The organism is Actinophytocola sp. (assembly GCF_036402745.1).
In the GTDB taxonomy this organism is placed as follows: Bacteria; Actinomycetota; Actinomycetes; order Mycobacteriales; family Pseudonocardiaceae; genus Actinophytocola.
The window spans coordinates 1-110,482 of the sequence record NZ_DASWSJ010000113.1 but is presented as its reverse complement, the minus strand read 5'-3'; the positions used below and the strand labels follow the sequence as shown (position 1 = coordinate 110,482).

Below are 110,482 nucleotides of genomic sequence, written 5' to 3'. Positions count from 1 at the left end.
GCACCCGGGGCGCGGTCGACCACTGGTCCGGCGCGGTCGGCGCGACAGAGGGGAACGTCCACGCCGTCTCGATCCGGCGGCCGATCGGCAGCAGCTCCTGGTCCGGTGTCGCCGTGTGCTCGAGCCGGAACGTCGCCGGCTCGGGCGGGGTGTCGAACCAGTAGCTGTCCGGCAGCCGCGGCACCTCGACCCCGTCGCGGAACAGCCGCAGCGTCTGCGGGCCCCACCCGGCGTAGTCCCGCACCATCCCCTGGTGCTGCCCGTCGCTGAGGCCGACCTGCAGCTCGATCCGCGTCCGGTCGTGCGCGCCGAGGACCATCGCGGGCGCCGCAGCCCGGAACCACACCGGTGCCGGCCGCGAGCCGGCGCGGAACGACTCCGCCGGCGCGCACAGCTCGACCACCCCGCTCAGGCAGTGCGACCACCGGACGTCCGGCCGCGCGGTGACCCACTCGGTCCGCCGCACCGGCGCGGTCATCGACTCCCCGAACACCCACGAGCTCGGCACCAGGTCCGTGACCGCCTGCCAGTACTCCCCGTAGGTGTCCTTGCCCGGCCCCATCCCCCGGTAGTCCGAGTCCAGCCGGGCCATCGACCTCGACCGGGACGCCGAGTACACCGGCGGGTCCGGCACCGTGGGCCCACCGAGCACCAGCCGGTACTGCTCGGCCGGCTTGCCGCGGCCGACCACGCCGTCGAGGTCCCAGCGCGTCTCGAACACCGCCTCGCCGGTGGTCGTCGGCTTCGTCGGCTGCAGGAACACCTGGCCGTTGGCGATCTCCTCGCCGGAGGCGTAGATCGCGTCGCCGATGAAGTCGCCGACCGTCGCGTCGTGCTGCACGTACTGGACCGACGCGCGGGCGAGCGTCGTCTTCACCTCCCGCACCGTCGCGGGCGTGAGCTGCTTGGCCTCGCGCGCGTCGATCGTGAACGAGACGTCCTTGTCCAGCATGACCTCCGGCGAGCCCGCGAGCGCCACGGTCGCCGGCGCGGCGCCTGCGGCGGGCGTCTCGATCTTCGCCACCGCGCTGATCGCGCCGGGCGCCATCCGCGCGGTGCCCTGGCCGTTCCCGTCCAGCTGCACGATCGTGAACCCGCCGCCGGCCCGCGGGTTCAGCTCGTTCATGTTGCCCAGCCACACCGTGCCACCCGCGTACGGCTCGCCGTGCCGGTCGAGCACGGTCAGGTGCAGGTCGTGCCGTGGCGCCTCGTCGTAGAGGTTCAGCGGCAGGCTGATCGGGTCGAGCCCGCCGCCGCGGGCCAGGGTGACCGCGCCGATGTAGACGCCGGGCTCGGCGTTGGCCGGGGTCAGCGTCACGGTCAGCCGCTCGGTCGCGCCGGGCGCCACGGTCAGCGACGCGGGCTCGATCGTCACGAGGTCGTCCGGCGCCTTGCCGTCGTACACGTCGTAGGCGAGGTCGGTCGCGGTGACCGTCTGGGCTGCCTTGCCGGTGTTGGTGAGCGTCACCTCGATGCTCGCCGGGTCGGTGCCGGCCGGGTGCCGCCGGTAGCCGAAGTCCACAGTGGACCGGTTGAGTACCAGGGTCTCCGACGTCGCGCCGCGCAGGTCGAGCTGGCCGGCACCCTCCTCGTTGGACACCGGCCGGACGGTCGTGTGCACGTCGGCGGTGGTCATCAACGTCGTCTTGATCCGCTGCCAGTCCCAGTCGGGGTGCTGCTGGCGCAGCAGCGCGGCGGCGCCGGTCACGTGCGGCGTGGCCTGCGACGTCCCGTCCATGGTCGTGTACGGGTCGGCGGTGCCGCCACCGGCGCGGGCGCCGACGATGCCGACACCGGGCGCGGTCAGGTCCGGCTTCGCGCGGTAGGTCCCGCGGGTCGGGCCTTTCGCGGAGAAGCCGGCCACCCGGCCGCCCGAGTCGGAGGCGCCGACCGTGAGCGCGCTCGCCGCGACCCCGGGGCTCTCGACCAGCCCCCAGCCGCCGCTGTTGCCGGCGGCGACCACGAACAACGCGCCGGTCTGCGCGGTGAGCGCGTCCAGCGCCAGCGCCACCGGGTCGTCGCCCTTCGCGGCCGGGCCGCCGAGGCTCAGGTTGACCACGTCGGCGCCCTGGGCCGCGGCCCACTGCATGCCGGCGATCACCCACGACGCCTGCCCGGAGCCGTCCGCGCCGAGCACCTTGCCCGACAGCAGCCGCGCGCCGTAGGCGACACCGCGCCGGTCACCGGTCGCGGCCGCGCCGGTGCCTGCGACGATCGAAGCGACGTGCGTGCCGTGCCCGTTGCCGTCGGCAGGCGTGCCGTCGGCGGTGAAGTCGGCCTCGGCGGCGACCTTGCCCTTCAGGTCCGGGTGGGTCGAGTCGACGCCGGTGTCCAGCACAGCCACGTCCACCCCCGCGCCGGACAGGCCCGAGGACCACGCGTCCGGCGCGCCGATCTGGGTGAGGTTCCCGTCCAGCTCGGCGGCGGAGAGTTTGCGGTCGAGCCATACCTTGGAGCCGCCGAGCGACCGGGCGGCGCGCGACTGGTCGGCGAGGACGCGGGCGCCGTCGCCCTTGCGCACGGACACCGCGCTCGCGCCGATGCTCGGCAGCGCGAGCGTGCCGGACCGGGCGGCGAAGGGCTGCGGGCCGCGCACGATCAGCGGCAGCGAGTCGGTGACCGAGTCGGCGTAGCCCATGTCGACCAGCGCGGTGACGTTGAACAGCTCCAGGTCCAGCACGTCCGGCACCAGGTGCTCGACCGCGTCGGGCACGACGTAGAGGTCCGACCCCTGGCGCAGCGTCGTGAACGACCGCGAGCCGGCGCCCGGCCGCACGGCGACGCTCGGCTGGCCGCCCGCGGGCCGGGTGACGGTGACCGCATCGCCGGTCAGCAGCGTCACCGTGGCCGTCGCCGCGGAGACAGTGGCGGCAGCGGGGGCGGCGGGGGCCGCCGCGGTGACCGGTGCGGGCACGGTGAGCGCGACCGCGACACAGCCGACCGCGGTGACGAGCCGCGCGAGGAGTCCTCGGACCTGTGGCATGGTCCGTTCCTATCCGACCAGCAGGGCAGATTGGAACGATCGGCCGTGGCGTGTTGTCGCCATGTCGGGTATACGCCAGGATTCGATCATGCTGGAGCCGTTGGGGATCACAGAGTTCGTCGAGGTCGTGTACCGAGCGTTGCTGGCGACGCCGGGTCTGACGACCGCGGAGCTGGCCAACCAGCTGGGCAGGTCCGAGCGGGCCACCCGCCGGGCGGTGGCGGAGCTGGAGGAGCTGGGGCTCGCGAGCCGGCTGCCCGGCCGGCCGGTGCGGCTCACCCCGGCCCGCCCGGACACGGCCATCGACCTGCTCGTCGCGCGGCGCCGCACGGAGCTGGACACGCTGCAGCACAACGCCCGCGCGCTCGCCGCGCAGATGACCCCGCACCGCCAGCCGGACGAGCTGCTCGAGATCCTCGTCGGCCAGCAGGCCGTCGCCGCGCGGTTCACCCAGCTGGTGCTCGGCTGCGAGCGGGAGCTCCTGGTGTTCGACCGGCCGCCGTATGCCACCGACGTCCCCGCGGCCGAGGGCGACCTGACCGCGCGGCTGCAGGAGCGGATCGAGGTGCGCGGGCTGTACGCGCCGGAGTCGCTGGAGTACCCGGGCGCGCTGGAGGCCGCGCGGCGCGCCGTCGAGAGCGGCGAGCAGTCCCGGATGCACCCGCGGGTGCCGATGAAGCTCGCGATCGCCGACCGGCAGGTCGCGCTGCTTCCCTTGGTACTGGAGGACATGGTGGCGAGCGCGCTCGTCATCCGCCCGTGTGCCTTGCTGGACGCGCTCGTCGCGTTGTTCGAGCTGCTGTGGGAACAGGGCTCGCCGCTGCTGCCGGAGCAGTCGGGCGGGGCGACGCCGTCGGACCCGGGCCTGCTCGCGATGCTCGCGGCCGGCGCGAAGGACGAGTCGATCGCCCGCCAGCTCGGCGTCAGCTCGCGCACGGTCACCCGCCGGGTGGGCGAGCTGCTGGACGAGCTGGGCGCCAGGACCCGGTTCCAGGCCGGGGTCCTGGCCCAGCGCCGCGGCTGGCTGGCTAGCGAATGACCTGGTAGCGCAGGTGCGTGACGCGGTTGCCCTCGATGACCTCCGGGTCGGACAGCCGGACCGGGTGCTTGGCGAGGTTGGCGAAGAACGGGATGCCCTCGCCGAGCAGCACGGGAATCAGGTTGACGACGATCTCGTCGAGCAGCCCCGCGTCCAGCGCCTGCTGGACCACCGTCGTGCTGGCGGCCGAGACCACCTTGTCCCCCGCGACCGCCTTCGCCTGCTCGATCGCGCTGACCACGCCGTCGGTGACGAACGTGACCGGGTGCGGCCAGTCCGCCGGCGGCCGGTGCGTCACCACGAACAACGGCACGCCCGCGGGGTGGTTGCCGCCCCAGCCGTGGGTGTGGTCGAACAGCCGGCGGCCCGTGACCAGCGCACCGGCCGTCGCGTACGCCTCGCGCAGCAGCGGGGCGCTGGCCGCGGAGACGTGGTGGGTCCAGCGCGGGTCGTTGCTCGGCACGGTCACCTCGCCGTTGTCGTACCAGTCGAACAGCTCCCGCACGCCGTCGTCCGGGTCGGCGATGAAGCCGTCGAGGGACATCGACAGGTGGGCGACGACCTTGCTCATGGTTTCCGCTCCTTCTCGGTGGTTCGCGGTGGTCGCCGGTGTAACGCCGGCCCCGCGCCGGACTCATCGGTCGCGGGCGAACTTTCCCGGCGCTCGCCGGTGCTGGGCTGGCGGTCGTGGAACTCGACGTGGCGGCTCCTCGCGATCACGATGCCGCTGTCGGTGGCGGCGCGGGGCGCACGAGCGGGTGCGCGACTAGCGTCGGGGCCATGACCAGCAGGGTGCTCTGCCTAGCCATCGACTGCCATGACTCCGCGTCGCTGGCGCGGTTCTGGTGCGCCGCGCTCGGCTACGCGGAGGTGAAGCGCTGGAAGGACCCGCGCGGCACCGAGTACGTGGAGATCGGCCGCGACGGCGAGCCGCTGCTGCTGTTCCAGCCGGTGCCCGAGCAGAAGTCGGTGAAGAACCGGCTGCACCTGGACATCTACCCGGCGACCGGCAGCCAGCAGTCCGAAGTGGAGCGACTGGTCACGTTGGGCGCCACCGTCGTCGAGAACGACCCGGACCTCCACTGGATCGTCCTCACCGACCCCGAGGGCAACGAGTTCTGCGTGCCGCCGCCACGGTCCGCGGGCTAGGCCGGCGGCTCGAACCGGAGCCGCGCGCCGCCCTCGGCGTAGCCGTCGACGGTGATGGTGATGCCGTTGAGCCGCATGTAGCCCGTGCCGGAGAGGTAGCCGTGCGCGCCGCCGTTGGCCGGGTCGGCGCCGTCGAAGTTCACGGTCTCCGGGGGGACGAACGTGACGACGAAGTCGGTGAAGCCGAACTTCGCGTCGAGCGGGACGTCGACGGCGCCGCGGACCACGATCGCGCAGGAGGCGTCCGCGCAGTCGGCCGCGGTGTCGTCGTAGGCCGGCGGGGCCGAGGTGGTCGTCGTGGGCACGGTCGTGGGCACGACCGAGAGCGAGGAGTCCGCGGGGAACGACGGCCGGGGGCTGCCGGTCCGCGTCACGGTGCAGGCCGCCAGCACGAGGCCGACGAGGAGGAGCAACCCGAGCCCGCGGACGATTCGCATGCCACAGTCCTACCGGACCGGGTCAGGGACCGGTCCCAGGCTCGTCACCCGCGAGGGCGGCCAGGTCGGCGGTGAAAGTCGCGGACCTTCCGGTTCGTCGCCTGCGACACGCCACCCGGCGCGTCACTCGCCGGGCGGGGCCTGCACCGGCAGCTTCTGCAGCGCGGCGGCGACGCCGTGCAGGTTGTGCGCCATGCTCCGCGCGGTCTTGTGCGACCACTCCTTGCCGTGCTCGGTGTCGGCGTAGCTCGGGCCGGGACCGGGGCCCATGTTCCAGTAGGTCCAGGCCTGGCCGGGCACCGTGTAGCCGATGTCGCCGAGCGCGCCGGCCACCTCGCTGATCACGTGGTGCGCGCCGTCCTCGTTGCCCGTGACCACGACACCCGCGACCCGGTTGTAGGCGACCGGTCGGCCCTCGTCGTCGGTCTCGGACATCATGCCGTCCATCCGCTCGATCACCCGCTGGGCGATCGAGGACGGGTGGCCGACCCACGTCGGCGTCGCGACGATCAGGATCTCCGCGCCGAGCAGCTCGTCGTGCAGCCGCGGCCAGTGGTCGGTGTTGTCGCCGAGGTCGGTCGTGATCCCCGGCGGCACGACGTGGTCGACGACCCGGAACGAGCGGACCTCCACGCCCTGCTCGTCCAGCGCCTGCCCGACGACGTCCGCGAGGGCCTGCGTGTTCGACGGTTCCGGCGACTGCTTGAGCGTGCAGTTCAGGATCACGGCGCGCATCTGGTCGTCTCCTTGTCGGCTCGGGTGTCGACCTGAGCCGTTGCCGCTGAGCAACTGGCTAAACGTCCGCGTTTTCGCCCGTCGGGGCCTGGGTAGCCCGAGGTGAAGGAGGAGCATCATGAGTTCTATTTCGGATGTCGGTGCGGAGAAGCCGATCGGCGAGAAGTCGGCCGCCGAACTCGTGCACGACCTGACCGAACAGTTCAGCCACCTCGCCCGCACCGAGGTCCGTCTCGCGGTGCGTGAGGTCCAGGACAAGGCCAAGCACGCCGGCAAGGGCGCGGCGAGCATCGGGCTCGCGGGGGTGCTCGCCGGCTACGGCGTCGCCGTCGTGCTGGCCGCTGTCGTGCTGCTGCTGGCGCTCGTGCTGCCCGCGTGGGCCGCGGCGCTGATCGTCGGCGCGGTGCTGCTGCTCGCCGCCGGCATCGCCGCGCTCGTCGCGAGGAAGCAGTTCAGGCAGGGCGCCCCGATGCCCTCCGAGGCCGTCGAGAGCGCCAAGGAGGACATCCAGGTGGTCAAGGAAGCGGTGCGGCGATGACCAGCCACGGGGCCGAGGACCGGATGCGCATGCCCGGCGAGGGGCCGACCGACGAGGACCTGCGTATGGACGCCGAGCTCACCCGCCAGGAGCTGGCGCAGACGGTGGCGGCGCTGGGCGCGAAGGCCGACCTGAAGACCCGCGTGCGGGCCGCGGCCCGCGAGCGTGCCGAGGCGATCCAGGCCGGCGGCGCGGAGCTGGTGAGCAAGCTGCCCGACCCGGTGGCACAACGGGTCGCGCCGGTGTGGACCACCGTGTCGCACCGTCCGGCCATCTCCCTGGCCGGGCTCGTGGCGCTGATCGCGATGTTCGGGATCTGGCTGCGGGCCCGCAGGCGCTGAGGTCGGTCACTGGCTGGGGAGCTCGCCGGTCTCGGTGAGCATCCTGGCCAGCTCGCGCAGCTTCACGTTGCGCTCCTGGGACTCCTTGCGCAGCATCTCGAACGCCTGCTGCCCGGTGAGCTTGTGCCGCTCCATCACGATGCCGAGCGCCTCACCGATCTCCTGCCGGCTGGCGACCGCCTGCTGCAGCTGCGCGTCCGAGCGGGCGCTCGCGAACGCCACCGCGGCGTGCGAGGCGAGCAGCCAGCCGACGTGCTCGGAGTGCTCGGTGAACGCGTTCGGCGCGCGGCCGTAGAGGGTGAGCGCGCCGAGGTTGCGGTCGCGGGTGTAGAGCAGGAAGCCCATCGCGCTGCCGATGCCCAGCTCGCGGGCCTTGGGCGCGTAGCGGGGCCAGCGGTCCTCGGCGGTGGTGACGTCGGCGATCCGGAAGACGTGGTGTTCCTCCAGGGTGCTGTCCAGGCACGGGCCCTCGCCGAGCTCGACCTGGATGCGGTCGGACTCGCGGGCCGCCTCGTCGGAGGAGGCGAGCGTGCGCAGCCGACCGCCCTCCACCGTCAGGATCCCGGCGAACTCGCAGCCCCGCACCAGCGACACCGCGTGCGCGACGATGCGGTCGAGGGTCTGCTGCACCGTCTCCTGGCTGAGCAGGTCGCGCGCCATCCGCGCCAACGCCGTCGCCAGCGACTCGGCCCCGCTGTCCCGGGCCATATCCCTGTCCCTTCGGTCGGCCTCCGCATCAAGCGTAATCGATGCACGACCGACGCAGCAGCCCTCAGTTCACCACGGGACGACGCCGTCCTCCGCGTGCCGATCGCCGCCGCCCCGCTCGGCGTCGAAGCCGTCTGCTCACTCGAGCAAATCGGCTAGGCGCCGCGGGTGGCCAGCTCGAACAGGGTGGCGAGCTCCTCGGTGTAGGCGCCGTGGTCGGCGTCCGGGTCGACGGCCAGCCGGTTGAGCACGCCGTCCAGGACCGACCGCACGGCCATGGCCATCACGTCGGCGTCGAAGAAGCGGAACTCGCCGTAGCGCTGGCCGACCCGCAGCAGCTCGGCGAGCCCGGCGACGTCGACGCCGAACGCCGGCGCGCGGCCGGCCCGGGCGATGTCGAGGGCGGCGAGCAGCCGGGTGCGGTGCTTGCTGGCGAACTCGACGTTGGCCACGATGAACGCGCGCAGCTCGGCCGCCGGGCCGGTCTCGGCCGTCATCCGCTCCTCGACGAACGCGGCGAACTCGGCCAGCACCACCCGCACGACCTCGTCCATCAGCTCCTGCTTGCCGGCGAAGTGGTAGGAGATCAGGCCCGTGCTGGACAGCCCCGCGGTGCGCGCGATTCGCGCGAAGGACGCCCGGGCGAGCCCCTCGGTGGCGATGGTGTCGATGGCCGCCTCGACGATCTGCGAGCGGCGGGCTGTTCTCATTTGCTCATCCAAGCGAACTTTGCTCATCCCAGCAATGTCGGTTGGCGGACGGCGTGTCGGGGTGATCAGCGGCGCCGGGGGCGGCCGAGCAAGCGCCGGCCGGCCTCGAGCAGGTGCTGGCGAAGCTCCTCGTCCGGCAGGTCGACGAGCGCGGGGGAACCACCGGCCAGCGCGATGCCCGCCAGGGCCACGTGCGCGGCGACCGCGGCAGCGGGATCCGCGTCCGGCCCGACCAGCAGCTGGGTCAGGCAGTCCTTCACGTTCTCCTCGTCGTGCAGCGAACGCTCCAACGCCCGCGCAACACCGGGATCGCTCGAGAAGACGGCCGCCAAGGCGCGGTGGCTGATCACCAGATCGACGACGCCGGCGAGCACGTGGTCGATCTGCGCGCCGCGCCGCCGCATGGCGCCGGCCTCGCGCACGATCGTGCCCAGCCGGCGCAGCGCCGGCTCGGCAACCGCCTCGGTGATCTCGTCCTTCGCCTTGAAGTGGTAGTACACCGCGGCCTTCGTGACGCCCAGCGCGTCCGCGATCATCTGCAGCGACGTGCCCTCGACCCCGTGCTTGGTGAACAGCGCCAGCGCCGTGTCGAGCAGCCGGGTCCGCGTATCACCGTCGCGGGCCGCCATGGCCGTCATCGTGACCTCCTCGCTGAGAGTTCGACCCTACTCTCTCAGCTAGCCATTCGACAAGTCGACAACTAGCCGTGCGGCTAGTCACATACTTGCCGATCGGCTTGGCGGGCGCTTGCCGATCGGCTAGCTTCGGGAACCGAGCGAACCGAACGAAGGAGTCCACAGGTGGCGACATTCCTCTACCGCCTCGGCCGCGCGTCCTTCCGCCGCCGGTGGCTGGTCACCGGCGTCTGGGCGGCCCTGCTGATCGTGCTCGGCATCGGCGCGGTGGGCCTGTCCGGCCAGCTCACGAACGCCGTGACCATCCCCGGCACCGAGGCCCAGCGCGCCATCGACCACCTGAAGTCGACCTTCCCCGAGGCCGGCATCGGCGGCGGCACCGCACGTGTCGCGATCGCCGCACCAGAGGGGCAGACCTTCACCGACCCGGCCAACAAGGCAGCCGTCGAGCGCGTCGTCGCCGCGATCGAGAACGCGCCCGAGGTCGCCCGGGTGACCGACCCGTTCAAGACTCGCGCCGTCTCGCCGGACGGCACGGTCGCCCTCGTCCAGGTCGGCTACGACCAGCAGGCGTTCGCGCTCACCGACGCCGACCGCGCGGGCCTGGAGAAGGCGGCCCGGTCCGGGGAGAGCGCGGGGCTCACGGTCGAGCTCGGCGGCGACGCCACCCGGGCCGCGCCCGCGACCGGCGCCACCGAGATCCTCGGCGTCCTCGTCGCCGCGCTGGTCCTCGTCATCACGTTCGGCTCGCTGCTCGCCGCCGGGCTGCCGCTGCTCACCGCGCTCGTCGGGGTCGGCGTCGGCATGGCCGGCATCACCACCGCGTCCGGCTTCCTCGAGCTCAACGCCAACACCCCGGTGCTCGCGCTGATGATCGGCCTGGCGGTCGGCATCGACTACGCGCTCTTCATCGTCTCCCGCTACCGCAACGAGCTCGCCCGCGGCCTCGACCACGAGCGCGCCGCCGCGCGCGCGGTCGGCACCGCCGGCTCGGCCGTCGTCTTCGCCGGGCTCACCGTGATCGTCGCGCTCGCCGGCCTCACCGTCGTCGGCATCCCGTTCCTCGGCGAGATGGGTGTCGCCGCCGCGATCACCGTCGCCGTCGCGGTCCTCATCGCGATCACGCTGCTCCCCGCCGTGCTCGGGTTCGCCGGCGACCGGGTGCGCGGCGCCCGGATCCGCGGCCTCAACGGCGGCCCCAAGCCCGGCCGGACCAGCATGGGCGAGCGCTGGGCCCGCCTCGTCGCGCGCCGCCGCGTATCCGCGCTGGTGATCGCCCTGCTCGGCCTCGGGCTGCTCGCCGTGCCCGCCGCGAGCATGCAGCTCGGCCTGCCCAACGACGCCAACGCCGCGCCGGACTCCAGCCAGCACAAGGCCTACGAGCTCGTGAGCAAGGGCTTCGGCCCCGGCGCCAACGGGCCGCTGACCGTCGTCGTCGACACCTCCGGCAGCGCCAACCCGCAGGACGCCGTGCAGCAGACCGTGCGGCGGATCGAGGCGCTCGGCGTCGCCGGGACGACCCCGCCGCAGCACAACCGCGCGGGCGACACGACGCTGCTGACCGTGATCCCGCGGACCGGCCCGAGCGACGCGGCCACCGAGGACCTCGTCGGCAAGATCCGCGCGGCCGGCGGCACACTGCACGACACCACCGGCGCGGAGATCTCGGTGACCGGCCAGACCGCCGCCAACATCGACGTCTCCGCCAAGCTCGCCGGCGCGATGATCCCCTACCTCGCGCTGATCGTCGGGCTCGCGTTCCTGTTGCTGATGCTGGTGTTCCGCTCGGTGATCGTGCCGCTCAAGGCGACGCTGGGCTTCCTCGCCTCGGTCGCGGCCACGTTCGGCGCAGTTGTCGCGGTGTTCCAGTGGGGCTGGCTCGCCGGCGCGCTCGGCGTGGAGAGCACCGGGCCGATCATGAGCATGCTGCCGATCCTGCTCATCGGTGTCCTCTTCGGACTCGCGATGGACTACCAGGTGTTCCTGGTGACCCGGATGCGCGAGGAGTACGTGCACGGCGCCCCGGCGGGCGAGGCGATGGTGGCCGGGTTCCGGCACGGCGCCCGGGTGGTGGTGGCCGCCGCGCTGATCATGACCAGCGTGTTCGCCGGGTTCGTTCTCGCCCAGGACTCGCTGATCCAGTCGATCGGCTTCGCGCTCGCGGTCGGCGTCGCGGTGGACGCGTTCGTGGTCCGCATGACGATCGTGCCCGCGGTGATGTCGTTGCTGGGCAAGCGGGCCTGGTGGCTCCCCCGCTGGCTCGACCGCCTGCTGCCCAACGTCGACGTCGAGGGCGAGAAGCTCACCGAGCCGCCGCGCGAGGAGCGCCCGGTGCCGGTGCCGGTCTAGGTCAGGCCGGCGCGCAGGGCGTTGACCCTGGCCAGCGCGTCGCCGAAGGCTCCGCTGTCGAGGGTGCCGTCGGCGAGGGCGTTGGCCAGGGCCTGGGCGGCCTGGTCGCCCTGGTTCACGTCGCGGGCCGAGGCCAGGATCAGGTCCACGCCCGCCTGCGCGGCGAGCACCGCGCGGTTGGCGGTCGTGCCGTAGTCACGCAGGGCGCCCGCCTCGAGGGCGTCGGAGATGGTGACGCCGGTGAACCCGTTGCGGGTGCGCAGCTCCTGCTGGACGACCACGGACGACAGCCCCGCCGGACGGGAGTCCAGCGCCGGGTAGACCGCCCAGGACAGCATCACGAGCTTCGCCCCCGCGGCGATCGACGGCTGGTACGGCGCCTCGTGCACGCTGCGCAAGGTGGACAGCGACACGTTCAGCGTCACCGGTTTGGTGTCGGTGTTGTCCGCGGCGTTCGCCGGGCCGAGGCCGGGAAAGTGCTTCACGGTGGCGGCGACACCCACGGCCTGCTGCGCCCGGACGTAGTTCGCGCCGAGCTGGCCCACCGTGGTCGCGTTGGCGCTGAACGAGCGTTTGTACTGGTCCATCAGGTCTCCCGGCGCATGGAACACGTCGAGCACCGGCGCCAGGTTCACGTTCATGTCGACGCCCGCGAGGTTCTGCCCCGCGCCGCGTCCGGCGTTCGTCGCCGCGGTGGCCGGGTCGGCGGACTGGCCGATCTCCTTGTGCGACAACGCGGGCTCGCCGGGCAGCCGGCGGATCTGCCCGCCCTCCTGGTCGGTCATCAGCAGCAGCGGCTGAGACGACGGGCTCTGCGCGGCCGCCGCCCGCAGCTGCGCCACCACCCCGGAGATCTGCGACAGGCTGGACACGTTCTCGCCGAAGAAGATCACACCGGCGGCCTCGCCCGCGCGGATCCGGGCGAGCAGGCTCTGCGGTGGCGTGAGGCCGGGGTAGGAGTAGATGACCCGCTGCCCGGCCGCCTGCTGGGCGAAGGCCATCGCGTCGGCGTTCACCGCGCCGGCCGCTCCCCCGCTCACCGTCGCCGCCCCGGCCACGACGAGACCTGCCGCCAGCCAACGGAACAACCGACCACGTCGCATGGGACCCGACCTCCTAGACGCTGCGTAGGCCAACGATAACCCAGCGCATCCATAGATCGTAAGTTTCCAACAACACGGTCAGGAACAGCGCTCACGGAACGACGACCACCGGCCAGTGCCCCGTCTTGATCAGCCTGGTCGCCACCGAGCCGGCGAACCGGTGCCCGGCACTCGTCGACGCGCCGACCACCACGGTGTCCGCGTGGCTGCAGTCCGCTGCCTCCCGCAGGGCCGTGACCGGGTCGCCGTACACCCGCAGGTACGTCACCGGCACGCCGAACTCCTCCGCCGCCGACCGGACCTGCTCGCGCAGCTCCTCGTGCAGCTGCTGCTGGGTGCGGAGCTCGAACGCGGCCGCCGGCCCGGTGAGCGCGAGCCCCGACCGGGTGACGACGAACGCCACGAGCAGCCGGTAGCCCTGCCGCCGCGCGAGGCCGATCGCGTAGGCCGCCGCCCGCATCGCGGTGTCGCTGCCGTCGACCCCCACGAGCATGGTCCGCCCCGGCCCCGGCTGGGGACCGAAGCGTTCCACCGTCGGCTCGTACGCCCGCGAGGGCTCACCCAGGCCGGCCACGTTGCCGTCCATGACAACCGCCTATCCCACGATCGGGTCGTTCACCTGCTGGTCCTGCTCCACCTGTTCGAGGTCGATGGTGGTGCGCAGGGTGATCGGCTTGAGCAGCAGCGCCGCGATGACGCCGACCACGCCCGCGGCCGCCGAGATCAGGAAGATGTGCGCGGTCGCGTCGCCGTAGACCTGGCGCACCACCTGCTGGATGTCCGGCGGCAGCGCGGCCAGGTTCAGCGCGCTCGTGGTCCCGCCCGTGGTGAGCCCGTGCCCGCCGAGCGCGGCGGTGAGGTCGGCGGTGACCCGGTGGGCCAGCACCGCGCCGAGCACGGACACGCCGATCGTGCCGCCGAGCGAGCGGAAGAACGTGACCGACGCGCTGGCCGCGCCGAGGTCACGCAGCGGCACCGAGTTCTGCACCGCCAGCACCAGGTTCTGCATGGTCATGCCGACCCCGACGCCGACCAGGACCATCGCGGCGGACACGAAGACCAGCGAGGTGGCGTGGTCGATCGTGCCGAGCCCGAGGAACCCGATGACCAGCAGGACCGAGCCGGCGACGATGTAGGGCTTGATCACGCCGGTACGGCTGATCAGCTGGCCGGACACGGTCGAGGCCACGAGCACGCCGGCCATCAGCGGGATGGTCAGCAGTCCGGCCTGGGTCGGACTGTAGCCGCGGCCGATCTGGAAGTACTGGCCGAGGAACACCGCCCCGCCGAACATCGCGATGCCCACCGCGAGGCTGCCGATGATCGCGAGCGCCGTGGTCCTGGTGCGCACGATGTGCAGTGGCACCACGGGTTCCGGCACCCGGGACTCGACCCACACGGCGACCAGCAGCACCACCAGCCCACCGCCGGCCATGGCCGCGGTCTGCCACGACATCCAGTCGAACGAGCTGCCGACGAACGACACCCAGATCAGCAGGATGCTCACGCCGACCGCGATCAGCGCGGCGCCGGCGTAGTCCACGTACACGTTCGACCGGCGGATGGTCTCCAGGTGCAGGGTCTTCTGCAGCACAGTGAACGCGACCACGGCGATGGGCACGCCCACGAAGAAACACCACCGCCAGCCCAGCCACGACACGTCGACGATGAGCCCGCCGAGCAGCGGGCCACCCACCGTGGCCACGGCCATGACGGCGCCGAGGTAGCCGTTGTACCGGCCGCGCTCGCGAGGCGGGATGATCGCCGCGATCACGACCTGGACCAGTGCCTGCAGGCCCCCGACCCCCAGGCCCTGGAACGCGCGGGCGGCGATGATCTGCTCGGCGTTCTGCGCGAAGCCCGCGGCCATCGAGCCGAGCACGAAGACCACGATCGCGACCTGGACGAGCGTCTTCTTGTTGAACAGGTCGGCGAGCTTGCCCCAAATGGGCGTGCTCGCGGTCGCGGTCAACAAGGTCGCCGTGACCACCCAGGTGTACTGGGTCTGCGTTCCGTTGAGCGAACCGATGATCCGTGGCAGGGCGATCGACACCACGGTCGAGCTGATCATCGCGACGAACAGCACCAGCAGCAAGCCGCTCAGCGACTCCAGCACCTGTCGGCGTGGCATCACCTCGTCGGCCGCGTTCCCCTCGGCCATTCCCTTCACTGCCTTCCAAGTTCGTGTGCCCCGTTTGGCATCATTCTTGCTCAGAGTGCAAAATTGCACAATAGGAACCTACCAGTCCCCGATAGGGTGTACCCGTGGAGTCCGTCGGCACCCTTCGTGAGCGCAAGAAAGCCGCGACGAGGCAGTCGCTGCACGATGCTGCCCTCCGGCTCGCGATGGCGAGCGGGTTCGACAACGTGACGATCGAGGACATCGCGGACGAGGTGGGCGTCTCCCGCCGGACATTCTCGAACTACTTCGCCAACAAGGAGGACGCGGTCCTGCACGCGGACCGCGAACGCACCCGCCGGATGCTGGACCTCGTCCGCGCCCGCCCCGCCGCGGAGCGGCCCTGGCTCGCCCTGCGGCGCGCCGCCGCGGAGCTGTACGCCGAGCGGACCCTGCCCGACCCGGAGTGGGTGGCGCAGCTACGGCTGCTGCGCCGGCACCCGTCGCTGCTGGCCCGCCAGGCCGCGGACCAGATGGCCCTGGAACGCGACCTGGCCGAGGTGATCCTCGGCCGCGGTCGCACCGACGCCGACCTCGCCCGCCTGATGGCGGCGACGTTCCTGGCCACCATGCGGACGGCGGGCGTGCTGTGGCTCGAGCGCGCCGGGGAGACGCCGCTGCCCGAGCTGATGGACGGCCTGCTGGACCGCGTGCGCTTCCGCTGAGCCGGCGCCAGGCGATGTGCCCGTCCGGGCGGCGGTGGTAGGCGTGCACGTACTCCTGCCCGGCGAACTCGCGCCGAGCGGTGCGGCATCCGGCGTACGCTGCCCGCACCGGAGGTGAGCCATGCCCGAACCGAGCCGGCTCGTGGTCGGCAGGTCCGGCTCGGGCGCGCTGGCCCGGCTGCTCGAACCGTGGCCCGAGCCGGACCGCGCCGAGCAGGCGTTCCCGTTCGTCACGGTGGACGAGGCGGGCTTCCCGCACGTGCTGCTGCTGTGCACGGCGGAACTCCTGCCCGCGGGCGACAGGCTGCTCGTCGCCGTCGCGAGCGCCACCGCGCGGGCCAACCTCGCCCGCACCGGCACGGCCACGCTCATCGCCGCCGACGGCACGGCCGCGCATTACGCGAAGCTGCGCGTGCGGGCGACCGAGGAGCACGCCGGGTTCGCCTGCCTCACCTGCGAGGTGGTCTGGCACAAGCGCGACTCGCTCGGCATCCCGTTGCGCCCCATGGAGTTCCACGCGACCCCCGCGATCGCCGCCAACGAGCGCTGGGCGGAGACCCGGGCCGCGCTCGTCGCGCTGCGCGACCGGTCCACTCAGGACTGACGCCGCGCGGCCGAACCTCACCCGTGCCCGCCACGACTGACCGAGCCCGATATTCGATCGCCCCCGGCCGGCCGGCTCCGGCACCATGAGACGGTCGCGGGCCGCTCGGGAGTCGCGGAGAGGGGGCGAGCCGCCGTGTCCACACGCAAGACGGCGGTGTTGCTCGCGCTGCGCTACTACCGGCGCGAGCTGTCCAGCCGCAAGCGGGTCGCCCTGCCGGCGCTGCTGTTGCCGGCGTTGGGCAACATCTGCCTGCTGTACCTCGTTCCGCTCGTCGTCGCCGACGTCGCCGGGCGCCTCGCCGGCGGAGCGGACGTCAGCATCGCCACCGTGCTGCCCTCGGTGCTCGCCTTCGCCGGCCTGATGCTGCTGGCCGAGGCGCTGTGGCGGACCGGCGTGCACTGTCTCAATCGGACGGACGGGCGCGGGATCGAGAACCTGTACGTGCTCGGCATGAACGAGCTGCTCGCCAAGGACGCCGCGTTCTTCCACGACAACTTCGCCGGCTCGCTCACCAAGCGGGTGCTGAGCTTCGCGTCCCGGTTCGAGGAGTTCGTCGACACGTTCGCGTTCAACGTCGTCGCCAGCGTCGTGCCGCTGGTGTTCGCGTCGGTCGTGTTGTGGCGCTACGACCCGCTGCTGGTCGTCGCGCTCGTGAGCCTCATCGCGGTCACCGGGCTGTGCATCGCGCCGCTCGTGCGGCGGCGGCAGTCGCTCGTCGACGAGCGCGAGGCCGCCATCGCGCGGGTCTCCGGCCACGTCGCCGACAGCCTGATGAACATGGCCACGGTGCGCGCCTTCGCCGCCGAGGACCGCGAGGCCGCCGAGCACCGCGCCAGGGTCGCCGAGCAACGCCGGCTCGCCATCCGCTCCTGGGACTACGCCAACCTGCGCATCGACACGCTGGTCGCGCCGCTGTCGGTGCTCACCAACGCGCTCGGCCTGCTGCTCGCCATCGGCCTCGGCGGCGGCCGGCTCGGTGTCGAGGCGATCGTGGTGACGTTCGCGTACTTCTCCAACGCGACCCGGATCATGTTCGAGTTCAACCAGATCTACCGCAGGCTCGAGAGCTCGCTCACCGAGGCGGCCCAGTTCACCGAGCTGCTGCTCACCCCGCCCACCGTGGTCGACCCGGACTCGCCGGAGCCGCTGCGGCCGGCGGCGGCCGACGTCCGGTTCGAGCGGGTCCACTTCGCCCACGCCGGCGCGCCCGCGTTGTTCACCGGCCTGGACCTCGTGGTGCCCAGCGGCACCAAGGTCGGGCTCGTCGGCCGCTCCGGTGGCGGCAAGACCACGCTCACCCAGCTGCTCCTGCGGATGATGGACATCCAGGCGGGGACGATCCGCATCGGCGGGCAGGACATCTCCCGGTTGCGCCAGGCGGACCTGCGCGGGCTGATCGGCTACGTGCCCCAGGAGCCGGCCATGTTCCACCGGACGCTGCGCGAGAACATCGCGTTCGCCCGGCCGGACGCCACCGACGCCGAGATCGTCGCGGCCGCCGGGGCGGCACACGTGACCGAGTTCGCCGAGACGCTGCCCGACGGGTTCGAGACGCTCGTCGGCGAGCGCGGGGTGAAGCTGTCCGGCGGGCAGCGCCAGCGGGTGGCGCTCGCCCGCGCGATCCTGCGGAACGCGCCGATCCTGCTGCTCGACGAGGCCACGAGCGCGCTGGACTCGGAGAGCGAGATCCTGATCCAGCAGGCCCTGTGGCGGATCATGGACGGCCGGACCGCGATCGTGGTGGCGCACCGGCTGAGCACGGTCGCGCGGATGGACCAGCTCGTGGTCCTCGACCACGGCGCGATCGTCGAGCAGGGCACCCACGAGCAGCTGCTCGCCCGGTCCGGCATGTACGCGAGGCTGTGGCAGCACCAGTCGGGCGGCTTCCTCGACGACGCCACGCCGTTGGGGGAAGACCCCGTGGCCACCCGCACCTGAGCGGCCCGCGGCCCAGCTGGTTGTCGCGTGTGGACAGTCCGCCGAGCGCGGTCAGCGGGCGGGTGGTGTCGTCTTGCGGACAGGTACGGCGGCAGCCCCTCGGCGAGCCACGCGACCTTGCTCCTACCGTGACCGCACCCGCACCCGGGCGCGGGTCCGTTGGTACTCCACCACGTTCAGCGCGATGACCACCGCGCCGAGGAGCAGGATCGCGGCCAGCGCCGGGACCAGGTGGGCGACCGGCATCAGCGCCAGCACGCACAGCGCCGCCGTCAGGCGGGTGACCGACCACAGCCTGAACATCATCCGGCGCGTGTAGCCGAACGTCGCCAGGAACAGCGCCGTCCCGCCGAAGAGGAAGCCCACGAACGACCACGACAGGTGGTGGCCCGGCGCGGCGACGGTCTCCTCCATGCCGACGGCGATCGCGACGATCGCGGCGATGAACACCACGTGCCCGTAGGACAGGACGTACCTGGTGATGGTCAGCTGGGTCGGCGCGTTCGTCAGCGCGTGCCGCATCGCGTCGTTCGCGAAGTGGAAGTACACCCACCACAGGCCGCAGCACAGCACGAACGCCGCGCCCACCGCGCAGAGCGTGGCCGCGCCGACCGCGGCGCCCGAGTTGGCCGCCGGCACGCCGATCGCCACGATCGACTCGCCGATCGCGATGAGCACGAACAGGCCGAACCGCTCGGTCAGGTGGCCGGCGTCGAAGTACATCGTCGCCAGGCGGTGGCGCAGGAGCGACGGCATCGCGAGGTCGAGCAGCGCGCCGGCGAGCCAGAGGATCTCCCGCACCGGGCCGTCGAACAGGGCGCCGACCACGAGCAGCGGGCCGGTGAACACCATGCTCACGGTGAACGGCTGGATGCGCGACAGGTTGCCGCGGAACGCGAACAGCCCGAAGCCGAGCCGGGCCGCCCAGTACGCGCCGGCGAACAGCAGCCCGCGGTCGTCGTAGGCGTGCGGCAGCGCGAACGCCATGACGAGCCCGCACAGCGCCACGAAGAAGACCGCGATCCGCTCGGCCGGCTTGTCGAGGTTGCGGTGGTTCGTCTGCATGGTCGTGCCGACCCAGACCCAGTAGATCGGCAGGAACACGACGACCGCGCGGCCGACGCCGTCCCAGGAGTGGTCGTGGTGCAGCAGCGCGACCAGCTGCGTGATGGCGAAGACGAAGACGAGGTCGAAGAACAGCTCGGCCCAGGCGACGCGCTTGCCGGTCTCGGGATCACTCACGCGCACAGCGTATTCAACTCGGTTGCCCGGTCGGGGTCGCGCTGGGACGATCTCGCCCATGCCTGCCCTCGCCGCGTATGACGGCACCGAACTCGCCTACCACCTCCTCGGAGAGGGTGCCCCGCTGGTCTGCCTGCCGGGCGGTCCGATGCAGGACGCCGAGTATCTCGGCGACCTCGGCGGCCTGTCCGAGCGGCTGCGGCTGATCATGCTGGACCACCGGGGCACCGGGCAGTCGGCGACACCGGCCGACCCGGCCTCGTACCGCTGCGACCGCCTGGTCGACGACGTCGAGGCGCTGCGCGAGCAGCTCGGTCTCGACCGCCTGAACCTGCTCTCGCACTCCGGCGGCACGAACCTCGCGGTGCTGTACGCGGCCCGGTATCCCGCGCGCGTCGGCAAGCTCGTCCTGGTGACCCCGAGCGTCTACGCCGTGGGCCTCACCGTGACCGCCGACGACCGCCGCGGGGTGCTGCGACTGCGCGAAGGCCCGTCCGGTCCGGCATCGGCGGCCTTCGAGAGGATCAACGCGGGCCAGGCCACCGACAGCGACTGGGCCGCCCTGACCCCGTTCGCCTACGGCCGGTGGGACGCCGCGACCCAGGCCCACCACGCCCGCGGGGAGGCCCGGCGCAACGACGAGGCGGCCGTGATCTTCGGCTCCGAGGGCGCCTTCGACCCCGAGGCCACCCGCGCCGCGCTGGCGACCCTCGAGGCGCCGGTTCTCCTGCTCGCCGGAGAGGTCGACCTGAACAGCCCCCCGCGCGTGGTGGCCGAGCTGGCCGGCCTGTTCCCGAACGCCACGCTCTCCACCCAGCCGGGTGCCGCCCACTTCCCCTGGCTGGACGACCCGACCTGGTTCACGAAGACCATCGCGGCGTTTCTGGGATGACACCCGGCCGCCGCGGCGGCCCAGGCCCGCGCCTGCGCCTGGTCAGGTCGTCTCGGCGAGGCGGCCGGTGAGGAACGCGCGCTCGGCGTCGTTGCCGGTGAGGGTGAGCGCGCGTTCGTAGGCCAGCGCGGCCTCGGCCGGCCGGCCCAGCCGGCGCAGCAGGTCGGCCTTGACCGCCGGGAGGTAGCGGTAGCCGGCGAGGCGCTCGTCCCGTTCCAGCGCCTCGACCTCCGCAAGCGCGGTGGCCGGCCCGCTGACCATCGCGACCGCGACCGCCCGGTTGAGCGCGACCACCGGCGACGGCCACGCCCGCACCAGCTCGTCGTACACCTGCAGGATCTGGGGCCAGTCCGTGTCGGCATAGGCCGGCGCGGTGGCATGCAGTGCCGCGATGGCGGCCTGCAGGGCGAACCGGCCGGGGCTGCCGCCGCGGAGCGCGCCCGGGACCAGGTCGTGCGCCTCGGCGATGGCCTGCTGGTCCCAGGTCGCGCGGTCCTGCTCCGCCAGCAGCAGCAGGCGGCCGTCGGCCGCGGTGCGGGTGGCCCGGCGGGCGTGGTTGGCGAGGAGCAGCGCGAGCAGTCCGCGCACCTCGCGCTCGTCGGGCATCAGCCGGTGGAGCATGCGGGCCAGGTCCAGGGCGTGCTCCGCGAGGTCGGTCCTGGCCAATGCGGGTCCCGCGGGCGCGGTGTGGCCGGTGGTGAAGAGCAGGTGGATCGTCGTGAGAGCCGCGTCCAGCCGGTCCGGCAGCGCGGCGGCCGCGGGCATGCGGAACGGGATCCGTGCCGCGGCGACCTTCTTCTTCGCCCGGGTGAGCCGGGCCGCCATCGTCGACTGCGGCACCAGGAACGCGTCCGCGATGTCCGGCGTCGGCACGCCGCAGACCAGCCGCAGGGTGAGCGCGACCTGTGCCTCGGTGGCCAGCGCCGGGTGGCAGCACAGGAAGACCAGCCGCAGCCGGTCATCGGGAACGACCGGGACCTCCGGGACCTCCGGGTCGGCCGCCTCCGGCTCCACGAGCAGGTGCAGCTTCGACCGCAGCGTCGTGGCCCTGCGCAACGCATCCAGCGCGCTGTGCCGGGCCGCGGTGGTGAGCCACGCGCCCGGCCGGGCCGGCAGGCCGTCGCGGGTCCACGCGTCGAGCGCGGCGGCGTAGGCGTCCTGGACGCACTCCTCCGCGAGGTCGAGGTCGCGGGCGACGCGCACCGTCGCGGCGAGCACCGTGGCCCACTCGCGACGGTGCGCGTCGGCGACCGCCTGCCGGACCGAGGTCACTGCGTGAGCAGCGGGCGCACCTCGACGGCGCCGTCCATGATGGGGAGCAGCTTGCCGATGGCGATCGCCTGGTCGAGGTCCGTGGCGTCCACCACGAAGAATCCGGCGATCACCTCCTTGCTCTCGATGAACGGGCCGTCGGTCACCAGGCCGTCCTTGTGGATCGTCCGGGCGGCCGCGCTCGGCTCCAGCGCCTGCTCGTGCACGACCGTCACGCCCATCGCGGCGATCTCCTCACCCGCCCGCATGTTGGCCTCCATCACCTCGGGCGGGATGTCGGCAACGCCGCCCGGGGTCTCCTTCTCGTAGATCAGAATCGCGTACTGCGGCATCGCTGCTCCTCACCAGTTCCCGGTCTCGGGGCCCATCGCACCGTATTGGACCGCGCCGGCCCGCGCGTACCTGCTGACGACGACACCGGTGGCCGACGTCCAGGTGTCGACGAGGGTGAGGCCGGCCGGGACCGTGCCCGCCCCGAAGAGCCGCTTGCCGGAGCCGACGAGCACCGGGAAGACCAGCAGGTGGAACTCGTCGACGAGGTCGTGCGCGACGAGCGTCTGGACCAGCTCGCCGCTGCCGTGGACCTGGATCTCCGCGCCCGCGCCCCGCTTGAGCGCGCCGACCGCGTCGGCGACGTCGCCGGTGAGCAGCGTCGAGTTCCGCCAGGACACAGTGGACAGTGTGCGCGACGCGACGAACTTGGGCATGCTGTTGAGCTTCGCCCCGATGGGGTCGTCGGCCTCGGCCAGCGGCCAGGCGGCGGCGAACGTGTCGTAGGTCTTGCGCCCCAACAGGAGCGCGCCGGCCTGGCCGGTCAGCTCGGCCATGAGCTTGATGAGCTGCTCGTCGAAGTGCGGCACCGCCCAGCCGCCGTGCTCGAACCCGCCGTCGCGGTCCTCGTCGGGCCCACCCGGGCCCTGCATCACCCCGTCCAGCGAGACGAACGTGGTCACCAGCAGCTTGCGCATGTCACTCCTTCGCCGTGGCGGGCGTCCGGGATGACGCCCTCACCACTACGGCGAACGAGCCCGTGCCCAATCGACAGCTTTAGAAGTACACGCTCCGGCCGGGTGCGGGCGGGCGGCTGCCGGCGGCCGGCCGGGGGCGGCGTGGCCGCGCGGTCGGGCCGGCGGTGGACGCGCGGACCTCGCGCCACGTCAGCGAGAGCTGGGACTCGCGGCCGGTCTCGGTGCTGGGTTCGCGGCGCCGGTCCCCGACGAGGCAGGCGAGCGCGATCATGCTCACCGCGAGCCACAGGTTCAGCCAGTCGTTGACCGTGTCCAGCGAGATGGGTGCGGTTCCGTTGGTGAGCACGATGGCGCCGCCGTAGTGCCACAGGAAGTACACGACCCCGCCCGCGATGAGGAAGGTCCGCGAGCCGCGGGCGCTCCTGGCCATCGCCAGCCCGGTGACGCCGAGCGCCAGGTGGACGGCGTCGTTGCCCGCCGCGACCGGGACGCCGAAGCTGGCGCCGGACACCAGCCCGAGCACCCCTGCCAGGAAGAACACCGCGGCGACGACCCCGACGGCGACTCGCCCCGGATCCCAGAGTGCCGGCGTCCCTGTGTTGACCATGCGTGGATGATCCGCCATGAGCGCCCTTCTCGCGGGTAGAACACGCCAACCCGGCACAGGTATGCCCAATTCGTTGTCGATCAACCTTCGCGGCGGCGGATCACCGAAGATCGTCGGGCGGTTCGTCCGTGTTCGGGGTGATCGGCCGCTGGGTCCAGGCGACGTCGTGCCAGGCGCCGTGCTTCCAGCCGATGCGGCGGTAGGTCCCCACCGGCTCGAAGCCCAGCGCGCGGTGCAGCCCGACGCTCGCCTCGTTCGGCAGCGTCATCCCCGCGACGGCGGTGCGGAAGCCGCGCGCGGCGAGCCGGGAGAACAACGCGTCGTAGAGCGCACGGCCGCCGCCGGTCCGCCGCCGGCCGCGCTCGAGGTAGACGCTCACCTCGCACGACCAGCGGTACGCCGCGCGGGACTTGTACGGGCCGCCGTAGGCGTAACCGACGACGCGGCCGTCGGCCTCGAGCACGACCCAGGCGTGCTCGCGCGCGGCCGCCGCGATGCGCTCGGCCATCTGCGCCGGCGAAGGCGGGTCGCTCTCGAACGTGATCGCCGTGCCGGTGACGTACGGGGCGTAGATCGCCGCGCACGCGTCCGCGTCGCGCGCCGAGGCGTCCCGGATCAGCTGCCCACCGCTCATGCGCACGATAGTAGCGGCAGACGGCACTATGGTGAACTCATGTCGGATCCGCTGTCCGTGTCCATCGCCGCCACGCTGCACGCCGCCCGGCTCGCCGGCGAGCTCACGGTCACCGTCCTCGCCGAACGGTCCGGCGTGTCCCGGGCGATGATCGCCAAGATCGAGCGTGGCGAGGCCCAGCCGACCGCCGCGCTGCTCGGCCGCCTGTCGGCCGCGCTGGGCCTGACGCTGTCCGAGCTCGTGGCCCGCGCCGAGGGCGACGACCGGCGGCTCGTGCGGGCCGCGGACCAGCCGACGTGGGTCGACCCGGCCACCGGCTACCGCCGTCGCGCGGTGTCGCCGGCCACCGGCGGGCCGCTGGAGCTCGTCGAGGTCGAGCTGCCGGCCGGCGCGGAGATCGTGTTCCCCGCCGACGTCTACGCGTTCATCCACCAGCAGATCTGGATGCTCGACGGGCGGCTGGTCTTCCGCGAGGGCGAGGTCGAGCACCAGCTCGACGCGGGCGACTGCCTCCAGCTCGGCCCGCCGTCCGCGTGCGCGTTCGTCAACCCGACCGGCCGGACCTGCCGCTACCTCGTCGCCCTCACCAAACGGAACACCTGACCGCTCAGCCGAGGCCACCGGCCGGGCCGTCCGGGCCCGAGAGGGTGAGCCGGATCAGCTCGCCGCGTGCGCTGATCCCGGTCTTCTGGAACACCTTCCGCAGGTGGTAGTCGACCGTGCGGGTGCTGAGGAACAGCTGCGCGGCGACCTCGCGGTTCGTGGCGCCGTCCGCGACCGCGGTGGCGATCCGCAGCTCCTGCGGGGTCAGCGCGGCGAGCGCGTCGGGGGTGGGATCGGCGGCGGTCTCCCCCGTGGCGCGGAGCTCGTCGCCGGCGCGGTTGGCCCACGCCGTCGCGCCGAGGTGCTTGAACGTCGTCCGCGCGGCCCGCAGCTGTGCCTTGGCGTCGGACTTGCGGCGCACGCGGCGCAGGTACTCGCCGAACAGGAGCTGGGTGCGGGCCCGCTCGAGGGGCTGCTCCCCCACCGGGTGCAGGGCCAGCGCGCGCCGGAACGCGTCCTCGACGTCGCCCACCCCGCTCAGCGCCTGGCAGCGGGCGGCGAGCGCGCGCAGGTCCGGGGACCCGGTCGCCTCCGCCCAGCGGGTGTAGCGGCCGAGCGGCTCGGCCGCCTGCTCCGGCCGGTCGAGCCGGTAGGCGGCCTCGACGAAGTCCGGGACGTTCTGCAGGACCAGACCAGGGTGGGCGGGACCGTCGAGCGGGCGGAAGTGCCCGACGGCCTGCTCGGCCCGGCCCGCGGCGAGGTCGAGCAGGCCGAGCGCCCGGTTGGCCAGCGCCGTCGCCGCGACGAGGTTGCGGCCGACCGCGTCGGCGAGGACCTCGTCGGCCAGCTCCCGCGCGTCCGCCTCCCGCCCTCGCAGCGCCGCGAGGGTGGCGAGGACGCCGCGGAACCAGCAGCCGAGGTTGGGCTGGCCGGTCTCCACGGCGTGCCGGTGCCCCTCGTCGGCGTGTGCCTCGGCGGCCCGCAGCCGGCCGGCCGCCAGCTCGTCGACCACGACGAACTCCAGTACCCACGCCAGGGTGCCGATGGCGCCGACGGCCGTGGCCCGCTCCATCGCCCTGCGCCGCAACCACCGGCTGCGTGCCCGGTCCCCGAGCCCCCAGACCATGCCGCCCGCCCAGCACAGCCGGCCGGGATCGGTGAGCTGCTCGACGGCCGCGAGGTCGCCGTCGGCCAGCCCGGGTGGGGCGCCCAGGCGGACCCGGCCGACCGCGCGGGCGAGCCGCAGCAGCGCGTGGTCGGGGTCGTCCCCGGTCAGCGGCATCCGTTCGACGGCGTCGGTGACCTCGCGCCACGCCTCGGCGTCGTCGGCGTGGTAGCCGGCCTCGCCGAACAGCATGAGCAGCTCGATCGCGGTGGCCGGGCCCGCGCGCAGGGCGTCGGCGGCGACGGGCCGCAGGAGTCGCAGGGCGTCGGCCGGGTTGCCGGCGCGCAGCTCGATCAGCGCCCGCAGCATCGCGATCGACGTCCGGGAGGCCGGTGCCTGCGCTTCGGCCAGGTCGAGCCGGTCGACCGCGCGGGCGGCGTCCCCGCCGTGCCATGACGCGGCGGCCGCCGCGGTCAGCCGGCGGGCCCGGTCGGGGCCGGGCGGGGTCAGCTCGGCGGCCCTGGCGAGCGCGGACGCCGCCGCGGCGGGCCCGGCCCGGCGGATCGCCCGCTCGGCTGCCCGCTCGAGCTCGGCCGCGACCGTCTCGTCCGGACCGTCCGCTGCCTGCCCGAGATGCCACGCCCTGCGGTCCTGGTCGGCGGGGTCCGGCGCGAGCGCGGCGGCCAGCGCGAGGTGGGCCGCCCTGCGCTCGGCCGGGCTCGCGGCGTGGTAGACCGCCGAGCGGACGAGCGGGTGTCCGAACGCGACGGTCGAGCCGCTCGTGACGAGCAGGTCGCCCAGCTCGTCCAGTATGGCGCCCGGTTCGGTGGCCGCGGCCCGGAGCAGCACGGCGGGCCGGCCGGTCCCGTCCGCCGCGGCGAGCAGGAGCAGCCGCCGCGCCCCGGCACCGTGATGGCGCAGGCGGTCGAGGAACGCCTCCTGCAGCCGGTCGACCAGCGGCAGCGGCTCGCCGGTCGGGCCGCCCGCGGGGATGCCGGCGGGCAGCTCCCGCAGCGCCAGCGGGTTGCCCGCCGCGGTGCGCAGCAGCAGGTCCTCGTCGGCGGGAGTGCCACCGCGCTCGCCCAGCAGCAGGCGCGCGGACGCCCGGTCGAGCCCGGCGAGCGGGAGCTCCGGCAGGCCGGCGAGCGGCCCGGCCCGGTGCGCGTCGGAGCGGGCCGCGACGACCAGCGCGATCGGCTCGGCACCCACCCGGCGGGCGGCGAACGCGAGCACGTCGAGCGACGGCCGGTCCGCCCAGTGCGCGTCGTCGACCAGGCACAGCAGCGGCCGGTCCTGCGCGGCGTCGGACAGCAGCGTGAGCGTCGCGAGCGCGACCAGGAAGCGGTCCGGGGCCGGTGCCCGCGACCGCCCGAACACCGCGTCGAGCGCGTCGGCCTGGGCGGGTGGGAGCCGGCCGACACCGTCCAGCAGCGGCAGCAGCAGCCGGTGCATCGTCGCGTGGCCCAGGTCCAGCTCCGGCTCGACCCCCGCGGTCCGCAGCACCCGCATGCCGGCCGCGTGCGCCGCGGCGTGGTCGAGGAGCGCGCTCTTGCCGATGCCGGGCTCGCCCCGCAGGACCAGCGCGCCACCGGCGCCGGCCCGGGCCTCGGTGAGCAGGGCGCCGACCGCGGCCTGCTCCTTGGCCCGCCCGTGCAGCATGCGCCGAGGCTAGTGCCTGTCTCGTGCCCGCCGCACGTGACTGGCAACTTTGCTGATTCGCCCGCGCGCCAACCGTCCTAGCGTCGTGACCAGTAACGACACGGACAGGAGAAGATCATGAACGACACGCACGAGGACGCGGGAGTCGCCGCGGCGGCCTGGGTGGCCGCGGAGGCCGGCGGGGACGCCGCCACGATCGACGCGCTGCTGACCGACGACTTCGCCGGCGTCGGCCCGCTGGGGTTCGTCCTCAGCCGGGCCGAGTGGCTGGACCGGCACGCGAGCGGCGCGCTGCGCTACTCGGCGCTGCGCCTGGAGGACCCGCGGGTCAAGGAGCACGGCGACCACGCCGTCGTCCTGGCCCTGCAGACCGGCGAGGGCACCTACCAGGGACACCCGGTGCCCCAGGCCCTGCGCGCCACGATCGTCCTGCGCGGGGAGACCGACGGCTGGCGGGTGGCGCACGTGCACACCAGCTTCGTCGCCGGCACGCCCGGCGCGCCGCCGATCCCCGGCCGCCCGAGCCGGCCCTGAGGCCGACATGTCGACAACGAACCGTTCCCTCGAGGGCCGCGTCGCGCTCGTCACCGGCGCCAGCCGGGGCATCGGCGCGGCGACGGCCAGGGCCATGAGCGAAGCCGGCGCCAAGGTCGTGCTCGCCGCGCGGGACGAGCAGGCGTTGCACGCCGTGGCCGAGGAGATCACCGGCCGCGGCGGGAGCGCGATCGTCGTCCCCACCGACGTGCGGTACGCGGACTCGGTCAGCCGGCTGGTCGAGCAGACCGTCGGCGCGTACGGCCGGCTCGACGTCGCGGTCAACAACGCCGCGGGCGGCGGGCACGGCCCGACTCCCCTCGCCGACGTCGCGGTCGCGGACTTCGACAGCGCGATCGCGGTCAGCCTGCGCGGGGTGTTCCTGGCGATGAAGTTCCAGATCCCCGCGATGCTGGCCGGGGGCGGCGGGGCGATCGTCAACATGTCCTCCACGGCGGCGCAGTGGCCGGTGGGCGGCCTGGCCGGCTACGTGTCGGCCAAGTCCGGCCTGGTCGGCCTCACCCGCACCGCGGCCCTCGACTACGCGGCCGCCGGCATCCGGGTCAACGCGCTCGAGCCGGGCCCCATCCACACCGAGAACCTCGACCGGGCCGGCCCGGTGGCCCGGGAACACGTCGCCGCGTCCGTGCCGGCGCGGCGGCTCGGCCGGCCCGAGGAGGTCGCGGCCGCCGCGGTCTGGCTGTGCGGGCCGGGCGCGGAGTTCGTCACCGGCGCGATCGTGCCCGTCGACGGCGGCCTGCTGGCCGGGATGCCGCCGTTCTCCCGTCCCACCAAGCCTTCCGAGGAGCAGCGATGACCACGAGCTGGTTGCAGTACACCCACCTGGACAAGCTCTACGGCTACCTGCCGGGGATGACCGACGCGCTGCCGGCGGTGTTCGGGTTGACGGCGGCCGAGTACGAGTCCGTCCGCGCCGGGTTCGCCGCGCGGGCCGAGTCCGCGGCGAGGGACCTCCTCGCCGACGCCGCGTTCGCCGCTCGCGTCGACGGGCTCCCGTTCGCCGCCGGGGAGACGGTGCTCGCGGTCGGCGACAGCGTCACCGACGACCTGCAGTCGTGGGCGGAGATCCTGCGGTACCTGCTCGAGCAGCGCCGGCCGGAGCTGGGCGTGCGGGTGGTCAACGGCGGCCTGTCCGCGCACACGACGACGATGGTGCTGCGCCGCTGGCCGGCCACCGTCGCCGGCACCAAGCCGGACTGGGTGCTGTGCGCGCTAGGCGGCAACGACGTCACCCGGGTCGGGCCGGAGCCGACCGTCCCGCAGGTGGGTCCGACCGCGAGCGTCGCGAACCTGGCGCGGATGCGGGCGATCGCGCCGGCCGCGAGCTGGGTGTGGCTCACCCCGGTGCCGGTGCACGAGGACCGGGTGGCCGGGTTCCCGGCGTTCCGGTTCGGCGGCTCGACCTGGCGCAACGACGACATCGGTGCCCTCGCCACCGCGATGCGCGAGCTCGACGGCCCGCTCGTCGACCTGGTCGCCACGTTCGGCATGCCGGCCGACCCCGGCCTGCAGGGCGAGGACGGGGTGCACCCGACCCTGGCGGGCCAGACCGCCATCGCCCGCACGCTGGTCGAGACGCTCACCGGCCGGGCGGGCCGCCGGGACGTGTAGCCGCGGGCCGTAGCCTGTCCTCGCCCTGTCGGCACAACGAGGAGGCTGGATGGCGCGCGTCGCGGTCACCGGTGGAAGCGGCAAGCTCGGCCGGGCGGTCGTGGCCGAGCTGCTCGAGCACGGCTGGGAGGTGCACAACCTCGACCTGGCGCCGCCCGCCGAGCCGGTCTGCCCGCACACCCGGGTCGACCTCACCGACTACGGCCAGGTCGTCGAGGCGCTGACCGGCATCGACGCGCGTCATGACGGGGTCGACGCGGTCGTGCACCTGGCGGCCATCCCCGGCCCGGGGGTCGCCGGCAACGCGGCAACGTTCGCCAACAACGTGCCGTCGACGTACAACGTGTTCGCCGCGGCGCGCCTGGCCGGCATCCGCAACGTCGTGTGGGCCTCCAGCGAGACCGTGCTCGGGCTGCCGTTCGACACCCCGCCGCCCTACGTCCCGGTCGACGAGGAGTACCCCGGCCGGCCGGAGACCGCCTACTCGCTCGGCAAGCTCCTGGACGAGCAGATGGCCGCGCAGTTCTGCCGCTGGGACCCGGCGCTGAAGATCATCGGCCTGCGGTTCTCCAACGTCATGGAGCCCGCCGACTACGCCGCCTTCCCGTCGTTCGACGCCGATGCCCGGCTCCGCAGCTGGAACCTGTGGTCCTACATCGACGCGCGCGACGGCGCGCAGGCGGTCCGCCGGGCGCTGGCCCACGACGGCACCGGCTTCGAGGTGTTCGTCATCGCCAACGCGGACACGGTGATGTCGAGGCCCAACGACGAGCTGCTCGCCGAGGTGTACCCCGACGTACCGCGCAAGCGGGAGTTCGGCCCGCACGAGACGCTGCTGTCCATCGACAAGGCCCGCCGGGTGCTGGGCTACGAGCCGGTGCACACCTGGCGGTCCTGATCCCCGACCGCCCGGCCGGCGGGTGAGCACCGACTCAGTCCGGCCGGCGGGGTCATCGCACGTGCTACTGTCCGGTGACCGTCCCAGTCAGTCATGTCGTGGTTCCCGCCGACATCCTGGGTCCGAGCACCGTTTCCGAGCATTCGCCGAAGGATTGAACTGCGCCGCCGACCGGCCCGCGGTCGGTATGTCCACTGTGGAATCGTAGGCAGCACACGTTGATCTCGTTCATCTGGTCCCCGGGAAACCCGCTCCCCGCCGGCACAGGCGGCTCCGAGAACTACACCGTCGGCCAGGTCCGGGAGCTGACCCGGCGCGGCATACCCGCGCAGGTGGTCACCATCGGCCTGGGCACCGGCGACGGGAGGGACGAGTTCACCGACATCCCGTTCCTGTCCTTGCCGGCCGTGGCCGACATCGGCGCGCTCGAGGGCACCGTCGTCTTCGTCAACGAGCCCCACCCGGTCGCGACGAGGCACCCGGCGTTCCTGATCCTGCACAACCCGCCGCCCATCCGGGAGGAGCAGAAGGCGTTCGCCGTCGAGGGGACCAGGGATCGCGCGCTGATCGCCACCAGCCGGTACGCGGCCGAGCTGTGGTCGGCATACCTCGACGTCGACGTCGAGACGATCAACGTCGTCTACCCGTTCGCCGAGCCGTGCTTCGCCACGCAGCCCCGGCCGCGCCGGGTGTCCGGCAAGACCCGGGTCCTGTTCGCCGGCCGGCTGAGCCCGGAGAAGGGCGTCTACACGCTGCTGGAGACCCTGCACATCGACATCATCGAGCAGGACGTCGACCTCACGTTCACCGCGACGACCGCGGGCGCGGACAAGCCGCAGGGCAAGATCATCGAGCGGCTGCTCGGCGAGCATCCCGGCATCTCCGTGGTCGACACCTGCCGGACCCCGGCCACGATGGCGGCCCTGATGGCCGACCACGACATCGTGGTGATGCCGTCCAACAGCCAGTACTGGCACGAGACCTTCGGCATCGTCTCGATCGAGGCGCAGCACTCGGGCTGCTGGGTGATCGCGTCCGACGACGGCGGCCTTCCCGAGACCGACTGCGGCGGGGTGATGCTCGTCAAGCCGGACAACGCCGAGGCGCTCGCGTGGGGCATCCGCGAGGCCGTCGACAGCGGGCCGTTCCCGCCGGCCGCCCGGCAGGACGCCGGCACGCGGTTCACCGTCGAGCAGTCCGTGGACACGCTGCTGCGGGTGTTCGCCCGGCCGCAGGCGATCCCACCGGCGGCCATCGTCCGGCAGCTCGAGGAGCTGGTCCGCGCGCCGTCAGCGGAGGCGCCGGTCCGCACACGTCAGGGCGGCGGCCTGGCGGAGCTGGCAGCCGCCGAGTGAGTACACTGAGACTCTCCGGACATGACGACATCCCAGTTCGCGGTGCCAGCCTCTCCGGCAAACCCCTCAAGGAGCACCGCATGAGCGATGTCCAGTTCGTCTCGCGCTACGAGCAGCGGGTCACGTTCGTCCAGGAAGTCCTGCGGAAGAACTCCAAGCTCGGCGACAAGGCCTCGCGCGATCTCGCCGTCCAGGTCGTCTACGCCATCGACCACATCCCGGAAAGCTCGCGCTGAGCCGGCGCTAGCGCCGGTCGGGGTCCTCGACCAGGCGGCGGTGGAGCTCCGTGGTCATCGCGTGCACGGCACGCGTCAGCTCGGTGTTCGTCTTCAGCTCTAGCTCCTGCTCGACGAAGTCATGGTCGGCCTTCGCCTGCTGAAAGGCGGACTGGCGGTTCTGGCCGATCATGACGAACGTCGACAGGAAGATGGCCTCCAGCGACACCACCAGGGTCAGCGTCGGCCACGGGCTGGCCTCGAAGAGGATCATCCAGGCCGCGAACAAGCCCGCGTGCAGGTAGACGAACGGCATCGACCCGGCGAACGAGGTGATCTTGTCCGCCACCCGCAGCTGGAGATCCGTCGCCCGCCGCTCCCGGGTCAACGCGACGACGGGATGATGCTGGGTCTCAGGCTCGACGCTGGTCATGGGTGATCCCTTCGCTCGGCTGTCGCACGCCAACCGATATCGCGTTCGGGGCCGTGACGCTACTCGGCGCTGCGAGGGCGCCGGTTCACGTACCGCCGGCGCCCTCGCTCTCGGCGCTCCGCACGGCGAAGTTCTGGCCGAGACGGGCCGCTCAGCCGTCCAGGTCCCGCCAGAACTCGAGGGCCGCGTCGACGCACCGGTCGGGGGCCAGGAGGTTGACCCCGTGGCCGTACTCGTCGAACACGACCGAGCGCGCGTGCGGCAGCCGGGCCGCCGAGGCGACCTGCTGCTCGGCGACCCAGCCGCTGGCGCCGCCAATCAGCAGGAGGGTCGGGCTCGCGACCTCCTCGACCCGGTCGGCGATGCTGACCCTGCCGAAGCAGTTGGTCAGGCCGGCGGCCACGTGGACGGGTGTCCTCCCCATCTGTTCGACGTACCAGTCGACGAGGCGCGGGTCGGCGTGGCGGGTGTCGAGCCGGTAGTCGATGGTCTTGGCGCACCACTGCGCGACGCCGTACTTCTCCAGTGCCGCGGCGGTGCTGGGCTCGCCCATCGGGTACACGTCGTCGTGGATGCGGCGGGGAATGTGCGTCGGGGCGTCACACAGGACCAGGCTCGCGATCCGCGCCGGCTCGGCCAGGGCGACCAGCATCCCGAGCAGGGAGCCGGAGTGCTCGCCCACCCAGTGCACCCGCTCCAGCTCCAGCCGGTCCATCACGTGCAGGAGGTCGGTGGCCAGGTCCGCCGCCTCGAACTCGAAGTCCCGGGGCGGCACGGGGGACTCGCCGCAGCCGCGGATCTCGGGCCGGTAGACCCGGTGCGCCCCGGCGACCCGCGGCACCCAGCAGTCCCAGAAGCGCGCGTTGCGGCCGAACCCGTGCACCATGAAGACCGGGACCGACTCCTCCCACGGCCAGCGGAAGTCGTCGACCAGGCAGTTGAGCTCCGCGCCGTCCGGGAGCAGCACCGTCGGCATGGTCACCGTTCCTTTCCGAGTGCCTTGGTGACGAAGTCCGCCGGCACGATCGCGGCGTAGTCGAAGTCCGCCTTCGAGCCGTTGCTCCGCTCGAAGTCGGCCAGCACGCCGAACGACTTCTTCGTGATGAGCGGCGAGTCGGGGATCACCGGGAGGACGTCCTTGAACGCCGCGTCGAAGGCCTCCTGCCTCATGTCCGGGAAGGACTTCCGGACGATCGCCTTGCACGCGTCCGGGTCCGAACCGAGGAAGTCGAAGGCCCGCTGGAGCCCGCGGATGACGCCCTCGAGCTGCGCCGGCCGGTCGGCGAGCTGCTTCTTGGTCGTCGAGCCGATGAGGTACGGGTAGTCCTTCAGTCCCGGCACCTCGGAGGGGCGCAGGAACAACGTGCCCGCGCCCTCGAACTCCGCGGTCACGCCGACCGGCGGCGATCCCGCCATCACGTCGATCTTGCCCTGGCGCAGGGCGGCCATCTCGCCCTGCGGGTTGTTCAGCGCGATCATCGTGGTGTCCTTGTCCGCGTCCAGGCCGTACCGCCCGAGGATGTGGCGGTAGAAGCGGTCCATGGACCCGCCGGGCGTGTCGTAGCCGAGCCTGGCGCCACGCAGCGCTTTCACCTTGTCCGCTATGGACGAGTCCGCGGTGATCCCCCGGTCCTTCAGGAACTCGGCCCGCCCGGTCAGCTCGACCGAGTAGCCGAGACCCACCGTCACGAGCAGCTGGAGCGGGGCACCTTCGGCGATCGGCGCGATGACCGTCGGCCCACCGGTGAAGGCCATGAACGAGTCGCCCTGGATCATCGACGCGAGCGCGGTCGGCGCCCCGTGCTGGATGTTGACGAGGTCGACATCGAGACCCTCGTCCTTCCAGAATCCCTTCTCCAGCGCGACATGCGGCGCGGCGAAGTTGATGGTGTTGCCGATCACGATGGTGACCGGCGTCAGGGCCCCGGGGCCGGCGGCGGTGTCCTGCCCACACGCGGCGAGCCCGACGAGCACGACCGCCGACAGTGCCGCGGCCAACCTTGGTGCGCGAGCACGGTTCATGTGACACCTCTCGGTCAGAGTGGTTGCGCGGAACGGGTGATGGGTGGCGTGCAGACGAGGTGCTTCGCGAACCGGTGCACGTGGTCGATCGGGCGGTAGCGGGTCATCAGGTCGGCGTTGCGCAGGAAGAACCCCCGGGAGCTGCTCATCGACCGCGCGCCGCGGGCGCATCCGGTGCAGCCAGTCCGCACCGTCGGCGATCACCGGCTGGGCCACCACGCCCTTGATGGACTCGTCGGCCGCCGCGGCGATGATCGCGGCCGGGTTGGTGTTCCAGTGCATGACCCGCCGCTCGATCGCCTGCATCACGGCGAGCAGCACGGTGGCGAAGAACATGAGAAGCACGATTCCCGCGTAGACGTCGATGCCACGCTCACCCTGCCAACCACTAGCCGGTGCCCATTTCGCTCGAGTGAGCGCACCGGTGGCGAGAATATATGATATGTCATATGGCCTGTCAACGACCGCGCTCACCGACCGGGAGGCTTGGGGCAATGCCCGCCATCGAGACAAGCGACGCCTGCACGATGTACTCCGCCGAGGAGTGCCACGCCGACCTGTGGGGACCGGAGCCGGAGACCGTGCTGCTGGTGCACGGCATGGCGGAGTCGGCCCGCTCGTGGACGGCCTGGGTGCCGCACCTGTCCAGGCGGTACCGCCCGATCGCCGACGGCGCCTCGCAGGACGTGTGGAACGCCGAGGTCCGTGACTCCTACGGCTTCCTCGTGCTACCGGTCGACGGCTACCACATCGCGGCGGCACTCCCCGACCTGTGCGCCGAGATCGTCGCCGCGTTCCTCGGCGGCTGCTCCCCCGTCGAGCCGGCCCGGCTGGCGGACGTCGCGGCGTGACCGGTCAGCGCTTCGTGAGGCTGCTGGCCACGGCGTAGCTCGTGCCGTGCTCGTCGACGCCGGTGCGGAAGGACTCCTGGTGCCGGCCGTCGCTCACGGTCGTCCAGAACCGCAGGGTCACCACGGCGCCGGCGAGCGGGCAGACCTGCACGAGATCGACCGTCTGCGCCAGCGCTAGGCCTCGGCCCGGACCGCGCGGCGGCCGGCCTCGAAGCTGCGCAGGGCGGCGCCGACGGCGGTGGCGACGGTGAGCTCGAAGATCTCGTCCTGCGAGTGGCCGGCGGCGGTGAGGCGGGCGAGGTCGGCGTCGGTCACCCGGTGCGGCGCGTCGCGGACGGTGCTGGTGTAGGTCTGCCACGGCTCGTCGAGCGGGGTGCCGGCCGCGGCGGCCGCGCGGATGGACCGATCCGTGCGGCCCGGTGACTCGAGCACGGTCCGCCGCAGGTTCTCGACCAGGCCCGCCGAGCGGTCGCCGCGAGTGCCGCCGGACAGGAGGAAGCCGGGCAGCCGGTAGCCGAACCGGTGCAGCGCCCGCGTGCCGGCGTGCAGTTGTCCTTCGCGCAACCGGAACCCGAACGCGTGGGCGAGCCGGTTGATCGTGTTCCAGACGAGGTTGACGTGCAACGCATCCGCGACCGCCCGGTCCGGCAGGCCCGCGATCCCGCCCGCCTCGACGCGGTCAGGGGTCCGGGTGACCGTGGCGAGGAAGTCCCGCACGGCGACGAGCTCCGGGCGCGCCGTGCCCGGGTCGTCCGGGTCGAGCGAGCCCCGGGAGGCGAGGCGGGTGAGCTCGGTGTGCGCGTCGATGCAGAAGGGGCACTCGAAGAGCCGGGCGGTGGACATGGCCAGGAACTCGCGCTCGCCGGCGGTCCAGTACGACCGACCGCGCATCGCGCTGACCGTGAGGGCGAGCATCGGCCGGCCGAAGAAGTCCGGGCGGTACAGCAGCATCGTCACGACGTCCGGCATGTCCACACCGGACATCCGGCGCACGGTGGCCAGGAACAGCCGGGCCCGGCGCCGGTGCCCGTGGTCGAGCACGTCCAGTCTCATGTGGTCACTCCCGCCCGCCGGCCGGCACCGTCCTCGCAACCGTAGCGGTCGGCGTCGGGTAGGTTGGCGCGCATGCCCGACCGCGCCGTACTGCCCTTGTACGGGGCGGGTTTCGTCACCGCCTTCGGCGCGCACAGTATCGCCGCCAGCCTCGGCGGCTACACCGAGTCCGAGCACGCCTCGCTGCTCACCCTGGGCATCCTGCTCGCGGTGTACGACGGCGCCGAGGTCGTGCTCAAGCCGGTCTTCGGCACGCTCGCCGACCGGATCGGCCCGCGTCCGGTCCTGCTCGGCGGGCTGGTTGCGTTCGCGCTCGCGTCCGGCGCGTTCGTGCTCGCCGGCGACCCCGCGCTCGTGGGGGTCGCGCGGTTCGCGCAGGGAGCCGCGGCCGCCGCGTTCTCCCCCGCCGCGGGCGCGATGGTGGCCAGGCTCGCGCCCACCGCCCGGCACGGCCGCGCGTTCGGAAGCTACGGCGCGTGGAAGGGGCTCGGCTACACGCTCGGCCCGCTGCTCGGCGGCGTGCTGATCGCCCTGGGCGGCTTCACCCTGCTGTTCACCACCCTCGCCCTCGTCGCCGCCGTGGTCGCCGGCTGGGCCGCGCTCGCGGTGCCGGCCGTCCCGCCGCTGCCCCGCGCCCGCCAGACCCTGCTCGACCTCGCCCGCCGGCTGGCCCACCCCGGCTTCCTGCGGCCCACGCTCACCCTCGCCGCGGCCACCGCGGCCCTCGCGGTCGGCGTCGGGTTCCTCCCCGTCCGGGGCGCCACCGCCGGCCTCGGCCCGCTGGTCACCGGCATCGCCGTCTCGCTGCTGGCCGCCGCGGCCGCCCTCGTCCAGCCGTGGGCCGGCCGCGCCCGCGACGCCGGCCGGCTGCCCGACCGCGCCGGCATGGCGGCGGGCCTGCTGCTGGCCGCCGCCGGGTTCGTCGTCGCCGCGTTCGCGCCCGGCCTGTTCGGCATCCTCCCCGCCGCGCTGGCCATCGGCGCCGGCACCGGGCTCGTCACGCCGCTCGGGTTCGCCGCGCTCGCCGCCGCCACCCCGCCCGAGCGCCTCGGCCAGACGATGGGCAGCGCCGAGGTCGGCCGCGAGCTCGGCGACGCCGGCGGGCCGCTGCTCGTCGGCGGCATCGCCGTCGCCACCACCATCACCGGCGGGCTCCTCGCCCTGGCCGGCCTGCTCGCCTGCGCGGCCGCCGCGGTCGGCACCACCAGCCGCGCGGCACGACGGTCGGGCTGAGTCGCGTCGAGGTAGAGCGTGGTGACAGTGATCGATACCTCCGGCTCACTGCCACACAGTGTGTTTGCTCCCAGTGCGACCACATCACCGACGTTGATGTGCTCACCCCGAACTCGCTGAGCAGGATCGCCGAGCCGTGCCGGAGGACGATGAGCCTCACGCAGTCGTAGGCGAGCGGGCTGACCGGATGATCAACCGTGCGGGTCTGCGCAAGGACCGGCTGGTAAGGATGCGTCCTGTGCGGCATGAGACAACCGGGCGGCGCGAGGGGTACGCGATGACCTCGCGTCTGAGGAATTCGCGCGTCACGACGTGCGCAGGTGCTCGATCGTGAGGCGGTGCTGCTCGGTCAGCCGCCGGGCGATCAACGAGCGGTGGCAGGCCTCAGGGTCGCGCTCGACACAGAGCAGCGCTGCGGTCCCGCTGCTCGGCAGCGCCGACACGATCGGCGTGAGATCGGCGCGGTCGAGGATCTCGGTGGTGTAGCGGCGGGTGTACTCGGCGGCGAGCTCGCGGCGCGAGCGCTTGCCGACCCCTTGGCGGTCATCCTCGGCGTACTGGAGCTGGCGTAGCTCGGTGGTTGGAGCGAGCTCGGGGTGGTGCTCGTAGGCGATCCGGGCCTGGGCGAGGGCCGCCTGCAGCCGACGTGAGTTCGCCCAGGCGTACTCGGGTCCGCGGACACCGCGGCGCTGGCGTACGTCGAGTAGCAGGCAGACGTCCGTGTGCCGCAGTCGTTGCAGGAAGGACTCGCCGTCGAAGCCATAGACGCCGATTGTCACCATCCTGAGCATCGGAAAATCACCCACCTGCCTGCTACTCGTGCCGGTTCAGCCGGCAGCCCTACCGGAGGCGCCGAGGTCGCATCACGCGACGGCGGTCCCCTCGAGCTCGACCATCAGGTCGGGGATCGCCAGCCGTGTCACCCCGAGCATCGTGGTGGTCGGTGCCACCCCGGCTGCCCCCAACCGCGACGCCAGCACGCCGTAGTGCTGGAAAAGCAGATCGACGTCGGTGGTGTAGACGTTGAGCCGGACGAGGTTCGCGAGGGACATGCCGGCCTCGCCGAGAACGGCCTCCAGGTTGTCGAGGCTCAGCGCCGACTGCGCCGCCATGTCACCGGCATGCTGGGGCTTACCGTCGCCGCTCATCGCGGTCTGCCCGGAGCAGTACAGGGTCCGGGTGTGCCCGGAGACGATCTCACCCTGGTTGTACCCCAGCTCCGCAGACCACGTCCACGGGTTGACCGCCGTTCGTTCCACTGCCACATCTGCTCCATTCGATTCATCGAGAGTACGTACGTCCATCGGCTCGGTAGCCACCATCTTTGACGTCGTGTCGATAAGCCTCCCAACGAATCACGACATCTTGTGTCGTGTATTTTGGGTAAAATTGTTCGCATGCGCGCCGACCGGTTGGTATCGCTGGTGCTGCTGTTGCGCCAGCACGGTCGGCTGTCCGCGACCACGCTGGCCCGCAAGCTGGAGGTATCCACCCGCACCGTGCTGCGCGACATCGAGGCGCTGTCCGCAGCCGGCGTCCCGGTCTACGCCGACCGCGGCCGGCACGGCGGTTTCGCGTTGCTGCCCGGTTTCCGGACCGAGCTCACCGGACTGAATCACGACGAGGCCCTTGCCCTGCTGGTCGCCGGATCGCGGCGCGGCGCGCAGGCATTCGGCCTCGGCTCGGCGCTCGCTTCGGCCATGCTCAAGGTGGTTGACGCGCTACCGGAAAGCTATCGGGACACCGCGGCCAGCGTGGCCGAGCGATTGCTCATCGACCCCGAGACCGACCTCCTCTCGCGCCGGCAGGTCGCTGAGGAGGTGCCTGACTCCATCGTGGCCGAGGTTCGGCGCGCGGTGTTCGCCGGGCACAAGCTGCGCATCCACTACGCGGCGGTGGACCAGGCCCCGAAATGGCGCACGGTGGACCCGATCGGACTGGTCACCGTACGCGACCAGGGCTACTTGCTGGCCACGAGGTCTGGCGCGGACCGCACCTACCGGCTGTCCCGGGTCCTGGCCGCCAAGGAACTCGCCGAACCCGCACAGCGACCAGACCGGGTCGATCTGGACCTGGCCTGGCAGGAACGCAGCACGCGGTTTCGGGCCGGCGGCGACCAAGTCACCGTGCTGGTACGGGTGGACCCGGCGCGGCGGGAGGACCTGGTGGGCACCGCGCTGGCCGTCCTCGCTGAAGAAGCCGACGCAGATGGCTGGCTGCGGCTGGAGGTGACCTTCCAAGATTCGAGACACGCCGAATGGGCGCTGTGGCAGCTCGCCACGAACGCGGAAGCCCTGGCCCCGCAGTGGTTGCGCACCTCCCTGCGCAACCGCGCCGCCGCGGTCGCCACCTGCTACGGAGTGTCATCCTGAGAGTTCTGGTACCAGTCCTTCCACCAGCTCGACCTCGCCGAGGAGCTCGTCGACGGCCGGCCGGACGCGGTCCACACCTACCTGCGGCACTTCTGGACCCACTGGTCCGGCCCGGACTTCACGCTGCCCGACGAGCACCTAGCCGGGGTCTACGGCGAGCCGGGCGCGTTCGTCGCGTCCGTCAACTGGTACCGCGTCGGCTCCGGCGCGATCGCGAGGGCACTGGCAGAGCGGCCGCCGCGCCCCGAGGACCGGATCGCGGTGCCCACCACCGTGCTCTGGCCGGAGCACGACCCGCTGTTCCCGCGCGCGTGGGCCGACCGGATCGACGAGTTCTTCGTCGGCGCCCGGCTGCGCAACCTCGACGGCGTCGGCCACTTCACCCCGCTGGAGGCCCCGCACGACTTCGCCGCGGCACTCGCGGTCGCGGCCAGCTCGGTCTGAAGTGGACAGTGAAGCGGTCCCGCCCGGTCGTCGGGCCCCCCGGACGGGGACCCGACGACCGGTGCGTCACTGGCCCGGCCGGTAGCCCACCGTGGTCGGCCTGGCCTCCAGGTGGAGGGGTTGCCGGGCCGGCTGGCCGCCCGTGATCACGAAGCCCGAGCCCGGCTCGGTGACGATGTTGCCGGTCGAGGAGTTGGTGATGGTCACGTTCGTCAGCGTGGCGCTTCCTCGGGCGCCGCTCATGGCGAGGATGCCCGCGCCGTTGTTGGACTTGTCGATCCGGACGTTCGTGACCGCGACCCCCGGCACGGTACCGCCGCCGGTCTTGAACTGTATGCCGTCGTAGGTGGAGTCGCTGACGTCGGTGTCCCGGATCGTGACCCCGGTGATGTCCCGGCTCGCCGCGAACAGCGTGATCGCGCCGAACTTCTGCTGCTCGCCCCAGAAGACGCCGCCACAACGGAAGAGCGCGTTGTTGGCGATCAGCGTCTGGCCGGAGAAGGGCAGCGGGTCGTGGTCGGTCGCCAGCATGACGCCCGGGTAGTTCATCGTGTCGTAGATCAGGTTGTTCTCGATCTTGTTGCCGTAGCCGCCGTAGATCGCGACGCCGTTCGCGCGCCAGGGCAGCTGGATGGTGTTGTTGAGGAACTGGTTGTCGTGCGCGATGTCGACGTTCGGGTCCTTCACGTACCGGCTCGCCCACACCGCGAGCGAGTCGTCACCGGTGGTGCGGAACGACGAGTTGAACACCTTGGAGTTCCGCGTGCCGTTGGTGAAGTTGATGCCGTCGGCGTAGGTGTCGCGGATCCGCATGCCGCTGAACTGCAACCCGTCGGCGGGACCCCACAGGTTGGGGATGTTGTCGAAGTCGCGGCCGACCCAGACACCCACGTTGGCGTGCTCGATCCACACGTTGGTGATGCTGGTGCCGGTGCCGAACCGGCCGTTGAGGCCCACCCCGCCTTCCGCGTTGCCGTCCCCGCCGCGGATCCGGCCGGAGCCGAAGATCGCGATGTCGGAGATCTGGGTGTTCTTGTCGATGTCGAAGCCGAAGTTGCCCTCGTGCGGGTGGTTGATGCCGCCCGCGTTCTGCGGCTCGGTCAGCGTGTAGAGCTGGGAGTGCCACATCCCGGCGCCGCGGATCGTGACGTTGCTGATCCCGATCTGGTTGTACGGCCCCTGGTTCAGCGGGTCGTCGGTGAGGATCTTCTGCTCCTGGCGCCACTGGCCCGCCGGGATCCACACGCAGCCGATCACGCCGTTCTGGTCGTCGGTCACCGCGCGCTGGATCGCGGCCGTGTCGTCGAGCCCGTCGTTCGGCACCGCGCCGTAGGCCGTGATCGAGGTGCAGCCGGCCGGCTGGCTCGTGGGCGGCGCCACCTGCTCCAGGTCGATCAGGTCGATGACGTAGAACGACGCCGTGTCACCGGAGTCGCGCTGCAGCCGGAACTTCGTGCCGGCCGGGTAGGACGAGGACAGCAGCGCGTGCGACTCGTCGAACAGCCGCCGCGCGTTGGCCTGCGGGGCGTTCGTCAGGCCCTCGGGGTCGTCGGTGGTCCCGTACAGCCAGCTGTGCTTCGACGAGAACGTCAGCTTCTGGGCGAAGGTGCCGTTGACGTAGAGGCTGATCGTGGCGTCGATGCCGCCGCCGCCGGCCGCGTCCGGGATGGAGTTGCGCACCACGATCGAGTTCGACTGGTTCGACGAGGTGAACTCGACGTACTGCCCGGTGTTGTTGAGCCGCACGGACTTGCGGCCGGAGGACTCGGTCGCGAAGTTGGTGTGCCCGAAGGTGCGCAGCGGGTCGGTCTCCAGCAGCGTGCCCTGGTAGCTGGCGGCCTCGGCCTCGTACTCGACGTAGGGCACCGCGGCGCCCCGCCCGACCACGATCGCCTGGGAGAGCACGTTGTTGCCCTCGTTGGTCTCGGCGACGACGTTGGTCGCGTCGGCGGTGGCGGTGATCGTGGCGCCGCCGCTGGTGGCGGTCCAGCTGCCGCTGACCGCGACGGTGGCCGTCGCGCCGGAGGCGATCGCCGCGGTGTTCGTGTTGAGCGTGGTGCCGCCCACGGTCAGCCGGGTGACCGTGGCGCCCGCGCCGGTGGTGCCGCGGTTGCGCACCGCCACGGTGAACGTGACCGAGGCGCCGACGGCCGGGTTCGGCGGGTTGGAGGTGATGGCGAGGACCTCGAGGTCCGGGCCGGGCGCCTGGGCGACCACGAGCGGCGAGGGCGCGGTGTAGCTGTTGTTGCTGTCGTTCTGCTCGATGACCGTGTTGGTCGGGTCCACCACGGACGTGACGGTGTAGCTGCCCATCGGCCGCGTCCCGGCATCGAGCGAGACGGTGCTCGAGGCACCCGCGGCGAGCGCGCCCACCGGGGCGCTGCCGACGACCGCGCCGCCGAGGCTGAAGTTGACCGTGGTGGCGCCGGCGGCCGCCGAGCCCGCGTTCCGCACGATGGCGGTCAGCGTGATCGGGGTGGCCTCGTCGGGTGACGCGGGCGTCCAGGTGGTCGCCGTGACGGTCAGGTCCGGGTTGGGTGCCGGGGTGCCGATGACCTGGAACTCGGCGACCTGTCCGCCGGGTGCGCCGGTGTTGCTGAAGAACTGCAGCCGCACGTCGGCCGCGCGGCCGGTGACCGGGATGGTCACGGAGTTCTGGTTCGTCGTCGGGTCGAACGCGTAGTCGGCACGGGCCTTCAGCGAGGTGAAGCCGGTGGCGGCCTGGTCGCGGCCCAGGATCTCGACGTTCTGCGTGCGCGGTCCCCACACCGGGTCGGGGTTGAGCTTCACGACGACCGAGGTGACGTCGGCGTTGGCGCCGAGCTTCACGGTGAGCGTCGACGGGTACCCGGCGGCGGACTCCCAGTAGGTGGCGACGTTGCCGTCGTTGGCGTTGGCGGCGACGAAGCTGTTCACCGTCGACGACGCCTCGATGGGCTTGCCGGCGGCGAGGTTCGAGCCGGCGTTCTGGCCCGCGCGGGTGACCCGGTTGCTGTCGGGCGACTCGTTGCCGGCCGCGTCGCGGGCCCGCACGAAGTACTCCGCGGTGGCCGTCGCCGACTGCGCGTCGGTGTAGGTGAGCACGGTGCCCCCCACGGTCGTCACCAGGGAGTTGTTGCGGTAGACGGCATAGCCGGTGACGCCGACGTTGTCGGTCGACGCGGTCCAGGCCAGCCGGATCTGCCCGGCACTCGGCTCGGTGTAGGACAGGTTGCCGGGCGCAGTGGGCGGCTGGGTGTCACCGCCGCCGGAGTCCGGCCCGTACAGCTCGAGCTCGGAGAGCTGGGCGGCCGGCCACTGCGTGTTCGCGGTGATGTTCAGCCGGACGTAGCGGGTGCTCGCGGTGAACGTGATCGTGACGGTGTTGGCGCTCGCGGGGTCGAAGGCGTACCCGGCCGAGCCGGCGAGGTCGGTGAACGTCGCGCCGTCCGCGCTGCCCCGGACGGCGAGGGTCTGCGTGCGGGCCCCCCAGTTCGTCGGCAGCTTCAGCACGACCCTGCTGACCGCCTTGGTCGCGCCGAGGTCGGCCTGGATCCATTGCGGGAACGCGTTGTTGTTGCTCTCCCAGTAGCTGGCCTGGTTGCCGTCGACGGCGTTGGTCACGGGGTAGCCGGGCAGCGCGCTGCTGGCCGTGACGGTCTTGCTCAGCGGCACTTCGGCGAGTGCCGCGGGCGGCTGGGGGCCGTTGGCCGCGGAGGCGGGGGTGATCGCGATCCCGACGACGGTGAGGCCCGCCGCGAGGATGCCGGCTGTCAGCCGCCGGCCGAGCTTGGTCCGTTTCATGGCGCCTTCTGTTCTGTCGCAGGGCAGGCCGGGGTCACCGACGGGCGGGCGCCGGTTCGGTGGGTCAGGGCTGGGTGACGGTGGTGACGGTGGGCAGGGTGTCGTAGACGCGTCACTGAGCGGTTACCAGGATGCAACAGCATGCGACCTTGTCGCAAGATCTTGACGAGGTTAAGAAATTTTCCGACTTGAGTAAGTCAGGAGCGCAACACGGCTCCCGCGGCCCCGAAACGGGGCGGCGGGAGCCGGGAAAAGGGTGGCGAATCAGCGGCGCGGTGGGCAGGTCACATGCGCTGGGCGCCGTCCTTGATGGCCGCGCGGATCCGGGTGTACGTGCCGCACCGGCAGATGTTGCGCAGCTGGTCGATGTCGGCGTCGGTGATCTCGCGGCCCTCCGCCTTGACCTTCCGCACCAGCGCCACCGCGGCCATGATCTGCCCCGGCTGGCAGTAGCCGCACTGCGAGACGTCCTTGTCCAGCCACGCCTCCTGCATCGGGTGCAGGTCGCGGCCGACGGTGTCCGGCAGGCCCTCGATCGTGGTGATCTCGTCGGTCGGCTTGATCTGCGAGACCGGCACCGAGCACGGGTTGAACGCCTTGCCGTTGATGTGCGAGGTGCAGGACTTGCAGACGTTGAGCCCGCAGCCGTACTTCGGCCCGGTGACCCCGAGGATGTCGCGCAGCACCCACAGCAGCCGCACGTCGTCGGCGACGTCGACGGTGACCTGGGTGCCGTTGAGCTTGAACGTGTGTTGCGGCACGGAAAGCCTCCTCAGAAGGCGGAGTCGAGGCCGTTGGTCGGCGACTGCGGGGTGGACGGCTGCAGCGGGTACGGCTCGAAGCTGAGCGTGCCGTGGTTGATCGGGAAGCTCGTCGGCATCGTCCCGGTGGCGCGGGCGTAGGCGCACGCGACCGCGGCGAAGCTCGGCGCGACGCCGAGCTCGCCCGCGCCGCTCGGGTTGCCCGTCGTCGGCGGCATGACGACCACCTGCACCTCCGGCGGCGTGTTCCACTGCCGGGTGTAGAAGTAGTTGTCCCAGCTGCCTTCCAGCGGGATGCCGTCCTTCATGTGCAGGCTCGACGTGAGCGCCAGCGCGATCGCGTCGTTGAGGCCGCCGATCATCTGCGCCTCGAGGCCGCGTGGGTTGATCGGGAGCCCGGCGTCGACCACGACCGTCGCCTTGGTGACGCGCGGGCCGGTGACCGCGTCGGGGATCGTGCGGTTCACCGTCTCCGGCCGGCAGTCGATCTCGACCAGCGTGGCGACCGCGCCGCGGTACTCGGCGTGCAGACCGAGTCCCTGCGCCACACCCTTCGGCAGCGTCCGACCCCACTGTCCAACCTGGACGGCCCGCTCCATCACCGCGCGCAGCCGCTCGTCCTTGAGGAACTCGCGGCGGAAGGCCACCGGGTCCTTGCCGAGCTTCGCGGCGAGCTTGTCGACCATCAGCTCCCGCGCGCAGGTGACGTTGGGCGAGTAGATGTTGCGCATGCTGCCGGTGTTGAACTTCAGCGGGACCTCGTTGAGCAGCTGGGTGACGACGCCGAAGTTGTACGGCACCGACTGGGTCAGCTGGAAGATCGCCTCGGCGAAGCTGAGGTTGCCGCCGATCGGCAGCTCCGCCGCGGTCGAGGTGATCATCTCGCCGAGGCCGTGGCTGAAGTCGGTCTGGGTGCTGGCGTGGCGCTGCTCGTAGGTGAGCACGTTGCCGAGCAGGTGCGTCGCGCGGACCCGGGAGATCGACATCGGGTGGGTACGGCCCTGCCGGAAGTCGTCGGTGCGGGTCCAGGACAGCTTGACCGGCTTGCCCATCTTCTGCGAGATCTCCGCGGCCTCGGCGGCCACGTTGTGGAACAGGTGCCGGCCGAAGGACCCGCCGCCGGTGACCACGTGGACGACGACCTTGTCCTGCGGCAGCCCGAGCTGGCGGGCGATGTCCTGCTTCGCGTCGATCGGGACCTTCAGCGTCGACCAGATCTCGGCGCGGTCGGGACGCACGTCGGCGATCGCGTTGTCCGGCTCGAGCGGCGCGTTGCTGGCGAAGGCGAAGGTGAACTCGCCCTCGACCGACAGCGCGCCGAGCGGCGGCACCGCGAGCGGCAGCTGGGCGGCCTTCAGCTTGGCGCGCACGGTGGCGTCGGACTCGCCGTCGACCGTGCCGGGACCCCACACGACGTCCAGCGCGCGCAACGCGTCGACGCACTGGCCGAAGGTGTCGCCGCGGACCGCGACGCCGTAGGTGATCACCGCGACGTCGGTGATGCCGGGCATGGCCCGCACCGCGGCCGCGTTGCGCACCGACCGGACCGTGCCGTTGATCGTCGGCGGCCGGCGCACCATGCACGGCTTCGCGCCGGGCACCCGCAGGTCCATGCCGAAGGTCTTGCGGCCGGTGACGATGTCGCGGGCGTCGAGCCGGTTGCGCGGGGTGCCGATGACCGTGAAGTCCGCGGCGGCCTTGAGCCGCACGGACACCTGGACCGTCGTCGGGCTGGCCGCGGCCTTGGCGAGCGAGCCGTAGGTGGCGCTGCGCCCGCCGCCGTGGGACAGCACGCCGTTGCTGGTGGTGATCTCCGCGGCGGGCACGTTCCACCGCGCCGCCGCGGTGCGCACCAGCTGCTCGCGCGCGATGGCCGCCGCCGTCCGCACCGGGGTGTAGATGCTGCGCACCGAGTTCGAGCCGCCGGTGAGCTGGTTCATCATCAGCTCCGGGCGGGCGTCGGCCAGGGTGACCCGGACCTTCTCCAGCGGCAGGTCCAGCTCCTCGGCGATCATCATGGCGACGGCGGTGGCGATGCCCTGGCCGACCTCGGTGCGGTGCAGGGCGAACGACGCGGTGCCGTCCTCGTTGACCTGGACGGCGATGAGGCCGGACGTGGGCAGCGCGGCCAGGTTCTGGAGGTCGCCGAGGTCGAAGAGGTCGGCCGGCTGCGGCAGCGACGGGACGGCCGCCTCGGCCTGACCCCCGCCGAGCGCGACGCCGGCCATCGACACGCCGGCGGCGAGGGTGGGTGCGGCGAGCAGGTACCCGAGGAACGTCCGGCGGCCGACGTCCCTGGACGTGCCGGCGGGGTCCTCGGTCGGCAAACGACGTTGTTGTGCCATAGGGGGTCGGTCCTCTCACCCTCACGCCGTGCGGGCACGCTGAGTGGCAGGTCAGTGGCGGTACGGAGCAGTCGAGCGAAGTGTGTCACGGCACGTAGGGCCACGAGAATGAACGCCACGCCTACGTTTGGGCTAATCCGATTGTGCGTCGCGCACAGTTGAATGAGCCCATGACGACACGACGCACCGCCATCGCGGGCATGGTCACCGCCCTCGTGCTGGGCCTGACCGGCGCCGGGACCGCGGCCTCCGCCGCGCCCGACACCACCGCCACCGACGCCACCGCCGTCCCTGGGGACGCCTACAAGCGCACCGAGCTGTTCTTCGGGGGCAGCACGCCCGACGGCGGCGTGATCACCCCGGCGGAGTTCGAGCTGTTCCTCGACAAGGAGGTCACGCCGGCCTTCCCGGACGGGCTGACCTGGGCCGAGGTGCACGGCCAGTGGATGGGCGGCAAGGAGGACTCCTACCTGCTGATCATCCTGTACCCGTACGGCGACCGGCAGGCGAACCGGGAGATCGAGGAGATCCGCACCGACTACAAGAGCCAGTTCGCGCAGGAGTCGGTGCTGCGCGCGGACAGCACCGAGCGCGTCTCCTTCTGACCGCTCCCCCGCCCCGGCGGCGCGTCCCCCGGGCGCGCCGTCGGCGCCGATGTTACGCGGGAAAGCGTTGTGCCAACGCGACTTCTCACTCTCCGGGACCACGCGGCAACCCGGTTGACCGTGCCATCGGCGAGGAGCAGTGTCCTATCGGCACGTACCGGCCACGGCCGGACGTGGCGAAGTGGCCGAGAGGACAGGCAGGGGCCTGCAAAGCCCTCCACGCGGGTTCGAATCCCGTCTTCGCCTCGAAAAGGGGTCAGCCGCGGGACCTGGCGGCGCGGCCCGGTCGATGTGGACGCCGGCCGGATGCGACCACGGTTACATTCAGCGGGTGGACACCGAGACCCGGGACGTCATCCCGCTGCGCACGGCGACCAAGGCGTGGTTCCTGATCTCGCTGCAGACCTTCGGCGGCCCGGCCGGCCAGATCGCGGTCATGCAGCGCACGCTCGTCGAGGAGAAGCGCTGGATCGGCCAGCAGCGGTTCCTCCACGCGCTGAACTACTGCATGCTCCTGCCCGGCCCGGAGGCCCAGCAGCTCGCCACCTACGTCGGCTGGCTGCTCAACGGCCGCCGCGGCGCGCTCATCGCGGGCAGCCTGTTCGTCCTGCCGGGCATGCTCGCCCTGCTCGCGCTGTCCGCGATCTACGTGGCCTTCGGCGACACCACCGCGGTCACCGCCGTGTTCGCCGGCCTGGCCCCGGCGGTGGTCGCGATCGTGGCCCAGGCCGTCGTGCGGGTCGGCCGGCGGGCGCTGCGCGGCCGGGCCCTGGTCGCGGTCGCCGCCGGCGCGTTCGTCGCGCTGGTCCTGTTCGGGGTCCCGTTCCCGGCCGTCATCGCGGCCGCGGCGGCGATCGGCTGGGCGCTGGGCCGGTTCGCGCCCGGCGCCGTGGCCACCCCCGCCGACAAGCGGCCCACCGATGACGAGCCGGCGCCGCTGATCTCCGACGACGCGCTGCACGACGAGCCGCCCTCCGCCCGCCGGAGCCTCACCGTCCTCGCGGTCGGCCTGCTGGTCTGGGCGGCGCCGATCCTGGCCGTCGCCGTGCTCACCGGCGCCGGCAGCACGCTCACCACGCAGGGCTGGTTCTTCTCGGGCACCGCGCTCGTCACCTTCGGTGGCGCCTACGCGGTCCTCGCGTTCGTCGCCCAGCGCGCGGTCGAGGTGTACGGCTGGCTCTCGGCGGGCGACATGGTCCGCGGGCTCGCGCTGGCCGAGTCCACCCCCGGGCCACTGATCATGGTCGTGCAGTTCGTCGCGTTCCTCGGCGCCTACGCCAACCCGGGCGGGCTCGACCCCTGGGTGGCCGGCGTGCTCGGCGCGCTGCTCACCACGTGGGTGACGTTCGTGCCGTGCTTCCTGTTCATCCTGCTGGGCGCGCCGTACGTGGAACGCCTGCGGCACAACAAGGTCCTGTCCGCCGCGCTCACCGGCATCACCGCCGCGGTGGTCGGCGTCATCGCCAACCTCGCGCTCTACTTCGCGCTGCACACGCTGTTCAGCACGATCCGGACGCACGACCTCGGCCCGCTGCACCTGGCGTTGCCGGTACTGACCGACTTCCGCCCGGTCGCCGCCGCGATCACCGCGATCGCGCTGGTGCTGGTGTTCGCCCTGCGCTGGCCGATGCTGCGGATCCTGGCGGTCTGCGCGGGCCTCGGCGCCGCGGCCGCGCTGCTCGGCCTGCCCGTCGCCTAGGCGCCGTCAAGGAAGGTTCGCCCACGTTTCTCGGCGGCGCAGCCGACCGCCGGCCGCGAGCCGACGAACGCCTGCCGGGAGCTGACCTCGATCATCAGGTCGCGGATGGACAGGCTCTTCGCGGCGGCCAGCGCACGCCACTTCGCCGCGGTGCCAAGGGGATCGCGGTTCATGCGCACGCTCGCCCGGCCCTTCGCGCCTACCTTGTTGCCACGAGCGTGTCGAAGTCGGCGAAGGAGTCGGCGGGCCGGTCGCCGGTGAAGTTGCCCACCCAGCCTTCGTCGTCGTGGAAGAACCGGATGGCCACGTAGTCGGGCCGGGTGCCCATGTCGAACCAGTGCGTCGTGTTGGCGGGCACGCTCAGCAGGTCGCCCGCCTCGCACAGCACCGCGTACACCTTGCCGTCGACGTGCAGGTAGAAAGCGCCGGCGCCGCGGGCGAAGAAGCGGTCCTCGTCGTCGTCGTGGGTGTGCTCGGCGAGGAACTTCTGCCGCGCCTCCCCGGCCTTCGCGGCCCACTCGGGGTCGTCGGACGGCGTGAGGTACAGGGCGTCGACGAGCACGTAGCCCTCGGTGTCGACCACCCGTCGCACGTGCTCGGCGTACGCGGCGAGAACCTCGTCGGAGGTCGGCTCGGCGGGCAGCCCCTCGACCACCGGCCAGCGGTCGAACCGCACGCCGAGCCGCTTGAGCTCGGCGGCGATCTCGTCGCCGTCCTCGGTGTGGACGAGGGCGATGTCGGGATCGTCGTCGGCCCACACGGTAAGCAGCGTCATCACAGTCCCCTTTCCGCACCGTCGATACTCGTCCCGACGGCGAACCTGAGCAACCATTCCAGGCATTCGAGCCGGTGCCGGGCCTGGCGCAGGTCCGCGCCCCACACGTAGACGCCGTGCCGGGCCACGATCAGCGCCGGCGTGTCCGCCCGGTAGGTGCGCTCGAACGCGTCGCCGAGCACCCGCATGTCCTGGCCGTTGCCGATCACCGGGACGGTGACGAGGTCGTCGTGCGCGGCCCGGCCGAACCCCTTGAGCATCTCCAGGTCCCGCAGCGGCACCCCACCCGGCCACCGCTGCGCGGCCAGCACCGGGGCGAGCGCGTGCACGTGCACCACCGCGCCGGCCCCGGCGACCGCGGCGATCCGCGCGTGCAGCCCCGCCTCCGCGGACGGCACGCCGGCCGACACCGCGGCGCCGGCCTCGTCGACCACCACCACGTCGTCCTCGGCCAGCTCCCCCTTGTCCAGCCCACTCGCGGTGACCGCCAGCCGCAGCGGGTCCCGCTCCAGCGTCACGGACAGGTTGCCCGAGGTGCCCCGCATCCAGCCCATCGCGGCGTACCTGGCGGCCTCCGCGGCAAGCGCCCGGCCGGCTTCCACCAAAACCGTCATGCCATCACCACCGCCAGCTCCTCGAACGTCGCGACCGTCCGGTGTGGACCGAAGTCGGCGTCGCCGAACGGCTCGCCGGGGCGGGCCACGCCGACGGTCTGCCAGCCGGCGGCCGCGGCGGCGTGCAGCTCGGCCGGCACGTCGGAGAGGAACACCACCCGGGCGGGGTCCGCGCCGAGTGCCGCCACGATGGCCCGGTACGACGGCTCCTCCTTCTTCGGCCCGGCGTTGACCGTGTCGAAGTGGCCGTCGAACAGGTCAGTCACGTCGCCGTCGGTGGTCCGCGAGAACGACGCGACCTGGCCGGCGACCGAGCCCGAGGAGAACACCGCCAGCCGCAGCCCCGCGCCGCGCCAGCTCCGCAGCGCCGGGGCGACGTCCGGGAAGAACTCGGTCGTCAGCTCACCTGCCGCGTAGCCGCGCTGCCAGACCAGGCCCTGCAACGTCTTCAGCGGGGCGATCTTCTGGTCGGCGTCCATCCACCCGTGCAGCACCGCGACGACCTCGCCGGTGCCGGCCGACGGGCTCAGCCCGCCCAGCGCGCGGATCTCCGCGACCGCGGCCGCGACCTCCGGGTCGTCGCCGTGCTCGTCGACCCACGGGCCGAGCCGGGGCCGGGCGTAGTCGTAGAGCACGACGTGCACCTGGCTCGTGGCGGTGAGCGTGCCCTCGATGTCGAGGACCACCCAGTCGGCGGCGATCGTCACGGCTCCTCCTCGTAGTAGCCGGCCAGCGCGTGCGGGTCGAACGCGCCCCGGTCGGTGACCACCGTGGTGACGAACCGCGGTGGGGTGACGTCGAAGGCCGGGTAGTGACCACGGATCCCCGGATGCACGACGCCTGCCGCGGTGAGCACCTCGGCGCCCGCCCGGTACTCGATCGGCACGTCGGCCGCGGTCGGCGCGAGCCGGTCCGGTGCCTGGACCATGGCCAGGAACGGCACGTCGTAGGCGTGCGCGGCGACCGCGAGCCCGAGCGTGCCGATCTTGTTCACCACGTGACCGTCCATCGTGACCCGGTCCGCGGCGGTGACCAGCGTGTCGACCCGGCCCGCGGCGAGCACGGCGGCACCCGTCCCGTCGGTGATCAGCGTGGTCTCCACCCCCAGCTCGGCCAGGGTCTCCGCGGTCAGCCGGGCACCCTGCAGGTACGGGCGGGTCTCGGTGCAGTGGAACGCGAGGGTCTTGCCGGCCCGGCGCGCGGCCGCCACCAGCTCGACCAGGTAGAGGTCGGCCCAGCAGTGGGTGAGCACGGAACTGTTGGCCGGCAGCAGGTCGGCGGTGAACGCGCCGAGCGCGCGGCTGCGCGACCGGTAGCGCTCGTCGCCCGCCCGCGCGCCGGCGAGCGCGGACCCGACGAGGTCGTTCTCGTCCACAGTGGACAACACGGCGTGCACGGCCTTGCGGAGGTGGTTGTTGGTCCGCCGGGTGGCGATCAGCCGCTCGCCCGCCCGCTCGAGGTAGGCCAGCGGTTCGGGCTCGTGCTCGGCCTCGCGGGCGGCGAGCACCATCGCCCACAGCGCGGCGAAGTACGGCCCGGACGACTGGGTGACCATGTCCTCGATCGCCGTGGCCACCTCCTCCACCGTCGCGCAGCGCACCCACTCCCGCCGCGCCGGGAACACCCGCCGGTCGAGGATGTGCACGCCGTCGTCGGCCAGCCGCACGCTGTCGGCCAGGATCGGCAGGTCCATCAGCTGTACCCCGTGTGCGCGGGATGCTCGCCGGTGAGGAGGTGCGCGCCCACCTCGCGTGCCTTGTAGGCGACCGGGTCGTGCAGGGTCAGCGTGCGGGCGTTGCGCCAGAACCGGTCGAAGCCGTACTTGTTCCCGGTGGCCCGGGCGCCGACGAGCTCGAACACCTTCGTCGTCACCTCGTTGGCCACCCGGGTGGCGACGACCTTGGCCGCGGAGATCGCCACGGCCGCCTCGCCACGCTCGGCCGCCGTGAGGTCCGCGCCGCGGTCGAATGCCTCGCCCAGCGCGGCGGCCGCGATGTCGGTGAGCGCCCCGGCCGCGCGGGTCTGCGCGACCAGCTCGCCGTACCCGGCGAGGATGTACGGGTCGGCCACCGCCGAGTCCACACCGGACAGTGGCCAGGCCCGGGTGCGGGTCCTCGTGTAGCCCGCGGCCTCGGCCAGCGCGCCCTCGGCGGTGCCGACGTAGACCTGGCTCAGCATCAGCTGGAACGCGATCGCGGCGAGCGAGAGCCGGACCGCGCCGGGCGTGGTCTCGTCGTCGGGCTGGGCACCGAGCACGTCGTCGCCGGCCACCCTCGTGTCGTCGAACACCACGCCGCCGCTCGCGGTGAGCCGCTGGCCCAGGTTGTCCCAGTCACGCTGGGGGTGCACGCCCTTCGCGTGCGCGTCGACGGTGAACGTGAGCTTCTCGTCGGTGTCCGTGCGGGTCGCGCTGACGACGAGCCGGTCGGCGACGCTCGCCCCCGTGGCAAAGGACTTGCGGCCGTCCACCCGGAAGCCGCCGGCCACCGGCGTGAGCCGCAGGGCGGCGTCGAGCGGGTTGCTCACCCCGGCCCAGAACCACCCGCCGTCGACCGTGCCCCGCTGCAGGCGCTCGACCACGTCGGGCCGGTCGAACAGCTCGGTGCGCCACAGCTGCAGGTAGTGGTAGCCGAGGAGATGGCCGATGGAGGCGTCCGCGGCGGCCACGATCCGGGTGGCCGTGTTGGCCGCGAGCCAGCCCGCGCCCTGGCCACCGCGCTCGCCCGGCACGAGCAGCGTGAGCAGCCCGGAGCCGCGCAGCAGGTGGATTTCGCCGACGGGCTCCGCGCCGGCCCGGTCCCGCTCGGCCGCGTCGTCGCGCAGGGTCGCCGCGAGCCGCTCGGCCGCCTTCTGCCAGCTCTCGGTCATGTCAGCGCCACCAATGCGTCCAGCGCCACCCGGCTGCCGGCCGCGACCCCGTCGGCCACCACCTGCCGGTGCGGGTCGTAGGCCGTGGGATCGGCATTGTCCACAGTGGCGTCACCGTCGACGACCAGCACACCGCCCGCCCGCAACCCGCGCAGCCCGGCGAACACCAGCAGCGTCGCCAGCTCCATCTCGATGGCGATCACCCGGGCGGCGAGGTAGTCACGCATCGGTAGGTCGCGCACCATCGGGCTGAACGCGGCCCGGGTCCACACCACGCCCCGGTGGGTCCGGGTCCCGTGCGCGGCGGCGGCCCGGTCGAGCGCGAGGACCGCCTCCGGGGTGGCGAACGCGGGGTACTCGGGATGGATCAGCTGCTGGGTCACGCCGTCGTCGCGCACCGCGGCCTCGGCGATCACCAGGTCGCCGTCGGCGATGTCCGCGCGCAGCGCGCCCGCCGTGCCGAACCGGACGAACGTGTGCACCCCGGCCTCGGCAAGCTCGCCGAACTGGCAGAGCGCGCCGGGGCCGCCGACGCCGTGCGAGGACACCACCACCGGCACGCCCCGCCAGCCGCCTCGGTAGCTGCGGTACTCCCGGTTCTGTCCGATGAGGACGGAGTCGTCGAGCAGCCCGGCGACCGCGGTAGCCCGGTCCGGGTCGCCCACCACCAGCGCGTGCCCGGGCAGACCGGTGCGCGGGATCGTGGTGATCGGCAGGGTCATGTGCTCCTCCTGGTTCGTCGAAGGCGCCCGCTGGAGACGAACAGCGCGAGCAGGGTCACCACGTACGGCGCCGCGTCGGTGGCCTGCTGCGGCAACCCGATGCCCTGCAACCGGAAGCCGAACGCCTCGGCGAGGCCGAACAGCACCGCGGCGGCGAGCACCCCGGCCGGCAGCGCCCTGCCGAGCAGCACCGCGACCACCGCGATCCAGCCCCGGCCGGCCGTCATGTTCTCCGAGAACAGCGTCACGTTGCCCAGCGCGAGCTGCGCGCCGGCGAGCCCGCACAGCGCGCCGCCGGCGAGGATCACCCCGTACCGGTACCGGCTGACGCTCACCCCGAGGCTGGCCGCCGCCTCCGGCCGCTCGCCCACCCCGCGCAGCCGCAGGCCCCACGGGTGGCGGTAGAGCAGCACCGCGAGCCCGGCGACCGCGAGCCAGGACAGGTAGCCGAGCGCCGAGTGTCCGGAAAGGACGTCGCCGAGGAACGGGACCCGGTCCAGGCCGGGGATGTCGACCGGATCGAGGCCGGCGAGCGCGGGGTCGCTGAACGTGCCGCGGGTGCCGAACACGGTCCGGATGAGGAAGCTGGTGAGCCCGACGGCGAGCAGGTTGACCGCGACCCCGAGCACGATCGGGTCGCCGTCGAAGGTCACCGTGCCGATGGCGAGGATGAGCGAGTACGCGGTGCCGGCGACCATCGCGGCGAGCACGCCCAGCCACACGCTGCCGGTGTACCAGCTGCCCGCCACGCCGGCGAAGCAGCCGACGAGCATGGTGCCCTCGAGGGAGATGTTGAAGACCCCGGCCCGCTGGCACAGCGCCCCGGCGAGCGCGGCGAACAGGATCGGCGTGAGCGCGCCGAGCGCGGAGGAGAACAGCGCCGCGTCGATCATGACGCCGCCTCCGCGGCGAAGAGTACGTCGGCGGTCATGACGCCGCCTCCGCGGCGAAGAGTACGTCGGCGGTCATCATGCCGCGCTCCTTCGCCTGCGCAGCAACCCGGTCGTCGCGGCGAGGAAGACGATCAGCACGGCCTGCAGGATCGCGGTGAGCTCGCGCGGCACCTGGGTGGCCCGCTCCATGGCGAACCCGCCACTGGTGAGTGCGGCGAAGAACACCGCCGCCGCCAGTGTCCCGAGTGGACTCGCGGCGGCCAGCAACGCCGCCAGCAGGCCGATCCAGGTGTACTGCGGGGTGATCAGCGCGCCGTCGATGAACCGGTACGGGAAGCCCAGCACGACCACCGCGCCGACCAGCCCGGCGAGCCCGCCCGAGCAGGCCAGCAGGCGCAGCGTCAGCCGGGGCCGGTCGATCCCGGCGTACTCGGCGAACCGCGGTCCCCAGCCGGTGACCCTGGCCTCGAACCCGGCCGGGGTGCGCGCGTCGACCACCGCGTAGACCGCGACCGCGGCGACGATCAGGAACAGACCGACGGTGAGCCCGCTCCCGCCGAGCTGCGGCAGCCGCACGTCCGGGGGGAGCTGACCGCTCTGCGGCAGGCTGGATCCCGGGTCCCGCATGGGAAAGCGGACGAGGTAGGCGGCGAAGGACATCGCCGGGTAGCTCAGCAGCAGGGTGGTGACGAGCAGCGGCACGCCCAGCCTGGTCTCGCACAACGCCGCCGCGGCCGCGTAGACCCCGCCGGCCAGCGCCCCCGCGACCAGGGCCGCGACGACCCCGAGCGGGCCCGGCACGTGCAGGCCGACCGCGACCGCGCTGATCGCGCCCAGCACCAGCTGCCCCTCGCCGCCGAGGTTGACCAGGCCGGCCCGCAGCGGGATCGCGAGCGCGGTCGCCATGCCGACCACCGTGACCGCGTAGGCCAGCGTGTCCTGGATGCCGTCCGGCCCGAACGCGCCCTCGACGATGGCCGCGTAGGCGCTGAGCGGGTCGGCCCCGGTGGCGGCGAGCAACCCGGCCCCGAGAACGAGCGCGGCGACCACCGTGACGCCGACGGTGCGCACGTCCCTCACGGGGCGACCCCGGCCATCGCCAACCCGATCGCGTCCGCGTCCGCCCCGGCCTTCGAGAACTCGGCCACCACCCGGCCCTCGAACATCACCAAGATCCGATCCGCCAGCCCCAGGATCTCGCTCAGCTCCGCCGACACCAGCAGCACCGCGTGCCCCGCGTCGCGGTAGGCGATCAGCTCCGTGTGGATGCCGACCACCGCGCCGATGTCCACGCCGCGGGTCGGCTGCTCGACCAGCAGCACCGGCGCCTCGTGGGTGAGCTCCCGGCCGAGGACCGCCTTCTGCTGGTTGCCACCGGACAGCGTGCGCATCGGCGCCGCCGGGCCGGACGCGCGGACGCCGAACCGCTCGATGACGCGCTCGGCGTGCCGGCGGATCGCGGCCGCCCGCAGGAGTCCCCTGTGGACCAGCGGGGGCCCGCGGTGGAAGCCGACCGCGAGGTTGTCGGCGAGGCGGGCGCCCGGTGCGGAGCCGACCTCGGCGCGGTCCTCGGGGAGGTGCGCGATCCCGGCGGCCCGCCGCTCCCGCACGCCGAGCCCGCCGATGTCCCGCTCCCCCAGCACGATGGCACCGGCGGCGGGCAGGAGGCCGGCGATGGCCGCGACCAGCTCGGTCTGCCCGTTGCCCGCCACCCCCGCGATGCCGACGATCTCGCCGGCGCGCACGGACAGCGACACGTCGTCGAGCACCGGCCGGCCGTCGCCGTGGACCGTCAGGCCGTACACCGCCAGCGCCTCCGCACCGGGCCGCCCAGCGGGGTACACCCGGTCCAGGTCGACCTCGCGGCCGGTCATCGCGGTCGCGAGCGCGGCGCGGCCGGTGGCGGCGGTGGGCCCGCGCATGGTCACCCGCCCGTCCCGCAGCACGGTCACGTTGTCGCTGACCGCCTCCACCTCGTGCAGCTTGTGGGTGACGAGCAGCACCGGGTGCCCCTCGGCGGCCAGGTCCCGCAGCACCGCGAAGAGCCGGCCGGTCTCGGCCGGAGTGAGCACGGCCGTCGGCTCGTCCAGGATCAGCACCCGGGCCCGCCGGTAGAGCAGCTTGAGGATCTCGACCTGCTGGCGCACCCCGACCGGCAGGTCGCCGACGCGGTCCCCCGGCCGCAGCCGCAGCTGGTGCCGCTCGATCAGTTCGGCGACCGCGGCCCGCGCCGCCCGGCGGTCCAGCAGCCCGCGCCGGGTCGGCTCCGCGCCGTAGACCACGTTGTCCACCACCGACAGCGAGTCGAACAACGCGAAGCCCTGCTGCACCATGCCGATCCCGGCGGCGATGGCCTGCGCGGCGGAGGCGAACGACACCGCCCGCCCGGCCAGCTCGATCGCACCCTCGTCCGGCCGCACGAGCCCGTAGAGGATCGCCATCAGCGTGGACTTTCCGGCGCCGTTCTCCCCCATCAGCGCGTGGATCTCGCCGGCCGCCACGGTGAGGTCGACGTGGTCGTTGGCGAGCACCGCGCCGAACCGCTTGACGATGCCGCGCAGCTCGACGGCCGGCGGCTCAGGCCTGTGCTGGGTCATCGATGGTGATCGTGCCCGCGGTGATGTCGTCGCGCAGCTTCGCCACCTGCTCGAGGACGTCCGGGTGGTCGGCGATGAGGCACTTGGAGCTCTCGACGCCGGGCTGCAGCCCGGTCAGCGAGATGCCCTCCTCCTCGACGCCGTAGGAGCGGGCCTTGCCCTTCTTGCCGTCGAGGATCGCGGAGACGCCGTCGGAGATCACCACGTCGGTCCGCTTGATCACGTTGTCCACGACCTGGCCGGGGCTCGCCGGGCACTGGTTCGCGTCCACCCCGAACGCGAAGATGCCGTGCTCCTTGGCCGCCTCGAACACGCCGAGGTTGCCCGACGCCGACGCCGCGCCCATCACGTAGTCCACGCCCTGGCCGGCGAGCGTCGCGGCCAGTTCCTTCGCCCGGCCCGGGTCGTTGAACGGGTTCGAGCCGCCGATGAACAGCGGGCTGAGCGTGGTGGCGGGCTTGACCTTCCGCGCGCCCTGGCCGAACGGGTCGGAGTAGCGGTGGAACTGCGGGGTGTCGAGCGCCACCACCGCGCCGACCTTGCCGGACCTGCTGAGCAGCCCCGCCTCGGCGCCGGCGAGGTAGACGCCCTCGTACTCGCGGAACACCGCGCAGGTCACGTTCGGGTAGGGCTTGGCGGTGCACGAGTCGACGAACAGGAACTGCTGGTCCGGGTGCTGCTCGGCCTGCTGGGCGAGCACGTCGGCGAAGTTGAACCCGACCGCCACGATCACGTCCGGCGCGTCGCGCACCGCGGCCGCCACGTTCTGCTGGAGCGAAGCCGGGTCGGTGCTCTGGTAGACCTTCTGGCTGCCGTCGTGCTCCTTGGCCGCGTCCTCCACGCCCTTGACCGCCAGCCGCAGGAAGTCGTTGACCCCGACCGGGTTGGGCGTGACGAGCACGAGGGACGGGCCGTTCCCACCGCCGTCGCCGCCTGGTGAGTTGGCCGCCGCGTTGCAGCCGCTCAGCAGCACGGCACCCACAGCGAGCAGGCCGGCCAGCCGGGATCTCGGAGCCATCGCAGTCCCTCCCACACCGATCAGAGGTCGCCCGTCCGGCGCGACCTCGCGAGCGGAGACTAGAAGGCGCGTCCATCATCCGGCCACTTCGCCCACCAGCTGGGACGACCAGGTCGATCCGCCCACGTCGGGCAGCAGGGGGAGCTTCTCGCATGGCGGGCGGCGCTGACCTTGGCAGATACCGGTCGGGCTCATCGAAAACGTGGCGCGTCCATGATTTTCGGCTGGCCGGTTAGCGGTGCGGTTCCGGGGTAGCCCGGCTCCTTCGCGGGGAGGAGCTGACCATGGGCGAGGCGACGGGACCGGCCGGTCCGCAGCGGGGGAAGGGGCCGTGAGCTGGGTGCACCCCGTGCTCGCGGCGGCACCGGCGGACCTGGTGGCCGCACGGTCCCAGATGGCGTTGTCGCTGGGCTGGCACATCGTGATCGCGTGCTTCGGGGTCGGCATGCCGGCCATCACCGTGTTCTCGGAGTGGCGGTCCCTGCGCACCGGTGAGGACGCCTACGGGCTGCTGGCGCATCGGTGGGCGAAGTCGATGGGCGTGCTGTTCGCGGTGGGCGCGGTGTCGGGCACGATCCTGAGCTTCGAGATGGGCGTGCTGTGGCCGGGCCTGATGTCCACCTACGGCCAGGTGATCGGCCTGCCGTTCACCCTCGAGGGCTTCGCGTTCTTCCTCGAGGCGATCTTCCTCGGCATCTACCTCTACGCGTGGGACCGGCTGCCGCCGCGCGTGCACCTGCTCACCGGCATCCCGGTGTGCGTGGCCGGGGTGGCCTCCGCGTTCTTCGTCGTGAGCGCCAACGCGTGGATGAACCAGCCGCGCGGGTTCGACCTCGACCAGGGCCGCGTGGTGGACGTCGACCCGTGGGCCGCGATGTTCAACCCGGCCACTCCCCCGCAGACCGTCCACATGATCCTCGCCGCGTTCATGGTCGCCGGGTTCGGCATCGCGAGCGTCTACGCGGTCGGGATGCTGCGCGGGCGCCGGGACCGCTACCACCGGCTGGGCTTCCTCGTGCCGTTCACCGTCGCCGCGATCATCACCCCGATCCAGATCGGCGTCGGCGACTGGGCCGGCAAGTTCCTCGCCGTGAACCAGCCGGCCAAGCTCGCGGCCATCGAGGGCGTGTACCGGACCGCGAACGGGGTGCCGCTGCACATCGGCGGCGTCTACGTCGACGGCCAGCTGCGCTACGCGCTGGAGATCCCCGACGGGCTGTCGCTGCTCGCGCACTGGGACCCGCACGCCAGGATCATCGGGCTCGAGGAGTTCCCGCCGGCCGACCGGCCACCGGTCAACGTCGTGCACTGGTCGTTCCAGATCATGGTGGCGCTCGGGTTCGCCCTGCTCGCCCTGTCGATCTGGCTGCTCGTGGTGTGGCTGCGCCGCCGCCGGATGCCCTCGTCGCGCTGGTTCCTGCGGGCGGTGGCCTGCTCCGGGGTCGCGGCCGTCATCGCGCTGGAGGCCGGGTGGACCACCACCGAGGTCGGCCGCCAGCCGTGGATCGTGTGGGGACACCTGCGGGTCGCCGACGCGGTCACGCCGGTGCCGGGGCTCGTCGGCGGGCTGGCCGCGGTGACGGTGGTGTACGTCCTGCTGACCGTGGCGACCGTGTTCGTGCTGCGCCGGGTGGGCAAGGCACCGCTCGCGCCACAGCAGCAGCCGGCGCCGGACGAAAAGGGGCCCGACGAACAGGGGCCGGACGGTCAGGGGCCGGACGGTCAGGCACCGGACGACCAGGCCGAGAGGGTCGAGCGATGAGCACCGCCGACTGGCTGCTCGTAGTGATGTGGACCGGGCTCACCGCCTACGTGCTGCTCGGCGGCGCCGACTTCGGCGGCGGGTTCTGGGACCTCGTGGCCGGCGACGTCCGCCGCGGCGAGCGCCAGCGCAAGCTCATCGAGCAGTCCATCGGGCCGGTGTGGGAGGCCAACCACGTCTGGCTCATCTTCGTCCTCGTGCTGTGCTGGTCGGCGTTCCCGGCGGTGTTCGCCTCGGTCGCGTCCACCGGCTACCTCCCGCTCACGCTCGTCGCGCTCGGCATCATCGCCCGCGGCTCCGCGTTCGCGTTCCGCAACACCATCACCGAGCTGGGCTACCGGCGGCTGTTCGGCACCGCGTTCGCCGCGTCCTCGGTCCTCACCCCGTTCTTCCTCGGCACGGTCGCCGGCGGGATCGCCTCCGGCCGCATCCCGCTCGGCATCGCCGCCGGTGACATCGTGACGAGCTGGTGGAACCCGACCTCGATCCTCGCGGGCACCCTGGCCGTGGCCATCGCCGCCTACCTCGCCGCCGTGTACCTCTGCGCGGACGCCCGGCGCGCGGGCGCCGCGGACCTGGTGACCGCGTTCCGCCGGCGGGCGATCGGCGCCGCGCTCGTGGCGGGGGCGCTGGCGCTGGCCGGCATCCTCGTGCTCCACGCCGACTCGCCGCGGCTATTCGACGGGCTCATCGGCACCGCGCTACCCGTCGTCGTGCTTTCCGCGGCCGCCGGCATCGCGTCGATGGCCGTCCTCGCGGCCCGGCGCTTCGTGCTTGCCCGGGTGTGTGCCGGCGTCGCGGTCGCCGCGCTGCTGTGGGCCTGGGCGCTCGCCCAGTACCCGGTCATGCTCCTGCCCGACACGACGGTGGACCGCGCCGCGGCGCACCCCACGGTGCTTCGGGTGCTGCTGATCTCCGTCACCGTCGGCGCCGTGCTGCTCATCCCGAGCCTCGTGTGGCTCTACACCCTCTTCCAGCGGCGGCCCGCCCGGATCGGCTGACCAGGCGGCGGCGAGCTCGAGGTCCGGGCCGGAGCCGATGCCCTGGTGGTCGCTGACGAGAGCCGCCTCGACGTCCGCGCGGTCGGGGTAGGAGCGCTCGACGGCCGCGGTGAGCAGGGTCAGCTGGCGGTCCAGCGCCGGGCGCCGCTCCGCCGGCACGACGGTCCGGAGATCCTCGAGCACCGCCCGGATGCGGCGGGGCACCTGCGGCGACGCGGCCCCCGCGAGGCGCAGCTCGTCGAACGCGAGCCGCACGAGGCCGTCCCAGCTGATCGACCGCTCGACGAGCCGGACCTCGCCGTCCGCGTCCCGGAGCCGGCCGTCCGGGAACGGGCGCGGGGCGATCTGGCGCAGGCAGTCGTGCAGCCGGTCGATCACCATGACGGCCGTGGTCGGGTCGGTGAACGGCTGCGCCAGGCAGCGCTCGCCGATGTCGACCAGCTCGCGGAAGCCGTAGGTCGGGTCGTCCTTGTGCTTGCGCTCGTTGCCGAGGATCACCAGGCCGCAGACCTTCGCGCGGTCGAGCCGCCCGGCGTCGCCGTGGATCCGGAACAGGTCGGCGCCGGCCGGGACGAAGTCGCCCAGCATCGGCACGAGCTCGAGCGCGCACCCGGCCTGCCGGGCGGCTTTGACGAGTCTCCTGCGGTCGAGGTCGCAGACGATCCCCGGCTCGGCCGCGGGGATGACGGCGGGGTCGGCCCGCGGGGGCCGGCCGGCCGGGTAGCACCGGTCGAGCTGCACCCGCAGCTGGTCGCTGACCAGGTCGATGAGACCCGCGGCGCGCAACGAGTTCCCCGAGCTGTGGATGTAGAGGAACAGCGTCACGATGCTGGCGAACATCAGCAGGTAGGCGGTGAGCACGGTGATGCCGGGCACCGCCCCGCTGTCCACCGCCTGCACCTCGCGCAGCGCCAGGATGGCGAAGGTGAAGGTGGCGGCGAAGAGGCCGAACGTCAGCTGGCTGCTCCGGTCGTGCAGCAGCGCACGCACGATCCGCGGGGAGAACTGGCCCATCGCCAGCTGCACGGCCACCATGGTGATGGTCAGCACCAGGGTGGTCATCGTGATCATCGCCGAGGCGACGGTGCTGAGGATCGCGCTCGCGGCGCTGGCGCTGCCGGTGATCGACCGGGGTATGAGGTGGTCGCCGTAGTGCCGGTCGATCGCGACCGTCACGAGCGACAGCAGGAACGCGGCGAGGACGACGAGGAGCGGCAGCAGCCACAGCTTCGCGCGGACGCGGTGTCGGAACTCGAGTGACAGCATGGCATCTCCTGGCCGCGCGTCAGCTGTCGCGCGGGTCGTCGGCGCCGTCCTGGCCACCGTCCTGGCCACTGTCCTGGCCACTGTCCTGGCCACCGGGCCCGCCGGCCTCGGTGGCCGCCGCGGCCACCTCCGAGGGCGCGGGTGGTCGCCGCTGACCGCGCCCCGGATGTTGTCGCGCCTCCTCGCGGAAGCGCTCGACCATGTGCGGGTAGTGCAGCTCGAACGCGGGGCGCTCGGAGCGGATCCTCGGCAGTTCGGTGAAGTTGTGCCGCGGCGGCGGGCTCGACGTCGCCCACTCCAGGGAGTTGCCGAAGCCCCACGGGTCGTCCGCGCCGGCCGGGTCGCCGTAGCGGTAGCTGCGGAAGACGTTCCAGAGGAACGGCAGCACCGACAGGCCGAGGACGAACGCGCCGACCGTCGAGATCGCGTGCAGCGTCGTGAACCCGTCGGACGGGAGGTAGTCGGCGTAGCGGCGCGGCATGCCCTCGGCGCCGAGCCAGTGGTGCACCAGGAACGTGGTGTGGAAGCCGAGGAACGTGGTCCAGAAGTGCAGGCGGCCCAACCGCTCGCTCATCATGCGGCCGGTCATCTTGGGGAACCAGAAGTAGATCCCGGCGAACGTGGCGAACACGATCGTGCCGAACAGGACGTAGTGGAAGTGGGCCACCACGAAGTAGGTGTCGTGCACGTGGAAGTCGATCGGCGGCGCGGCGAGCAGCACCCCGGTGAGCCCGCCGAACAGGAACGTCACGAGGAAGCCGAGGCTGAACAGCATCGGCGTCTCGAACGTCAGCTGGCCCTTCCACATCGTGCCGATCCAGTTGAAGAACTTGATGCCCGTCGGCACCGCGATCATGAACGACAGGAACGAGAAGAACGGCAGCAGCACCGCGCCGGTGGCGAACATGTGGTGTGCCCACACGGTCATCGACAGCCCGGTGATGGCGATGGTCGCGAACACCAGGCCCTTGTAGCCGAACAGCGGTTTTCGGCTGAACACCGGGATGATCTCGCTGACGATGCCGAAATACGGCAGGGCGACGATGTAGACCTCCGGATGGCCGAAGAACCAGAACAGGTGCTGCCACAGGATCGAGCCGCCGTTGGCCGGGTCGAACACGTGCGCACCCAGCACCCGGTCGGCCAGCAGCCCGAAGAGTGCCGCGGTGAGGATCGGGAAGGCCAGCAGCACCAGGATCGAGGTGAAGAAGATGTTCCAGGTGAAGATCGGCATCCGCCACATCGTCATCCCGGGTGCGCGCAGGCACACGACGGTGGTCAGCATGTTCACCGCGCCGAGGATCGTGCCCAGGCCGCTGAGGATCAGCCCGACCGCCCACAGGTTGCCGCCGACGCCGGGCGAGTACTCCGCGCGCGACAGCGGGGTGTAGGCGAACCACCCGAAGTCGGCCGCGCCGCCGGGGGTCCCGAAGCCCGACACCGTCACCAGCGCGCCGAACAGGTACAGCCAGTACGAGAGCGCGTTCAGCCGCGGGAACGCGACGTCGGGCGAGCCGATCTGCAGCGGCAGCACCACGTTGGCGAAGCCGAACACGTTCGGCGTCGCGTACAGCAGCATCATGATCGTGCCGTGCATCGTGAACAGCTGGTTGTACTGCTCCGTGGAGAGGAACTGCAGCCCCGGATACCCCAGCTCGCCCCGCATCAGCAACGCCATCACGCCACCGATGAGGAAGAAGCCGAACGACGTGATGAGGTAGAGGACCCCGATCTGCTTGTGGTCCGTCGTCTGGAACACCCGCAGGAGCGCCGAGCCGCGCAACCCGCGCCGGGTGACCGCGGTCGGCACGGCGACCGGCCTCAGGTCGACACTCACGATGGACCCCCTCGTGGACGCGACGGGCGAGTGCCGGAACTACCCGCCCGGACGAGGCACAAACCGGTCCCGCGAAGGTCGTTTGCCGGCTGCCGGCCCGTCACGACTCGCCGAAGGTGAACACCGCCTGCATCGCGTGCCGGCGCCGGTCGGTGAGGTCGGCGAGGAGTCCGGGGGCCTGCTCGATCGGGACGAGGTCGGTGACGAGCGTGGCGGCGATCGCGGCGCCCTCGACGCGCAGGAGGTCGATCGTCTCGGCGGAGAGGCGTTCGCGGTCCCAGAGGTGCCCGAGGCCACGCGGTACCCGGCCGATCTGCGCGCACCGGATCGCGAGCCCGTTGTGGTGGAACTCCTCGCCGAGCCGGACCTCACCCGCGCCGCCGGGGTAGAAGGCGAGGTCGATGACCGTGCCCTGCGGGCGCAGCAGCCGCAGCGCCAGCCCGAGGCTCGCCGACCGGCCGCGGCACTGGAACACCACGTCGGCACCCCGGTCCCGGGGCGCGTGCGGCCACCGGGCCTTCAGCTCGACGGCCGGGTCCGCCGCGTCCGGGTCGAGCGTGTCGAGGCCGAGCGCGGCCGCGGCCGCGCGGCGCCGGGGCGTGGGCTCGACGAGCACCACCTCGGCCGCGCCGTGGAAGCGGGCGAACAGGGCGGTGAGCATCCCGACCACGCCGCCCCCGGTGACGGCGACCCGGCGCCCGCGGACGCCGTCGCCGAGCTCGCGCACGTCGGTGCCGTGCAGCTCGGCCGCCGCGTGCAGCAGGCCGTTGGCACAGATCGGGCCCATGTGCGCGACGTAGATGCCCAGCAGCGGGTCGAGGTCGGCGGGCAGCGGCACGACGCGGTCGACGAGCGGGTCGCCCCGGTACCCCGAGCGGTGGCCGTAGGTCATGGCGACCGTGGCGCCCTCCGCGACGCCGGCGGACCGGCTGGCGGTGACGGTGGCGACCTCCATGTAGCCGAGCTTGCGGACCGGGTAGCCGGCCTCCGCGCCGGGCTGGAACAGCCCCAGGTCGGCGTCCCACCGGGAGGTGAGAAACGGGTTGGTGCCCTTGAAGAAGCTCAGCTCGGTACCGGCGGACAGTCCACTGTAGATGGTGCGGGCGTGGAAGGTGCCGTCGCTCGGCGGCGCGGCCGGGTGGGTGCGCACCACCGCGCGCCGGGGTGCCTCGATCATCAGGGTCCGCTCAGATCCGGGCATGGGGCTCCGTCCCGAGAAGGACCGGCCGCCGGGTCGCGGCCGAGGTGGAGATCGCGCAGGCGAGCCGGTGGGTGCGTAACGCCTCGGCGTAGGGGACCCGGACGGCCGCCGCCCGGCCGAGCACCGCGGCGACGAACGCCTCGTCGGCCGCGCGCTTGGCCACGTCGGGGTTCACCGACCACCAGCGCGGGTCGGCGTCGCCCTCGCGGGCCAGCATGCCGTTCTCGGCCAGGCTCAGCTCGAAGCCGTCGGCGTAGAGCTCCAACCCGGCGCGGTGCTTGCCCCGCAGCACGCACGTGGCGGCCAGCGTGCCGACCGTGCCGCCGGCGAAGCGGAGCACGGCACCCGTGGCCGCGTCCACGTCGGCGCCCGGGCCGGGTGCCTGGCCGCCGGCCATCGCGCACACCTCCTCGACCTCGCCGACGAGCAGCCGGGCCAGGTCGAGCACGTGCACGGCCTGCTCGACCACCTGGCCGCCGGACTGCTCCCGGTGCGTCCACCACGGCACCGGCGGCACCTTGTCCAACCAGGAGCCGAGAACCAGCCGCACGGCCCGGCCCTCCAGCAGCCGCTGGGCGGACCGCACGGTGGCCGCGTACCGCCAGTGATGGCCGACCGCGGTGGTGACCCCGGCCCTGGTGACGGCCGCCGACACGCGGTCGGCGGTGGGCTCGTCCAGGCCGAGCGGCTTCTCCACGAACATGGCGAGGCCCGCGCCGACGACGGCCTCCTCGATCGGGCCGTGCGCGACCGGCGGCACGCACACGTAGACCGCGTCGAGGTCGGCGGACAGCAGCTGGGCCAGTCCCGGGGCGGCCCGCATCCCAAAGGCGCTGGCGAACTGCTGGCACCGGTCCGGCACCGGGTCGGTGACCGCCACCAGGCGCACGTCGCCGAGCTCGCCGAGCATGCGGGCATGCCTGGCCGCGACGCCGCCCGCGCCCACGAATCCGATCCGACAAGCGGTCATCTTCCTCACCTGCCGCGCACGAGACCGAGAGCTGCCCGCCCGCGGGTGAGCGAGCCGGCCACGAGGGTGCGGATTAGCCGAGGGCTCGTGGTTTAAACACCACCCAGCGGGAATTTCCCCCGGCACCCGGGGAAAGGCAGCCTGCCCATGGATCGCGCCCACGCACTGCGGACCGCAGTGGACAATTGGTTACCCCGGCGCAGCTACCGCGCCGAATGCTGGGGAGCCGACGAGCTCGCCGCGATGAAGTCCGGGCAGCGCGTCAGCGTGGTCATTCCCGCCCGGAATGAGGAACGGACCGTCGGACCGATCGTCGCGACGGTGCGGGACTGCCTGATGGACAAGGCGCGACTCGTCGACGAGCTGATCGTGGTGGACTCCCGCTCGTGGGACCGGACCGCGGCGGTGGCCGAGGCGGCGGGCGCCACGGTGGTGCGCCAGGACGACGTGCTGCCCACTTTGGAGCCGATGGCCGGCAAGGGCGAGGCGCTGTGGAAGGGCCTGGCCGCGAGCAGCGGTGATCTCGTCGCGTTCGTCGACGGCGATCTCCGCGACTTCGTGCCGCACTTCGTCACCGGCCTGCTCGGCCCGCTGCTCACCGAGCCGGAAGTGTGCTATGTCAAGGGTTTCTACCACCGTCCACTCGAGCAGCGGACCGATGTGGACGCCGACGGCGGTGGCCGGGTGACCGAGCTGGTGGCCCGGCCGCTGCTCAACCTGTACTGGCCGCAGCTCGCCGGGTTCGTCCAGCCGTTGGCCGGCGAGTACGCCGGCCGCCGCGACGTCCTCGTCCGGCTGCCGTTCGTCACCCACTACGGAGTCGAGATAGGACAGTTGGTGGACCTGTTGGGACTGTGCGGCCTCGACGCGCTGGCCCAGGTGGACCTCGGCGTGCGCCGGCACCGGCACCAGAGCACGCACCACCTCGGCGTGATGTCGAGCCAGATCCTGCTGACCGTCCTCGACCGGCTCGCCCGCGCCGGCCGCCCGGCCGGCGGGCAGGTGGGGATGACGCTGGCCCAGTTCCACCGCGGCGGGACGCTGTCCGGAGTGGACAGGGAGCTCGTCCTCACCGAACTGTCCGTTGTGGAGAGACCGCCGCTGGCCAGCCTGGAGGTGCACCAGCCATGGGGATGACCGTCCTGGTCAACGCCGGACCGTGGTTGCCCGTGCCGCCACACGGCTACGGCGGCATCGAGAACGTGGTGGCGACGCTCGTGCCCGAGCTGCGCCGGCGCGGGGTCCGGGTCGTGCTGGCGACGGTCGGGGCGAGCACGCTGCCGGTCGAGGAACGGGTCGCGCTCTACGAGCACGGCCAGTTCGGCCGGCTGCAGGAGCCCTACAACCGGGTGTGCGGCATCGCGCACGCGCACCTGCAGCGGGTGCTGACCGAGCTGCGCCGGCGCGCCGACATCGACCTCGTGCACGACCACGTCGAGGTGGTGGGCCTGAGCTCGCTCGCGGCGGCCGGGGTGGCGACCCTGCACACGGCGCACTGGGACCTGGGCAAGCACCGCGAGTTCTACGCCTCGCTCGACTGCGGCGAGCGGTTGTGGGTCAACGGCGTGTCGGCCGACCAGCTGCGCAAGGCACCCGCGTCGCTGCGTGCCCGCAGCCTCGGTCACGTGCACCTCGCCACCCCGCTTGCCGAGGGCGCGGACCAGCGGCCGGTCCCCGCCAAGGAGCAGCACGTCACCGTGCTCGGCCGGATCACCCCCGGCAAGGGACAGGACGTCGCCGTCCGGGTGGCGCGGGAGCTGGACCGGCCGCTGGTCCTCGCCGGCCCGGTCGGCCCGTTCCACGACCGGGCCGCCCTCGACCGGGCGCTCGCGACCGACCTCGACATCCTGGCCAACCCCGACGTGCGCTACTGGTGCGACGAGATCGCCCCGCACGTGGACGGCCGCCGGGTGCGCTGGGTCGGCACCGTCCACGGCGCCGAGCTCGAGCGGTTGCTGGGCACCGCCCGCGCCGCCCTGTTCCCCATCACCTGGGACGAGCCCGGGGGCACCGCGGTGACCGAGGCGCTGGCCATGGGCTGCCCGGTCATCGGCTTCGGCCGGGGGTGCCTGCCCGAGCTGGTCGAGCACGGCCGGACCGGGCTGCTCGCCGAGCCCGGTGACGAGGCCGGCCTCGCCGCGCTGCTCGCCGCGTGCCAGGAGATCGACCCCGCCGCATGCGCGAAGGAGGCAACGGAGCGCTTCCGCCCGGCGGTCATGGCCGAGCGGTACCTCGAGCTGTACGAGGAGGTCCGCGCGCATGGGCCGTGACCCACCCGCGTGGGCACCGCTGCGGCGGAGCATGTTCCGCGCGCTGTGGCTCGCGCAGTTCGCCGGGAACGTCGGCACGTGGGCGCAAACCGTTGGCGCGCAATGGCTCATGGGCGACCTGAGCACCAGCGAGCTGGCCGTGGCCCTCGTCCAGGTCGCCACGACGCTGCCGGTCTTCCTGCTGGTGCTGCCCGCCGGGTCGCTCGGCGACATCGTCGACCGGCGGCGCCTCCTGCTGGCCGGCCAGACGCTGATGTTCCTCGGCGCGGGCACGCTGGCCGCGCTCACCGCGGCCCACACGATCACCCCGGCGTCGCTGCTGGCGCTCATCGCGCTGATGGGCGTCGGCCAGGCGCTGTGCGTGCCCACGTTCCAGGCCATCCAGCCCGAGCTCGTCGACCGGGACGAGATCGCCGACGCCGCGCTCCTCAACGGAGTCAACTTCAACGTGGCCCGCGCGGTCGGGCCGGCGCTGGGCGGGTTGCTGATCGCGACCGTCGGGCCCGCGGCCACCTTCGCGCTCAACGCCACCTCCTTCCTCGCCGTGCTCGCCGTGCTCGTCCGCTGGCGCCGGCCGCAGGATCGCCGACCGCTGGGCGTGGAGCGGTTGCGTGCCGCGATCCGGGCCGGCCGCCGCTACGTCGGGAGCGCGCCCCGCTTCGCCACCGTGCTCGTCCGCTCGGCGTTGTTCATGGTGTTCGCCAGCGGCCTGTGGGCGCTGCTCCCCGCGCTGGCGCGCTACCAGCTGCGCCTCGACGCGGGCGGGTACGGGCTGCTGCTCGCCAGCGTCGGCCTGGGCGCGGTCCTCGGCGCGTTCGGCGTGCCGCGGCTCCGCGAGCGGATCGGGACCGACGCGGTGGTGTCCTGGTCCGGGTTCGCCTACGCGGTCGCGATGGCCGTCACCGGCCTCACCTCGTCGACCGCCGTCGCGGTGGTGGCCCTGCTGGTGACCGGGGTGGCCTGGATCGCCGTGCAGGCCACGCTGAACGCGAGCGCCCAGGTGCTGCTGCCGGCCTGGACCCGCGCCCGCGCGCTCGCCTACTTCCAGCTGGTGTTCATGGGTGGCCAGGCACTCGGCGGCCTCGGGTGGGGGCTGCTGGCCGACCTCGCCTCGCTGCGGGCGGCGTTCGTGGTCGCCGCGGCCGCGCTCGCCGCGGTGACCGCGGTCAGCATGCGGGTGCTCCCGCTGGGGGAGACCGGGGTCGACGTCTCGACTGCGCGGCACTGGCCGGAGCCGGTGGCCGAGACGAGACCGGACCCGACGGACGGGCCGGTGCTCGTCATCGCCGAGTGGTCGGTGCCGCCGGAGAACGCGGCGGCGTTCGTGCGCGCGATGCGTCCGGTCGGCCGGGCCCGCCGGCGGACCGGGGCGACCTCGTGGGGGCTGTACCAGGACGTCGCGAACCCGACGGCGTTCGTCGAGACGTTCACCGTGGCGACGTGGGAGGAACACCTGCGCCAGCACTACGAGCGGGGCACCGCGGTGGACGGCGAGCTGGAGGCCTACGCGTACGGCCTCACCGCCAACGCCGGGGAACCCCACGTCCGCCACCTGATCCGGCAGCGGGGGTTTCCGCAATGATCGGGTTTGCGAACCGGTTCCTGGCCGCGGTGCGCGGCGGCGACCTCGGCGCGGCGTGCCGGAGTCCGAGCCGGTCGGCGCACCCCACGACGCGAACCGCCTAGCGCTGCTGTCCCGGCGGGCCGAGCAGCGAGCCGTCCAGCGGCACGGTGTCGCCGCGGCGCAGCAGCCGCACCCGGGCGGCCGGCGCGCGGTCGCGGACCTCGGTCAGGAAGTTGGACACCGGCGAGGTGAAGAGCCCGTAGTCGTCGTAGTGCACGGGCACCGCCGTCGCCGGTTCGAGCAGCTCCAGCAGGTCGACCCCCTGCTTGTGGTCCATCGACAGCAGCACGCCGAGCACCCGGGTGCCACCCAGGTGCAGCACCGCGAGGTCCAGCACGGGGAACCGGTCGCGGATCAGCGCCAGGTCGTCGTGCAGCACCGTGTCGCCGCTGACGTACACCCGCAGCGGCGTGACGTTCGCGCTCGGCCGGTACTCGAGGACGCTGCCCATCACCCGCGGCAGCAACAGGTTCAGCGGTCCGGCCGTGTGCCGCGCGGGCACCGCGGTGACCGTGAGGGTGGCCTCGCCGTCGGCGAACGTCTCGGTCGCCCATGTCGAGAGTCCGACGGGTGCGCGGAAGCCGCCCTGGCGCAGCTTGTCCGCCGCCTGCTCGGTGGTCACGATCGGCACGGCCCGGTCCAGCTCGCGCCGGGCGACCCGGTCGAAGTGGTCGCCGTGCAGGTGGGAGAGCAGCACCGCGGTCAGCGGCGGCAGGTCGGCCGGCTGCATCGCGGGCTCGGTGCGGCGCCGGGAGAACAGCCCCTGGCCGAAGTAGGACCACTGGCCCATGTGGAGGAAGTTGGGGTCGGTCAGCACGCGGAACCCGCCCAGCCGCAGCAACGTCGTCGCCGTGCCGATGAACGACAGCGAGTCGCCGGAACTCTCGTTTCTGGTCATCGCGCCGAATACCCGCCGACCTGCCGGGTACACGACCGCCCGCGCGCCGGACCCGCGAACGTGGGAAAGGGTTGGCCTGCCGTGAATGGGCGCTCGAACCCCGGGTATCCGCCGCGATGACCACAACCGAGAGAACACGAAACGACCAGGACGCCGACCGGTTGACCCGCGGGCTCGGCTGGCTCAGCGTCGGCCTGGGGACCGCGCAGGTGCTGCGGCCCAGCGACATGGACCGCGTCGTCGGCGTCAAGGACAACCCACGCAACCGGACCCTGATGGCCACCGTCGGCGGCATGCGCGAGCTCACCGTCGGCACCGCGATCCTCAGCCGGCGCCGGCCCACGCCGTGGCTGTGGGCGCGGGTCGCCGGGGACGTGCTCGACCTCGCGATGCTGGGCCGGGCCCTGCTCGACCCCCGCAACGGGCGCAAGCGGGTGGCGCTGGCGATGGCCTCGGTGGCCGGCGTGACCGCGGCCGACATCCTCGCGAGCGTCAGGCAGAGCCGCGACGCGGCCACCTCCACGACGATCACCGTGAAGTCCGCGGTGACCGTGCGGTGGCCCGTCGAGGACGTGTACCGGTTCTGGCGCGACCTCACCAACCTCCCCCGGTTCATGGCCCACCTCGAGTCGGTGCGCGTCGACGGGCGCCGGTCCCACTGGAAGGCCAAGGCGCCGGCCGGGACGACGGTCGAGTGGGATGCCGAGATCGTCGCCGACGTCGAGTCCGAGCACATCGCGTGGCGGTCGGTCGAGGGCGCGGACGTGCCCAACTCCGGCTCGGTGCACTTCGCGACGGCACCGGGCGACCGGGGCACCGAGGTCGTCGTGGAGCTGGCGTACGCCCCGCCGCTGGGCCGGGCCGGCGTGGCCGTGGCGAAGCTGTTCGGCGAGGAGCCCGCGCAGCAGGTGAAGGACGACCTGCGCCGGTTCAAGCAGGTGATGGAGACCGGCGAGGTGGTCAGGTCCGACGCCAACCCCACCGGGGTGCTCAGCTACCGCCAGCTCGCCCAGCGGCCGGCCCAGCCGATCCCCGACGAGCGGTCGCGGGCGCATTCCGCCTGACCGCGCCGACCTCGGTCGCGCCGGCCAGCTCCGGGCGCGGCCCCCGATCCCGAACGATCCGGAAGGAAACCATCCCGACATGCGCGCGAACTGCTGGACCGGCCGCAACTCCGTCGAGGTGCGCACCGTCCCCGACCCGAAGATCCTCAACTCCCGGGACGCGATAGTGCGGATCAGCTCGACGGCGATCTGCGGCTCGGATCTCCATCTCTACGACGGCTACATCCCGACCATGCGCCGCGGCGACATCCTCGGCCACGAGTTCATGGGCGAGGTGGTGGAGCTCGGCCACGACGTCTACAACCTCCAGGTCGGCGACCGGGTCGTGGTGCCGTTCCCCATCGCCTGCGGCGCCTGCAACGCCTGCAACCGCCAGCAGTTCTCGGTGTGCGAGAACAGCAACCCCAACGCCGGGCTGGCCGAGGCCATGTTCGGCCAGCCGACCGCGGGGATCTACGGCTACTCCCACCTCACCGGCGGCTTCGCCGGCGGCCAGGCCCAGTACGCCCGGGTGCCCTTCGCCGACGTCGGCCCCCTCAAGATCGAGAGCGACGTCCCCGACGAGCGCGTCCTGTTCCTGTCCGACATCCTGCCCACCGGCTACATGGGCGCCGAGATGTGCGACATCAGTCCCGGCGACGTGGTCGCCGTGTGGGGTGCCGGCTCCGTGGGCCAGTTCGCCATCGCCAGCGCGCTGCTGCTCGGCGCGGAGAAGGTGATCGCCATCGACCGGTTCAACTACCGGCTGCGCATGGCGAGCGAGCGGGCCGGCGCGGCACACACGCTCAACTACGAGCACGAGGACATCCACCAGGCCCTGCTCGAGCTGACCGGCGGCCGCGGCCCGGACGCCTGCATCGACGCCGTCGGCATGGAGGCCCACCACGGCACCGGTCTCATCCACGCCTACGACCGGATCAAGCAGGCCACCCGCGCGGAGACCGAGCGGCCGCACGCGCTGCGCCAGGCCATCCGCAGCTGCCGCAGCGGCGGCGTCGTCTCCGTGATCGGCGTCTACGGCGGGCTGATGGACAAGTTCCCGATCGGCACCGTGATGAACCGCGGCCTGTCGATCCGGTCCGGCCAGTGCCACGTGCAGCGCTACCTGCGCCCGCTGATGGCGAGGATCGAGGCCGGCGAGATCGACCCCAGCTTCGTCATCACCCACCGCCTGCCGCTCGACGAGGCCCCCGCCGGCTACGAGACGTTCAAGCACAAGCGCGACGACTGCGTGAAAGTCGTCCTCTCCCCCTGACCGCCGGCGTCACCGGCCGGCCGGGAACTACGGCTCCCTCGGCTGGCCGATGGCGGCGAGGACCTGGCGGGCCACCTCGGCCACCTTGAGGTTGCGGTGCTGCGAGCGGTGGACGAGCTGGGCGAAGGCACGCTCGGCGTCCACGCCGTACAGGGCCATCAGGGCGCCCTTGGCCTGGTCGATGGGGCCGCGGGAGACCAGTGCGGCGCGCAGCTGGTCGACGAGCTCGCGGGTGTGCAGGTAGCGGCGCGCGTTGCCGATCGCGGTCGCGGCGGCGGTGTTCAGCAGGCACACCACCGCGGTGTCGACGGGATCGAAGACGTCGGGCGTGCAGCCGTAGATGTTGAGCGAGCCGACGAGCTCGTCCTCCCGCTCGTGCGCCGCGGGGAACACCAGCGGCGCCGCGAGGTAGGAGTGGATGCCGAGCGCGCGGGCGGCCTCGGCGAAGGCCGGCCAGCGGTCGGCCACCTCCTCGACCGAGACGCGCACCGGCGAACGGGTCCGCGCCGACTCCAGGTCCGGGCCCTCGCCCTCGGCGTACTGCGCCTGGCCGACCAGCAGGATCGCCGACGAGGTCGCCGTGGCGGTGCGCGGCGTCGGGCCGTCGAGCATGGTCACCGTGACCGCGTCGGCCCCGTCGAGCGCGAGCAGCGCGGTCTGCGCCAGCCGCCCCAGCACGGCGTCGAGGCCCTCGTCGGTGTCGAGGATCGTCAGCAGGCCGTCCAGCGTGCAGGCGATGTCCTCGAGCTGCCCGGACAACGCGTCCTCGGCCGGCACGTGCCTCGCACCACCGCCGCGCCGGGCCCGGCGCCGGTCACCGGTCACCGGTGCCGCGCATGGTCCGCCGCACCGACGATGTCGAAGGAGTCGAGCAGGCCCAGCGTGGTCAACGGACGGCGAACGGCGTGCGAGATGTTCACCAGCCGCAGCTCGGTGCCGCGCCGACGACAGTCCTCTGTGGTGTCGAGCAGGATCGCGACGCCCTTGACGCCCAGGAACGCCACGTCGCTCAGGTCCAGCAGGATCGCCCCGGTGGAGCCGGCGACCAGCCGGGCGAGCAGGGACCGCAACGGATCCGCGGTCAGCAGGTCCACGTCACCCCGGATGTGGAGCAGCACCGCCCCGTCCGTGAGGTCTCTCAGGTCGCACCTCAACCGCCGTTTCCTGGACTCCGGCCGGAAGGGCAGCACGGAGCCGGCCCACCGGAAAGCCCCGCGGTCCTCCGTGCCGTCCCGAGCGACAGTTGGCTGATCGGTCCGCACGTTCATCTGTCCTCCCCGCGGGTAAGCCACCCTGACCGATTCGATTGTGGTCGTCAGGACACGCCTGGTCGTCGTGCTGGCGAGTCGAGTTGAAGCTCTCCAATGGACCCGAGGACACAAGTGAAACAGCCCATGACCGCACTGCGCGCTTACCAGCCACATTTGTCCACTGTGGCCGTGACATGTCGAGCAATTTCCGGAGATCTATGCCAGGATGGAAGATCTGCCAGCGTCACCGAAGGGGTCGGGATGCGTGGAAATGTAGATCTTGGCCTGCCAGGTGTGTCGGTCCCGGCGGGCACTCATATTTGCGGGCTCTTCCGCGGCCGGGCAGAACGCAACGACATGGCGGGCTCATTCTTACGGGAAGGTCTCGCCTCGGGGGCGAAATGCCTCGGCGTGCTCGACGAGCCCAGCACCACGGCCGTCACCGACGCAGTGGACATCGACGACCCCGCCGCGGCCGGCACATCGCTCGAGGTCAGGATCGCGCGTGACGCGTATACGGGCGAGAGCGGCTTCTCCGGGCCCGCGATGCTGGCCTACTGGGAGGAGTGGGCCTCGGACGCTCTCACTTCGGGCGCGTATTCCACGGCTTTACTGACCGGCGAGATGAGCATGGGCATCCACAAGGACATCGACCCGGTGGAGTGGGTGCGCTACGAGGGGCGGCTGTTCGTCGAGATCATGCGAACGCACCCCATGGTTCTCCTGGGGGGCACCGTGCTCGAGAACATGTACTACGTGGATCCGTCCTCGGTCGCCGACCGACATGGTTGACGAAACCACATGTCATGCCTGACGACGAGGTAATGCAGTTGCGCGAGCAACTGGCGTCGTTCCGAGCCTTGCTCGCCCTGTCGATGGTGATGACCTCGAGCTACGACGAGTCGGAGATCCTGCGGATGGCCACCAGCGCCGCGGGCTCGTTCGGCGACGCGCGCACCGTGGCCGTGCACATCGACGGCGGCTGGGCCGACGTCGAGAACATCCGGATCCCGCCGTACGTCGACCGGCTGGAGCGGCAGCTGCACACCCTCGGCCGGGCGGGCGGGCCGGTGACGCTCTCGACGGAGGGCTGGGTGTGGGCCTATCCCCTGGCCAACCTGCGCGAACCGGTCGGGCACGTCATCGTCAGGAGCCCGGCGGAACCGGCCCAGCACCACCGGTTCCTCATCGGCGCGCTGATGCAGCAGGCGGGCACGGCGCTGGCCAGCGCCCGGCTGCACGCCTTCGAGCGTGCCGCCACCCAGGAGCTGCGCAACGCCAACCACGCCCTGGAGCGCTCCAACAGCGAGCTGGAGGCGTCGCTGGCGCTGCTGCGACGCCACCTGGAGATCCACAACAGGCTCACCCAGGTCGCCACCAGGGGCGGCGGCCGGGAGGGGATAGCCGACGTCGTCAACGAGCTCACCGGCTACCCGGTGGCCATCGAGGACCGCCACGGCAACCTCCTGGCCTGGGCCGGACCCGACCAGCCCAGGCCGTATCCCAAGCAGTCGCCGGGCAGGCGCGCGCAGACCCTGCGCAGGGCGGTCACCGCGGGCGAGCCCGTCCGGGACCGGGGCCGGCTGATCCTGGCGGCCCAGCCGAGCGGGGAGATCGACGGCGTGATCGCGCTCGTCGACCCGGACCGCCTGGCCGGGGCCACCGAGCAGCTCGCGCTCGAGTACGCCAACACGGTGCTCACCCTCGAGCTCGCGCACATCCGGTCCCTCGCGGAGTCCGAGCTGCGGCTGCGGCGCGACCTGGCCGAGGAGCTGCTCGCCGGCACGGACGCGCTCAGCGCGAAGGAACGCGCGCGGGCGCTGGGCTACGACCTCGAGCGGCCACACCGCGTCGCCATGATCACCACGAGCCGGCGGACGAGCACGAACGAGGCGCTGTACCACGCGGTCCGCCAGGGCGTCCGGGAGACCGGCGCGCCCTCACTGATGACGTCCCGGTCCAGTGGCGTGGCGGTGCTGTGCGCCGACGAGGTCGACTGGGAGCAGCTGCGTACCGCGGTGCAGGCGCATCTCGGCAACCGCACCCGCTGCCGGCTGGGCGTGGGCGCGCTGTGCGTGCAGCCGGCGGACTTCCCGCGGTCCTACACCCAGGCCCAGCTCGCGCTGAAGCTGCAGTTCTCCGCCGGGTGGCCGCCCCAGGTGACGGTGTTCGACAACCTCGGCATCTACCAGCTGCTGTCCGAGATCGCCGACGTGGGCTCGGTGGAGTCGTTCGTGCAGCAGTGGCTCGGCGCGCTGCTCGACTACGACGACATCCGGCACGGCCGGCTCGTCGAGACGCTCAGCCAGTACCTGGAGTCCGGTGGGCACTACGACACCGCCGCGAAGGCGTTGTCCTTGCACCGCAACACGTTACGGTACCGGCTGCGGCGCATCCGGGAGCTCTCCGGCTTCGACCTGTCCGACCCGGACGTGCGGTTCAACCTGCAGCTCGCCACCCGGGCGTGGACCACGTCCGCGGCCATGCGGGGATAGCCGGGCTCACAGCCGCGGGAACAGGTGCTCGTGCACGTGCCGGACCGCCATCGCCCCCTCGCCCACCGCCGAGGCCACCCGCTTCACCGAACCGTGCCGCACGTCCCCCACCGCGAACACCCCGGGCCGGCTCGTCTCCAGCGGCAGCGGGGGACGATCCACACCCCGCCACAGGTCCTCCGCGCGCGACCCGTCGGCGTCCACGCCGGTGAGCACGAACCCGTCCTCGTCGAGCGCGACCATGCCGGAAAGCCAGGCGGTGTAAGGGACAGCGCCGATGAAGACGAACATCGCGCGGACGTCGAGCCTCGTGCGCTCCCCGGTGTCCACGTTCTCGACGACCACGCCATCGACGCTGTCCTCGCCCTCGATGTCGCGCACCTCGACCCGGGTCAGCACCTCGATCCTCGGATGCCGCGTGACCCGGTCGACCAGGTAGCGGGACATGTCCTCGTTGAGATCCTTGCCCCGCACCAGGAGATGAACCTTGGGTGAACTTCCCGCGAGGAACACGGCCGCCTGGCCGGCCGAGTTGCCGCCGCCGACCACCGCCACCGGGTCGGCCATGCAGGCCCGCGCCTCGTGCAGGGTGGCGGCGTAGTACACGCTCGTCGCCTCGTACCTCTCGACGTCCGGCACGTCGAGCCTGCGGTAGTGGGCACCGGTGGCGATCACGACCGCGCGGGAGGCCACCTCGACGCCCTCGCGGATCCCCACCACGTAGTGCCCGTCGGTGGCGCGCAGGGTGACCGCCTCGGCCGGGACGGCGACCCGGACGCCGAACTTGTCCGCCTGGATCACCGAGCGCTCGGCCAGCTCCGAGCCGGAGATTCCCGACGGGAAGCCGAGATAGTTCTCGATGCGCGAGCTCGTCCCCGCCTGCCCGCCCGGGGCCAGCGCGTCCAGCGCCGACACCACCAGCCCGTCGGAGGCGCCGTAGACGGCCGCGGCGAGACCACCCGGGCCGGCGCCCACGACGACCAGGTCGCGCACGGCCTGTTCCGGCTCCGGCGGGCGCAGCCCCATCTGCCGGGCCAGCTCGGCGTTGCTCGGGTTGCGCAGCACCTTGTCGTGCAACGCGACCACCGGTGTTTCCGCCACGGACACGCCGAGCCGCCGCAGCAGGGCCTCGGCCTGGGCGTCCTTCTCGACGTCGACCAGCTTGTGCGGGAGCCTGTTGCGGGCCGCGAACTCCAGCAGCCGCTTGGTGTCCGGCGAGTAGCACGAGCCGATGATCCGCAGGCCGGTGCCCAGCCCGATGAGCAGCGAGCGGCGGTTGAGGTAGGCCCGCAGGATCAGGTCGCCGAGCACCGGGTCGCTGAGCACCAGCTTGCGCAGCGCGTCGGCGGGGAGCGCCAGCACCTCGCCCGGCTCGGCGACCACCGCGCCGGTGAACGCGGGCTGCCCCTCGAGCAGGCCCAGCTCGCCGAGAAACCGGCGCGGCCCGTGCACGCGGACGACCCGCTCCTCGTCCCCCTCTCCCTCGACGATGGCGACGAGACCGCTGAGGATCACGTAGAACGTCGTCGTCCGCTCCCCCTGCGCGTACAGCACCTCGCCGGCGTGGGTCGGGCGCCGCTCGCCGCCGCGGGCCAGCGTCGCGATCTGCTCGTCGGACAGGCGGGGGAACGCGTCGTAGGGGTCGGGGGTCTCGGTCAGCGGCTCACCCGACCCGATGTCGGGCGTGGTCGTCATACGTAGGTCTCGTGCACGTAGCACCAGCGCCAGTTCTCCCCCGGCTCGAACGAGCGCACGATCGGATGGCCGACCGCGCGGGCGTGCCGGTGCGCGTGCTTCATCGGCGACGAGTCGCAGCAACCGACGTGCCCGCAGGTCAGGCACAGCCGCAGGTGCACCCACGGCGTGCCGGCGAGCAGGCACTCCTCGCAGCCCTGCGGGGTGCGCGGCACGACGTCGCGCACGAGCGCGAGATGCGGATCGACGACCGCGGTCATCCGTCCTCATCCCCGCCCAGGAGACCGTCGAGGGTGAGCGAGAGCCCGATCCCGAACAGCCAGACGTCCTTCGCGAGGGCGATGCCCTGCTCGGTGGGCCGCAGGCTCCCTTCCTTGTGCATGCCGGGCGTCTTGAGGTACAGCCCGAGCAGCCCGGCCGAGAAGGCGGTCAGCCCGAGCCCGGCGATCGCGACCGGCACGAACGGGATCAGCAACGCCATGCCGCTCGCGATCTCGCCCGTGGCCAGCGCCTTGGCGAACAGCTCCGGGTCGAGCTTGCCGAGCGCCGGGTAGGTGCCGGCGGCGAACCCGTGCAGCTGCTGGGCGGTCCGCTGGTCCGCGCCGATCTTGCCGAACCCCGAGTTGAGCATGAACGCGCCGGCGGTGACCCGCAGCGGCAGCCGGCGAAGCATCGTCTTCGTGGTCATGTCCTGGCCTCCTGGGCGGCGCCCTCCGACGAGGTGATCGCCTTGTCGAGCCACTCGCGCAGCACGTTCGCGGGCGCGGCGCCCGCCTGCTGCGCGAGGACCTTGCCGTCGCGCAGCACCAGCAACGTGGGCACGGCCTTGACGCTGAACCGTTGCGACAGCTGGGGCGCCCTGTCGACGTCGACCTTCACGAGCTTGATCTGCCCGGCCTTCTCCCGGGCGAGCTGTTCGAGCACGGGGCTGACCATGCGGCACGGTCCGCACCACGTCGCCCACAGGTCGACGAGCACGGGCAGCGTGGCCCGCTCGGCGATCTCGGCGAAGTCGGCGTCGCCCGCGTCGACGATCCAGGGCAGCGGCCGCTTGCAGTTCCCGCACTTCGGCGCGCCCTCGGCGGCCACCGGGAGCCGGTTGGTCTTCCCGCAGTGCTCGCAGGTCACGGTCACCGTTCTCATGCCGCGGCCCTGCTCTCCCCGTCGGTGATCTCGATGACGAGCTCCCCGTCCCGGGCGTCCACCACGACCACCCGCCCCTCGACGAGCTCACCGCGCAGCAGCGCCCGGCCGATCCTCGTCTCGACCTCGTGGGAGATGTAGCGGCGCAGCGGCCGGGCGCCGTAGACCGGGTCGAACCCGCGTCGCGCGATGAGCTTGCGGGCCTCCGGGGTGAGCTCGATGGTGATGCGCTGCTCGGCGAGGCGGTCGCGCAGCTGCGCGAACTGCAGGTCGACGATCCGCTCGATCTGCGCCAGGCCCAGCGGGGTGAACAGCACGATGTCGTCGACGCGGTTGAGGAACTCGGGCCGGAAGTGGTGGCGCAGCTCGGCGAAGACGGCCTCGCGCGCGTCCGGCTTGATCTCCCCGTCCGAGGTGACCCCGTCGAGCAGGTGCTGCGACCCGATGTTGGAGGTCATGATCAGCACCGTGTTGCGGAAGTCGACGGTCCGGCCCTGCGCGTCGGTGATGCGGCCGTCGTCGAGCACCTGCAGCAGGGTGTTGAACACGTCCGGGTGCGCCTTCTCGATCTCGTCGAACAGCACGACCGAGTAGGGCTTGCGGCGCACGGCCTCGGTGAGCTGGCCGCCCTCGTCGTAGCCGACGTAGCCGGGCGGCGCGCCGAGCAGCCGGCTGACCGTGTGGCGCTCCTGGTACTCGCTCATGTCGAGCCGGATCATGTTCTCCTCGCTGTCGAACAGCGCCTCGGCGAGGGTCTTCGCCAGCTCGGTCTTCCCGACCCCGGTCGGGCCGAGGAAGATGAACGACCCGATCGGCTTGCGCGGGTCGCGGATGCCCGAGCGCGCGCGGATGATCGCGTCGGCGACCAGCCGGACCGCCTCGTCCTGCCCGACGACCCGCTCGTGCAGGATCTCGTCGAGCCGCAACAGCTTCTCCCGCTCGCCCTCCCGCAGCCGGGAGACCGGGATGCCGGTCCACGCGGCGACGATCTCGGCGATCTCGTCCTCGGTGACCACCTCGCGCAGCAGCCGGTGCTCGCCCTGCTTGGCGGCGAGCTGCTCCTCCTCGGCCTCCAGCCGGCGCTCCAGCTCCCTGATCTCGCCGTAGCGCAGCTCGGCGGCGCGGTTGAGGTCGTAGTTCCGCTCGGCCTCCTCCGCCTCGTGCCGCAGCCTTTCCAGCTCCGAGCGCAGCTCCTGCACCCGGCGGATCGCCTGGCGCTCGGCCTCCCACTGCGCCATCTTGGCGTCGGCCTCGGCCCGGAGGTCGGCGAGCTCCCTGCGCAGGTCCTCGAGCCGGGCCTTGCTGGCCGGGTCGGTCTCCTTCGACAGCGCGGCGTCCTCGATCTCCAGCCGGGTCACCCGGCGGGTGAGCTCGTCGAGCTCGGCCGGCATCGAGTCGATCTCGGTGCGCAGCCGCGCGCACGCCTCGTCGACGAGGTCGATCGCCTTGTCCGGCAGGAAGCGGTCGGAGATGTAGCGGTGGGACAGGACCGCGGCGGCGACCAGCGCGTTGTCCGCGAGCTTCACGCCGTGGAAGACCTCGAACCGCTCCTTGAGCCCGCGCAGGATGGAGATGGTGTCCTCCACCGTCGGCTCGTCGACCAGGACCGGCTGGAACCGCCGCTCGAGCGCGGCGTCTGGCTCGATGTGCTTGCGGTACTCGTTGAGCGTGGTGGCCCCGATCATGTGGAGCTCACCGCGCGCGAGCATCGGCTTGAGCATGTTGCCCGCGTCCATCGCGCCCTCGGTGGCCCCGGCGCCGACGACGGTGTGCAGCTCGTCGACGAAGAGCAGGATGCTCCCCTCCGCGGCCTTGACCTCGGCCAGCACGGCCTTGAGCCGCTCCTCGAACTCGCCGCGGTACTTCGCGCCGGCGATGAGCGCGCCCATGTCGAGGGAGAAGATCGTCTTGTCCCGCAGGCCCTCCGGCACGTCGCCGCGCACGATCCGCTGGGCGAGGCCCTCGACGATCGCGGTCTTGCCGACCCCGGGATCGCCGATGAGGACCGGGTTGTTCTTGGTCTTGCGGGACAGGATCTGGATCACCCGCCGGATCTCGGCGTCGCGGCCGATCACCGGGTCGAGCTTGCCCGCCCGCGCGTCGGCGACGAGGTCCTGGCCGTACTTCTCCAAAGCCTCGTACGCGCCTTCCGGTGTGGCGGAGGTGACCCGCTGGTTGCCGCGGACCTTCGTCAGCGCGGAGAGGAACGACTCCGGGGTCACGCCGAACTCGGCCAGCCTTCGCCCGGCCGCGGACTTCGAGCCCTCCTTGGCCAGCGCGAGGATCAGATGCTCGACCGAGACGTAGTTGTCCTTCAGCCGCTCGGCCTCCCGCGCGGCGGCCTCCAGCAGGTCGGCGAGCCGCCGGGTGACGTAGACCTGGCCCGGCGCCGCACCGGTCCCGGTCGTCCTGGGCCGGCGGGCGAGCTCCTCCTCGATCGCCTTCCGCAGCCCGGAGACGTCGGCCCCGGTCTGTTCCAGCAGCCGGGGCACGAGCCCGTCGGGCTGGTCGATCAGGGCCAGCAGCAGGTGCTCGCCGTCGGTCTCGGTCTGCCGCAGGCGCTGCGCCTCGCTCTGCGCCTGCTGCAGTGCTTCCTGCGACTTCTGGGTCAGCTTGTTCATGTCCATCGTCGACTGCTCCCGACTTGTGCCTCGAGGACGTCGATACGCTTCAACAGGTCGAGCACGAGGCCGATGGCCGCGTAGTTCAGCGAAAGCCCGGACCGCAGCCGCTGCACCCGGGCCAAGGTGGCCACAGTGGACGGTTCGAACCAGAGCCGGCCCTGCGCGTCGGTGACGCTGTCCACCAGGCCCAGCGCGGCGAACCGGCGGACCAGCTCGGGATGGAGTCCACTTCGGACAGCCACGGAGTCCACACTGAGCCGGACCGGACGGACGAGCAGGTACTCGGCCATCACGTCCTCCTCGGGTCGAAGTCGGACACCGCCGCGAGCTCGGCGAAGAGCTCACGTTCCCGTTTGCTGAGCTTCTTCGGCACCATCACGCGCACCTCGGCGTAGAGGTCGCCCGGCGTTCCCTTGGGGTTGGGCATGCCCTCACCGCGCAACCGCAGCCGCGTACCGGTCGACGAGCCGGGCCGCACCTTCACCTTGACCTCGCCGCCCGGGGTGGTCACCGGGACGGTCGCGCCGAGCGCGGCCTCCCACGGCGACACCGGCAGGTCCACGATGATGTCCCGACCGGACAGTCGGTAGCGCGGGTGCGGCTTGATCCGCACGGTGAGGTACAGGTCCCCGGGGGGACCGTTCCCGGATCCCCGCCCGCCCTGCCCGGCGAGCCGGATCCGCTGCCCGTCGACCACGCCGGGCGGGATGGTGACGTCGTACTCGCGCCCGCCCGGGCCGCCGAAGGTCAGGTGCCGGCGGCCACCCCGGTAGGCCTCCTCGACCGTCAGCTCGAGCTCGGCCTCCTGGTCCGCGCCCGGAACGGGTCCGCCGCCGCGGCCGCCGCGACCGCGGAACAGGCCGCCGAGGAGGTCCTCGATGTCCACGCCTTCGAAGCCCTCGAAGCCACCGCCGAAGCCCTGCGCACCACCGCCACCGCCGCCGCGGGCGTAGCGGACGCGACCCCCTCCGCCGCGTCCGCCCGCGTAGGCCCGCTCGTCGAAGTCCTCCGGCACCCGCCGGAAGTCCGCACCGAACCGGTCGTACTTCGTGCGCTGCTCCGGATCGGACAGCACCTGGTAGGCCTCGCTGATCTCCTTGAAACGCTCCTCCGCGCCCGGGTCGTGGTTCACGTCCGGGTGGTACCGGCGGGCGAGCTTCCGGTACGCCTGCTGGATCTCCTCGGCACTCGCGTTCCGGGAGACGCCGAGCGCGTCGTAGAAGTCGGTCGCCACCGGCGCTCACTCCCGGGGCTTGCTCACGGCGACAGCCGTTGGCCGCAGCTCGTCGCGGCCGGTCCCGTAGCCCGGCCGTACGACCCGGGTGACCGTGTTCGGCTCCGCCTCGGGGTCGTCGACGACGGCGACGACCTCGTGCCGGTTGGGGTCGAACGGCACGCCGGTCTGGTCGTCCCGCGGGTACCCGAGCGAGGCGAGCATCTGCACCGCCTGGTCCCGGATCGCGAGGATGCCCTGCACGATGGACCCCGGCTCCGCGCCGGCATGAGCCAGCGCCAGCTCGAGGTTGTCGAGCACGGGAAGCCAGGCGGCCGCGACCCGCGCCCGCTCGGCCGCACGTTCCCGGCGCAGCTCCTCGGCATGCCGCTTGCGCACGTTGTCGAGGTCGGCCATGGCCCGTCGCCACCGGTCCTCGAGCTCGGCGACCTCGGGGCTCGGCTGGTCGGCCTGAGCCCCGGTAGCCGGAGCCGACGCCTCTAGGAGGCGGGAATCGGCGCCGGCTCCGGCGTCCGCCGCAGAGTTCCCCGGCTCCGCGGACTTTCCTGGAGTGGCCATGGAAAAACTCCCTCACGCGCGGTCGAAGTCGGCGTCGATGACGTCGTCGTCCTGCGCGGCGGAACTCCCGGAACTCTCCCTGCTCCCGGTGCTGCCGCCGCCGTCGCCCGACCTGACCGCGGAGAGCGAGGCCTGCAGCTGCTGCAGCTCCGAGGTCAGAGAGCGCACCTGGTCCAGCGGCGCCTGCTGCTCCACGGCCTCGCGTGCCTGCTGGACCAGCATCTCCGCCCGCGCCTTCTCGTGCGGTGGCGTGTCGTCGGTGATCAGCCGCTCGACCTGGTAGGCCATCGAGTCGAGCATGTTGCGTGCGTCGACCTCCGCACGCAGCCGCTGGTCGTCGGCCCGGTTGCGCTCGGCCTCGGAGACCATCCGCTCGATGTCCTCCTTGTCGAGGTTCGAGCTCTCGCTGATCGTGATGCCCTGCTCGGCGCCGGTGTCCTTGTCCTTCGCGTTGACGTTGAGGATGCCGTTGGCGTCGACGTCGAAGGTGACCTCGACCTGCGGCTCGCCCCGTGGCGCCGGCCGGATGTCCGTGAGCTGGAACCGACCGAGCACCCTGTTGTCGGCCGCGCGCTCGCGCTCGCCCTGCAGGACGACCACGTCGACCGCCGGCTGGTTGTCCTCGGCGGTCGAGAACACCTCGGTCCGCCGCGCCGGGATCGTCGTATTGCGTTCGACGATCTTCGTCATCACGCCGCCGCGGGTCTCGACCCCGAGGGACAGCGGGGTGACGTCGAGCAGCAGCACGTCCTTGACCTCGCCCGTGAGCACCCCGGCCTGGACGGCCGCGCCGAGCGCGACCACCTCGTCCGGGTTGACGCTCATGTTCGGGTCCTTGCCGTTGGTCAGCTTCCGGACCAGGGCCTGCACGGCCGGGATCCGGGTCGAGCCGCCGACCAGGATGACCTCGTCGATGTCGTTGGCCGTCACCTTCGCGTCGGCCATCGCCTGCTTGGCCGGGCCCAGGCACCGCTCGACCAGGTCGGCGGTGATCTTCTCGAACGTCGACCGGGTCAGCGTGGTCGTCAGGTGCTTGGGACCGTCCTTGTCCGCGGTGATGAACGGCAGGCTCACGCTCGTCTGGGTCACGGAGCTGAGCTCGACCTTCGCCTTCTCCGCGGCCTCGAAGAGCCGTTGCAGCGCCTGCGGGTCGGACCGCAGGTCGATGCCGTTGTCCCTTTGGAACTCGTCGGCGAGGTAGTCCACGATCCGGCGGTCGAAGTCGTCGCCGCCGAGGTGGGTGTCCCCCGCCGTCGACCGGACCTCGACCACGCCGTCGCCGACGTCGAGCAGGCTCACGTCGAACGTGCCGCCACCCAGGTCGAACACGAGGACCGTCTCGTGGGACTTCGAGTCGAGCCCGTAGGCCAGCGCGGCCGCGGTCGGCTCGTTGATGATCCGGAGCACCTCGAGGCCGGCGATCTTGCCGGCGTCCTTGGTGGCCTGGCGCTGGGCGTCGTTGAAGTAGGCCGGCACCGTGATGACGGCCTGCGTCACCCGCTCGCCGAGGGACCTGCCGGCGTCATCGGCCAGCTTGCGCAGGATCATCGCGCTGATCTCCTCCGGCGCGTACAGCTTGCCCCGGACCTTGAACCGCACGGCGCCGTTCTCGCCCTCGACGACGTCGAAGCCGACCGCCTTGGCCTCCTCCGTGACCTCCGAGAACTTGCGGCCGATGAACCGCTTCGCCGAGGAGATCGTGCCCTTCGGATTGAGGATCGCCTGCCGGCGGGCGAGCTGGCCGACGAGGCGTTCGCCGCTCTCGGTGAACGCCACCACCGACGGGGTGGTCCGCGCGCCTTCCGAGTTGGGGATGACCCTCGGCTCGCCGGCTTCCCAGACGGCGATCACCGAGTTGGTCGTCCCCAGGTCGATGCCTACCGCCCGGGCCATCATGCGCCTCCCGGCATCTTCGCGAGCAGGTTCATGGCCTCGTCGGCCACCTCTTCGTCGACGACGAGCTCGTAGCGCGCGGGCTGCATCACCCGGATGGAGGCGAAGTCACGGCGGCCGCGCTGCAAGGCGTGCACGATGAGGCCGAACAGCGCGCCGATCACCGCGCCGAAGACCAGGCCGTACAAGGCGAGGGTGAGCGAGGCGAGGATCGGGCTGTACCAGTTGAAGAGTCCGAACAGCCACCCGATCAGCACGCCGGTGACGGCGCCCGAGCCTGCTCCCCGCAGTGCCGCGCCGCCGTAGTTCAGCCGCCCGACGACCTGCTCGACCATCCGCACGTCCGAGCCGATGATGGCGACCCGTCGAACCGGAAAGCGGTTGTCCGACAGGTAGTCCACGGCCCGCTCGGCGTCGCTGTAGCTGTCGTAGGACCCGATGGTCCGACGTTTGGTGTCGCTCTGCCGCGTTGAATGCGCGGTCGCACCCGGCTGCTGCTGCGCGGTCATCGCTCGCCTCCCTAGGCGTTGGCCGGTTGCTCCGAACCGGTCTCGATGGTCTTGGGCTCCGAACCCTCGTGGCCGACCTGGATCTTGCGGGGCTTGCTGGACTCGGCCACGGGAATGGTCATGGTGAGTACGCCGCGGTCGAAGTGCGCGGACAGCCGCGAGGTGTCCAGGTTGTCCCCGAGGAAGAACTGCCGGCTGAACTCGCCCGTCGGCCGCTCGTCGACCAGCAGCTCGTCACCTTCGCCGCGCAGTGGCTTGCGCTGCGCGCGCACCGTGACCACGTTCCGTTCCACCGTCACGTCGACGTCCTCCGGGTCCACGCCCGGCAGGTCCAGCGCGACGACGAACTCCTCGCCGCGGCGGAACGCCTCGATGGGCATCGCACGGGGACCCCGACCGCCGGCCAACGCCTGCTCGGTCAGCCGCTCGAGATCGCGGAACGGGTCGAAACGCATCAATGTCATGATCTCTACTCATTCCTCTTCAAGGGGTTTTCGGCCGCGCGGAAACCCGCCGTCGGCGGCGCACCTCGCGACGCACTTTTTCCTTCGCCCGGGGTTTGAAACCGCATCTCAGGACAACCCCGGAGCGACCGTGAGGAACCTTGCGGCAGGACCCACAGTGACAAAGGCGCACAGGGCGGCGCGTCGGCCTGATAGGTCCAAAAGCGTTCGACCGATCGACCTGGCAGAGCAAGGCCGCCTGGTCAGCGCGGAAATCTGGTCCGCACCGGGGAGGCACGGTGACATCAACGATTACCGGAACGACTCCGGATCACACGGTCAGGACGGACAGCTGGTGGCGCGCGCAGCTGTCGAAGCTCTACGGGCTCTTCGTCGTCTCGATGATGATGTTCGACAGCCGCAGGGCCGACGACATCGTCCAGCTCGCCGCGACCTCCGTGCCGTCGCTGAGCGGCTGCGAGGTCGACGCGGCGTACCTCGTGATCGACGGCGCACTGACCCGTCGGGACGCGGGAGCCGCCGACGCGGAGCTCGACGCGCGGGTCGGGTCGCTCGACGGCAACAGCGGCCGCGTCGACCTGCCCGACGGCGTCTGGCGCTGGGGATTCGCCTTGCGGGGGCTGAGCGGGCTGGCCGGCTGGCTGGTGGTGCGCGGGCCGGCGGAACCGTCGCGGGACGAGTTCTTCCTCCTCACCGCGCTCGGGCAGCAGACGGCCGGCGCGCTGGCGAACGCGTCGATGCACCGCAGGGAACGCGAGCAGTCCCGCGAGCTGCAGGCGGTCAACACGGAGCTGTCCGACTCGGTCGCGCGGCTCGAGAAGCAGACGCACGTGCACGACGTGCTCAGCACGATCGCCGCCTCCGGCGCCGGCGAGCCGGGCATCGCGCACGCGCTGCACGAGCTGACCGGGCTGCCGGTCGCGATCGAGGACAGGTTCGGCAACCTGCGGGCGTGGGGCGGTCCCGGCCAGCCGCACCCGTACCCGAAGCTCAGCGGCGAGCGGCGCGAGGAGATGCTGCGGGCGGCGGCGACGACCCCGCGTCCGCTGCGCTACAAGGACCGGCTCGTCTCGCTGGTCAAGCCGAGGCACGAGGTGCTCGGCGTGCTGTCGCTCGTGGACCCGGACGGCACCGCCGGCCGGCACGAGATGTTCGCGCTCGAGTACGGGACCACCGTGCTGGCGCTGGAGCTGGCCCACCAGCGCAACCTCGCCGAGGTCGAGCTGCGCCTGCACCGCGACCTCGTCGACGACCTGATCACCGGCACGGACGACGAGAGCGCGTTCGCCCGCGCCGACGCGATCGGGCACGACCTGCGCGGCCCGCATCACGTGGTGGTGGTGCGCTGGAGCGGCCTGCCGAACGAGGACGCGGTCGCCGAGGCCGCCGGCCGGGCGGCCACGGCGCTGAAGTGGAGCACGCTGGTCTCGCGCCGCTCCGGCGCGGTCGTGCTCCTCGTCCACGGCCACCCGAACGGCCACGCGCTGCACCACACGCTCTCGGAGCACCTCGGGGCCAGCTCCGGCGCGGTGGGCGTCGGCGGCCCGTGCGACCAGCCCGGCGACTTCCCGCGGTCGTACTCGGAAGCGTTGCGGGCACTGGACATCCGGCGCGCGTCGCGGACACCGCACGGCGCGACGACGTTCGACCAGCTGGGCGTGTACCGGATCCTGGACACAGGGGACGGTCGCAAGGAGATCGTCGCGTTCGTCCGGGAGTGGCTCGGCCGGCTGCTGGACTACGACGAGCACAAGAGCTCCGACCTCGTCCGGACGTTGTCGCAGTACCTCGAGTGCGGCGGCAGCTACGACGAGACCGCGTCGACCCTGATGATCCACCGGAGCACGTTGCGCTACCGGCTGGGCCGGATCCGGGAGATCACCGATCTCGATCTCAACGACGTCGACAGCAGGCTCAACCTGCATGTGGCCACGAGGGCGTGGCAGGTGCTGCGGGGCCCGGAATGAACGTTGCCACGCACGAACGGGCCCCGATGGAGGACACGATGCCGAGGACACCCATCGCGACGCTGGGCGGGACACCGCTGTACCCGCGCGATCATCTCTGCGTGTTCTTCCGCGGCAAGAACCAGCGGGACCAGCTGCTGTTGCCGTTCCTGTCCGAGGGGCTGCGGGCCGGGCACGCGGTCCTCTTCCACGCCGCCCACGGAGAGAAGGAGACCGCGTGGTCGCTCCTGGGCGACAAGGGGGACCTCGAGCTGACCGAGCCGGAGACAGGGCATCTGCGCGACGGCCGGTTCGCCCCCGCGGAGCTGCTCGAGTCGCTGGAGACCTGGGCCACCCGCAAGCACGTCTCGACCGGCCGGCCGTTCGGGCGGATCGCCGGCGACATGAGCTGGGCGGCGCCGATCCTCACCCCGGCCCTCATCGACGAGCTCGTGGCCGAGGAGGTGAGCGTGACCGGATGGATGCGCCGCTACCCGCAGATCACCGTGTGCCTGTACGACCTGGACCTGTTCGGCGGCGACCTGATCATCCCGATGATCAAGGCGCATCCGAAGGTGTGGATGGCGGGCGCGCTGACGGAGAACCCGTACTACCTCACCCCGGAGATCAACCCGGCCGGCTGACCGGGGCTACCGGCGGGCGTGCTCGAGGATGCGCCCGGCCAGCTCCAGTGCGTGGTCGACGCTCTCGGCCAGGCACTGGAGGTCGACGAACGCGTGGTCCGTGCCGGCCTCCCGCTCGGCCCGGACGAGGGCGGTGGCGCACTCCCGCGCGCTGACGCCCGCGACGGGGTAGACGCGCAGCACGGTGCCGATGCTCGCCGGGTCGCGCCCCTGCGCCGCGGCAAGCTTGCGGATGCGGGCCAGGGGTGCGGCGATCGTGGCCTCGGGGTCGAACTCGCGGGTGCCCGGCCGGTACACGGGAAGCCAGCCGTCGGCGCGGCGGGCGACCCGGCGCACGGCGGCCGGGGCGAAGCCCGCCAGATAGATCGGCGGGCCGCCCTTCTGTGCCGGGGTGAGCTCCACCCGGGTGGCGGGCACCGACCAGTGCCGGCCGTGGTACTCGGCGGGGTCGGCGGTCCACAGCGCGTCGAGCGCGTCGAGACACTCGTCGAGCCGGGCACCGCGCTCGGTCATGGGGATCCCCGCGGCCACGTACTCCTCCGGCGACCAGCCGATGCCGAGGCCCAGCAGCAGCCGGCCGGCGCTGAACTGGTCGATGCTGGTGAGCGAGCGGGCGAAGATCGCGGGCGGGTACCACGGGGCATTGAGGACATTGGTGCCGAGCTGGACCCGCCCGGTGACCGTGGCGGCGACGGTGAGCAGGCCGAACGGGTCGAGGATGGAGTTGAACTCCGCCGGGATCGTGGTGCCGCCGCCGTAGCCCACGGTCGGGTCGACCGGGGCGAGCAGCCGGTCGCCGACCCACAGGCTGTCGGCGCCCAGCTGCTGCTCGGCCTGCTCGGCGAAGCGCGCCACCTGGTCGGGCTGGTGGGCCAGCGCGCCGAACTGCGGCAGGGCGAAGCCGATTCGCATGACGGAGTTCCCTTCTACGTCTCGCCCGCCCGCGCGTCGCGGTTGAGCCGGACCATCGCCCGGAAGAGCGCGGTGGGGTCGAGGGCGGGCGGCAGCGCGTCCGCGTCGTGGACGGCGAAGGCCTGGAGCATGTAGCCGACCAGGCGGCGCCAGGCGTCGGGAGCGGCACCGCGGGTGGCCGCGATGACGCCGGCGTTGGCCATGAGCAGCAGGCCGAGGTCCTCCGGCGTGAAGTCCGGCCGGAGCTTGCCGGCGGCCTTGGCGCGGGCGATCAGCGCGGTGAACCCCGCGTACGCCTCGGCGCGCCGGGCCTCCAGGGCCTTGGCGGTGGGGAAGGTCATGGTCAGCAGCTCGGCGAAGCCGCGGTCGGCGGCCTGCATGGCGCAGACGGTCTCGAGGTAGCCGGTGAAGCCGTGCCAGGGGTCGGGGTCGGCGAGGGCCGTGGCGGTGGCGTCGGCGTAGGCGTCCATGGTCTCCGCGAACACGGCGGCGACGAGGTCCTGGCGGGTGGGGAAGCGCCGGAAGAGCGTGGCGATGCCGACGCCCGCGTCGCGGGCGAGGCAGGCCATGGAGACGTTGATGCCGTCGGTGGCGTAGCGCCGGCGGGCCGCGGCCAGGATGCGGTCCCGGTTGCGTTCGGCGTCGCTGCGCAAGGGCGCGGCCTCATCGGCCATGGTGCCAGCATACCGAAATGGAGTGCCTTTTCCACTTCGTGCGGTACGCTCCGCGCCATGAACGTCTTCCTGTGGATCCTGCAGGTCCTGCTGGCCGTGCTGTTCGCGCTGTCCGGTGGGGTGAAGTCGACCCAGCCCAAGGACAAGCTCGCGCCGAGGATGCCGTGGGTGGAGGACTTCTCCCCCGCGACGGTGCGCTTCATCGGGATCGTCGAGGTGCTGGGCGCCATCGGCCTGATCCTGCCCCCAATCACCGGCATAGCCCCGGTGCTGACCCCGCTGGCCGCCACGGGCCTGGCCGTGACCATGGTCCTGGCCGCCGTGACCCACGCCCGCCGCAAGGAATACTCGGGCTTCGGGCCCAACGCGGTCCTCTTCGTACTGGCCGCGATCGTCGCATGGGGACGCTTCGGCCCCTACGCCTTCTGACCCGCCTTTCTGACCCCGCCTTCTGACCCCGTCGCGGCGCCGCTCGCCGCTGTCCTGGCCGCACGTCTGCCTTCGGCCCAAGTCAGAAGGCTTGGCGGGCAACGGAATCCGCCGCGAGCTCGGGGTGCGTTCCCTGCCGCACCGCGGAGAGCTGTGCCCGACCGGCGGCGCCTGACCTCCCGGCGGCCGCGCGCCGGAGCAGACGGGTTTGCCCTGCGCTAACCCGGCGTTGGCCGGGTGTGTGCCGATCGGTCCATACGCTCGGCAGATGACCGCAGCCACCCAGTCACGTCCCGTCGCGTGGATGGTCGGGCGGGTGGGGGCGCTCGTGCTGGTCGGGCTGGTCCTCGCCGAGCTCACCGACAACGTCTTCGACCACGACGGGCTCACCGTGGTCGACCGGCCGTGGCACCAGTGGATCGTCGCGCACCGGTCGCCGGTGCTCACCCAGCTGGCCAACGGGGTGAGCACGCTCGGCAGCACCACGGTGCTCGCGGTGCTGGCCGGGTGCGTGGCCGCGTGGCTGGCGTGGCGCCGGCAATGGGCGCAGGCGATCCTCGTGGGTGTGACGACCGGCGGGGCCGGGCTGCTGGTGCCGCTGGCCAAGAACGTCGTCGGGCGACCCCGGCCACCCGTCGCCGACCGGCTGATGGTGGAGACCAGCTGGTCCTACCCCTCGGGACACAGCCTCGGCGCCGCGGCGGTGGTCGGGGTGCTGACGGTGGTCCTCGTGTCGCGGCTGGCCGGGCGCGCGGTGCGGGCGGTGGTGATCGCGGCCGGCGTGCTGGTCGTCGTCGCCATCGGGCTCAGCCGGGTCTACCTCGGCGTGCACTGGCCGTCGGACGTGCTCGCCGGCTGGCTGCTCGGCGGGCTGTGGCTGGCGATTTGCTGCGCGCTTACCTCGCGTTGGCAGGTGGCGAACCGGCCGCTTCCTACGCTGGATCCGACGGACCAGGGACAGCGAGACCAGGGTGAGCGAGGTGAGTCATGACTGCCATGGTGCTCGGCGCCGCGGTCGGGCTGGTGATCGTGATCGCGGTCAGCGGCATGCTCCGGCACGCCCGGCCGGGTCACGTGACACCGCACCCGGTCCGGTTCGACACGCCGGTCATCGACGACCGCACCGACCGCGACCTCCGTGCCCGCTACCTCCGGGGCCAGATCGGCATCGACGTCTACCTCGACCGCCGCTACGGCACGGCCTTCAGCACCAGCGCGGGCTCGACGACTGGCGACCGCCCTGCCGCCGGATAGGCTGGGCGCGTGGCGAGACTCCTGGTGGTCGAGGACGACCAGACGATCGGCCAGGTGCTGCAGGCGAGCCTGCAGCAGCACGGCCACGACGTGCGCTGGCAGCGGACCGGCCGGGACGCGCTGCGTGACGCCGCCGGCAACACCTTCGACCTCGCGCTCATCGACCTGGGCCTGCCGGACCTCGACGGCACCGAGGTGTGCCGCCGGTTCCGCGAGATCCAGCCCGCCTGCGTCCTGGTCATCGTCACCGCGCGGGCCGAGGAGATGGACGTCGTCGTCGGGCTCGAGGCCGGCGCCGACGACTACCTCACCAAGCCGGTGCGGCTGGCCGAGCTCCACGCGCGGATCCGGGCCCACCTGCGCCGCGAGTCCAGCGCCAACGAGGACGCCGAGCTGGTCGAGATCGGCCAGCTGCGCATCGACCCGGCGGCGCGCCGGGTCACCGTCGCCGACCACGAGCTGTCGTTGCGTGCCAAGGAGTTCGACCTGATGCTGAGGCTGGCCCGGGAGCCCGGGGTCGCCGTCCGGCGAGAGACCCTGATGGCCGACGTGTGGGACGCCCAGTGGTTCGGCTCCACCAAGACGCTGGACGTGCACGTCGCCGCCATCCGCCGCAAGCTCACCGAGGCCGCCGGGGCCGGGCAGGTGCCGGAGATCGCCACCATCCGCGGGCACGGCTACCGGCTGGAGCCGCCGGCGGCGCCGGCGTCGGGCTGAGGGCGGACGGGTGCGCAAGCGCATCGTCGCGGTGTCCCTGCTGGCCGCCGTACTGGCGATCACGTTGTTCGGGGTGCCGCTGGCGGTCGGCGTCGCCCGGTACTACCTCGACGACGAGCGGGCCGAGCTGGAGCGGCTGGCGGACTCGGTCGCGCTCACGATCGCGGCCACGCTGGTCCGCGGCGAGGTGCCCGACCACCTGCCCGTCACCCAGGAGTCCACCTCGGTCGCGCTGTACCGGGTGGACGGCACCCGCCAGCTCGGCAACGGGCCCCCCGACCTGGAGGACGCGGTGTCCGGGGCCGCCCCGGACGCGGTGATCTCCGCGGACACGCCGAGCGAGCTGGTCCTCGCGGTGGCGGTCGGCGACGGGTCGCGGGTGCTCGGGATCGTCCGCGCGGCCACGCCCAGGGCCGAGGTGTGGCAGCGGACCGTGGTCACCTGGACGGGCATGACGGTGCTCGGCGTGGTCGCCATCGTCACCACCTGGGCGATCGCGCGGCGCCAGGCCCGCAGGCTGGCCGCGCCGCTCGAGGAGCTGACGGACGCCGCGCACCGGCTCGGCAGCGGCGACTTCACCGTCCGCGCGGCCCGCTCGGGCATCGACGAGATCGACTCGGTGGGCAACTCGCTGGACACGACGGCACACCGGCTGACCGACCTGCTCGCCCGCGAGCGCGCGTTCTCCGCGGACGCCTCGCACCAGCTGCGCACCCCGCTCGCCGGGCTGCGCCTGCAGCTGGAGTCCGCATTGGACACTCCGGGGGCCGACCTGCGCGACTCGATCACCGCCGGCCTCGCGACGACCGACCGGCTGGAGCGCACGATCGACGACCTGCTCGCACTCGCGCGGAACTCCCAGCCGGACGGCGGGATCGGGCCGCTCGGCCCGCTGCTGGCCGAGCTCGAACACGACTGGCATGGGCTGCTCGCCGAGCAGGGCCGCGCCCTCCGGGTCGACGTCCGGTCCGATGTGGCCGGTTTCGTCGTGGCCGCGCCGGTGCTGCGCCAGATCGTGACCGTCTTACTGGACAACGCACTGCGCCACGGCCGCGGCGCGGTCTCGGTCGCCGTGCGGGACGCGGGCAACGCGGTGGCCGTGGACGTCTCCGACGAGGGCCCGGGCATCGAGATGGACGCCGACCCGTTCCGCCCCCGCGCGGAGCCCACCCCGTCGGCGAACGGCCACGGCATCGGCCTCGCCCTGGCCCGCCGCCTGGCCGAGGCCGAGGGAGGCCGGCTGCGGCTGGCGCAACCAGCGCCCCCCACGTTCACGCTGCTCCTCCCGACCCGGCACGCCTAGGACCCGACCAGGACGCCCTTTGGGAGCGTCCTCGAGGAACACCGGCTTCCGCGGACGCCGCTAGGACGCCACCGGCTCCGGCACGGCGTCGAGCGGCTCGCGCGACAACGCCGAGCGCAGCAGCCTCGGGCGGCCGCCGAAGCCCTCGGCCTCCATCGCGGCCAGCACGATCCTCGGGAGTTCGCGGCCGGCGGGGAAGGCGATGTAGCGGGGCACCCAGGTCGGCGCGAACTTCGCGTTGAACCGGTACAGGCTCTCGATCTGCCACCAGCGGGAGCCCAGCCGCAGCAGCCGCGCCCACATCCGGTCGATCGGGCCGGCGCCGATCCGCTCGCCGCGCGCGAGGGCGGCGCGGAACACCGCGAAGTTCAGCGACACCCGCCGGACGCCGAGGGCCGCGCAGCTCTCCAGCAGCTCGATGATCATCAGCTCGTTGAGCCCGCTGTCGGAGCTGGTCCGGTCGCGGCGCATCAGGTCCAGCGACAGCCCGTCGGGGCCCCACGGGACGAACTGCAGCAGCCCGCGCACCTGACCCTCGCAGGACGCGGTGACCAGCACGCAGTCGGCGTCGCGAGGATCCGCGGCGCGGCCCAGGGCCATCGAGTAGCCGCGGTCGGGCTCGCTGCCGCGCCACCGCTCCATCAGCTCGGCCAACATCTCCCGCTCGGCGGGGTGCAGCTCCGCGACCGTGCGGACGTCGACGCGGTACCCGGCCTTGCGGGCCCGGGTGACCATCTTCCGCGCGTCCCGCATCGCGCGGCCGTGCAGGGTGAACTGGTCCACGTCGACCACGGCCTCGTCGCCCAGCTCGAGCACGCGCAGCCCGTGCCGGTTGTAGACGGTGGCGCCACGCGTGGAGCAGCCCAGCACCGCGGGCACCCAGCCGAACCGGGCGCAGGTGTCCAGGAAGCCGGTGATCGCACCCGGCCACGCCTCCGGGTCGCCGAGCGGGTCCCCGGAGGACAGCGCCACTCCGGCGAGCGTCCGGTAGGTCACCGCCGCCTTGCCGGTCGGGGAGAACACGACCGACTTGTCCGACCGCAGCGCGAAGTAGCCGAGCGAGTCGTGCCCGCCCTGGGTGGCGAGCAGCGCGCGTAACCGCTGCTGGTCCTCCGCGCTCATCGACGGCGCCGGTTCCGCGGAGCGCAGCAGGAAGTAGCCGCCGAGCACGACCGCCGTGACGCCGAAGACGAGGCCGACCACCGCCGTCAGGTCGTCCAGCGCCAGGCTGGTGAAGCGCACCGGGCCGGTCACGCCGCCCAGCGCCAGCACCGAGTGCGCCAGCCGCGCGCCGGTCGGCGGGGTGCCGACCAGCCGGTTCGACTGGACCATGAGCAGGACGAAGTCGATCGCCACGCCGATCGCGGCGAACTGGACGAAGACCCGGATGGCGTACCAGCGGCCGATCGCCGGGTCGGGCACCGCGGTGAACCGGTCGCCGTTGGCCAGCAGCACCACCAGCAACCCCAGCAGCAAGGCCGCGGGAACGAGCGACGGCAGGTACCGGTGGTGCAGCACGAGCTGCAGGCCGGTGACCGCCCCGGTCAGCAGCACCGCCAGCTGCCACGCGCGGCGCTTGCGGCGGCGCAGCCCGGTCGCGAGGGACACGAGCCCGGCGCCGGCGACGGCCATCGCCGCGGCAGCCGCCAGGGTCACCTCGGGCGGCAGGCCCAGCCACTCGGCGACGGGTGACCGGAGCAGCCGCCGGCCGGGAAGTACGGCGGCGAGCACCGCCAGCACCCCGGCCGCTCGGGTGAGCCAGGCGACGATCGCGATCGCCCGCCCGTTTTGTCCATCATGGACATTCGACATCGGCTACCTCTACCCCTGTAACACTCGGCTCAGGGTGCTATTTGACGCCCAGAATCCGGTTCGCGCACCCTTTCCGGCGGGCGAGTTGGCGAAGTTTGCCATCGGCTAACCTTGAGCTGGCCACGCCAGTACCCGCACCTCCATAGCGTCACGGTTATGACCGACACAGTGGGTATGCGGCCCCCCAAGGCGCGGCGGGCAGGACGAGCACGACGGGTCCGGCGGTTCGTGGGGGTAGCCCTCCTACTGGCGCTGATCTATCCGGCGGTGACCTACGCGCAGGCGCTGACCTACCCGGGCAACGCGACCGTAGCGGTCCGCACGGTGGACTGGCTGCGCGACTCCATGGGCGCGGGCGCGCTGGTCGACGCCGTCGAGAACTGGTGGTACGGCCGGCACGCCCCGGCGAACACCCAGCCGGCCGCCAACACCGTGCCCCACCAGCTCGCCCACCAGGCCAAGCCGGTCGGGTCGCGGCCGGCCAAGCTGGCCACCCACGGGGTCCCCCTGCGCGGCGAGGGCGCCTGGGTGCCCGCCGACAGCCAGGGCGCCGTGTACACCACCTTCTTCCGGCCGGACACCCAGCACGCCAGCGTGCTGGCCGGCGCGGCCTGGATCAACCAGGACCTCGTGACCACCCAGCTCGTCCCCGGCACCCGGGAACCGGTGCCCAACCGGAGCGCCCCCGCCCGGGTGCCGGCGAGCGACCGCTCGCGGCTGGTGGCCGTGTTCAACTCGGGGTTCAAGATGGTCGACGCCAACGGCGGGGCCTACCTCAACGGGCAGACCCTGGTCCCGCTCCGCAACGGCGCCGCGTCGCTCGTCATCCACCGCGACGGCACGGTGTCGATCGCCCAGTGGGGGCGCGACGCGCACCTGACGAACGACGTCGTCGCGGTCCGGCAGAACCTGGACCTGATCGTGGACCACGGCCACGTGGTGTCCGGGCTGGACGTCAACCGGGACGCCCGGTGGGGCAGCTCGCGCAGCCAGTTCCAGTACACCTGGCGCTCCGGCATCGGCACCGACTCCGCCGGCCACCTGATCTACGTCGCCGGCAACCAGCTCACCCTCGCGACGCTCGCCGAGGCGATGAGCCAGGCCGGGATCGTGCACGGCATGCAGCTCGACATCCACTCCGACATGGTCGCCTTCAACACCTACGACCCGGGCCACAGCTCCTTCGCGCGCAAGCTGCTGCCGGCCATACCGGGCCCCGCCGACCGCTATCTGAGCACCGACCTCCGCGACTTCTTCACCGTCACGCTGCGCTCCGGCCCGCACACGTCCGCCGGCGCCCGGTCGATGTCGCACTGAACGTCTCGCTGAACCGAACCGAACCACGGAGAACAGATGAAGCTCGTTCCCACGCTCGCCACCTTCCTGGCCGCCGCGGCGCTGCTCGCCGCGTGCGGGCAGAGCACCACCCCGCAGGCCCCGACGAGCGCGCCCAACCCGAACGCGCCGGAGCCAAACGCGGCCGGGGACATCCCGGACAACCAGGTCTACGTGCCGTTCAGCCCGGCCGACCACACGTTCACCGTGAAGGTGCCCGAAGGCTGGGCACGCACCACCGACGGCACGGCGACCGTGTTCAGCGACAAGTTCAACAGCGTCCGCGTCGAGGCCGCGCCGCGGCCGCAGGCGCCGACCGTGCAGACCGCGACCGCCGAGGAGGTGCCGACGCTGCGGGCGCTGCCCGGCTACAAGCCCGGCGCGGTGGACCCGGTGAAGCGCACCGCGGGCAACGGGGTCCTGATCACCTACCAGGCGACGTCGCCCGCGGACCCGGTGACCGGCAAGACCGTCACCGAGTCGGTCGAGCGCTACGAGTTCTGGCACGGCGGCCGGGAGATCATCATCACCCTGACCGGCCCGAAGGGCGCCGACAACGTCGACCCGTGGCGCACCGTCACCAACTCGCTGCGGTGGCCGTGATGACGAGCACGGAACCGGCCGTGCGGGCCCGCTCGCTGTACCGGTTCTACCGGGCCGGCGAGGAGGAGACCCTTGCCCTGCAAGGAGTCTCGCTCACGGTGCGCCCGGGCGAGCTGGTCGCGGTGACCGGGCCGTCCGGGTCGGGCAAGTCGACCCTGCTGGCCTGCATCGCGGGCATGGACGACCCCGACGGCGGCAGCGTCCACATCGCCGGGCAGCGGATCAGCCACCGCCCCGAGCGGGCCAGGACCCGGCTGCGCGCCGGCCTCGTCGGCATCCTGTTCCAGCAGGCGAACCTGCTCGAGCACCTCACGCTCGCGCAGAACCTCGCGCTGGTGCAGGGTTTCGCCCGCGGCCACAAGCGCGCGGACCGGCGCGAGCTGATCGCCGCGATGGGCCTCGAGCACCGCGGCCACGCCCGGCCCAGCGAGCTGTCCGGCGGCGAGGTCGCCCGCGCCGGCCTCGCCGTCGCCCTGGCCAACAAGCCCGCGGTGCTGCTGGCCGACGAGCCGACCGGCGAGCTCGACAGCAACACCGAGGCACGGGTGCTCGAGCTGCTCACCGCCGCCACCAAGGACGGCACCGCCGTGCTCATCGCGAGCCACAGCCCCGCGGTGGCCGCCATCGCCCACAACATCATCCGCCTCGACGACGGAAAGGTCCGGTCATGATCGCCCGCAGAACCGTCCGGCCCGCCGAGCTGAGCGCGACCGCCGACGCCACCCTCGACCCGGCGGTGCTGGTCGAGTGCGTCGACCTCGCGCGCACCTACGGCTCCGGTGCCGCCGCGGTGGTCGCCGTGCACGGCGCCACCTGCCGGATCAAGCCCGGCGCCCGGGTGGCGCTCACGGGCCCGTCCGGCTCCGGCAAGTCCACCCTGCTGCACCTGTTCGCCGGCCTCGAGCACCCCACCACGGGCACCATCGACTGGCCCGCACTCCCCCGCCGCACCGAGATCGGGCTCGTGTTCCAGGGCCCGAGCCTGCTGCCGGCCCTGGACGTCACGGAGAACGTCGCCTTGCCCCTGCTCCTGGCCGGCCACCGGCCCGACGACGCGACCGAACGTGCCCTGCAGGCCATGAGCCGGCTGGGCATCGACGAGCTCGCCGGCTCACTGCCCGACGAGCTCTCCGGCGGGCAGGCCCAACGGGTGGCCATCGCCCGGGTGCTCGCCGCCCGGCCGCTGCTGATCCTGGCCGACGAGCCGACCGGCCAGCTCGACCGGCACACCGCCGACCGGGTCCTGTCGGTGCTGCTGTCCACCGCGGACGAGGTCGGCGCCGCGCTCGTGATCGCCACGCACGACCCGACCGTCGCCGGCCGGCTCGCCGAACAGTGGCAGATGCGCGACGGCCGCCTCGACCGGGGACGGGACCGATGATCGGGACCTGGGCCGCCGGCCTCATCCGCCGCCGCGGCGCCCGGCTGGTCGCGATCGCCGGCGGGGTCGCCCTCGCGGTCGCCCTGCTCGCCGCGCTCGGCAGCTTCCTGTCCGGGGCGCAGGCCTCGATGACCGCCCGCGCGGTCCGCGGTGTCACGATCGACTGGCAGGTGGCCGGTGCCAACACCGCCGACCTCCAGAAGGCCCTGCAGAACACGCCGGGCGTGCGGCGTACCGAACCCGTCGGCTACGCCAGCACCAGCGGCCTCGTCGCGACCACCACCGCGACGGCCGGTGCCACCACCCAGACGACCGGACCGGGCAAGGTCCTCGGGATCCCGGCGGGTTACCCGTCGGCGTTCCCGGGCTCGGTGCGCGTCCTGGCCGGCACCGACCACGGCGTGCTGGTGGCCCAGCAGACCGCGGCCAACCTGCACGTCGCGCCCGGCGACACCGTCCTCATCGGACGGACCGGGCTCGCGCCCGTGTCCGTCGTGGTGACCGGGATCGTCGACCTGCCGCACGCGGACACGATGTTCCAGAACGTCGGCGCGCCACCGTCGGCACAGCCGAAGGCGCCGCCGGACAACATCGTGCTGCTCGACCAGCCGTTGTGGCACACCACGTTCGACCCGCTCGCCGCCGCCCGGCCCGACCTCGTGCACTCCCAGGTCCACGTGGCACTCGGCCACCAGCTGCCGAGCGCACCCGCGGACGCCTACACCTCCGTCACCGCCGCGGCCAACCACTTCGAGGCCGCCACCTCCGGTGCCGGCGTGGTCGGCAACAACCTCGCGGCCGCGCTGGACGCCGCCCGCGCCGACGCCGCCTACGCGCAGATCCTGTTCCTGTTCCTCGCAACGCCGGCCGCCGTGCTGGCCGGCCTGCTGACCGCGACCGTGGTCAGCACCGGGGCCGTCCGCCGGCGGCGCGAGCACGCGCTGCTCCGGGCCCGCGGCGCCACGGCGGGGAACCTGCTGAGCCTCGCCGCGGTCGAGGCCGTCCTCACCGGCGTGGCCGGTGCGGCCGTCGGCCTCGGCGCTGCCGTGCTGATCGACCACCTCGCGTTCGGCACCGCGGCATCGCTCAGCTGGAGCGTGGCAGCGGCGGTGGTCGGGCTGGCGATCGCGGCCGCGACCGTCCTGATACCGGCCTGGCGCGACCTTCGAGTGTCCACAGTGGCCTCGGGGCGCATCCTGCAGCGGACCACCCGCGGTCCACTGTGGAGCCGGTACGGGCTGGACCTGATCCTGCTCGCGGCCGGTGGCATCGTGTTCTGGTCCACCAGCCGGGGCGGCTACCAGCTCGTGCTCGCCCCCGAGGGCGCGCCCACGATCTCGGTGTCCTACTGGGCCTTCGCCGGCCCGGCACTGCTGTGGACCGGCGCGGCCCTGCTGGCCTGGCGGCTGACCGACCTCGCGCTCGGCCGCGGCCGAGGCCTGCTGCGGCACGTGCTGCGACCGCTGGCCGGCGGGCTGTCCGGCACGGTGGCGAACTCCCTGTCCCGGCAGCGATCCCTGCTCGCCAGGGCGATCGTGCTGCTCGGCCTCGCGCTCGCCTTCGCCGCGTCGACCGCCACCTTCAACGCGACCTACCGCACGCAGGCCGAGGTGGACGCCCAGCTCACCAACGGCGCGGACGTCACGGTCACCCCGTCCCCCGGCGCCGAGACGCCACCGTCGGACGCGAACCGGCTCGCCAAGGTGCCCGGGGTCCACGCGGTGGAGCCGGTCCAGCACCGCTATGCCTACGTCGGCACCGACCTGCAGGACCTCTACGGCGTGCGGCCGAGCTCGATCACCGGCGTCACCGCGTTGCAGGACAGCTTCTTCCAGGGTGGCACCGCGCGCCAGCTCATGGACCGGCTGGCCGCCCAGCCGGACAGCGTCCTGGTCAGCGCGGAGACCGTGAAGGACTTCCAGCTCCACCCGGGAGACCAGCTCAACCTGCGGCTGCAGAACGGGCGCACCAAGCAGCTCGTGACGGTGCCGTTCCACTACGCGGGGGTCGTCAGCGAGTTCCCCACCGCGCCGAGCGACAGCTTCCTGGTGGCCAACTCCACCTATGTCGCCAAGATGACCGGCAGCTCCACCGTCGGCGCGTTCCTCGTCGACACCAACGGCGCCAACAGCACGGCGGTGGCCGAGGGCATCCGCAACCTGCTCGGTCCCTCGGCGACGGTGACCGACCTGGCGCACACCCGCACCACGATCGGCTCGAGCCTCACCGCGGTCGACCTCGCCGGGCTCAGCCAGGTCGAGCTCGGCTTCGGGCTGGTGCTCGCCGCCGCCGCGGGCGCCCTGGTCCTCGCGCTCGGCCTCGCCGAACGGCGCCGCTCGTTCGCGATCGCCGCCGCGCTCGGCGCGACCCCACGCCAGCTCCGGGCGTTCGTCACCGGCGAGACCGCCGTCCTCACCGCGGGCGGTCTCATCAGTGGCGCGCTCACGGGCTGGCTGCTGTCCCAGGTCCTGGTGAAGGTCCTCACCGGGGTGTTCGATCCGCCACCAACGGCGCCCACGACGCCGTGGCCGTACCTGGCCGCGGTCACGCTCACGCTACTGGCCGCGCTCGCGGCCGTCACCGCCGCGACCATCCGGCTCGCCCGCCGGCCACCGCTGCGGGTCCTGCGTGAGCTCTGACCCAACCCGTTGAACACCGAACAAAGGAGTTGCCCGTGCCGCCATACCCGCAGCACGTCTCGAGTGGTCGCACAATGCTCAACAAGGTCCCGGAAGTCACCATCATCTTCTGGATCATCAAAGTTCTGTCCACGACGGTCGGGGAGACCGCGGCGGACTATCTGAACTTCGACCTGAACCTCGGGCTCACCACCACCACGTACGTCATGAGCATCCTGCTCATCGTGGCCCTGGTCGTGCAGTTCCGGACCACCCGCTACATACCGTGGGTCTACTGGCTCGCCGTGGTGCTGATCAGCATCGTCGGCACCCTGATCACCGACAACCTCACCGACACCGCGGGGGTGCCGCTCGAGACGACCACCATCGTCTTCAGCGTCGCACTGGTGCTCACCTTCGCGATCTGGTTCGCCGTCGAGCGGACGCTGTCGATCCGGAGCGTCGACACGACCCGCCGGGAGGCGTTCTACTGGCTGGCGATCCTGTTCACCTTCGCGCTCGGCACCGCCGCGGGCGACCTGGCCGCCGAGAAGCTCAACCTCGGCTACGCCACCGCCGCGCTGATCTTCGGCGGGCTCATCGCGGTGATCGCCCTCGCCCGCTTCGGCGTGAAGCTCCACGCGGTGGTGGCGTTCTGGCTGGTCTACATCCTGACCCGGCCGCTCGGCGCGTCGCTCGGCGACCTGCTGAGCCAGAAGTCCGACGCCGGCGGCCTCGGCCTGGGCGCCACCATGACCAGCGTGCTGTTCCTCATCACGATCATCGCCCTGGTCGGCTACGTCTCCGCCGGCGCACGGCCCCGGGACGCCATCACGATCCCGGCAGAGGAGGCCACGGCGGAAATCTCGAGTTGACCATCAACCATCAGGAGGTCGTTACGGCGCCACGCCGTTCGTAGCCGGATACGCCAGGCCACGGCCGACCACGGTGAGCCGGACCTCACCGTTCAGCGTGGTCAGCTCGTGGCCGGCGATCCGTGCGGTGACGGGGATCCCGTCCGGCAGCACGTCCAGCCGGACCGACGCGTCGTGGCCGTAGTAGCTCACGTCGCGGATCCGGGCGAGGATCCCGGTGGTGGCCGTCGGCGTGAGCCGCAGCTGCTCGGGGCGGATCAGCACCTGCGCCACGCCCTCCACAGTGGACCGTTCGATCGGGACGGTCCCGAGCACGCACTCCGCCAGGCCGTCCCGGATCGTCGCGGGCAGCAGCACCGCCTCGCCGACGAACGCGGCCGTGGCGGAGTCCGCCGGCGTGCCGTACACCTCGGCCGGGCTGCCCAGCTGGGCCAGCCGCCCGTCGCGCAGCACGCCGACCTGGTCGGCCAGCGACAGCGCCTCGGCCTGGTCGTGGGTGACCAGGATGGTGGTGGCCTTGCTGGTCCGCAGCGCCTCGCGCACCGCGCGGCGGGTGCTCTCCCGCAACCCCGCGTCCAGCGCGGAGAACGGCTCGTCCAGCAACACCACCGACGGCTCCGGCGCGAGCGCCCTGGCCAGCGCCACCCGCTGCTGCTGCCCGCCGGAGAGCTCGTGCGGGTAGCGGCGCGCCAGCGCGGTGGGCATGCCGACCAACTCGAGCAGCGCGGCGACCCGGCCGGCGTCCCCGCGGTCGCGCCGGGGCAGCCCGAAGGTGATGTTGGCCGCCACCGACAGGTGCGGGAACAGCGCGCCCTCCTGGGCGACGTAGCCGACCCTGCGCCGCCGGGACGGGACGCGGCGGCCCGGGCCGAACACGACCTCGTCGCCGAACTCGATCGTGCCGCCGTCCGGGTCGGCGAACCCGGCGATGAGCCGCAGCAGCGTGGTCTTGCCGCACCCGGACGGCCCGAGCACGGCGGTGAGGCTGTTCGCCGGCACGTGCAGGTCGACACCCGCGAGTACCGGGGCGCCGGTGAACGACTTGGTGAGGCCGGCGACGGTCAAGGAGGTCATCCCAGCGGCTCCCTTCGCAGCTGTCGGGTGAGCAGGTAGGTGGCCGGGGCGGAGATCAGCACCATCACCGCGGCGTACGGGGCGGCCGCGCCGTAGGCGATGCTGCTGCTCTGGCTCCAGAACTCGGTGGCGAGGGTCTGCGTGCCGGTGGGCGCCAGCAGCAACGTGGCGGTCAGCTCGGTGACCACGGCGAGGAACACCAGGGCCGCGCCCGCGCCGAGCCCGGGCGCCACCAGCGGCAGCGTCACCCGGCGCAGGGTCGCCAGCCGCCCGCTGCCCAGTGCGGCCGCGACGTCCTCGAGCACCGGCGGGGTCTGCGCCAGCGACGCCCGGATGCTCACCATCGCGCGGGGCATGAACAGGATCCCGTAGCCCACCACCAGCAGCCCGGTCGTCTGGTACAGCTCCGGGGTGAGCCGGATCGCGACGGTGACCAGCGCCAGCGCCACCACGATGCCCGGCAGCGCGCTGCCGGTGTAGGTGGCGCGCTCGAGCATCGTGCTGAGCCGGCCGCGGTGCCGGATGCTGAGCCAGGCCAACGGGATCGCCGCGACCGTCGTCACCAGCGCGCCGAGCAGGCCGAGCCCGATCGAGGTGCCGGTGGTGCGCAGCAACAGGTCGACATCGATGCCGGCCGAGCTGCCGGTGGCCAGCCAGTAGCCGAGGCTCACCAGCGGCACCCCGAGGGCCAGCGCCACCAGCGCGGCGAGCAGCAGCACCGCAGGAGCGCTCAGCACCCCGAGGCGCACCCGGACCGCCGGCCGCGCGGCTCCCCCGCCGGTGCGTGCGTACCGGGCCCTGCCCCGCAGCCGCAGCTCGCCCACCAGCAGCACCAGGCAGCACAGCACCAGCACGCCGGCCAGCATGTTGGCCGCGGGTCCGCTGAACGTCGAGCGGTACTGGTCGTAGATCGCGGTCGTGAAGGTGGGGAAGCGCAGCATCTGCAACGCGCCGAACTCGGCGAGCAGGTGCAGGCCCACCAGCAGGCAGCCACCCAGCAGCGCCGGGCGCAGCTGCGGCAGGGTGCTGCGCAGGAACGTGCGCAGCGCGCCGTGCCCGAGCGAGTGCGCGGTCTCGTCCAGCGCCGGGTCCAGGCCGCGCAGCGTGGCGGCGACCGGCAGGTAGACGAACGGGAAGTAGGACAGCGTCACGATCAGCAGCGCGCTGCCGTAGCCGCTGGCCGAGGGCACCAGCGACACCCAGGCGTAGCTGTTGACGAACGCCGGGATGGCCAGGGGCGCCACCAGGAGCACGGAGAACACCCGCCGGCCCGGCAGCGACGTGCGTTCCACGAGCCACGCGGCGGCGGTGCCGAGCACCCCGCACGCGAGCATCGCGCCGACCATCAGCCGCACGGTGTTCCACAGCAGCTCGCCGACCCGCGGCCGGAACACGAGCGCGCTCCCCTGTGCCCACCCGATCTCGATCGTGTAGCCGACGATGAAAGCCAGCGGTATCAACATGACCAGGGCGACGACCACGCCGACGGTGAGCACGCCGACGGGGTACCGGCGGCCGGGCCGGGACGCGCGGCTGCCCGCGACGTCGAGGACGTCGCGGGCAGCCGGCTGATCGACCCTGGTCACCTAGCGCGCTCGCGGTGTCATAGGAGCCCGGCGTTCTGCATCAGCTCGACCACCTTGGGACCGTTGAGCTTGGCGACGTCGATGGTCGGCGGGTCGAGCTCGGCCAGCGGCTTGAGTGCCGGGTTGGCCGGCACGTCGCTGGCGATGGAGTACTCGAGGGCGGTGCTGGCGGACAGGATCTCCTGCCCCTTCTTGCTCGTGAGGTACCGCACGAGCTTCTGCGCGTCCGCCTGGTGCTTGCTCACCTTGAGCACGCCGGCGCCGGACACGCTGAGGAACGCGCCGGGATCCTTGCCACCGAAGAACTTCAGCTCGGTGTTGTTGCTGTTGGTCCCGGACTCCGCGCGGTCCTTGTACCAGTAGTAGTGATAGATGACGCCGGCCTGGATCTCGCCGGCGTTGACGGCCTTCATCACCGCACCGTTGCCCTGGTAGATCTTCGCGTTGGCCTTGAGGCCGGCCAGCCAGTCGGCCGTGGCGGCCTCGCCCTTGACGTCGAGCACCGCGCTGACGATCGCCTGGAAGTCCGCGCCCGCCGCGGCCACGCCGAACCTGCCCTGCCACTGCGGCTTCGCCAGGTCCATGATCGACGCCGGCAGCTTGTCCGCGGTGAGCTGGGTGTTGTTGTAGGCGAGCACGGTGGCCCGCGCGGCGAAGCCGGTCCAGTTCTTGCTCGACGGGACGAACTGGCCGGGCACCTGCGCCAGCGTGGCGGCATCGACCTTGGCGAAGCCGCCGTGGCTGTCGACCAGGCTCATCGCCGGCGAGTTCTCGGTGACGAACACGTCGGCCGGCGAGGCGTTGCCTTCCTGGACGATCTGGTTGCCCAGCTCGAAGTCCTCGCCCGACCGGATGTCGACCTTGATCCCGGTATCCTTGGTGAACCCGGCCACCATCGCCTTCACGAGGTCCTCGTGCTGCGCGTTGTAGAGCGTCAGCGTCGACGACCCGCCGGCCGCGGCGCCGTCGCCGTTCCCGCACGCCGTCAGCGACCCGACGGCGACCACGGCCGCGGACACCAGTGCCGCCGTCCGCATGGACCAACGCATTCTCGACCTCGAATTTCCAGCCGCATCGCGACTTAGGCAAGCCAACTCTAAGTTACGCTGAGATCCGGTCCCCGTCCGCATGATCGCCGCACGAAGTAAGGATAGCCTCCGCTAACTTCTACCGGTAGGGGAAGATAACCGGCAGGCTGGTGCGGGTCAACCACGGGAGTACGCGCGACTGTCCACCCCGGGCAGACGCGGCAGGCCACCCCCGCGGGCCACCGTGTGCACACAACACACGGAGGTCGCCATGTTCACGTTGCCCGCCGGGCGCCGAGGCAAATGGGTCACGATGGCCCTGTGGGTCCTGCTGCTGGTAGCGGCGTTCCCGCTGGCGTCGGGAATGAGCTCGGTGCAGAGCGACGACGTCACCGACCGGCTGCCGGCCGGCGCGGAGTCGACGCTGGTGCACGACGTCGAGGCCCGCGTGCCGGGGTCGCCGAACGAGGAACTGCTCGTCGTCTACCACCGCGCCGGCGGGCTCGCCGGCGGGGACGCCCGCGCGGTGGCCCGGCAGCACGACACGCTCGCACGCGAGTTCGACGTCGCCATGCCGCCGGTGCCGTCGAAGGACGGGACCGCGCTGATGTACGCGGTCACCCGGCCGGCCGGCGGCGCGGACGCGGGGACGGCCGCGTTCGTCGAGCGCGTGCGCACGGTGACCGCCGACCTGCCGGCCGGGCTCTCGGCCGAGGTCACCGGCCCGACCGCGGTCGGCGCGGACGTCGGCGCCGTGTTCGACGGCATCGACACCACGCTGCTGCTGGTGACCGTGCTCGTGGTGGCGTTCCTGCTGATCCTCACCTACCGCAGCCCGTTCCTGTGGCTGGTGCCGCTGCTCACCGTCGGGGCCGCCGCGTTCCTGTCGACGGCGCTCGTGCGGGTGGTCGCCGGGGCGCTCGGCCTCACGGTCAGCACGCAGAGCTCGTCGATCATGATCGTGATGGTGTTCGGCGCGGGCACGGACTACGCGCTGCTGGTGGTCGCGCGCTACCGGGAGCAGCTGCGCCGGCACGCCGACGTGCACGCCGCGATGCGGGCGGCGCTGCGCGGGGTGGGTCCGGCGATCCTCGCGTCCGGGTCGACCGTCGCACTCGGGCTCGCGTGCCTGTTTGTGGCCGAGATGAACGACATCTCCGGGGTCGGCGTGATCGGCGCGATCGGCATCGTGGCGACGCTGGCGACCATGCTGACGCTGTTCCCCGCGGTGCTCACCGCCTTGGGGCGCAAGGTGTTCTGGCCCCGGGTGCCCGAGCTGGGCAGCACTCCCCCGGCGAGCCGGGACCGGTGGCGGTGGGTGTTCGGCCGGCCGCTGCGGACCGCGGCGGGCTCGGCGGTCGTGCTCGGCGCGCTCGCGATCGGCATGACGGGCCTGTCGACCGACCTGCGGCAGGCCGACTCGTTCACGACCACCCCGGAGTCGGTCACCGGGTTCGCGACGCTGGCGAAGGCCTACCCCGGTCAGGGCGGCCGGCCGCTGACCGTCGCCACGCCGACCGACCGGGCCGCCGAGGTGCTGGCCGTCGCCCACGCGACCGACGGGGTCGTCTCGGCGGAGACCTCCCGGGAGGGCAACGGCTGGACGCTCGTCGACGTCGTGCCCGCGGCCGGCCCGGACACCGATCGGGAGGCGGCCGTGATCGCGCGGCTGCGGGCCGACCTGCCGGCCCCGGCGCTGGTCGGCGGCGAGGGCGCGGAGCGGGTCGACACCGAGGCCGCCAGCGCGCGGGACACCTGGCTGGTGATCCCGATCGTGCTCGCGGTCGTGCTGGTGGTGCTGTTCCTGCTGCTGCGGGCGCTGGCCGCGTCGCTGCTGGTGGTCGGCGCGGTCGTGCTGTCCTACCTCGCCGCGCTGGGCCTGGGCACGCTGGTGTTCCACGGGCTGCTCGGGTTCGCCGCCGCCGAGCCGACGATGCCGGTGCTGGTGTTCGTGTTCCTCGTGGCCTTCGGCGTGGACTACGCGATCTTCCTGGTCGCGCGCATCGCCGAGGACCGCGCGGAGCTGGGCACCGAGGCCGCGACCCGGCGGGCGGTGGCGGTGACCGGGCCGGTCATCGCGTCGGCGGGGCTGGTGCTCGCCGCGACGTTCGCGGTGCTCGCCTCGCTGCCGTTCGTACCGATGGTGGAGATCGGGGTGGTGGTCGCGGTCGGCGTTCTGCTGCAGACTCTGCTGGTAGCGCCCGCGTTGCTGGCGCCGCTGATCGTGGGTCTGCGCCGCTGGATCTGGTGGCCGGGCCCGGCGACTGACGACGCTGAGCCCGAGGAACCGGGTGCGGCGGATCAGCCGGTGCTGGTGACCGAGGGACGGAGCTGAGGAATGGCAGCGGCGGGCAGGGGCGCGTGGGCTGCGTTGTCGCGGTGGGGAGTCGGCCCGTCCGACGTGCTGCTGACCGCGGCTCTCCTCGCCGTGCCCCTGGCCGCCGTACTCTTCCTGCCGGAACACTGGCTCGACGGCGAGAAGGTCGACACCCTCGGGGTCGTCCTGATCGTGCTCGCG

The 110,482-nt window shown here is 72.6% G+C and carries 109 protein-coding genes, 1 tRNA gene and 1 pseudogene (1 of these 111 cut by a window edge); 48 read left to right on the top strand and 63 right to left on the bottom strand.

What is annotated here, in order from left to right; translation table 11 throughout:
* Positions 1-2,983 carry the 5' portion of a S8 family serine peptidase gene (locus VGD70_RS11305; RefSeq protein ID WP_331080822.1) on the bottom strand. 323 nt of this gene lie to the left of the window's left edge, so 2,983 of the gene's 3,306 nt are visible here — the first part of the coding sequence; the start codon lies at positions 2,981-2,983; its stop codon lies off the left edge, out of view.
* Positions 2,984-3,071: 88 nt separating this feature from the next.
* Here VGD70_RS11305 and VGD70_RS11300 point away from each other — a divergent pair, with 88 nt between their 5' ends.
* On the top strand, positions 3,072-4,022 hold the full coding sequence (locus VGD70_RS11300) for a winged helix-turn-helix transcriptional regulator (protein WP_331080821.1): 951 nt from the start codon (positions 3,072-3,074) through the stop codon (positions 4,020-4,022).
* Here the strand turns inward: VGD70_RS11300 and VGD70_RS11295 are convergent.
* Complete coding sequence (locus VGD70_RS11295) at positions 4,012-4,593, bottom strand: dihydrofolate reductase family protein (protein ID WP_331080819.1); 582 nt, start codon at positions 4,591-4,593, stop codon at positions 4,012-4,014. The genes VGD70_RS11300 and VGD70_RS11295 overlap by 11 nt on opposite strands.
* A 209-nt stretch (positions 4,594-4,802) precedes the next feature.
* Between VGD70_RS11295 and VGD70_RS11290 the strand changes: the two genes are divergently transcribed.
* A complete protein-coding gene (locus VGD70_RS11290; RefSeq protein ID WP_331080817.1) occupies positions 4,803-5,171 on the top strand; it encodes a VOC family protein in 369 nt (122 codons plus the stop codon).
* On the opposite strand, the gene VGD70_RS11285 is transcribed toward VGD70_RS11290, so the two are convergent.
* Together VGD70_RS11285 and VGD70_RS11280 are read right to left on the bottom strand one after the other, a co-directional pair.
* The gene (locus tag VGD70_RS11285) at positions 5,168-5,608 is read right to left on the bottom strand and encodes a hypothetical protein (RefSeq protein WP_331080815.1); all 441 of its coding nucleotides are present in this window, start codon (positions 5,606-5,608) and stop codon (positions 5,168-5,170) included. The two genes, VGD70_RS11290 and VGD70_RS11285, sit on opposite strands and share 4 nt — an antisense overlap.
* A gap of 123 nt (positions 5,609-5,731) precedes the next feature.
* A complete protein-coding gene (locus tag VGD70_RS11280) occupies positions 5,732-6,343 on the bottom strand; it encodes a flavodoxin family protein (RefSeq protein ID WP_331080813.1) in 612 nt (203 codons plus the stop codon).
* A gap of 118 nt (positions 6,344-6,461) precedes the next feature.
* Between VGD70_RS11280 and VGD70_RS11275 the strand changes: the two genes are divergently transcribed.
* Together VGD70_RS11275 and VGD70_RS11270 are read left to right on the top strand one after the other, a co-directional pair.
* Positions 6,462-6,881 carry a phage holin family protein gene (locus VGD70_RS11275; RefSeq protein ID WP_331080811.1) on the top strand — a complete coding sequence of 140 codons (420 nt, stop codon included), beginning with the start codon at positions 6,462-6,464 and terminating at the stop codon, positions 6,879-6,881.
* Positions 6,878-7,222, top strand: a complete 345-nt coding sequence (locus tag VGD70_RS11270) for a hypothetical protein (RefSeq protein WP_331080809.1) — start codon at positions 6,878-6,880, stop codon at positions 7,220-7,222. Before VGD70_RS11275 ends, VGD70_RS11270 begins: the two co-directional genes overlap by 4 nt.
* Positions 7,223-7,228: 6 nt before the next feature.
* Here the strand turns inward: VGD70_RS11270 and VGD70_RS11265 are convergent, their stop codons facing one another.
* The 3 genes from VGD70_RS11265 to VGD70_RS11255 all read right to left on the bottom strand — a co-directional run bounded on the left by VGD70_RS11265 (position 7,229) and on the right by VGD70_RS11255 (position 9,278).
* Positions 7,229-7,930, bottom strand: coding sequence for a GAF and ANTAR domain-containing protein (locus tag VGD70_RS11265; protein ID WP_331080807.1), 702 nt, complete (start codon positions 7,928-7,930; stop codon positions 7,229-7,231).
* A gap of 155 nt (positions 7,931-8,085) precedes the next feature.
* Positions 8,086-8,640, bottom strand: a complete 555-nt coding sequence (locus tag VGD70_RS11260) for a TetR/AcrR family transcriptional regulator (RefSeq protein ID WP_331080805.1) — start codon at positions 8,638-8,640, stop codon at positions 8,086-8,088.
* Positions 8,641-8,705: 65 nt separating this feature from the next.
* Positions 8,706-9,278, bottom strand: coding sequence for a TetR/AcrR family transcriptional regulator (locus VGD70_RS11255; protein WP_331080804.1), 573 nt, complete (start codon positions 9,276-9,278; stop codon positions 8,706-8,708).
* A 162-nt stretch (positions 9,279-9,440) separates the two neighbouring features.
* Here VGD70_RS11255 and VGD70_RS11250 point away from each other — a divergent pair, with 162 nt between their 5' ends.
* Complete coding sequence (locus tag VGD70_RS11250) at positions 9,441-11,624, top strand: MMPL family transporter (protein ID WP_331080802.1); 2,184 nt, start codon at positions 9,441-9,443, stop codon at positions 11,622-11,624.
* Here VGD70_RS11250 and VGD70_RS11245 read toward each other — a convergent pair.
* From VGD70_RS11245 to VGD70_RS11235, 3 genes are all read right to left on the bottom strand, one after another.
* Entirely contained in the window at positions 11,621-12,727 is a 1,107-nt protein-coding gene (locus VGD70_RS11245) for a glycoside hydrolase family 3 N-terminal domain-containing protein (RefSeq protein ID WP_331080800.1), read from the bottom strand. The two genes, VGD70_RS11250 and VGD70_RS11245, sit on opposite strands and share 4 nt — an antisense overlap.
* 91 nt (positions 12,728-12,818) lie before the next feature.
* A complete protein-coding gene (locus VGD70_RS11240) occupies positions 12,819-13,313 on the bottom strand; it encodes a universal stress protein (protein WP_331080798.1) in 495 nt (164 codons plus the stop codon).
* A gap of 9 nt (positions 13,314-13,322) precedes the next feature.
* Entirely contained in the window at positions 13,323-14,888 is a 1,566-nt protein-coding gene (locus VGD70_RS11235; protein ID WP_414637939.1) for an MDR family MFS transporter, read from the bottom strand.
* Positions 14,889-14,992: 104 nt separating this feature from the next.
* On the opposite strand from VGD70_RS11235, the gene VGD70_RS11230 reads away from it, so the two are divergent.
* From VGD70_RS11230 to VGD70_RS11220, 3 genes are all read left to right on the top strand, one after another.
* On the top strand, positions 14,993-15,571 hold the full coding sequence (locus tag VGD70_RS11230) for a TetR/AcrR family transcriptional regulator (protein WP_331080797.1): 579 nt from the start codon (positions 14,993-14,995) through the stop codon (positions 15,569-15,571).
* 121 nt (positions 15,572-15,692) lie between these two features.
* Positions 15,693-16,175, top strand: coding sequence for a hypothetical protein (locus VGD70_RS11225; protein WP_331080795.1), 483 nt, complete (start codon positions 15,693-15,695; stop codon positions 16,173-16,175).
* A gap of 135 nt (positions 16,176-16,310) precedes the next feature.
* Positions 16,311-18,116, top strand: coding sequence for an ABC transporter ATP-binding protein (locus VGD70_RS11220; protein WP_331080793.1), 1,806 nt, complete (start codon positions 16,311-16,313; stop codon positions 18,114-18,116).
* Positions 18,117-18,239: 123 nt separating this feature from the next.
* On the opposite strand, the gene VGD70_RS11215 is transcribed toward VGD70_RS11220, so the two are convergent.
* Complete coding sequence (locus VGD70_RS11215) at positions 18,240-19,358, bottom strand: low temperature requirement protein A (RefSeq protein ID WP_331080791.1); 1,119 nt, start codon at positions 19,356-19,358, stop codon at positions 18,240-18,242.
* A 58-nt stretch (positions 19,359-19,416) separates the two neighbouring features.
* Here VGD70_RS11215 and VGD70_RS11210 point away from each other — a divergent pair, with 58 nt between their 5' ends.
* Positions 19,417-20,250 (top strand): alpha/beta hydrolase, encoded by an 834-nt coding sequence (locus VGD70_RS11210; RefSeq protein WP_331080789.1) that lies wholly within the window; start codon positions 19,417-19,419, stop codon positions 20,248-20,250.
* Positions 20,251-20,292: 42 nt separating this feature from the next.
* Here VGD70_RS11210 and VGD70_RS11205 read toward each other — a convergent pair whose 3' ends face one another.
* The 5 genes from VGD70_RS11205 to VGD70_RS11185 all read right to left on the bottom strand — a co-directional run bounded on the left by VGD70_RS11205 (position 20,293) and on the right by VGD70_RS11185 (position 23,731).
* Positions 20,293-21,522 carry an RNA polymerase sigma factor gene (locus VGD70_RS11205; protein WP_331080788.1) on the bottom strand — a complete coding sequence of 410 codons (1,230 nt, stop codon included), beginning with the start codon at positions 21,520-21,522 and terminating at the stop codon, positions 20,293-20,295.
* Positions 21,519-21,854: a YciI family protein gene (locus VGD70_RS11200; protein ID WP_331080786.1), complete on the bottom strand. Its 336-nt coding sequence runs from the start codon at positions 21,852-21,854 to the stop codon at positions 21,519-21,521. The genes VGD70_RS11205 and VGD70_RS11200 overlap by 4 nt, the downstream gene beginning before the upstream one ends.
* A 9-nt stretch (positions 21,855-21,863) precedes the next feature.
* On the bottom strand, positions 21,864-22,490 hold the full coding sequence (locus VGD70_RS11195; protein ID WP_331080785.1) for a dihydrofolate reductase family protein: 627 nt from the start codon (positions 22,488-22,490) through the stop codon (positions 21,864-21,866).
* A gap of 79 nt (positions 22,491-22,569) precedes the next feature.
* On the bottom strand, positions 22,570-23,097 hold the full coding sequence (locus tag VGD70_RS11190; RefSeq protein WP_331080784.1) for a DUF4383 domain-containing protein: 528 nt from the start codon (positions 23,095-23,097) through the stop codon (positions 22,570-22,572).
* A 100-nt stretch (positions 23,098-23,197) separates the two neighbouring features.
* Entirely contained in the window at positions 23,198-23,731 is a 534-nt protein-coding gene (locus VGD70_RS11185; protein ID WP_331080783.1) for an N-acetyltransferase family protein, read from the bottom strand.
* Positions 23,732-23,770: 39 nt separating this feature from the next.
* Here VGD70_RS11185 and VGD70_RS11180 point away from each other — a divergent pair, with 39 nt between their 5' ends.
* Positions 23,771-24,334 (top strand): helix-turn-helix domain-containing protein, encoded by a 564-nt coding sequence (locus VGD70_RS11180; protein ID WP_331080782.1) that lies wholly within the window; start codon positions 23,771-23,773, stop codon positions 24,332-24,334.
* A 4-nt stretch (positions 24,335-24,338) separates the two neighbouring features.
* Here the strand turns inward: VGD70_RS11180 and VGD70_RS11175 are convergent, their stop codons facing one another.
* Complete coding sequence (locus VGD70_RS11175) at positions 24,339-27,038, bottom strand: helix-turn-helix transcriptional regulator (protein WP_331080780.1); 2,700 nt, start codon at positions 27,036-27,038, stop codon at positions 24,339-24,341.
* A 117-nt stretch (positions 27,039-27,155) separates the two neighbouring features.
* On the opposite strand from VGD70_RS11175, the gene VGD70_RS11170 reads away from it, so the two are divergent.
* The 6 genes from VGD70_RS11170 (at position 27,156) to VGD70_RS11145 (ending at position 31,693) form a co-directional block, all read left to right on the top strand.
* On the top strand, positions 27,156-27,572 hold the full coding sequence (locus VGD70_RS11170; RefSeq protein WP_331080778.1) for a nuclear transport factor 2 family protein: 417 nt from the start codon (positions 27,156-27,158) through the stop codon (positions 27,570-27,572).
* Between the two features lie 7 nt (positions 27,573-27,579).
* Positions 27,580-28,389 carry an SDR family NAD(P)-dependent oxidoreductase gene (locus VGD70_RS11165; protein WP_331080776.1) on the top strand — a complete coding sequence of 270 codons (810 nt, stop codon included), beginning with the start codon at positions 27,580-27,582 and terminating at the stop codon, positions 28,387-28,389.
* Positions 28,386-29,204, top strand: a complete 819-nt coding sequence (locus VGD70_RS11160) for an SGNH/GDSL hydrolase family protein (protein WP_331080774.1) — start codon at positions 28,386-28,388, stop codon at positions 29,202-29,204. The genes VGD70_RS11165 and VGD70_RS11160 overlap by 4 nt, the downstream gene beginning before the upstream one ends.
* Before the next feature lie 49 nt (positions 29,205-29,253).
* Positions 29,254-30,102 (top strand): NAD(P)-dependent oxidoreductase, encoded by an 849-nt coding sequence (locus tag VGD70_RS11155; RefSeq protein WP_331080772.1) that lies wholly within the window; start codon positions 29,254-29,256, stop codon positions 30,100-30,102.
* A 218-nt stretch (positions 30,103-30,320) separates the two neighbouring features.
* A complete protein-coding gene (locus tag VGD70_RS11150) occupies positions 30,321-31,457 on the top strand; it encodes a glycosyltransferase family 4 protein (protein WP_331080770.1) in 1,137 nt (378 codons plus the stop codon).
* Positions 31,458-31,537: 80 nt separating this feature from the next.
* On the top strand, positions 31,538-31,693 hold the full coding sequence (locus VGD70_RS11145) for a DUF6307 family protein (protein ID WP_331080768.1): 156 nt from the start codon (positions 31,538-31,540) through the stop codon (positions 31,691-31,693).
* Between the two features lie 7 nt (positions 31,694-31,700).
* On the opposite strand, the gene VGD70_RS11140 is transcribed toward VGD70_RS11145, so the two are convergent.
* From VGD70_RS11140 to VGD70_RS11125, 4 genes are all read right to left on the bottom strand, one after another.
* The gene (locus tag VGD70_RS11140) at positions 31,701-32,105 is read right to left on the bottom strand and encodes a DUF1003 domain-containing protein (protein WP_331080766.1); all 405 of its coding nucleotides are present in this window, start codon (positions 32,103-32,105) and stop codon (positions 31,701-31,703) included.
* A 151-nt stretch (positions 32,106-32,256) separates the two neighbouring features.
* The gene (locus VGD70_RS11135) at positions 32,257-33,081 is read right to left on the bottom strand and encodes an alpha/beta fold hydrolase (protein WP_331080832.1); all 825 of its coding nucleotides are present in this window, start codon (positions 33,079-33,081) and stop codon (positions 32,257-32,259) included.
* A gap of 2 nt (positions 33,082-33,083) precedes the next feature.
* Positions 33,084-34,127 (bottom strand): ABC transporter substrate-binding protein, encoded by a 1,044-nt coding sequence (locus VGD70_RS11130; RefSeq protein ID WP_331080764.1) that lies wholly within the window; start codon positions 34,125-34,127, stop codon positions 33,084-33,086.
* 14 nt (positions 34,128-34,141) lie between these two features.
* Positions 34,142-34,276: a hypothetical protein gene (locus VGD70_RS11125; protein WP_331080762.1), complete on the bottom strand. Its 135-nt coding sequence runs from the start codon at positions 34,274-34,276 to the stop codon at positions 34,142-34,144.
* A 77-nt stretch (positions 34,277-34,353) separates the two neighbouring features.
* Between VGD70_RS11125 and VGD70_RS11120 the strand changes: the two genes are divergently transcribed.
* Both VGD70_RS11120 and VGD70_RS11115 read left to right on the top strand, forming a co-directional pair.
* Positions 34,354-34,485, top strand: coding sequence for a hypothetical protein (locus tag VGD70_RS11120; RefSeq protein ID WP_331080760.1), 132 nt, complete (start codon positions 34,354-34,356; stop codon positions 34,483-34,485).
* 136 nt (positions 34,486-34,621) lie between these two features.
* On the top strand, positions 34,622-34,978 hold the full coding sequence (locus tag VGD70_RS11115) for a hypothetical protein (RefSeq protein ID WP_331080758.1): 357 nt from the start codon (positions 34,622-34,624) through the stop codon (positions 34,976-34,978).
* Positions 34,979-34,982: 4 nt separating this feature from the next.
* Here VGD70_RS11115 and VGD70_RS11110 read toward each other — a convergent pair whose 3' ends face one another.
* Both VGD70_RS11110 and VGD70_RS11105 read right to left on the bottom strand, forming a co-directional pair.
* On the bottom strand, positions 34,983-35,129 hold the full coding sequence (locus tag VGD70_RS11110; protein ID WP_331080756.1) for a hypothetical protein: 147 nt from the start codon (positions 35,127-35,129) through the stop codon (positions 34,983-34,985).
* Between the two features lie 23 nt (positions 35,130-35,152).
* Positions 35,153-36,031: a hypothetical protein gene (locus VGD70_RS11105; protein WP_331080755.1), complete on the bottom strand. Its 879-nt coding sequence runs from the start codon at positions 36,029-36,031 to the stop codon at positions 35,153-35,155.
* A gap of 72 nt (positions 36,032-36,103) precedes the next feature.
* On the opposite strand from VGD70_RS11105, the gene VGD70_RS11100 reads away from it, so the two are divergent.
* Positions 36,104-37,264 carry an MFS transporter gene (locus VGD70_RS11100; protein ID WP_331080754.1) on the top strand — a complete coding sequence of 387 codons (1,161 nt, stop codon included), beginning with the start codon at positions 36,104-36,106 and terminating at the stop codon, positions 37,262-37,264.
* A gap of 305 nt (positions 37,265-37,569) precedes the next feature.
* Here VGD70_RS11100 and VGD70_RS11095 read toward each other — a convergent pair whose 3' ends face one another.
* Positions 37,570-38,046, bottom strand: a complete 477-nt coding sequence (locus VGD70_RS11095) for a DUF488 domain-containing protein (RefSeq protein ID WP_331080753.1) — start codon at positions 38,044-38,046, stop codon at positions 37,570-37,572.
* Between the two features lie 81 nt (positions 38,047-38,127).
* Positions 38,128-38,523, bottom strand: coding sequence for a RidA family protein (locus VGD70_RS11090; protein ID WP_331080830.1), 396 nt, complete (start codon positions 38,521-38,523; stop codon positions 38,128-38,130).
* Positions 38,524-38,661: 138 nt separating this feature from the next.
* Between VGD70_RS11090 and VGD70_RS11085 the strand changes: the two genes are divergently transcribed.
* Complete coding sequence (locus tag VGD70_RS11085) at positions 38,662-39,636, top strand: helix-turn-helix transcriptional regulator (RefSeq protein ID WP_331080751.1); 975 nt, start codon at positions 38,662-38,664, stop codon at positions 39,634-39,636.
* A 261-nt stretch (positions 39,637-39,897) separates the two neighbouring features.
* Positions 39,898-40,080: a hypothetical protein gene (locus VGD70_RS11080; protein ID WP_331080750.1), complete on the top strand. Its 183-nt coding sequence runs from the start codon at positions 39,898-39,900 to the stop codon at positions 40,078-40,080.
* A 66-nt stretch (positions 40,081-40,146) separates the two neighbouring features.
* On the opposite strand, the gene VGD70_RS11075 is transcribed toward VGD70_RS11080, so the two are convergent.
* The 3 genes from VGD70_RS11075 to VGD70_RS11065 all read right to left on the bottom strand — a co-directional run bounded on the left by VGD70_RS11075 (position 40,147) and on the right by VGD70_RS11065 (position 46,969).
* Positions 40,147-43,863 (bottom strand): CARDB domain-containing protein, encoded by a 3,717-nt coding sequence (locus tag VGD70_RS11075; RefSeq protein ID WP_331080749.1) that lies wholly within the window; start codon positions 43,861-43,863, stop codon positions 40,147-40,149.
* Between the two features lie 284 nt (positions 43,864-44,147).
* Complete coding sequence (locus tag VGD70_RS11070) at positions 44,148-44,624, bottom strand: (2Fe-2S)-binding protein (protein ID WP_331080748.1); 477 nt, start codon at positions 44,622-44,624, stop codon at positions 44,148-44,150.
* A gap of 11 nt (positions 44,625-44,635) precedes the next feature.
* A complete protein-coding gene (locus VGD70_RS11065) occupies positions 44,636-46,969 on the bottom strand; it encodes a molybdopterin cofactor-binding domain-containing protein (protein WP_331080747.1) in 2,334 nt (777 codons plus the stop codon).
* A gap of 170 nt (positions 46,970-47,139) precedes the next feature.
* On the opposite strand from VGD70_RS11065, the gene VGD70_RS11060 reads away from it, so the two are divergent.
* The 3 genes from VGD70_RS11060 to chrA all read left to right on the top strand — a co-directional run bounded on the left by VGD70_RS11060 (position 47,140) and on the right by chrA (position 49,273).
* Positions 47,140-47,574: a DUF3574 domain-containing protein gene (locus VGD70_RS11060; RefSeq protein WP_331080746.1), complete on the top strand. Its 435-nt coding sequence runs from the start codon at positions 47,140-47,142 to the stop codon at positions 47,572-47,574.
* A gap of 175 nt (positions 47,575-47,749) precedes the next feature.
* A tRNA-Cys gene (locus tag VGD70_RS11055) sits at positions 47,750-47,820 on the top strand.
* A gap of 85 nt (positions 47,821-47,905) precedes the next feature.
* Complete coding sequence (gene chrA / locus VGD70_RS11050) at positions 47,906-49,273, top strand: chromate efflux transporter (RefSeq protein ID WP_331080745.1); 1,368 nt, start codon at positions 47,906-47,908, stop codon at positions 49,271-49,273.
* Here chrA and VGD70_RS11045 read toward each other — a convergent pair.
* The 11 genes from VGD70_RS11045 to VGD70_RS10995 form a co-directional block, all read right to left on the bottom strand.
* The gene (locus VGD70_RS11045; RefSeq protein ID WP_414637937.1) at positions 49,270-49,446 is read right to left on the bottom strand and encodes a hypothetical protein; all 177 of its coding nucleotides are present in this window, start codon (positions 49,444-49,446) and stop codon (positions 49,270-49,272) included. The genes chrA and VGD70_RS11045 overlap by 4 nt on opposite strands.
* 26 nt (positions 49,447-49,472) lie before the next feature.
* Complete coding sequence (locus VGD70_RS11040; RefSeq protein ID WP_331080744.1) at positions 49,473-50,048, bottom strand: cupin; 576 nt, start codon at positions 50,046-50,048, stop codon at positions 49,473-49,475.
* Positions 50,048-50,662 carry a methylthioribulose 1-phosphate dehydratase gene (gene mtnB / locus VGD70_RS11035; RefSeq protein WP_331080743.1) on the bottom strand — a complete coding sequence of 205 codons (615 nt, stop codon included), beginning with the start codon at positions 50,660-50,662 and terminating at the stop codon, positions 50,048-50,050. The genes VGD70_RS11040 and mtnB overlap by 1 nt, the downstream gene beginning before the upstream one ends.
* Positions 50,659-51,369 (bottom strand): acireductone synthase, encoded by a 711-nt coding sequence (mtnC, locus tag VGD70_RS11030; protein ID WP_331080742.1) that lies wholly within the window; start codon positions 51,367-51,369, stop codon positions 50,659-50,661. The genes mtnB and mtnC overlap by 4 nt, the downstream gene beginning before the upstream one ends.
* Positions 51,366-52,355, bottom strand: coding sequence for a methylthioribose-1-phosphate isomerase (locus VGD70_RS11025; protein WP_331080741.1), 990 nt, complete (start codon positions 52,353-52,355; stop codon positions 51,366-51,368). Before VGD70_RS11025 ends, mtnC begins: the two co-directional genes overlap by 4 nt.
* Positions 52,355-53,530 carry an acyl-CoA dehydrogenase family protein gene (locus VGD70_RS11020; protein WP_331080740.1) on the bottom strand — a complete coding sequence of 392 codons (1,176 nt, stop codon included), beginning with the start codon at positions 53,528-53,530 and terminating at the stop codon, positions 52,355-52,357. Before VGD70_RS11020 ends, VGD70_RS11025 begins: the two co-directional genes overlap by 1 nt.
* Positions 53,527-54,252 carry a nucleoside phosphorylase gene (locus VGD70_RS11015; protein ID WP_331080739.1) on the bottom strand — a complete coding sequence of 242 codons (726 nt, stop codon included), beginning with the start codon at positions 54,250-54,252 and terminating at the stop codon, positions 53,527-53,529. Before VGD70_RS11015 ends, VGD70_RS11020 begins: the two co-directional genes overlap by 4 nt.
* Positions 54,249-55,145: an ABC transporter permease gene (locus tag VGD70_RS11010; RefSeq protein WP_331080738.1), complete on the bottom strand. Its 897-nt coding sequence runs from the start codon at positions 55,143-55,145 to the stop codon at positions 54,249-54,251. The genes VGD70_RS11015 and VGD70_RS11010 overlap by 4 nt, the downstream gene beginning before the upstream one ends.
* Positions 55,146-55,220: 75 nt before the next feature.
* Positions 55,221-56,225, bottom strand: a complete 1,005-nt coding sequence (locus VGD70_RS11005) for an ABC transporter permease (RefSeq protein WP_331080737.1) — start codon at positions 56,223-56,225, stop codon at positions 55,221-55,223.
* The gene (locus VGD70_RS11000; protein WP_331080736.1) at positions 56,222-57,742 is read right to left on the bottom strand and encodes an ABC transporter ATP-binding protein; all 1,521 of its coding nucleotides are present in this window, start codon (positions 57,740-57,742) and stop codon (positions 56,222-56,224) included. The genes VGD70_RS11005 and VGD70_RS11000 overlap by 4 nt, the downstream gene beginning before the upstream one ends.
* Positions 57,723-58,760: a BMP family ABC transporter substrate-binding protein gene (locus VGD70_RS10995; RefSeq protein WP_331080735.1), complete on the bottom strand. Its 1,038-nt coding sequence runs from the start codon at positions 58,758-58,760 to the stop codon at positions 57,723-57,725. The genes VGD70_RS11000 and VGD70_RS10995 overlap by 20 nt, the downstream gene beginning before the upstream one ends.
* A 331-nt stretch (positions 58,761-59,091) precedes the next feature.
* On the opposite strand from VGD70_RS10995, the gene VGD70_RS10990 reads away from it, so the two are divergent.
* Positions 59,092-60,522 carry a cytochrome ubiquinol oxidase subunit I gene (locus VGD70_RS10990; protein ID WP_331080734.1) on the top strand — a complete coding sequence of 477 codons (1,431 nt, stop codon included), beginning with the start codon at positions 59,092-59,094 and terminating at the stop codon, positions 60,520-60,522.
* Complete coding sequence (locus VGD70_RS10985; protein ID WP_331080733.1) at positions 60,519-61,523, top strand: cytochrome d ubiquinol oxidase subunit II; 1,005 nt, start codon at positions 60,519-60,521, stop codon at positions 61,521-61,523. The genes VGD70_RS10990 and VGD70_RS10985 overlap by 4 nt, the downstream gene beginning before the upstream one ends.
* A gap of 186 nt (positions 61,524-61,709) precedes the next feature.
* Here the strand turns inward: VGD70_RS10985 and VGD70_RS10980 are convergent.
* The 4 genes and pseudogenes from VGD70_RS10980 to VGD70_RS10965 all read right to left on the bottom strand — a co-directional run.
* Positions 61,710-62,789 (bottom strand): annotated as a pseudogene (locus VGD70_RS10980) (DUF2254 domain-containing protein); the annotation flags it as partial.
* 19 nt (positions 62,790-62,808) lie between these two features.
* On the bottom strand, positions 62,809-64,626 hold the full coding sequence (gene ctaD, locus VGD70_RS10975; RefSeq protein ID WP_331080732.1) for a cytochrome c oxidase subunit I: 1,818 nt from the start codon (positions 64,624-64,626) through the stop codon (positions 62,809-62,811).
* A gap of 100 nt (positions 64,627-64,726) precedes the next feature.
* Positions 64,727-65,827, bottom strand: a complete 1,101-nt coding sequence (locus VGD70_RS10970; RefSeq protein ID WP_331080731.1) for a zinc-binding alcohol dehydrogenase — start codon at positions 65,825-65,827, stop codon at positions 64,727-64,729.
* The gene (locus VGD70_RS10965) at positions 65,814-66,797 is read right to left on the bottom strand and encodes a Gfo/Idh/MocA family oxidoreductase (protein WP_331080730.1); all 984 of its coding nucleotides are present in this window, start codon (positions 66,795-66,797) and stop codon (positions 65,814-65,816) included. Before VGD70_RS10965 ends, VGD70_RS10970 begins: the two co-directional genes overlap by 14 nt.
* Positions 66,798-66,944: 147 nt before the next feature.
* On the opposite strand from VGD70_RS10965, the gene VGD70_RS10960 reads away from it, so the two are divergent.
* The 3 genes from VGD70_RS10960 to VGD70_RS10950 are packed head-to-tail and all read left to right on the top strand — an operon-like array spanning position 66,945 to position 70,649.
* Complete coding sequence (locus VGD70_RS10960) at positions 66,945-67,934, top strand: glucosyl-3-phosphoglycerate synthase (RefSeq protein ID WP_331080729.1); 990 nt, start codon at positions 66,945-66,947, stop codon at positions 67,932-67,934.
* Positions 67,925-69,067, top strand: coding sequence for a glycosyltransferase (locus tag VGD70_RS10955; protein WP_331080728.1), 1,143 nt, complete (start codon positions 67,925-67,927; stop codon positions 69,065-69,067). Before VGD70_RS10960 ends, VGD70_RS10955 begins: the two co-directional genes overlap by 10 nt.
* Positions 69,057-70,649: an MFS transporter gene (locus VGD70_RS10950; RefSeq protein WP_331080727.1), complete on the top strand. Its 1,593-nt coding sequence runs from the start codon at positions 69,057-69,059 to the stop codon at positions 70,647-70,649. The genes VGD70_RS10955 and VGD70_RS10950 overlap by 11 nt, the downstream gene beginning before the upstream one ends.
* Before the next feature lie 100 nt (positions 70,650-70,749).
* On the opposite strand, the gene VGD70_RS10945 is transcribed toward VGD70_RS10950, so the two are convergent.
* Positions 70,750-71,589, bottom strand: a complete 840-nt coding sequence (locus VGD70_RS10945; RefSeq protein ID WP_331080726.1) for an MBL fold metallo-hydrolase — start codon at positions 71,587-71,589, stop codon at positions 70,750-70,752.
* Between the two features lie 116 nt (positions 71,590-71,705).
* Here VGD70_RS10945 and VGD70_RS10940 point away from each other — a divergent pair, with 116 nt between their 5' ends.
* The gene (locus VGD70_RS10940) at positions 71,706-72,653 is read left to right on the top strand and encodes an SRPBCC family protein (RefSeq protein ID WP_331080725.1); all 948 of its coding nucleotides are present in this window, start codon (positions 71,706-71,708) and stop codon (positions 72,651-72,653) included.
* A gap of 79 nt (positions 72,654-72,732) precedes the next feature.
* Positions 72,733-73,908 (top strand): zinc-dependent alcohol dehydrogenase, encoded by a 1,176-nt coding sequence (locus VGD70_RS10935; RefSeq protein ID WP_331080724.1) that lies wholly within the window; start codon positions 72,733-72,735, stop codon positions 73,906-73,908.
* A 27-nt stretch (positions 73,909-73,935) separates the two neighbouring features.
* Here the strand turns inward: VGD70_RS10935 and VGD70_RS10930 are convergent, their stop codons facing one another.
* Complete coding sequence (locus tag VGD70_RS10930; RefSeq protein WP_331080723.1) at positions 73,936-74,733, bottom strand: GAF and ANTAR domain-containing protein; 798 nt, start codon at positions 74,731-74,733, stop codon at positions 73,936-73,938.
* On the bottom strand, positions 74,730-75,026 hold the full coding sequence (locus VGD70_RS10925) for an STAS domain-containing protein (protein ID WP_331080721.1): 297 nt from the start codon (positions 75,024-75,026) through the stop codon (positions 74,730-74,732). The genes VGD70_RS10930 and VGD70_RS10925 overlap by 4 nt, the downstream gene beginning before the upstream one ends.
* A gap of 246 nt (positions 75,027-75,272) precedes the next feature.
* Between VGD70_RS10925 and VGD70_RS10920 the strand changes: the two genes are divergently transcribed.
* A complete protein-coding gene (locus tag VGD70_RS10920; RefSeq protein WP_331080719.1) occupies positions 75,273-75,950 on the top strand; it encodes an MEDS domain-containing protein in 678 nt (225 codons plus the stop codon).
* A 38-nt stretch (positions 75,951-75,988) separates the two neighbouring features.
* Positions 75,989-77,653 (top strand): PucR family transcriptional regulator, encoded by a 1,665-nt coding sequence (locus VGD70_RS10915; protein ID WP_331080717.1) that lies wholly within the window; start codon positions 75,989-75,991, stop codon positions 77,651-77,653.
* A 6-nt stretch (positions 77,654-77,659) separates the two neighbouring features.
* On the opposite strand, the gene VGD70_RS10910 is transcribed toward VGD70_RS10915, so the two are convergent.
* The 11 genes from VGD70_RS10910 to VGD70_RS10860 are packed head-to-tail and all read right to left on the bottom strand — an operon-like array spanning position 77,660 to position 87,773.
* Positions 77,660-79,348, bottom strand: a complete 1,689-nt coding sequence (locus VGD70_RS10910) for an FAD-dependent oxidoreductase (RefSeq protein WP_331080715.1) — start codon at positions 79,346-79,348, stop codon at positions 77,660-77,662.
* Positions 79,345-79,608, bottom strand: a complete 264-nt coding sequence (locus VGD70_RS10905; RefSeq protein ID WP_331080713.1) for a UBP-type zinc finger domain-containing protein — start codon at positions 79,606-79,608, stop codon at positions 79,345-79,347. The genes VGD70_RS10910 and VGD70_RS10905 overlap by 4 nt, the downstream gene beginning before the upstream one ends.
* Entirely contained in the window at positions 79,605-80,036 is a 432-nt protein-coding gene (locus tag VGD70_RS10900) for a hypothetical protein (RefSeq protein ID WP_331080711.1), read from the bottom strand. Before VGD70_RS10900 ends, VGD70_RS10905 begins: the two co-directional genes overlap by 4 nt.
* Positions 80,033-80,491, bottom strand: coding sequence for a thioredoxin (trxA, locus tag VGD70_RS10895; RefSeq protein ID WP_331080709.1), 459 nt, complete (start codon positions 80,489-80,491; stop codon positions 80,033-80,035). The genes VGD70_RS10900 and trxA overlap by 4 nt, the downstream gene beginning before the upstream one ends.
* Complete coding sequence (clpB, locus tag VGD70_RS10890) at positions 80,488-83,118, bottom strand: ATP-dependent chaperone ClpB (protein ID WP_331080707.1); 2,631 nt, start codon at positions 83,116-83,118, stop codon at positions 80,488-80,490. The genes trxA and clpB overlap by 4 nt, the downstream gene beginning before the upstream one ends.
* Positions 83,109-83,405, bottom strand: coding sequence for a chaperone modulator CbpM (locus VGD70_RS10885; protein ID WP_331080705.1), 297 nt, complete (start codon positions 83,403-83,405; stop codon positions 83,109-83,111). Before VGD70_RS10885 ends, clpB begins: the two co-directional genes overlap by 10 nt.
* Complete coding sequence (locus tag VGD70_RS10880; RefSeq protein ID WP_331080703.1) at positions 83,405-84,349, bottom strand: J domain-containing protein; 945 nt, start codon at positions 84,347-84,349, stop codon at positions 83,405-83,407. The genes VGD70_RS10885 and VGD70_RS10880 overlap by 1 nt, the downstream gene beginning before the upstream one ends.
* Before the next feature lie 6 nt (positions 84,350-84,355).
* A complete protein-coding gene (locus VGD70_RS10875; protein WP_331080701.1) occupies positions 84,356-84,907 on the bottom strand; it encodes a nucleotide exchange factor GrpE in 552 nt (183 codons plus the stop codon).
* A gap of 12 nt (positions 84,908-84,919) precedes the next feature.
* The gene (gene dnaK / locus VGD70_RS10870; RefSeq protein ID WP_331080699.1) at positions 84,920-86,800 is read right to left on the bottom strand and encodes a molecular chaperone DnaK; all 1,881 of its coding nucleotides are present in this window, start codon (positions 86,798-86,800) and stop codon (positions 84,920-84,922) included.
* Positions 86,800-87,309 (bottom strand): general stress protein, encoded by a 510-nt coding sequence (locus VGD70_RS10865; protein ID WP_331080697.1) that lies wholly within the window; start codon positions 87,307-87,309, stop codon positions 86,800-86,802. Before VGD70_RS10865 ends, dnaK begins: the two co-directional genes overlap by 1 nt.
* Before the next feature lie 11 nt (positions 87,310-87,320).
* Complete coding sequence (locus VGD70_RS10860; RefSeq protein ID WP_331080695.1) at positions 87,321-87,773, bottom strand: Hsp20/alpha crystallin family protein; 453 nt, start codon at positions 87,771-87,773, stop codon at positions 87,321-87,323.
* Positions 87,774-88,051: 278 nt separating this feature from the next.
* Between VGD70_RS10860 and VGD70_RS10855 the strand changes: the two genes are divergently transcribed.
* A complete protein-coding gene (locus VGD70_RS10855; RefSeq protein ID WP_331080694.1) occupies positions 88,052-89,740 on the top strand; it encodes a PucR family transcriptional regulator in 1,689 nt (562 codons plus the stop codon).
* Positions 89,741-89,778: 38 nt separating this feature from the next.
* Complete coding sequence (locus VGD70_RS10850) at positions 89,779-90,363, top strand: MEDS domain-containing protein (RefSeq protein ID WP_331080692.1); 585 nt, start codon at positions 89,779-89,781, stop codon at positions 90,361-90,363.
* A 6-nt stretch (positions 90,364-90,369) separates the two neighbouring features.
* On the opposite strand, the gene VGD70_RS10845 is transcribed toward VGD70_RS10850, so the two are convergent.
* A complete protein-coding gene (locus tag VGD70_RS10845; RefSeq protein ID WP_331080690.1) occupies positions 90,370-91,275 on the bottom strand; it encodes a TIGR03619 family F420-dependent LLM class oxidoreductase in 906 nt (301 codons plus the stop codon).
* Positions 91,276-91,289: 14 nt separating this feature from the next.
* Entirely contained in the window at positions 91,290-91,949 is a 660-nt protein-coding gene (locus VGD70_RS10840; protein WP_331080688.1) for a helix-turn-helix domain-containing protein, read from the bottom strand.
* Between the two features lie 57 nt (positions 91,950-92,006).
* On the opposite strand from VGD70_RS10840, the gene VGD70_RS10835 reads away from it, so the two are divergent.
* From VGD70_RS10835 to VGD70_RS10815, 5 genes are all read left to right on the top strand, one after another.
* Entirely contained in the window at positions 92,007-92,378 is a 372-nt protein-coding gene (locus VGD70_RS10835; RefSeq protein WP_331080686.1) for a DoxX family protein, read from the top strand.
* A 268-nt stretch (positions 92,379-92,646) separates the two neighbouring features.
* Positions 92,647-93,369, top strand: coding sequence for a phosphatase PAP2 family protein (locus tag VGD70_RS10830; RefSeq protein WP_331080685.1), 723 nt, complete (start codon positions 92,647-92,649; stop codon positions 93,367-93,369).
* On the top strand, positions 93,366-93,632 hold the full coding sequence (locus tag VGD70_RS10825) for a hypothetical protein (protein WP_331080683.1): 267 nt from the start codon (positions 93,366-93,368) through the stop codon (positions 93,630-93,632). Before VGD70_RS10830 ends, VGD70_RS10825 begins: the two co-directional genes overlap by 4 nt.
* A 9-nt stretch (positions 93,633-93,641) precedes the next feature.
* On the top strand, positions 93,642-94,349 hold the full coding sequence (locus VGD70_RS10820; RefSeq protein ID WP_331080681.1) for a response regulator transcription factor: 708 nt from the start codon (positions 93,642-93,644) through the stop codon (positions 94,347-94,349).
* A gap of 10 nt (positions 94,350-94,359) precedes the next feature.
* Positions 94,360-95,652 carry a HAMP domain-containing sensor histidine kinase gene (locus tag VGD70_RS10815; protein ID WP_331080679.1) on the top strand — a complete coding sequence of 431 codons (1,293 nt, stop codon included), beginning with the start codon at positions 94,360-94,362 and terminating at the stop codon, positions 95,650-95,652.
* Between the two features lie 60 nt (positions 95,653-95,712).
* On the opposite strand, the gene VGD70_RS10810 is transcribed toward VGD70_RS10815, so the two are convergent.
* Positions 95,713-97,464, bottom strand: coding sequence for a phosphatidylglycerol lysyltransferase domain-containing protein (locus VGD70_RS10810; RefSeq protein WP_331080677.1), 1,752 nt, complete (start codon positions 97,462-97,464; stop codon positions 95,713-95,715).
* Between the two features lie 156 nt (positions 97,465-97,620).
* On the opposite strand from VGD70_RS10810, the gene VGD70_RS10805 reads away from it, so the two are divergent.
* The 6 genes from VGD70_RS10805 (at position 97,621) to VGD70_RS10780 (ending at position 104,276) form a co-directional block, all read left to right on the top strand.
* Entirely contained in the window at positions 97,621-98,781 is a 1,161-nt protein-coding gene (locus VGD70_RS10805) for a phosphodiester glycosidase family protein (RefSeq protein WP_331080675.1), read from the top strand.
* A gap of 36 nt (positions 98,782-98,817) precedes the next feature.
* A complete protein-coding gene (locus VGD70_RS10800; protein ID WP_331080673.1) occupies positions 98,818-99,402 on the top strand; it encodes a hypothetical protein in 585 nt (194 codons plus the stop codon).
* Positions 99,402-100,073, top strand: coding sequence for an ABC transporter ATP-binding protein (locus tag VGD70_RS10795; RefSeq protein WP_331080671.1), 672 nt, complete (start codon positions 99,402-99,404; stop codon positions 100,071-100,073). Before VGD70_RS10800 ends, VGD70_RS10795 begins: the two co-directional genes overlap by 1 nt.
* Positions 100,070-100,783 (top strand): ABC transporter ATP-binding protein, encoded by a 714-nt coding sequence (locus tag VGD70_RS10790; protein ID WP_331080669.1) that lies wholly within the window; start codon positions 100,070-100,072, stop codon positions 100,781-100,783. The genes VGD70_RS10795 and VGD70_RS10790 overlap by 4 nt, the downstream gene beginning before the upstream one ends.
* Positions 100,780-103,422, top strand: coding sequence for an ABC transporter permease (locus VGD70_RS10785; protein ID WP_331080667.1), 2,643 nt, complete (start codon positions 100,780-100,782; stop codon positions 103,420-103,422). The genes VGD70_RS10790 and VGD70_RS10785 overlap by 4 nt, the downstream gene beginning before the upstream one ends.
* Before the next feature lie 74 nt (positions 103,423-103,496).
* Positions 103,497-104,276: a hypothetical protein gene (locus VGD70_RS10780; RefSeq protein ID WP_331080665.1), complete on the top strand. Its 780-nt coding sequence runs from the start codon at positions 103,497-103,499 to the stop codon at positions 104,274-104,276.
* A 21-nt stretch (positions 104,277-104,297) separates the two neighbouring features.
* Here the strand turns inward: VGD70_RS10780 and VGD70_RS10775 are convergent, their stop codons facing one another.
* From VGD70_RS10775 to VGD70_RS10765, 3 genes are read right to left on the bottom strand one after another with little or no spacing between them, the layout of a single operon-like run.
* Complete coding sequence (locus VGD70_RS10775; RefSeq protein WP_331080663.1) at positions 104,298-105,350, bottom strand: ABC transporter ATP-binding protein; 1,053 nt, start codon at positions 105,348-105,350, stop codon at positions 104,298-104,300.
* Positions 105,347-106,936 carry an iron ABC transporter permease gene (locus VGD70_RS10770; RefSeq protein ID WP_331080661.1) on the bottom strand — a complete coding sequence of 530 codons (1,590 nt, stop codon included), beginning with the start codon at positions 106,934-106,936 and terminating at the stop codon, positions 105,347-105,349. The genes VGD70_RS10775 and VGD70_RS10770 overlap by 4 nt, the downstream gene beginning before the upstream one ends.
* Positions 106,937-106,953: 17 nt before the next feature.
* Entirely contained in the window at positions 106,954-107,973 is a 1,020-nt protein-coding gene (locus VGD70_RS10765) for an iron ABC transporter substrate-binding protein (RefSeq protein ID WP_331080660.1), read from the bottom strand.
* A gap of 262 nt (positions 107,974-108,235) precedes the next feature.
* Here VGD70_RS10765 and VGD70_RS10760 point away from each other — a divergent pair, with 262 nt between their 5' ends.
* Both VGD70_RS10760 and VGD70_RS10755 read left to right on the top strand, forming a co-directional pair.
* Complete coding sequence (locus VGD70_RS10760) at positions 108,236-110,299, top strand: MMPL family transporter (RefSeq protein ID WP_331080658.1); 2,064 nt, start codon at positions 108,236-108,238, stop codon at positions 110,297-110,299.
* Positions 110,300-110,302: 3 nt separating this feature from the next.
* Positions 110,303-110,482, top strand: a 180-nt coding sequence (locus tag VGD70_RS10755; protein ID WP_331080656.1) for a hypothetical protein, incomplete at its 3' end; no start/stop codon positions are given.

What these genes read in the sequence shown, in the direction of transcription:
- VGD70_RS11025 (WP_331080741.1), bottom strand. Translation starts at nt 52,355, where the DNA reads ATGGACCTGCCGATCCTGGCCGACAGCGTGCGGCTGGCCGACGACGGC.
- VGD70_RS10800 (WP_331080673.1), top strand. Translation starts at nt 98,818, where the DNA reads ATGAAGCTCGTTCCCACGCTCGCCACCTTCCTGGCCGCCGCGGCGCTG.
- VGD70_RS11275 (WP_331080811.1), top strand. Translation starts at nt 6,462, where the DNA reads ATGAGTTCTATTTCGGATGTCGGTGCGGAGAAGCCGATCGGCGAGAAG.
- VGD70_RS10885 (WP_331080705.1), bottom strand. Translation starts at nt 83,405, where the DNA reads ATGGCCGAGTACCTGCTCGTCCGTCCGGTCCGGCTCAGTGTGGACTCC.
- VGD70_RS10760 (WP_331080658.1), top strand. Translation starts at nt 108,236, where the DNA reads ATGTTCACGTTGCCCGCCGGGCGCCGAGGCAAATGGGTCACGATGGCC.
- VGD70_RS11240 (WP_331080798.1), bottom strand. Translation starts at nt 13,313, where the DNA reads ATGGACGGCAACGTGGCCGGCCTGGGTGAGCCCTCGCGGGCGTACGAG.
- VGD70_RS11185 (WP_331080783.1), bottom strand. Translation starts at nt 23,731, where the DNA reads ATGAGCGGTGGGCAGCTGATCCGGGACGCCTCGGCGCGCGACGCGGAC.
- VGD70_RS11265 (WP_331080807.1), bottom strand. Translation starts at nt 7,930, where the DNA reads ATGGCCCGGGACAGCGGGGCCGAGTCGCTGGCGACGGCGTTGGCGCGG.
- VGD70_RS11095 (WP_331080753.1), bottom strand. Translation starts at nt 38,046, where the DNA reads ATGGTGACAATCGGCGTCTATGGCTTCGACGGCGAGTCCTTCCTGCAA.
- VGD70_RS10965 (WP_331080730.1), bottom strand. Translation starts at nt 66,797, where the DNA reads ATGACCGCTTGTCGGATCGGATTCGTGGGCGCGGGCGGCGTCGCGGCC.
- VGD70_RS11155 (WP_331080772.1), top strand. Translation starts at nt 29,254, where the DNA reads ATGGCGCGCGTCGCGGTCACCGGTGGAAGCGGCAAGCTCGGCCGGGCG.
- VGD70_RS11145 (WP_331080768.1), top strand. Translation starts at nt 31,538, where the DNA reads ATGAGCGATGTCCAGTTCGTCTCGCGCTACGAGCAGCGGGTCACGTTC.
- VGD70_RS11225 (WP_331080795.1), top strand. Translation starts at nt 15,693, where the DNA reads ATGCCCGAACCGAGCCGGCTCGTGGTCGGCAGGTCCGGCTCGGGCGCG.
- VGD70_RS11020 (WP_331080740.1), bottom strand. Translation starts at nt 53,530, where the DNA reads ATGACCGAGAGCTGGCAGAAGGCGGCCGAGCGGCTCGCGGCGACCCTG.
- VGD70_RS11245 (WP_331080800.1), bottom strand. Translation starts at nt 12,727, where the DNA reads ATGCGACGTGGTCGGTTGTTCCGTTGGCTGGCGGCAGGTCTCGTCGTG.
- VGD70_RS11160 (WP_331080774.1), top strand. Translation starts at nt 28,386, where the DNA reads ATGACCACGAGCTGGTTGCAGTACACCCACCTGGACAAGCTCTACGGC.
- VGD70_RS10795 (WP_331080671.1), top strand. Translation starts at nt 99,402, where the DNA reads ATGACGAGCACGGAACCGGCCGTGCGGGCCCGCTCGCTGTACCGGTTC.
- VGD70_RS11280 (WP_331080813.1), bottom strand. Translation starts at nt 6,343, where the DNA reads ATGCGCGCCGTGATCCTGAACTGCACGCTCAAGCAGTCGCCGGAACCG.
- VGD70_RS10850 (WP_331080692.1), top strand. Translation starts at nt 89,779, where the DNA reads ATGCCGAGGACACCCATCGCGACGCTGGGCGGGACACCGCTGTACCCG.
- VGD70_RS11260 (WP_331080805.1), bottom strand. Translation starts at nt 8,640, where the DNA reads ATGAGAACAGCCCGCCGCTCGCAGATCGTCGAGGCGGCCATCGACACC.
- VGD70_RS11195 (WP_331080785.1), bottom strand. Translation starts at nt 22,490, where the DNA reads ATGCGCAAGCTGCTGGTGACCACGTTCGTCTCGCTGGACGGGGTGATG.
- VGD70_RS10840 (WP_331080688.1), bottom strand. Translation starts at nt 91,949, where the DNA reads ATGGCCGATGAGGCCGCGCCCTTGCGCAGCGACGCCGAACGCAACCGG.
- VGD70_RS10790 (WP_331080669.1), top strand. Translation starts at nt 100,070, where the DNA reads ATGATCGCCCGCAGAACCGTCCGGCCCGCCGAGCTGAGCGCGACCGCC.
- VGD70_RS10955 (WP_331080728.1), top strand. Translation starts at nt 67,925, where the DNA reads ATGGGGATGACCGTCCTGGTCAACGCCGGACCGTGGTTGCCCGTGCCG.
- VGD70_RS10775 (WP_331080663.1), bottom strand. Translation starts at nt 105,350, where the DNA reads ATGACCTCCTTGACCGTCGCCGGCCTCACCAAGTCGTTCACCGGCGCC.
- VGD70_RS10865 (WP_331080697.1), bottom strand. Translation starts at nt 87,309, where the DNA reads ATGACCGCGCAGCAGCAGCCGGGTGCGACCGCGCATTCAACGCGGCAG.
- VGD70_RS10900 (WP_331080711.1), bottom strand. Translation starts at nt 80,036, where the DNA reads ATGACCACGAAGACGATGCTTCGCCGGCTGCCGCTGCGGGTCACCGCC.
- VGD70_RS11290 (WP_331080817.1), top strand. Translation starts at nt 4,803, where the DNA reads ATGACCAGCAGGGTGCTCTGCCTAGCCATCGACTGCCATGACTCCGCG.
- VGD70_RS10860 (WP_331080695.1), bottom strand. Translation starts at nt 87,773, where the DNA reads ATGACATTGATGCGTTTCGACCCGTTCCGCGATCTCGAGCGGCTGACC.
- VGD70_RS11285 (WP_331080815.1), bottom strand. Translation starts at nt 5,608, where the DNA reads ATGCGAATCGTCCGCGGGCTCGGGTTGCTCCTCCTCGTCGGCCTCGTG.
- VGD70_RS11000 (WP_331080736.1), bottom strand. Translation starts at nt 57,742, where the DNA reads ATGACCCAGCACAGGCCTGAGCCGCCGGCCGTCGAGCTGCGCGGCATC.
- VGD70_RS11140 (WP_331080766.1), bottom strand. Translation starts at nt 32,105, where the DNA reads ATGACCAGCGTCGAGCCTGAGACCCAGCATCATCCCGTCGTCGCGTTG.
- VGD70_RS10940 (WP_331080725.1), top strand. Translation starts at nt 71,706, where the DNA reads ATGACCACAACCGAGAGAACACGAAACGACCAGGACGCCGACCGGTTG.
- VGD70_RS10845 (WP_331080690.1), bottom strand. Translation starts at nt 91,275, where the DNA reads ATGCGAATCGGCTTCGCCCTGCCGCAGTTCGGCGCGCTGGCCCACCAG.
- VGD70_RS11115 (WP_331080758.1), top strand. Translation starts at nt 34,622, where the DNA reads ATGCCCGCCATCGAGACAAGCGACGCCTGCACGATGTACTCCGCCGAG.
- VGD70_RS10950 (WP_331080727.1), top strand. Translation starts at nt 69,057, where the DNA reads ATGGGCCGTGACCCACCCGCGTGGGCACCGCTGCGGCGGAGCATGTTC.
- VGD70_RS10945 (WP_331080726.1), bottom strand. Translation starts at nt 71,589, where the DNA reads ATGACCAGAAACGAGAGTTCCGGCGACTCGCTGTCGTTCATCGGCACG.
- VGD70_RS10830 (WP_331080685.1), top strand. Translation starts at nt 92,647, where the DNA reads ATGACCGCAGCCACCCAGTCACGTCCCGTCGCGTGGATGGTCGGGCGG.
- VGD70_RS10910 (WP_331080715.1), bottom strand. Translation starts at nt 79,348, where the DNA reads ATGACGACCACGCCCGACATCGGGTCGGGTGAGCCGCTGACCGAGACC.
- VGD70_RS10875 (WP_331080701.1), bottom strand. Translation starts at nt 84,907, where the DNA reads ATGGCCACTCCAGGAAAGTCCGCGGAGCCGGGGAACTCTGCGGCGGAC.
- VGD70_RS10905 (WP_331080713.1), bottom strand. Translation starts at nt 79,608, where the DNA reads ATGACCGCGGTCGTCGATCCGCATCTCGCGCTCGTGCGCGACGTCGTG.
- VGD70_RS11300 (WP_331080821.1), top strand. Translation starts at nt 3,072, where the DNA reads ATGCTGGAGCCGTTGGGGATCACAGAGTTCGTCGAGGTCGTGTACCGA.
- VGD70_RS11100 (WP_331080754.1), top strand. Translation starts at nt 36,104, where the DNA reads ATGCCCGACCGCGCCGTACTGCCCTTGTACGGGGCGGGTTTCGTCACC.
- VGD70_RS11075 (WP_331080749.1), bottom strand. Translation starts at nt 43,863, where the DNA reads ATGAAACGGACCAAGCTCGGCCGGCGGCTGACAGCCGGCATCCTCGCG.
- VGD70_RS11130 (WP_331080764.1), bottom strand. Translation starts at nt 34,127, where the DNA reads ATGAACCGTGCTCGCGCACCAAGGTTGGCCGCGGCACTGTCGGCGGTC.
- VGD70_RS11120 (WP_331080760.1), top strand. Translation starts at nt 34,354, where the DNA reads ATGGACTCGTCGGCCGCCGCGGCGATGATCGCGGCCGGGTTGGTGTTC.
- VGD70_RS11170 (WP_331080778.1), top strand. Translation starts at nt 27,156, where the DNA reads ATGAACGACACGCACGAGGACGCGGGAGTCGCCGCGGCGGCCTGGGTG.
- VGD70_RS10985 (WP_331080733.1), top strand. Translation starts at nt 60,519, where the DNA reads ATGAGCACCGCCGACTGGCTGCTCGTAGTGATGTGGACCGGGCTCACC.
- VGD70_RS11255 (WP_331080804.1), bottom strand. Translation starts at nt 9,278, where the DNA reads ATGACGGCCATGGCGGCCCGCGACGGTGATACGCGGACCCGGCTGCTC.
- trxA (WP_331080709.1), bottom strand. Translation starts at nt 80,491, where the DNA reads ATGAGAACGGTGACCGTGACCTGCGAGCACTGCGGGAAGACCAACCGG.
- VGD70_RS11190 (WP_331080784.1), bottom strand. Translation starts at nt 23,097, where the DNA reads ATGGTCAACACAGGGACGCCGGCACTCTGGGATCCGGGGCGAGTCGCC.
- VGD70_RS10810 (WP_331080677.1), bottom strand. Translation starts at nt 97,464, where the DNA reads ATGTCGAATGTCCATGATGGACAAAACGGGCGGGCGATCGCGATCGTC.
- VGD70_RS11270 (WP_331080809.1), top strand. Translation starts at nt 6,878, where the DNA reads ATGACCAGCCACGGGGCCGAGGACCGGATGCGCATGCCCGGCGAGGGG.
- VGD70_RS10960 (WP_331080729.1), top strand. Translation starts at nt 66,945, where the DNA reads ATGGATCGCGCCCACGCACTGCGGACCGCAGTGGACAATTGGTTACCC.
- VGD70_RS10785 (WP_331080667.1), top strand. Translation starts at nt 100,780, where the DNA reads ATGATCGGGACCTGGGCCGCCGGCCTCATCCGCCGCCGCGGCGCCCGG.
- VGD70_RS11135 (WP_331080832.1), bottom strand. Translation starts at nt 33,081, where the DNA reads ATGCCGACGGTGCTGCTCCCGGACGGCGCGGAGCTCAACTGCCTGGTC.
- VGD70_RS11200 (WP_331080786.1), bottom strand. Translation starts at nt 21,854, where the DNA reads ATGCCGCAGTACGCGATTCTGATCTACGAGAAGGAGACCCCGGGCGGC.
- VGD70_RS11015 (WP_331080739.1), bottom strand. Translation starts at nt 54,252, where the DNA reads ATGACCCTGCCGATCACCACGATCCCGCGCACCGGTCTGCCCGGGCAC.
- VGD70_RS10780 (WP_331080665.1), top strand. Translation starts at nt 103,497, where the DNA reads ATGCTCAACAAGGTCCCGGAAGTCACCATCATCTTCTGGATCATCAAA.
- clpB (WP_331080707.1), bottom strand. Translation starts at nt 83,118, where the DNA reads ATGGACATGAACAAGCTGACCCAGAAGTCGCAGGAAGCACTGCAGCAG.
- VGD70_RS10935 (WP_331080724.1), top strand. Translation starts at nt 72,733, where the DNA reads ATGCGCGCGAACTGCTGGACCGGCCGCAACTCCGTCGAGGTGCGCACC.
- VGD70_RS11045 (WP_414637937.1), bottom strand. Translation starts at nt 49,446, where the DNA reads ATGAACCGCGATCCCCTTGGCACCGCGGCGAAGTGGCGTGCGCTGGCC.
- VGD70_RS11040 (WP_331080744.1), bottom strand. Translation starts at nt 50,048, where the DNA reads ATGACGCTGCTTACCGTGTGGGCCGACGACGATCCCGACATCGCCCTC.
- VGD70_RS11125 (WP_331080762.1), bottom strand. Translation starts at nt 34,276, where the DNA reads ATGAGCAGCTCCCGGGGGTTCTTCCTGCGCAACGCCGACCTGATGACC.
- VGD70_RS10995 (WP_331080735.1), bottom strand. Translation starts at nt 58,760, where the DNA reads ATGGCTCCGAGATCCCGGCTGGCCGGCCTGCTCGCTGTGGGTGCCGTG.
- VGD70_RS11175 (WP_331080780.1), bottom strand. Translation starts at nt 27,038, where the DNA reads ATGCTGCACGGGCGGGCCAAGGAGCAGGCCGCGGTCGGCGCCCTGCTC.
- VGD70_RS11295 (WP_331080819.1), bottom strand. Translation starts at nt 4,593, where the DNA reads ATGAGCAAGGTCGTCGCCCACCTGTCGATGTCCCTCGACGGCTTCATC.
- VGD70_RS11010 (WP_331080738.1), bottom strand. Translation starts at nt 55,145, where the DNA reads ATGATCGACGCGGCGCTGTTCTCCTCCGCGCTCGGCGCGCTCACGCCG.
- mtnB (WP_331080743.1), bottom strand. Translation starts at nt 50,662, where the DNA reads ATGACGGTTTTGGTGGAAGCCGGCCGGGCGCTTGCCGCGGAGGCCGCC.
- VGD70_RS11060 (WP_331080746.1), top strand. Translation starts at nt 47,140, where the DNA reads ATGACGACACGACGCACCGCCATCGCGGGCATGGTCACCGCCCTCGTG.
- dnaK (WP_331080699.1), bottom strand. Translation starts at nt 86,800, where the DNA reads ATGGCCCGGGCGGTAGGCATCGACCTGGGGACGACCAACTCGGTGATC.
- VGD70_RS11235 (WP_414637939.1), bottom strand. Translation starts at nt 14,888, where the DNA reads ATGGCCGAGGGGAACGCGGCCGACGAGGTGATGCCACGCCGACAGGTG.
- VGD70_RS11105 (WP_331080755.1), bottom strand. Translation starts at nt 36,031, where the DNA reads ATGAGACTGGACGTGCTCGACCACGGGCACCGGCGCCGGGCCCGGCTG.
- VGD70_RS11065 (WP_331080747.1), bottom strand. Translation starts at nt 46,969, where the DNA reads ATGGCACAACAACGTCGTTTGCCGACCGAGGACCCCGCCGGCACGTCC.
- VGD70_RS10920 (WP_331080719.1), top strand. Translation starts at nt 75,273, where the DNA reads ATGGACCCGAGGACACAAGTGAAACAGCCCATGACCGCACTGCGCGCT.
- VGD70_RS11085 (WP_331080751.1), top strand. Translation starts at nt 38,662, where the DNA reads ATGCGCGCCGACCGGTTGGTATCGCTGGTGCTGCTGTTGCGCCAGCAC.
- VGD70_RS10805 (WP_331080675.1), top strand. Translation starts at nt 97,621, where the DNA reads ATGACCGACACAGTGGGTATGCGGCCCCCCAAGGCGCGGCGGGCAGGA.
- VGD70_RS10835 (WP_331080686.1), top strand. Translation starts at nt 92,007, where the DNA reads ATGAACGTCTTCCTGTGGATCCTGCAGGTCCTGCTGGCCGTGCTGTTC.
- VGD70_RS11210 (WP_331080789.1), top strand. Translation starts at nt 19,417, where the DNA reads ATGCCTGCCCTCGCCGCGTATGACGGCACCGAACTCGCCTACCACCTC.
- VGD70_RS11165 (WP_331080776.1), top strand. Translation starts at nt 27,580, where the DNA reads ATGTCGACAACGAACCGTTCCCTCGAGGGCCGCGTCGCGCTCGTCACC.
- VGD70_RS11180 (WP_331080782.1), top strand. Translation starts at nt 23,771, where the DNA reads ATGTCGGATCCGCTGTCCGTGTCCATCGCCGCCACGCTGCACGCCGCC.
- VGD70_RS10765 (WP_331080660.1), bottom strand. Translation starts at nt 107,973, where the DNA reads ATGCGGACGGCGGCACTGGTGTCCGCGGCCGTGGTCGCCGTCGGGTCG.
- VGD70_RS10970 (WP_331080731.1), bottom strand. Translation starts at nt 65,827, where the DNA reads ATGCCCGGATCTGAGCGGACCCTGATGATCGAGGCACCCCGGCGCGCG.
- VGD70_RS10825 (WP_331080683.1), top strand. Translation starts at nt 93,366, where the DNA reads ATGACTGCCATGGTGCTCGGCGCCGCGGTCGGGCTGGTGATCGTGATC.